This is a genomic window from Nonomuraea sp. NPDC052116 (genome assembly GCF_040680035.1).
Taxonomy (GTDB): domain Bacteria; phylum Actinomycetota; class Actinomycetes; order Streptosporangiales; family Streptosporangiaceae; genus Nonomuraea; species Nonomuraea angiospora_A.
Window position 1 is genome coordinate 1 of record NZ_JBFAWA010000052.1, and the last position, 82,403, is coordinate 82,403.

The 82,403-nt window shown below is 71.4% G+C and carries 77 protein-coding genes and 1 pseudogene; 44 read left to right on the forward strand and 34 right to left on the reverse strand.

The window, feature by feature from the left end:
• A pseudogene (locus AB0L65_RS56730) lies at positions 1-500 on the reverse strand (hypothetical protein); the annotation flags it as partial.
• Between the two features lie 288 nt (positions 501-788).
• On the opposite strand from AB0L65_RS56730, the gene AB0L65_RS56735 reads away from it, so the two are divergent.
• Complete coding sequence (locus AB0L65_RS56735) at positions 789-989, forward strand: hypothetical protein (RefSeq protein WP_364264954.1); 201 nt, start codon at positions 789-791, stop codon at positions 987-989.
• 39 nt (positions 990-1,028) lie between these two features.
• Here AB0L65_RS56735 and AB0L65_RS56740 read toward each other — a convergent pair whose 3' ends face one another.
• Genes AB0L65_RS56740 through AB0L65_RS56760 form a run of 5 tightly spaced genes read right to left on the reverse strand, consistent with a single transcriptional unit; the run spans position 1,029 to position 5,733 of the window.
• Positions 1,029-2,102: a hypothetical protein gene (locus AB0L65_RS56740; protein ID WP_364264956.1), complete on the reverse strand. Its 1,074-nt coding sequence runs from the start codon at positions 2,100-2,102 to the stop codon at positions 1,029-1,031.
• Positions 2,099-3,151: an extracellular solute-binding protein gene (locus tag AB0L65_RS56745; RefSeq protein WP_364264958.1), complete on the reverse strand. Its 1,053-nt coding sequence runs from the start codon at positions 3,149-3,151 to the stop codon at positions 2,099-2,101. The genes AB0L65_RS56740 and AB0L65_RS56745 overlap by 4 nt, the downstream gene beginning before the upstream one ends.
• A gap of 16 nt (positions 3,152-3,167) precedes the next feature.
• A complete protein-coding gene (locus tag AB0L65_RS56750) occupies positions 3,168-4,157 on the reverse strand; it encodes an ABC transporter ATP-binding protein (protein WP_364264960.1) in 990 nt (329 codons plus the stop codon).
• Positions 4,154-4,945, reverse strand: a complete 792-nt coding sequence (locus tag AB0L65_RS56755) for an ABC transporter permease (RefSeq protein WP_364264962.1) — start codon at positions 4,943-4,945, stop codon at positions 4,154-4,156. The genes AB0L65_RS56750 and AB0L65_RS56755 overlap by 4 nt, the downstream gene beginning before the upstream one ends.
• Positions 4,942-5,733, reverse strand: coding sequence for an ABC transporter permease (locus tag AB0L65_RS56760; protein WP_364264964.1), 792 nt, complete (start codon positions 5,731-5,733; stop codon positions 4,942-4,944). The genes AB0L65_RS56755 and AB0L65_RS56760 overlap by 4 nt, the downstream gene beginning before the upstream one ends.
• 163 nt (positions 5,734-5,896) lie before the next feature.
• Here AB0L65_RS56760 and AB0L65_RS56765 point away from each other — a divergent pair, with 163 nt between their 5' ends.
• The 3 genes from AB0L65_RS56765 to AB0L65_RS56775 all read left to right on the forward strand — a co-directional run bounded on the left by AB0L65_RS56765 (position 5,897) and on the right by AB0L65_RS56775 (position 8,572).
• A complete protein-coding gene (locus AB0L65_RS56765; RefSeq protein WP_364264965.1) occupies positions 5,897-6,838 on the forward strand; it encodes a LacI family DNA-binding transcriptional regulator in 942 nt (313 codons plus the stop codon).
• A 79-nt stretch (positions 6,839-6,917) separates the two neighbouring features.
• Positions 6,918-7,454: a sigma-70 family RNA polymerase sigma factor gene (locus tag AB0L65_RS56770; protein WP_350736030.1), complete on the forward strand. Its 537-nt coding sequence runs from the start codon at positions 6,918-6,920 to the stop codon at positions 7,452-7,454.
• The gene (locus tag AB0L65_RS56775) at positions 7,451-8,572 is read left to right on the forward strand and encodes a CU044_5270 family protein (RefSeq protein WP_364264966.1); all 1,122 of its coding nucleotides are present in this window, start codon (positions 7,451-7,453) and stop codon (positions 8,570-8,572) included. The genes AB0L65_RS56770 and AB0L65_RS56775 overlap by 4 nt, the downstream gene beginning before the upstream one ends.
• Before the next feature lie 3 nt (positions 8,573-8,575).
• On the opposite strand, the gene AB0L65_RS56780 is transcribed toward AB0L65_RS56775, so the two are convergent.
• The 6 genes from AB0L65_RS56780 to AB0L65_RS56805 form a co-directional block, all read right to left on the reverse strand.
• Complete coding sequence (locus AB0L65_RS56780; protein WP_364264968.1) at positions 8,576-9,598, reverse strand: dipeptide ABC transporter ATP-binding protein; 1,023 nt, start codon at positions 9,596-9,598, stop codon at positions 8,576-8,578.
• Entirely contained in the window at positions 9,595-10,575 is a 981-nt protein-coding gene (locus tag AB0L65_RS56785; RefSeq protein ID WP_364264970.1) for an ABC transporter ATP-binding protein, read from the reverse strand. The genes AB0L65_RS56780 and AB0L65_RS56785 overlap by 4 nt, the downstream gene beginning before the upstream one ends.
• Complete coding sequence (locus AB0L65_RS56790; protein WP_364264972.1) at positions 10,572-11,441, reverse strand: ABC transporter permease; 870 nt, start codon at positions 11,439-11,441, stop codon at positions 10,572-10,574. The genes AB0L65_RS56785 and AB0L65_RS56790 overlap by 4 nt, the downstream gene beginning before the upstream one ends.
• Positions 11,438-12,397, reverse strand: coding sequence for an ABC transporter permease (locus AB0L65_RS56795; RefSeq protein WP_364264974.1), 960 nt, complete (start codon positions 12,395-12,397; stop codon positions 11,438-11,440). The genes AB0L65_RS56790 and AB0L65_RS56795 overlap by 4 nt, the downstream gene beginning before the upstream one ends.
• Entirely contained in the window at positions 12,397-13,944 is a 1,548-nt protein-coding gene (locus tag AB0L65_RS56800) for an ABC transporter substrate-binding protein (RefSeq protein WP_364264976.1), read from the reverse strand. Before AB0L65_RS56800 ends, AB0L65_RS56795 begins: the two co-directional genes overlap by 1 nt.
• Positions 13,945-14,386: 442 nt before the next feature.
• Positions 14,387-15,256: a LysR family transcriptional regulator gene (locus AB0L65_RS56805; protein WP_364264978.1), complete on the reverse strand. Its 870-nt coding sequence runs from the start codon at positions 15,254-15,256 to the stop codon at positions 14,387-14,389.
• Positions 15,257-15,324: 68 nt separating this feature from the next.
• Between AB0L65_RS56805 and AB0L65_RS56810 the strand changes: the two genes are divergently transcribed.
• Both AB0L65_RS56810 and AB0L65_RS56815 read left to right on the forward strand, forming a co-directional pair.
• Complete coding sequence (locus tag AB0L65_RS56810) at positions 15,325-16,203, forward strand: EamA family transporter (protein ID WP_364264980.1); 879 nt, start codon at positions 15,325-15,327, stop codon at positions 16,201-16,203.
• A 109-nt stretch (positions 16,204-16,312) separates the two neighbouring features.
• On the forward strand, positions 16,313-17,758 hold the full coding sequence (locus AB0L65_RS56815) for a wax ester/triacylglycerol synthase family O-acyltransferase (protein WP_364264982.1): 1,446 nt from the start codon (positions 16,313-16,315) through the stop codon (positions 17,756-17,758).
• Here the strand turns inward: AB0L65_RS56815 and AB0L65_RS56820 are convergent.
• Positions 17,730-18,398, reverse strand: a complete 669-nt coding sequence (locus tag AB0L65_RS56820; RefSeq protein ID WP_364264984.1) for a pyridoxamine 5'-phosphate oxidase family protein — start codon at positions 18,396-18,398, stop codon at positions 17,730-17,732. The two genes, AB0L65_RS56815 and AB0L65_RS56820, sit on opposite strands and share 29 nt — an antisense overlap.
• Before the next feature lie 125 nt (positions 18,399-18,523).
• Between AB0L65_RS56820 and AB0L65_RS56825 the strand changes: the two genes are divergently transcribed.
• From AB0L65_RS56825 to AB0L65_RS56835, 3 genes are all read left to right on the forward strand, one after another.
• Positions 18,524-19,366: a universal stress protein gene (locus AB0L65_RS56825; protein WP_364264986.1), complete on the forward strand. Its 843-nt coding sequence runs from the start codon at positions 18,524-18,526 to the stop codon at positions 19,364-19,366.
• Positions 19,367-19,462: 96 nt separating this feature from the next.
• Positions 19,463-20,131: a CBS domain-containing protein gene (locus AB0L65_RS56830; protein ID WP_364264988.1), complete on the forward strand. Its 669-nt coding sequence runs from the start codon at positions 19,463-19,465 to the stop codon at positions 20,129-20,131.
• Between the two features lie 110 nt (positions 20,132-20,241).
• The gene (locus AB0L65_RS56835; RefSeq protein ID WP_364264990.1) at positions 20,242-20,766 is read left to right on the forward strand and encodes a hypothetical protein; all 525 of its coding nucleotides are present in this window, start codon (positions 20,242-20,244) and stop codon (positions 20,764-20,766) included.
• Positions 20,767-21,314: 548 nt separating this feature from the next.
• Here AB0L65_RS56835 and AB0L65_RS56840 read toward each other — a convergent pair.
• Both AB0L65_RS56840 and AB0L65_RS56845 read right to left on the reverse strand, forming a co-directional pair.
• Positions 21,315-22,220, reverse strand: coding sequence for a TNT domain-containing protein (locus tag AB0L65_RS56840; RefSeq protein WP_364264992.1), 906 nt, complete (start codon positions 22,218-22,220; stop codon positions 21,315-21,317).
• Positions 22,221-22,406: 186 nt separating this feature from the next.
• Positions 22,407-22,712, reverse strand: a complete 306-nt coding sequence (locus AB0L65_RS56845; RefSeq protein WP_364264994.1) for a hypothetical protein — start codon at positions 22,710-22,712, stop codon at positions 22,407-22,409.
• Between the two features lie 137 nt (positions 22,713-22,849).
• Between AB0L65_RS56845 and AB0L65_RS56850 the strand changes: the two genes are divergently transcribed.
• Positions 22,850-23,155, forward strand: a complete 306-nt coding sequence (locus AB0L65_RS56850; RefSeq protein ID WP_364264996.1) for a hypothetical protein — start codon at positions 22,850-22,852, stop codon at positions 23,153-23,155.
• A gap of 572 nt (positions 23,156-23,727) precedes the next feature.
• Here the strand turns inward: AB0L65_RS56850 and AB0L65_RS56855 are convergent.
• A complete protein-coding gene (locus tag AB0L65_RS56855; RefSeq protein WP_364264998.1) occupies positions 23,728-24,369 on the reverse strand; it encodes a response regulator transcription factor in 642 nt (213 codons plus the stop codon).
• A gap of 290 nt (positions 24,370-24,659) precedes the next feature.
• Between AB0L65_RS56855 and AB0L65_RS56860 the strand changes: the two genes are divergently transcribed.
• Together AB0L65_RS56860 and AB0L65_RS56865 are read left to right on the forward strand one after the other, a co-directional pair.
• On the forward strand, positions 24,660-24,905 hold the full coding sequence (locus AB0L65_RS56860) for a pyridoxamine 5'-phosphate oxidase family protein (protein ID WP_364265000.1): 246 nt from the start codon (positions 24,660-24,662) through the stop codon (positions 24,903-24,905).
• A gap of 206 nt (positions 24,906-25,111) precedes the next feature.
• Positions 25,112-26,812 carry a GAF domain-containing protein gene (locus AB0L65_RS56865; protein ID WP_364265002.1) on the forward strand — a complete coding sequence of 567 codons (1,701 nt, stop codon included), beginning with the start codon at positions 25,112-25,114 and terminating at the stop codon, positions 26,810-26,812.
• Positions 26,813-26,814: 2 nt separating this feature from the next.
• On the opposite strand, the gene AB0L65_RS56870 is transcribed toward AB0L65_RS56865, so the two are convergent.
• Positions 26,815-27,795: a WYL domain-containing protein gene (locus AB0L65_RS56870; protein WP_364265004.1), complete on the reverse strand. Its 981-nt coding sequence runs from the start codon at positions 27,793-27,795 to the stop codon at positions 26,815-26,817.
• A gap of 131 nt (positions 27,796-27,926) precedes the next feature.
• On the opposite strand from AB0L65_RS56870, the gene AB0L65_RS56875 reads away from it, so the two are divergent.
• Positions 27,927-29,330 carry an MFS transporter gene (locus AB0L65_RS56875; protein WP_364265006.1) on the forward strand — a complete coding sequence of 468 codons (1,404 nt, stop codon included), beginning with the start codon at positions 27,927-27,929 and terminating at the stop codon, positions 29,328-29,330.
• A gap of 55 nt (positions 29,331-29,385) precedes the next feature.
• Here the strand turns inward: AB0L65_RS56875 and AB0L65_RS56880 are convergent, their stop codons facing one another.
• Positions 29,386-30,240 carry a hypothetical protein gene (locus AB0L65_RS56880; protein WP_364265008.1) on the reverse strand — a complete coding sequence of 285 codons (855 nt, stop codon included), beginning with the start codon at positions 30,238-30,240 and terminating at the stop codon, positions 29,386-29,388.
• A 156-nt stretch (positions 30,241-30,396) separates the two neighbouring features.
• Positions 30,397-30,744 carry an STAS domain-containing protein gene (locus AB0L65_RS56885; protein WP_364265010.1) on the reverse strand — a complete coding sequence of 116 codons (348 nt, stop codon included), beginning with the start codon at positions 30,742-30,744 and terminating at the stop codon, positions 30,397-30,399.
• Between the two features lie 88 nt (positions 30,745-30,832).
• Here AB0L65_RS56885 and AB0L65_RS56890 point away from each other — a divergent pair, with 88 nt between their 5' ends.
• A complete protein-coding gene (locus AB0L65_RS56890; RefSeq protein WP_364265012.1) occupies positions 30,833-31,432 on the forward strand; it encodes a family 20 glycosylhydrolase in 600 nt (199 codons plus the stop codon).
• Positions 31,433-31,446: 14 nt separating this feature from the next.
• Here the strand turns inward: AB0L65_RS56890 and AB0L65_RS56895 are convergent, their stop codons facing one another.
• The 4 genes from AB0L65_RS56895 to AB0L65_RS56910 all read right to left on the reverse strand — a co-directional run bounded on the left by AB0L65_RS56895 (position 31,447) and on the right by AB0L65_RS56910 (position 37,042).
• Positions 31,447-32,493, reverse strand: coding sequence for a LacI family DNA-binding transcriptional regulator (locus AB0L65_RS56895; protein WP_364265014.1), 1,047 nt, complete (start codon positions 32,491-32,493; stop codon positions 31,447-31,449).
• A 44-nt stretch (positions 32,494-32,537) separates the two neighbouring features.
• A complete protein-coding gene (locus AB0L65_RS56900; RefSeq protein ID WP_364265016.1) occupies positions 32,538-34,991 on the reverse strand; it encodes a glycoside hydrolase family 3 C-terminal domain-containing protein in 2,454 nt (817 codons plus the stop codon).
• Positions 34,988-35,602 carry a DUF305 domain-containing protein gene (locus AB0L65_RS56905; RefSeq protein WP_364265018.1) on the reverse strand — a complete coding sequence of 205 codons (615 nt, stop codon included), beginning with the start codon at positions 35,600-35,602 and terminating at the stop codon, positions 34,988-34,990. The genes AB0L65_RS56900 and AB0L65_RS56905 overlap by 4 nt, the downstream gene beginning before the upstream one ends.
• A gap of 90 nt (positions 35,603-35,692) precedes the next feature.
• A complete protein-coding gene (locus AB0L65_RS56910; RefSeq protein ID WP_364265020.1) occupies positions 35,693-37,042 on the reverse strand; it encodes a DUF1996 domain-containing protein in 1,350 nt (449 codons plus the stop codon).
• A gap of 342 nt (positions 37,043-37,384) precedes the next feature.
• Between AB0L65_RS56910 and AB0L65_RS56915 the strand changes: the two genes are divergently transcribed.
• Positions 37,385-40,345: a discoidin domain-containing protein gene (locus AB0L65_RS56915; RefSeq protein WP_364265022.1), complete on the forward strand. Its 2,961-nt coding sequence runs from the start codon at positions 37,385-37,387 to the stop codon at positions 40,343-40,345.
• Between the two features lie 45 nt (positions 40,346-40,390).
• Positions 40,391-42,565 (forward strand): discoidin domain-containing protein, encoded by a 2,175-nt coding sequence (locus AB0L65_RS56920; RefSeq protein WP_364265024.1) that lies wholly within the window; start codon positions 40,391-40,393, stop codon positions 42,563-42,565.
• Between the two features lie 52 nt (positions 42,566-42,617).
• On the opposite strand, the gene AB0L65_RS56925 is transcribed toward AB0L65_RS56920, so the two are convergent.
• Positions 42,618-43,100, reverse strand: coding sequence for a MarR family transcriptional regulator (locus AB0L65_RS56925; protein WP_364265026.1), 483 nt, complete (start codon positions 43,098-43,100; stop codon positions 42,618-42,620).
• A 69-nt stretch (positions 43,101-43,169) separates the two neighbouring features.
• Here AB0L65_RS56925 and AB0L65_RS56930 point away from each other — a divergent pair, with 69 nt between their 5' ends.
• The 12 genes from AB0L65_RS56930 to AB0L65_RS56985 all read left to right on the forward strand — a co-directional run bounded on the left by AB0L65_RS56930 (position 43,170) and on the right by AB0L65_RS56985 (position 55,227).
• Positions 43,170-44,480 carry an MFS transporter gene (locus tag AB0L65_RS56930; RefSeq protein WP_364265028.1) on the forward strand — a complete coding sequence of 437 codons (1,311 nt, stop codon included), beginning with the start codon at positions 43,170-43,172 and terminating at the stop codon, positions 44,478-44,480.
• Positions 44,408-44,905, forward strand: coding sequence for a hypothetical protein (locus AB0L65_RS56935; RefSeq protein ID WP_364265030.1), 498 nt, complete (start codon positions 44,408-44,410; stop codon positions 44,903-44,905). The genes AB0L65_RS56930 and AB0L65_RS56935 overlap by 73 nt, the downstream gene beginning before the upstream one ends.
• Before the next feature lie 288 nt (positions 44,906-45,193).
• Positions 45,194-46,492, forward strand: a complete 1,299-nt coding sequence (locus tag AB0L65_RS56940; RefSeq protein ID WP_364265032.1) for an extracellular solute-binding protein — start codon at positions 45,194-45,196, stop codon at positions 46,490-46,492.
• A gap of 7 nt (positions 46,493-46,499) precedes the next feature.
• Positions 46,500-47,399: a sugar ABC transporter permease gene (locus tag AB0L65_RS56945; protein WP_350735945.1), complete on the forward strand. Its 900-nt coding sequence runs from the start codon at positions 46,500-46,502 to the stop codon at positions 47,397-47,399.
• On the forward strand, positions 47,396-48,277 hold the full coding sequence (locus AB0L65_RS56950; protein WP_364265034.1) for a carbohydrate ABC transporter permease: 882 nt from the start codon (positions 47,396-47,398) through the stop codon (positions 48,275-48,277). Before AB0L65_RS56945 ends, AB0L65_RS56950 begins: the two co-directional genes overlap by 4 nt.
• 18 nt (positions 48,278-48,295) lie before the next feature.
• Positions 48,296-49,675 carry a carboxylesterase family protein gene (locus tag AB0L65_RS56955; RefSeq protein WP_364265036.1) on the forward strand — a complete coding sequence of 460 codons (1,380 nt, stop codon included), beginning with the start codon at positions 48,296-48,298 and terminating at the stop codon, positions 49,673-49,675.
• The gene (locus AB0L65_RS56960; protein ID WP_364265038.1) at positions 49,675-50,814 is read left to right on the forward strand and encodes an ROK family transcriptional regulator; all 1,140 of its coding nucleotides are present in this window, start codon (positions 49,675-49,677) and stop codon (positions 50,812-50,814) included. Before AB0L65_RS56955 ends, AB0L65_RS56960 begins: the two co-directional genes overlap by 1 nt.
• A 25-nt stretch (positions 50,815-50,839) precedes the next feature.
• Positions 50,840-52,384 (forward strand): GMC oxidoreductase, encoded by a 1,545-nt coding sequence (locus AB0L65_RS56965; RefSeq protein WP_364265040.1) that lies wholly within the window; start codon positions 50,840-50,842, stop codon positions 52,382-52,384.
• Positions 52,381-52,989, forward strand: coding sequence for a nucleoside deaminase (locus AB0L65_RS56970; protein ID WP_364265042.1), 609 nt, complete (start codon positions 52,381-52,383; stop codon positions 52,987-52,989). Before AB0L65_RS56965 ends, AB0L65_RS56970 begins: the two co-directional genes overlap by 4 nt.
• Positions 52,986-53,945, forward strand: coding sequence for a sugar phosphate isomerase/epimerase (locus AB0L65_RS56975; RefSeq protein ID WP_364265044.1), 960 nt, complete (start codon positions 52,986-52,988; stop codon positions 53,943-53,945). The genes AB0L65_RS56970 and AB0L65_RS56975 overlap by 4 nt, the downstream gene beginning before the upstream one ends.
• Positions 53,946-54,054: 109 nt before the next feature.
• Positions 54,055-54,381 (forward strand): hypothetical protein, encoded by a 327-nt coding sequence (locus tag AB0L65_RS56980; RefSeq protein ID WP_350735925.1) that lies wholly within the window; start codon positions 54,055-54,057, stop codon positions 54,379-54,381.
• A 3-nt stretch (positions 54,382-54,384) separates the two neighbouring features.
• Positions 54,385-55,227, forward strand: a complete 843-nt coding sequence (locus tag AB0L65_RS56985; protein ID WP_364265046.1) for a hypothetical protein — start codon at positions 54,385-54,387, stop codon at positions 55,225-55,227.
• 19 nt (positions 55,228-55,246) lie between these two features.
• Here AB0L65_RS56985 and AB0L65_RS56990 read toward each other — a convergent pair whose 3' ends face one another.
• The gene (locus tag AB0L65_RS56990) at positions 55,247-56,194 is read right to left on the reverse strand and encodes an aldo/keto reductase (protein ID WP_364265048.1); all 948 of its coding nucleotides are present in this window, start codon (positions 56,192-56,194) and stop codon (positions 55,247-55,249) included.
• Between the two features lie 9 nt (positions 56,195-56,203).
• Positions 56,204-57,433: a cytochrome P450 gene (locus AB0L65_RS56995; protein ID WP_364265050.1), complete on the reverse strand. Its 1,230-nt coding sequence runs from the start codon at positions 57,431-57,433 to the stop codon at positions 56,204-56,206.
• Positions 57,434-57,680: 247 nt separating this feature from the next.
• Between AB0L65_RS56995 and AB0L65_RS57000 the strand changes: the two genes are divergently transcribed.
• The 5 genes from AB0L65_RS57000 to AB0L65_RS57020 are packed head-to-tail and all read left to right on the forward strand — an operon-like array spanning position 57,681 to position 66,148.
• Positions 57,681-59,219 (forward strand): FAD-dependent monooxygenase, encoded by a 1,539-nt coding sequence (locus tag AB0L65_RS57000; protein WP_364265052.1) that lies wholly within the window; start codon positions 57,681-57,683, stop codon positions 59,217-59,219.
• Positions 59,212-60,084, forward strand: coding sequence for a phytanoyl-CoA dioxygenase family protein (locus AB0L65_RS57005; RefSeq protein WP_364265054.1), 873 nt, complete (start codon positions 59,212-59,214; stop codon positions 60,082-60,084). The genes AB0L65_RS57000 and AB0L65_RS57005 overlap by 8 nt, the downstream gene beginning before the upstream one ends.
• A gap of 36 nt (positions 60,085-60,120) precedes the next feature.
• A complete protein-coding gene (locus tag AB0L65_RS57010; RefSeq protein ID WP_364265056.1) occupies positions 60,121-61,170 on the forward strand; it encodes a ketoacyl-ACP synthase III family protein in 1,050 nt (349 codons plus the stop codon).
• Positions 61,171-61,217: 47 nt separating this feature from the next.
• Positions 61,218-62,276 carry a ketoacyl-ACP synthase III family protein gene (locus tag AB0L65_RS57015; protein ID WP_364265058.1) on the forward strand — a complete coding sequence of 353 codons (1,059 nt, stop codon included), beginning with the start codon at positions 61,218-61,220 and terminating at the stop codon, positions 62,274-62,276.
• A complete protein-coding gene (locus AB0L65_RS57020; protein WP_364265090.1) occupies positions 62,276-66,148 on the forward strand; it encodes an acyltransferase domain-containing protein in 3,873 nt (1,290 codons plus the stop codon). Before AB0L65_RS57015 ends, AB0L65_RS57020 begins: the two co-directional genes overlap by 1 nt.
• A gap of 4 nt (positions 66,149-66,152) precedes the next feature.
• Here the strand turns inward: AB0L65_RS57020 and AB0L65_RS57025 are convergent, their stop codons facing one another.
• Positions 66,153-66,719 (reverse strand): lanthionine synthetase LanC family protein, encoded by a 567-nt coding sequence (locus AB0L65_RS57025; RefSeq protein WP_364265060.1) that lies wholly within the window; start codon positions 66,717-66,719, stop codon positions 66,153-66,155.
• Here AB0L65_RS57025 and AB0L65_RS57030 point away from each other — a divergent pair.
• Positions 66,718-67,185 (forward strand): hypothetical protein, encoded by a 468-nt coding sequence (locus AB0L65_RS57030; protein ID WP_364265062.1) that lies wholly within the window; start codon positions 66,718-66,720, stop codon positions 67,183-67,185. The two genes, AB0L65_RS57025 and AB0L65_RS57030, sit on opposite strands and share 2 nt — an antisense overlap.
• Before the next feature lie 37 nt (positions 67,186-67,222).
• Here AB0L65_RS57030 and AB0L65_RS57035 read toward each other — a convergent pair whose 3' ends face one another.
• Entirely contained in the window at positions 67,223-67,372 is a 150-nt protein-coding gene (locus AB0L65_RS57035) for a hypothetical protein (RefSeq protein WP_319719248.1), read from the reverse strand.
• 143 nt (positions 67,373-67,515) lie between these two features.
• Between AB0L65_RS57035 and AB0L65_RS57040 the strand changes: the two genes are divergently transcribed.
• Complete coding sequence (locus AB0L65_RS57040) at positions 67,516-67,689, forward strand: LacI family DNA-binding transcriptional regulator (protein ID WP_364265064.1); 174 nt, start codon at positions 67,516-67,518, stop codon at positions 67,687-67,689.
• Between the two features lie 25 nt (positions 67,690-67,714).
• On the opposite strand, the gene AB0L65_RS57045 is transcribed toward AB0L65_RS57040, so the two are convergent.
• Positions 67,715-68,488: an SDR family oxidoreductase gene (locus AB0L65_RS57045; RefSeq protein ID WP_364265066.1), complete on the reverse strand. Its 774-nt coding sequence runs from the start codon at positions 68,486-68,488 to the stop codon at positions 67,715-67,717.
• A gap of 131 nt (positions 68,489-68,619) precedes the next feature.
• Here AB0L65_RS57045 and AB0L65_RS57050 point away from each other — a divergent pair, with 131 nt between their 5' ends.
• The 4 genes from AB0L65_RS57050 (at position 68,620) to AB0L65_RS57065 (ending at position 72,202) form a co-directional block, all read left to right on the forward strand.
• Positions 68,620-69,165 carry a helix-turn-helix domain-containing protein gene (locus AB0L65_RS57050; protein ID WP_364265068.1) on the forward strand — a complete coding sequence of 182 codons (546 nt, stop codon included), beginning with the start codon at positions 68,620-68,622 and terminating at the stop codon, positions 69,163-69,165.
• 99 nt (positions 69,166-69,264) lie between these two features.
• Positions 69,265-70,794, forward strand: a complete 1,530-nt coding sequence (locus tag AB0L65_RS57055; RefSeq protein ID WP_364265070.1) for an AMP-binding protein — start codon at positions 69,265-69,267, stop codon at positions 70,792-70,794.
• A 134-nt stretch (positions 70,795-70,928) separates the two neighbouring features.
• Positions 70,929-71,633, forward strand: a complete 705-nt coding sequence (locus AB0L65_RS57060; RefSeq protein ID WP_364265072.1) for a hypothetical protein — start codon at positions 70,929-70,931, stop codon at positions 71,631-71,633.
• Positions 71,633-72,202, forward strand: coding sequence for an XRE family transcriptional regulator (locus tag AB0L65_RS57065; protein ID WP_364265092.1), 570 nt, complete (start codon positions 71,633-71,635; stop codon positions 72,200-72,202). Before AB0L65_RS57060 ends, AB0L65_RS57065 begins: the two co-directional genes overlap by 1 nt.
• 272 nt (positions 72,203-72,474) lie before the next feature.
• Here the strand turns inward: AB0L65_RS57065 and AB0L65_RS57070 are convergent, their stop codons facing one another.
• Entirely contained in the window at positions 72,475-73,380 is a 906-nt protein-coding gene (locus AB0L65_RS57070) for a hypothetical protein (protein WP_364265074.1), read from the reverse strand.
• Between the two features lie 45 nt (positions 73,381-73,425).
• Positions 73,426-74,388, reverse strand: coding sequence for a helix-turn-helix domain-containing protein (locus AB0L65_RS57075; protein ID WP_364265076.1), 963 nt, complete (start codon positions 74,386-74,388; stop codon positions 73,426-73,428).
• Between the two features lie 70 nt (positions 74,389-74,458).
• On the opposite strand from AB0L65_RS57075, the gene AB0L65_RS57080 reads away from it, so the two are divergent.
• Positions 74,459-75,895: a pyridoxal-dependent decarboxylase gene (locus AB0L65_RS57080; protein ID WP_364265078.1), complete on the forward strand. Its 1,437-nt coding sequence runs from the start codon at positions 74,459-74,461 to the stop codon at positions 75,893-75,895.
• A 184-nt stretch (positions 75,896-76,079) separates the two neighbouring features.
• Here the strand turns inward: AB0L65_RS57080 and AB0L65_RS57085 are convergent, their stop codons facing one another.
• Complete coding sequence (locus AB0L65_RS57085) at positions 76,080-78,464, reverse strand: ExeM/NucH family extracellular endonuclease (protein ID WP_364265080.1); 2,385 nt, start codon at positions 78,462-78,464, stop codon at positions 76,080-76,082.
• Positions 78,465-78,883: 419 nt separating this feature from the next.
• On the opposite strand from AB0L65_RS57085, the gene AB0L65_RS57090 reads away from it, so the two are divergent.
• The gene (locus AB0L65_RS57090; protein WP_364265082.1) at positions 78,884-79,102 is read left to right on the forward strand and encodes a hypothetical protein; all 219 of its coding nucleotides are present in this window, start codon (positions 78,884-78,886) and stop codon (positions 79,100-79,102) included.
• A gap of 169 nt (positions 79,103-79,271) precedes the next feature.
• Here the strand turns inward: AB0L65_RS57090 and AB0L65_RS57095 are convergent, their stop codons facing one another.
• Positions 79,272-79,451 (reverse strand): hypothetical protein, encoded by a 180-nt coding sequence (locus AB0L65_RS57095; RefSeq protein ID WP_364265084.1) that lies wholly within the window; start codon positions 79,449-79,451, stop codon positions 79,272-79,274.
• 227 nt (positions 79,452-79,678) lie between these two features.
• On the reverse strand, positions 79,679-80,131 hold the full coding sequence (locus tag AB0L65_RS57100) for a hypothetical protein (protein WP_364265086.1): 453 nt from the start codon (positions 80,129-80,131) through the stop codon (positions 79,679-79,681).
• A gap of 114 nt (positions 80,132-80,245) precedes the next feature.
• Here AB0L65_RS57100 and AB0L65_RS57105 point away from each other — a divergent pair, with 114 nt between their 5' ends.
• The 3 genes from AB0L65_RS57105 to AB0L65_RS57115 form a co-directional block, all read left to right on the forward strand.
• Positions 80,246-81,016, forward strand: a complete 771-nt coding sequence (locus AB0L65_RS57105) for a phosphotransferase (RefSeq protein WP_364265094.1) — start codon at positions 80,246-80,248, stop codon at positions 81,014-81,016.
• Positions 81,017-81,039: 23 nt separating this feature from the next.
• The gene (locus tag AB0L65_RS57110) at positions 81,040-81,840 is read left to right on the forward strand and encodes an AraC family transcriptional regulator (protein WP_364265096.1); all 801 of its coding nucleotides are present in this window, start codon (positions 81,040-81,042) and stop codon (positions 81,838-81,840) included.
• A gap of 57 nt (positions 81,841-81,897) precedes the next feature.
• The coding region (locus tag AB0L65_RS57115) for an NADH-quinone oxidoreductase subunit H (RefSeq protein WP_364265088.1) at positions 81,898-82,403 on the forward strand (506 nt) is incomplete at its 3' end.

The following is an 82,403-nucleotide window of genomic DNA, read 5'->3' on the forward strand; positions in this document are numbered from 1 at the left end:
TCGTTGTTGTAGATCAGGACGGTGCCGTCGTCCTCCTCGACCTCCAGCATGCTGCCCTCGGGGGCGGAGATCGGGAAACGGTACTCGGTCGGCGCGGAAGCGCCGTGGATGACGGTCATCGCGCGGGCGATCTGGCCGGTGCGCTGGTGGGCGAAGGTGACGCTGGGCTGCTTGGCGGCGTAGGTGACCAGGCCGGGCAGCGGCTGGCTGCCGGCGCCGCTGGCCTCCGGCATGCCGATGCCGATCTCGTTCTCGCTGACCGACGCCGACAGCGTGTGGTCGGCGTCGGTGGCGGCGGCGAAGGGACGCTGGACGTCGCCTTCGGGGATCACGGTCGGCGGGACGGTCTTGGCCTCCTCGACGATCTCGGGGACGACCTTGGTGAGGGCCGCCAGCGTGGGGTCGTCGTTCGCGAAGGCCGGGGTGCCGGCCACGTTCGCACCGCTGATTGCCAGGGCGGTGGCTAACGCGGCGATCATCGCCCGAGCGGAAATGCGCATGAATGTCCTTCCACATGCGGAGGGGGATGCACAAACGCCGCAAACGTAAGGATTGTCGGCGTCCAATCGGGTGATCTTGGATTGATGATCGGTAAACGTTTCCTGTCTTGCAGATTTCGCCTCTCGACCTGGTACGGAAGTCCCGTTCAAAGTCCCTCGGTCGCCACGAAGCGATGAGGCTCGCGAGGCTCAGCCCTCGGCCGGCTCGCCGCGGGCGGGCTGCCCGCGGACCCGCCGCCGGCCGACCGGAAAGCCGCCGGGCCGGACGGCCGTTCATCGGGCCTCGCCGTGGCGCTCCTCGCCGGGATCGGCGTCTGCGCGGTCGCCGAGGAGTCCTTCCGCTCGGCGCTCCTCGCCATGACCACCCACGACAGCGGCGTCTTCGCCGCCGCGATGCTCCTGTGGAGCCTGTGCTGTCCCGCCGTGGTCGCCTTCGTCGTGATCGCGAAAGCGACGGACCGGCCGCAGCCCCTGGCGTCACCGAAGTGAGCACCGAAGCGGGACACGATCCGCGTGAAGCCGTCCCGATCACTCCACGTTCGCGAGCTCGCTCTCGAAGCGCCTGCGCAAGGCGTCCTTCTCGGGCTCCGGCAGCCAGCACGCCTCCACCCCGGCCAGCGCCATCGCCCGCAACTGCTCATCCGGTACGGCGAGCTGCTCGGCGAGGATCCGATACTCGTTCGCCAGCGACGTCGGGAACATCCCCGGGTCGTCGGAAGCGGGGATGACGTTGAGCCCGGCATCGAGCATCGCCGCGATCGACGCCCGCCGCCACGGCCGCCACGAGCGCCGCGACGTGGTCGAGATGACGGTGAACGGGATCTGCTCGTCCCGCACCCTGGCGACGACCTCGTCGTCCTCGAGCACGAAGTAGCCGTGGTCGATGCGGTCGCAGCCGAGCACGTCGAGGCAGGTGACCGTGTTGACGGCGACGGGCGCGTGCTCGGAGGAGTGCGCGGTGCGGCGCAGCCCGGCCGCACCGGCGAGCCGGAAGGCGGCCTCGAACCGCTCCGGCGGCCCGGCGGTCTCCAGGTTGTCCAGCCCGATCCCCGCCACGTAGTCGTGCGGGTTGTCCACGACCGTGCGCACCCAGGAGAGCGCCTCGTCTCCCGACCTGCTCCGGTCGACGGCCGCGATGAGCCGGCCCGACATGCCGAAGTCGCGTTCGGCCATCCTGATGCCCTCGGCGTACGCCTCGACCACCGTGGCGTAGCCGAGCTTCTCCTGATGCTCGGTCAGCGCGTCGAAGGAGACCTCGAGATGCCTGGTCGCGCTGGTCCGGTGGGCGTCCTCGAACGCCTCGTAGGTGATCCTGGTGAGATCGTCGGCGTCGCGCAGGACCTGCAGCACCCACGAGGACACCTGGAACAGCGAGTAGGAGACCTCGGGCTCGTCCGCGCTCCTGCCCTGCGGGACCGGGATCCGGGTGTCCAGGTAGAGCGCCGGGTCCGGCGGCAGCGAGTTGACGTCCGCGTAGATCCGCTCGGGCGTGTCGGGCAGGTCGAGACCCTCCCGCCGGGCCAGCTCGGCGAAGGTGGAGGCGCGTACGGTGCCGATGAGGTGGCAGTGCAGATCGACCTTGGGCATCAGGTCAAGGTTCACTTGCCGGCCACCTCGCGGGTGAAGCGGTCGACCCAGGTGGTGCGGGTGTCGACGAGCTGGGCGGGGTCGAGGGTCTTGAACCCGGCGGCCACCGGGTCCTTCGCCGCCTCGCCCGTCACCTTGGCGATGTCGGCCGGGATCTCGGCCTTCGGGTTCGTGGGCAGGTCACCGGCGGCCTTCGCCATGGCGCTCTGCGCCTCGGCCGACAGCATGTAGTCGATGAACTTCGCCGCTCCCTGCGCGTTGCGCGCGCCCTTGGGGATCATCGCCCGGTTGGTGGCCATGTAGCGGCCCTTGTCGGGCGCCGTCCAGGCGATCGGCTCGCCGGAGGTGACGAGCTTGGTGGCGAAGCCGCTCAGCGCGTCGGCGGCGATGATCTCGCCCTGGGTCAGCAGGTTCGTGACCTCGGTCGAGGAGGTGTAGAACTGCAGGACGTTCGGCGCCCAGCCGGACAGGGTCTTCAGCGAGGTGTCGATGTCGTAGGGGCCCTTGCCGTACGACTCACCCACCCCCGAAATCATGAGTTGTCCGGCGGTCACCGAAATATCGGGAAGCGCGACCTTTCCCTTGTTCGCCGCGTTCGCGAACAGCTCCCAGTCGGCGGCCTGCTTCTGGCTCAGCTTGCCGGTGTTGTAGATGATCCCGTTGAGCTGGTGCGTGTAGGCCGGCCCCTCGTAGGAGCCCTCGGTCGCGAACGGCGCGAGCTGCTTCATGTTGGGCACGTCGACCTTCTGGAAGAGGCCGTCCTTCTGCCCGAGCGCGGCGAAGTAGTCGGAGATCAGCACCACGTCCGCCTCCGGCTCACCCTTGGCGAGCTTCAGCTTCGACAGCCGGTCGGAGTTGGACCCGGTGTCCAGCTCGACCTTGATCCCGGTCTGCTTGCTGAACGGGGCGACGACCGCCTGCTCGAACTCCTTCACGCCGAAGGGGAAGGTGCTGACGACGATGGTGTTCTGATCGGCCTGCTTCTCGGCGGACCCGGAGCCGGAACATCCGGCTGCGGCGAGCACCGTCAGAGCAGCGGCCAGTACGGCGCGGCGCGTGGGCATGGGGTCGTTCCTTCTTTCAGCGGGGGAGTGAAACCAGATGGTCGTCGGGCGCGATCACCGTGACGCCCGATCCGGGCGTCAGGGCAGCGCCGCTGCGTACGTCGGCGAGCAGCCTGACGGTCGCGCCCGACGGGTCGACCACGTCGAGCGAGACCAGCAGGTCGACGCCGCGGAAGGCCACGTCGACCACCGTGCCGTCGAGGTCGTGACCAAGGCCGGCGCCTTTCTCGGCGATGCGCAGATGCTCGGGCCGGATGGTCAGCGGCGTGCCGTCGGCCGCGGTGAGGAAGTTCTCGTAGCCGAGGAACTCGGCCACGAAACGGTCGGCGGGACGGGGGAAGACCTGCTGGGGAGTGCCCTGCTGGACGATCCGGCCCTCGTTCATGATGACCATCTCGTCGGACATCTCCAGCGCCTCGTCCTGGTCGTGGGTGACGAGGATGACGGTCAGCTTCGTCTCCGCCTGGATGCGCCTGATCTCGGCCCGCATCTGGACGCGCAGGCGGGCGTCGAGGTTGGACAGCGGCTCGTCGAGCAGCAGGAGCTTGGGCCTGATCGCGATCGCCCTGGCCAGCGCCACCCGCTGCTGCTGCCCGCCGGAGAGCTTCTTCGGCTTGCGGTCGGCCAGGTGCGCGAGCCCGACGAGGTCGAGCGTCTCCATGACCCGCGTACGTCTCTCCGCGGCCGGCACCTTGCGCAGCTTGAGCCCGTACCCGACGTTGTCGGCCACCGTCATGTGCGGGAACAGCGCGTACGACTGGAAGACCATCCCGAGATCGCGCTTCTCCGGCGGCGTGCGCGTGCTGTCGACCCCGTCGATGCGGATCGTCCCCGACGTCGGTGCGGAGTAGCCCGCGATCATCCTGAGCGTGGTGGTCTTGCCGCAGCCGCTCGGGCCCAGCAGCGTCGTCAGCCTCCCCGCCGGCACGGCGAGGTCGATCTCGTCGACGGCGGTGAAGGAGCCGAACCTCTGGGTGACTTTGATCAGCTCGGCGGCGGCGGTCATTGGTTGATCCCTCCGAAGATCTTGGCGAATCCGACCGTGCGCTCGGCGATCACCGCGATGACCACGGTGGCGGCCAGGATGAGGGTGGAGGCGGCGGCCACCATCGGGTCGTACGACTGCTGCACGTAGTCGAGCATCGTCACCGGCAGCGTCCGGAAGTCGCGTCCCTGCAGCAGCAGCGACAACGGCACGTTGTTGAACGACGTCACCATGCTGAGCAGCCCGGCGGAGAAGATGCCCGGACGCAGGACGGGCAACGTCACGTTGAGGAACGCGCGCAGCGGCGACGCGCCGAGACCCCGGGCGGCCTCCTCCAGCGCGGGGTCGGCCAGCGCGAGCGAGGCGCCGGTGACGCGCACCGCGTACGGCAGCATCAGCGCCGTGTGCCCGACCAGCAGGGTGCTGAAGTTGTCCAGGTCCAGGCCGACCATCAGCTGCTGGAACAGCGCGAGGCCGACGACCAGCTCCGGGACAATGAGCGGCGACAGGAACAACCCCTCGACCAGGCCCTTGCCGGGCAGCTTGCCACGGTGGACGGCGAGCGTGACGGGCACGCCGAGCACCAGCGCGAGCGCGGTGGCGAGCACGGCGAGCTCAAGGCTGGAGAGCGCGGCCTCGATGAACGGCTCGTAGCCGAGCGCCTCGTCGAACCAGCGCAGCGAGATCCCGTCGGGCGGGAACCTCAGGGTGCTTCCGGCGGTGAAGGCCGTGGCGACCACGAAGATGATCGGCACGATCATGATGACGTAGCCGATGACCGCGAGCGCCGCCGTGATCGGCCGCTTCATGAGGTGGCCCCCTTCCGCCCGATCAGCGAGGACAGCCCGGAGACCAGGAAGACCAGGACCGTCATGATGAGCGCCGTCGCCGAGGCGGAGGCCCAGTCGAGCGTGGTGCTCGCGTAGTTGAACAGCTGCGTGGACAGCATCCGCTGGCTGGACCCGCCGAGCAGGTAGGGCGTGGTGTACGCGGTGACGGACCCGGCGAAGACCAGGGTGGCGGCCACCACGATGCCCGGCATGGTCAGCGGGATGACGACGTTCCACATCGTCCGGATCCGGCTCGCGCCGAGCCCGCGCGAGGCGTCGTCCAGGCCGGGATCGACCTGGGCGACGGCCGAGTAGCAGGAGATGATCGCCAGCGGCAGGAACAGCTGGGTGAGGCCGAGGACGATCGCCAGCTTGGTGTAGAGCAGCTGCGGCGCCACGTCGACGATGCCGAGCTGGACGAGCAGCCGGCCGAGCGCCCCCTTGGAGCCGAGGATCACCAGCCAGCCGAACGTCCTTACCACGTTGCTCAGCATCAATGGGAAGATCGCCACTGCCAGGAAGACGCCGCTCCAGCGTGACGGCGAGCGGGCGAGCCAGTAGGCGATGGGGAAGCCGAGGACGACGCAGATGATCGTGACAGCCAGGGCCAGCCCGACCGTGCGCCCGATCACCTCCAGGTCGTACGGATCCGTCAGCATCCCGCCCAGACGCGTGAAGATCTCGCCGGTCGGCACGTCCGGGGGCGCGAAGAGCATCGCCGCGGAGGGGATGAGGAAACCCGCGACGAGTAGGACGAGACCAGGCACCAGCAGAAGGGCCGATTTGGGGGAGATGTCGGCGTCCTTTCTCCGTGGCGTACGCTTGATGGAACCGGTTGCGGAACCGGTTGCATGAGCCTGACCATAGATTATGAGCGGCCTGTCGCACAAACCCCTGTGTGAAATCCGTGTAACGACTCAAGGAGGATCAGTGCCGACACTCGCGGACGTCGCCGCGCTGGCCGGGGTTTCCAAGGCGACGGCCTCTCGCGCCCTGGGCCGGCCGGACCTGGCCGCCCCGGAGACGGTGGCCCGCGTCCGCGCAGCCGCCGAGCAGCTCGGATTCGTCCCCAACCGGGCGGCCACGCAGCTGGCCCGCGGGCGGACCGGAGTGGTCGCCGTCGTGGTGCCCACGCTCGACAACACCTTCTTCACCCCGATCATCGGCGGCGCCCAGGCGCGCGCGGCCGACTCGGGCATGCAGCTGACCATCGCGGTGCACTCCCTGGAGCACGCCGCCCAGGTCGCCGCGGTCGAGCAGCTCGCGCACCAGGTCGACGGCTTCCTGCTCACCGCGCCCCGGGGTTCGGACGAGATCGTCCGCGCCGCCGCGTCGTTCAAGCCGACCGTGCTCATCGACCGCGAGATCGAGGGCATGACCTCGGTGGTCGCCGACACGGCCACCGCCTTCGGCACGCTCGTCAACCGGTTCGTCGAGATGGGTCACGAGCGCATCGTCTACATCGGCGGCCCGGCGGGCTCCTGGCAGGATCGCCAGCGCCAGGCGGCCATCCGCGCCGCGGCCGGGCCGAGCGGCGCGACCCTGACCATGCTCGGGCCCCACCCCTCGACGTTCGCCGCCGGGGTGGAGACGGCGGAGGCCGTGGTGGCCGCCCGCGCCACCGCCGTGGTCCCGTACGCGACCTCGATCGGCCTGGGCCTCATGTTCGCCCTGCTCCACCGCGGGGTCCGCGATGTCGTGGTCAGCTCGGAGCGCATGATCGTCGAGAGCCTCGGCCTGGGCGACGTCCCCGCGATCGACGTGGACGGCGAGAAGCTCGGCGAGGTGGCCATGGACCAGCTCATGGCCCTCCTCGGGGAGCGCAGGGAGCCGTCACCCACCACCCGCCGCCTCACCGTCCCGATCAGCTGACCGAAATGGTGTAACAACGGGCGGGTTGCGGCCACTTCGTGGTGTCAGAAGAACGCATCCCGAACGAAGGGGCTGGGCGGTGTCAGATGATGAGCACCGGTTCACCGGCATGTACGACGAATGCCGACAACGGGTGTGGGCCTACGTCGTGAGCCGCGCGGGCCGCCAGGTGGCGGACGAGGTGGTGAGCGAGACGTTCGCGATCGCCTGGCGGCGGCTGGAGGACGTGCCCGAGCCGGCGCTGCCGTGGTTGCTCGGCGTCGCCAGGAACGTCCTGCGCGACAACGTCCGCGCCGAGGTACGCCGCGAGGCGGTCGCCGCGGAGCTGCGGGCCTGGGCCGAGGGCGACGTCGCCGAACACGTGACCGAGCGGATGGGCGTGCTGCGCGCGCTGGCCGCCGTGCCCGAGGACGATCGGGAGATCCTCGTCCTGGTCGCCTGGCACGGGCTGTCGCCGAAGGAGGGCGCGCGGGTCGTCGGCTGCTCGTCGGCGGCGTTCCGCGTACGGCTGCACCGGGCGCGCAAACGGCTCAAGCAGGCCATGGAGGCCACGGACGCCGGCCCACGGCGCGAACCCCTGCCCCACGTGCGGAGCCTCAACGAGGAGTGGTCATGAACCCCATCGACGAACTCCGGGCCGCCCGGCCCGCCGACCTCGGAGACCGCCCGATCGACCCGCGCACCCGGGCCGCCGAGCTCTCCCGCGCCATGTCCCGGCCCCGGCCGGCCCGGCGCCGGCGCAGGCCCGCGCGGCACGTATGGAGCCTGGGGCTCGCCGGAGCCGCGGCGGCCGTCACCGCCGTGGCCGTGGTCGTCGCGACGAACGGCACGGCGTCCACGGCACGAGGCCCCGACACCCCGGCGAGCACCCGGCAGGCGGTGACGCTGTCGGCCCGGGAGGTGCTGCTGGCCGCGGCCGCGCGGGCGGAGCGGCAACCGGAGGGCAAGGGCGAGTACTGGCACACCGTGTCGGTGCGCCGGACCCTGTTCGCCGCGGCCAAGGGCGGCTACCGGGTGCTCGACCAGCGGCGGGACGAGGGCTGGACGCCCGGCGCCACCGGCCCGGACCAGAGGCAGTGGGGCCGCATGCGGTCCCTCGGAGCCCGCCCGGCCACCGAGGAGGACCGGCAGGCGTGGGAGCGGGCCGGGTCGCCCACCTCCATCGAGGTCACGGTCCCCAGGAAGCCCAAGCCCATGATCCTGAAGACGTCGCCGGGCCGGGCCATGACCGGCCGCAGCCCGCTGACCGACGGGGACAAGGTGTTCTGGCTGGGCCGCAACGTTTCGGTGAAGGACCTGCGCGAGCTGCCCCGTGACCCCGACCAGCTCAAGAAGCGACTCCTGAGCTGGAAGGGCCGTGACAACGACGTGCCGATGCAGGGTGACGGGTGGCTGTTCGTGATCAGCGCTGGGTTGATCATGGATATGCCGGTGACGCCCGAGGTGCGCGGCGCCGCGTTCCGGATGCTGGCCGAGCTCGGCGACGTACGGGTCATCGAGAACGTCACGGATGCCGAGGGACGCACGGGCACGGCCGTGGCGATCAACGAGCCGACCTTCGACGGCGGCGTCACGGAGCACCGGCTGATCATCGACGAGGCGGCCGGACAGGCCCTGGCGAGCGAGTACGTCGCGGTGAAGCCGCGCGGCCTCCAGGCCGGCTTCGAGCCCGGCACGATGTGGAACTCCATCGCGGTGATCAAGGCGGGCTGGACGGACGACAAGCCCGAGTGACCGTCACGGGTCGGAGCGGCCGGCCCAGGCCGGCTGCTCCTCCCGTCCGACATCGGTGCTCTCCTCGGGAAAGTGGCAGGCGACGCGGTGCCCCGCGCCGGTCAGCTCCGGCTCCTCTACGGCGCACCGCTCCCGGGCCTTCCAGCAGCGGGTACGGAAGCGGCAGCCCGACGGCGGGTCGGCCGGGCTGGGCACGTCACCGGCGAGCACGATCCGCCTCCGCTCACCCCGCTGCGACGGACACGAGATCGGCACGGCCGAGATGAGCGCCTTGGTGTAGGGATGGGCGGGCCGTGCGAAGATCTCCGCCCGCTCGCCCTCCTCCACGATCCGGCCCAGATACATGATCGCCACTCTGTCGCACAGATGCCGCACGACCGACAGGTCGTGCGAGATGAACAGGTAGGCCAGGCCCAGCTCGCGCTGCAGCTGGGCGAGCTGGTTGACGACCTGCGCCCGGATCGAGACGTCCAGCGCCGAGACGGGCTCGTCCAGCACCAGCACGCGCGGGTTCAGGGCCAGCGCCCTGGCGATGCCGACGCGCTGGCGCTGGCCGCCGGAGAACTCGTGCGGGTAACGGTTGGCGTGCTCGGGCGACAGGCCCACCAGCTCCAGCAGCTCGCCGACCCGTTCCCGGCCGCCGCGGCGGTAGCGGCCCTGGGTGCGCAGCGGCTCGGCGACGATCTCGTGCACGGTCAGCCGCGGCGGCAGCGACGAGTACGGGTCCTGGAAGACGATCTGGATCTCGCCGCGCAGCGCCCGGAGCTCGGCGGGCGACATGGCGGCCAGGTCGCGCCCGCCGTACAGGATGCGGCCGGAGGTGGGCTCGGCCAGGCGCACGACGAGCCGGCCCGTCGTGGTCTTGCCGCAGCCGGACTCGCCGACCAGCCCGAGGGTACGGCCGGAGCGCAGCGCCAGGTCCACGCCGTCCACGGCCCGGACCGCCCCGCTCCGCCCGCGCAGGATCCCGGTACGGATCGGGAAGTGCTTGACCAGGCCCTCGACGGCCAGCACGGGTTCGCTCACACCGGCTCCTCGTGGAAATGGCAGGCCGACAGGTGACCGGCGGCCACCGCGACCGGCTCGGGACGGTCCGCCCGGCAGGCGGCGCGGCCGGCGGCCAACGCGCAGCGCGGCTCGAAGGCGCAGCCGGGCGGCGGCGCCAGCAGGTCGGGCGGGCTGCCAGGGATCGGCACCAGGCCCCCCGTCGCTTGCTCCAGACGGGGGCGGCCGGCCAGCAGGCCGCGCGTGTAGGGGTGGCTGGGCGTGGCGAAGACCTGGTGCACGTCGCCGTGCTCGACGACGCGGCCCGCGTACATGACCGCGACCCGGTCGGCCAGCTCGGCGATCACCCCCAGGTCGTGGGTGATGAGCACCGCCGCCGCGCCGGCCTCCCGCGTGGCCGTGTCGATCAGGCCGAGCACCTGGGACTGGACGGTGACGTCCAGCGCGGTCGTCGGCTCGTCGGCGATGAGCAGGTCGGGCTCGTTGGCCAGGGCCATCGCGATCATCGCGCGCTGGCGCATGCCGCCGGAGTACTCGTGGGGGTGCCGGCCGTACCGGGCGGCGGGGTCGGCGACGCCGACGGAGGCCAGCAGCTCCAGCACGCGGGCCCGCACGGCGGCGCGGCCGAGGCGCGGCTGGTGCAGCCTGATGGCCTCGGCGATCTGGGCGCCGACCGGGACGACCGGGTTGAGCGCCGTCATCGGGTCCTGGAAGATCATCGCGATGCGGCGGCCCCGGATCCGGCGCAGCCGGCGCGCGGGCAGCGCCAGCAGGTCCTCGCCGTCGAAGCGGACGCTGCCGCGCACCACCCGCCCCGGCGGCCGGACCAGGCCGAGCACCGACATCGCGGTCACGCTCTTGCCCGAGCCGGACTCGCCGACCACGCCGAGGATCTCGCCCGGCCCCACCTCCAGGCTGACTCCGTCGACGGCGCGCACCACGCCGTCCCGCGTGCGGAACTCGACCGCGAGGTCGTCGACCGTGAGCAGCGGCGTCATCCGCGGACTCCCTTCAGGTCCACGGCGTCGCGCAGGCCGTCGCCGACGAAGTTCACGGCCAGCACGGTCAGCGCGATGGCCAGGCCGGGCGGCAGCCACAACCACGGCATGGTCTGGATGAGGGTGAGGTTCTGGGCGTCGGTCAGCATGTTGCCCCAGCTGGCCCGCGGCGGCCGTACGCCGAGGCCGAGGAAGGACAGCACCGCCTCCAGCAGGATCAGCTGCGCCACCAGCAGCGTGCCGGCCACCGCGACCTGCGGCAGGACGGCGGGCAGCACGTGCCGGCCGATCACCGTCAGCCGCCCGGCCCCGAAGGCGCGCGCCGCCTGGACGTACTCCCGCTCGCGCAGCGACAACGTCAGCCCGCGCACCACGCGGCAGGCGGTCGGCCAGTTGCACGCGGCGAAGACGAGCACGAGCATCGCGGCGCCCGGCCCGAGCACGCCCGCCAGCACGACGATGACGACCAGCGACGGGAAGGAGAGCACCACGTCGGCGGCGCGCATGACGACGGCGTCGACCGGCCCGCCGAGCATGCCGGCCAGCGCGCCGAGCAGCGTGCCGAAGGCGACCGCCGCCAGCGACGACAGCAGGCCGACCAGCAGCGAGACCCGGCCGGCGTGCACGAGCCTGGCGAACACGTCGCGCCCGGAGGAGTCGGTGCCGAGCAGGTGCGCGGCTGACGGCGGCTCGCGGAAGGCGGCCAGGTCCACCGTGTTCGGGTCGTGCCCGGCCACCAGTGGCGCGGCCAGCGCCAGCACGCCGACGGCGGTCAGGAACACGGCGCCGGCCAGCGCCATGCGGTTGCGCCGGAAGCGCCGGGCGGCGAGCGAGCGGGGCGAGGCGGGGGTGACGGTGGTGGTCATGACAGGCTGATCCTCGGGTCGGCCACCGCGTAGAGCAGGTCGGCGGCGAGGTTGCAGACCAGGACGAGCACCGCGACGAACATCGCGAACCCGATCACCACCGGGTGGTCGAGCTGGCCGATCGAGCTGACGGCGAGCTGCCCCATGCCCGGCCAGGCGAAGACCTGCTCCACGGCGACCGCGCCGGCCAGCAGCTGCGGGACGGAGATCATGACGACGGTGATGAGCGGGATCAGGGCGTTGCGCAGCGCGTGCCGCATCAGCACCCGGCCGGGACCGGCGCCCTTGGCCTCGGCCGTGCGCACGTAGTCGGCGTCGAGCTCCGCCAGCAGCCCGGCGCGCACGTACCGGGTGAACGGCCCGGCGATGGACAGCCCGAGGACGGCCGCCGGCAGCACCAGGTGGGCCAGGAGGTCGGCGGCGCCGCCGTCGCCCGGTGTGGACATGCCGGAGGACGGCGCCCAGCCGAGCCGCAGCGAGAAGAGGTAGATCGCGGCGATGCCCAGGAAGAAGCTGGGCACCGAGATCGCGCCCAGGCCGGCGACGGTGGTGGCGTGGTCGACCGCGGTGTTGCGCCGGATCGCGGCCAGCGTGCCCGCCGCCACCGCCAGCACCAGGCCGATCGCCAGGGCGGTGCCCATGAGCAGCACGGTGGGGCCCATCCGCTCGCCGAGCACCTCGGCCACCGGGCGGCGGCTCACGAAGGAGTGGCCGAGGTCGCCGCCCAGCACGTCACGCAGCCATATGCCGTACGTGACCAGGACCGGCCTGTCCAGGCCGAGTTCGGCGCGTTTGGCGGCGACGAACGCCGGGCCGCCCGAGGCCAGCCGCTCGGGATCGACCATCATCCGGACCGGATCGCCGGGCGCGGCGCGGACCAGGAGGAACACGCCGGCGCTGATGAGCAGGAAGACGGCGGCGTTGGTCAGGAGCCGGCGCACGAGGTAGGCGAGCATCAGCCGGCCAGGGTCCACTCGTCGGCGTTCCAGAAGCCGGTGGTGAAGTCGCCGCTGGGCTTGAAGCCGCGCAGCCGCGAGCCGGTGGCCCACAGGGTGTCGGGGTTGTACAGCCACAGGTACGGGACCTGGGCGTTGTCCTTGCTCGCGGCCTCCTGGTAGAGCTTGGCGCGCTGGTCGCGGTCGGTGCGGGCGTCGGCTCGGGCGGCGAGGGTGTCCAGCGACTCGTCGCAGAAGTTACTGATATTTCCCCCGCCGGGGTAGAAAGCGGCGCAATTGATGATCGTGACGCTGCTGGAGGGGTCCACGGCGTAGCTGCCGCCGCCGAAGAGCGCCAGGTCGAACGTGCGCTTCTCGTAGGACTCCAGCAGTTCGGCCGCCTGCACCTGCTTGAGCTCGACGGTCATCCCCGCCGCGCTCAGCGCCCCCTGCACCACCGTGGCCGTCACGTCGCGGTCGCGCTGGCCGGGGATCCACGACAGCGTCACCTTCTGGCCGGCCTTCCAGCCCGCCTCGGCCAGCAGCGACCTGGCCCTGGCCGGGTCGTAGGCGTACTCCTCCAGCGTGCCGGGCAGCGCCCACGGGGTGACGAACGAGGAGTTCTGCACCCGGCCGTGGCCGGCCAGGAGCTTGGCGACCAGCGCTTCGCGGTCGATCGCGTGGAGCATCGCCCGGCGTACCCGGGGATCGGCGAAGCGCTTGTCGCTCTGGTCGACCGCGATCCTGATGAAGCCCGGGCTCGGCTTCGCCGAGACGGTGACGCCCTTGAGCTCCTCCACCGCCCGCAGGTCGGTGGGGGAGATCTGGACCAGGTCCATCTCGCCGGTGCCGAGTTGCGCGGTCGCCACGTCAGAGCTGATGGGTCTGAGGAAGATCCTGGGGATCGCGACAGGTTTTCGGTAGTGCGGGTTGGCGGCCAGCTCCACGTACTGGTCGGTCTTGTAGGTCACGAAGGTGTACGGGCCCATGCCGACCGTCGGGTGGTTGAAGAAGGTGCTGCCGGCGATCTTGTCCACCGGCTCCATGCCGAGCACGTGCTCGGGCAGGATGAAGGCGAACGGCCCGGCGATCAGGCTGAGGAAGCCGACGTTCGGCCTGGCCGGCCTGATCACGAACGTGGCGTCGTCCGGGGCCTCGAAGGCGGCCCCGGCCAGCTTGCCCGCCATCGCGCTGCCGCTCTTGGCGTCGGCCAGCAGCCTGTAGGTGAACAGCACGTCTTCGCTGGTGAACGGCATGCCGTCGCTCCACTTCAGGCCCGCGCGCAGGTGGAAGGTGATCCGGTCCTCGTCCACCTCCCAGCGCTCGGCCAGGCGCGGCGCGTAGGCGTAGGAGTCGTCGACGGTCAGCAGGTTGTCGAAGATCAACGTCATGACCTGCTGGTCGGGGCCGGTGGGCGGATCCAGCGGGGAGAAGCGCTTCGGCTTCTGGTACAGGTGGATGTTGATCGCGTTGTGCGCGGAATCCTGAGCGGGGGAGTCGGCCGGGCCGGAGCAGCCGGCGGCGAGCACGAGGACGACGACGGCCAGCGCGCCTGACAGGCGGTTCATGGGAGCCTCCTGAAAGGGTCGTGCACATTGAGTGACTGTAAAGATACTTACAGTAATGTAGGCTCCACGCAAGCGGCGGGGTTTGTGTAACGTTCCACTAAGTCTTCGGACTACCGACGACTGCGCGTTGTCCGGCAGTGGGTGCCGAGGCCGATGAACCCCACGGCCGGACGGCTGAGAGACGTCGTGCGCGGTCAGGGGCGGCAGGCTCCGATGGAGCCGAGTTCGGCGATCGCGTCGGCGGGCAGGGCCGGCTCGGCGGCCCGGATGAGGTGCTGCGGGAGAACATCGTCAAGGCGATCGCGCTCCTGGTGCGGCCCCTTGCCGCTGCCGCCGGGGGTTCCGGGGAAGCGTGCGGCTGCTCACACGGCACCCAGGCGAACGGGCCGATCCCGACGCCGAGCACCTGACCGGGCGGGCTGGGGAACGCTTCGCTTGAGCGTCAGGCGCCTTCGCGGTAGAGATCGGCGAGCAGGGCGACGGCGGCGTGGGTGGCGGGGTGGGGGTCGTGCCGCCGCCAGATGAGATGGACGGGTACGGGGTCGGCGTCGCGCAGGGGGCGGTAGGTGATGCCGTCGCGGCGGTACTGGTTGGCGGTGGCCTGCGGGGTGACGCCGACGCGGCGGCCGGTGGCGATGGCGGCGAGCCAGTCGTCGATGTCGTGGGTGTACTCCGTCGCGGGGCGGGCGCCTTCGGGCCACAGGTCCAGCGTGGTGGTGCCGGTGCGGCGGTCGACCACCAGGGTGCGCTCGCGGATCTCGTCCAGGCGGATGCTGCGGCGTCCGGCCCAGGGGTCGTCGGAGGCCAGGGCGAGGTAGCGGCGCTCGTGGCCGACGAGCGCGTGGGCGTAGCGGCGGGTGTCAATGGGGGTGCGGACGACGGCCAGGTCGCACAGGCCCTCGGCGAGACCGCCGGTGGGGGTGTTGTGGCGGATCAGGTGGAGCTCGACGCCGGGGTAGCGGTCGTGCCACCGGCGCTGGAACTCGGCGGTGTGCCGGCCCATGGCGGACCAGGCGTGGCCGATGCGCAACCGGGTGTGGCCGGTGGTGGCCTGGTGGACCAGCTCGTCGGCCTCGGCGAGCAGGTGGCGGGCGCGGGCCAGGACCTGCACACCGGCGGTGGTGGGGGTGAGCGTGCGGCTGGTGCGGTGCAGCAGCCGCACCCCGAGGATCCGCTCCAGCGCCAGCAGGGTGCGGGAGACCGCCGCCTGGGACAGGCCCAGCTCGATCCCGGCGTCCGTGAAGCTGCCGGTGTCGACGATCGCGACCAGGCAGCGCAGGTGCCGCAGCTCCAGCTCCTTACGACCATCCATGCGTCCAGAGTATAGATACGCCCTTGGATGCATTTTGCGTATGCTTCGGCGTACCGGATGGTTGTGCCATGGCACTCGAAGCAGGCACGGAGACGGCCGTTCCCGCCTCGCGGACGAGCCCGACGCGGTGGTCCGGGATGGCGCTGATGGTGGGCAGCGGGCTGTCCAACCAGGTCGGAGCGTCGGTCGCCGCGCTCGCCCTTCCGGTCCTCGGGCCGGTGGGGGTGGTGGCGGTGCGCCAATGGGTGGCCGCCGCGGTGCTGCTGAGCGCTGGCCGGCCGAGGCTGCGCTCGTTCAGCGCCGCGCAGTGGCGGCCGGTGCTGGGGCTGGCCGTGGTCTTCGCGACCATGAACCTGACGCTCTACGCGGCGATCGGCCGGATCGGGCTCGGACTCGCGGTCACCCTGGAGTTCCTCGGCCCGCTCGCCGTGGCGCTGGCGAGTTCGCGCCGCCGTACCGATCTGGTGTGCGCTCTCGCCGCCGCGGCGGCCGTGGCGATCCTCGCCCGCCCCCAGCCCAGCACCGACTACCTCGGCATCGGCCTGGCCCTGGTCGCCGCCGTCTGCTGGGGCTGCTACGTCCTGCTCAACCGCACCGTGGGCGAGCGCCTGCCCGGGCTGCAGGGATCGGCCGCCGCCGCGGCCGTCTCCGGCGTGCTCTACCTGCCCGTCGGCGTCGTCGTCCTGTGGCTCCACCGGCCCACCGCCGGTGCCCTGCTGTGCGCGTTCGCCGCGGGGGTGCTGTCCTCCGCGGTGCCGTTCCTCGCCGACCTGCTCGCCCTGCGCCGGGTCCCCGCCCACTTCTTCGGGATCTTCATGAGCGTCAACCCGGTGTTCGCCGCCCTGATCGGCATGGTCGTTCTCGACCAGCGCCTTGACGCGGCCTCGTGGCCGGCCATCGCCATGATCGTCGCCGCCAACGCCGCCGCCGTGGCTCCCAAGCGCTGATCATCGTACGCCGAGCCGGCCGATCAGGTCGTTGGCCCTGTTCGAGGGGGACTTGTGGCCCTGGGGCGGCGCGGTGACGCACGGTGGAATGAGGGCAGAGGGGAGAGACATGCGGCAGCTCAGCGCGCTGGACGCGCAGTTCCTCAACTTCGAGACCGCCACCAACGTCGCGAACGTCGGCGGTCTGGCCGTGCTGTACAAGGACCTGTCCAGGAAGAAGATCCAGCGCAGGCTGGCGGAGCGGATGGCCGGGGTGCCGCAGCTGCGGCAGCGCCTGGTCCGCGTGCCCCTCGGCCTGGATCACCCGTACTGGGCCGACGACGGCGAGGTGGACCTGGACCATCACGTCCGGGAGCTCACCCTGCCCCCTCCCGGTGACGACCTGCAGCTGGGCGAGCAGGTGGCCCGCCTGCACGAGCGCCGCCTGGACCGAACCCGTCCCCTGTGGGAGATGTACCTGATCCACGGCCTGGCCGGCGGCCGCTGCGGTATCTACGCCAAGGTCCACCACGCCGCCGTCGACGGGCTGACGGGGGCGGAGGTGCTCGCCGCGCTCATGGATCCCGTGCCCGAAGCGGCCTCGTACGAGCTCGAAGCCCCTCCGGGGCTGTGGCGCATGCTGGCCAGGAGCGCCTGGCACCTTGCGGGGAACCCCGCGCACCTGCTGCGGTTCGCGGGCGAGGCCCTGCCGGTGCTGGACCAGCTCCCCGTCATCTCCCGGCTGCCCGGCGCGAGCGGGGTCGCGCGGCTGATCCGGCGCGCACCCCGGCCTGAGCTGCCGGACATGGAGGCCCCGCACACCCCGCTCAGCGGCCCGGTCTCCTCCCGCCGCCGTTACGCCTTCGCCGAGCTGCCGCTGAAGGAGATCAAACGGGTCAAGAACGCCTTCGGCGTCACCGTGAACGACGTCGTGATGGCGCTCGTGGCCTCCGCGTTGCGGCGCTGGCTGCTGGCCCACGCGGCGCTGCCGGAGATCCCCCTGGTCGCGGGGGTGCCGTTCTCCGTACGCGGCCAGGAAGGCGTGAACGAGGGCAACCAGGTCACCATGATGATCACACAGTTGCCCACGCACATGGACGATCCCCGCCGGCGGCTCGAACTCGTGAGCGAGGGGATGCGGCAGATCAAGGAACGGTTCGCCCTGACCCCCGCGCGCCTGCTGCGTGACCTGAGCGAGAGCATGCCCGCCGCCCTGAACGGCCTGGCCGACCGCGCCGCGCTTGATCTTCTGGGACGTACGGGGCCGCCTGTCAACGTGGTCGTCTCCAACGTTCCCGGCCCGCAGTTCCCGCTGCGGATCGCCGGGGTCAGGCTGCTGGCGCACTATCCGGTGTCCGTGGTCACCGACGTGAGCGGCGCCGTGAACGTCACGGCCTTCTCCTACAACGGGCGCCTCGACGTCGGGTTCACCGCCTGCGGGGAGCTGGTCCCCGACGTGTGGGCCTTTCCCGGCTACCTGCGCGAGGCCCTGGACGAGCTCAGGCCGAGCCCGAGGAGGGCAGGAGCCCGCAGGAAAACCCAAGGGCTCAGAGGCCGTGGATGCGGCGGCCCGTGATGTGGTGCGGGATGATGCGGACGTAGAGGCGACGCTCGCCACCCGCCCACGGGGTGACGTCAGCCAGGATGACCTCGTCCTCGGGCACGTGGTGGGCGGGGCCCTGGACGAGGACGCTCCAGCCCTCCCTCTGAGCCTCGTCGATCCGGTCGACCTGGAAGCCGATCTTGATCTCCACCCCTTCCACGCCGCTGCGCAGGTCCTGGTCCATGGGGCCGCCGCGGGCGGTGCGGAAGACGATGGCGCCGTCGTGGACCTTGTAGTTCACGGGCAGCACCGTGGGCCCCTCCGGACCGTTGAACGCCACCCGGCCGATGCCGCCCGGGGCGACCAGCCGCAGGCACTCCTCGGGTTCGAGGATTTCCAGGACCGCGTCGGCCGAGCCGGATCCGGGGCCTGGCGGGAGATCGCGGCCGCCGCCCAGCAGGTCCTCGGCCGTCGTTTCGAGGGCGGTGGCCAGGCGGGCCACCGTACCTGTGTCAGGAGTGCCCAGATGGCTTTCGAGGTGCTGGACGTATCCGGCGGACATGTCCGCCCGGTCGGCCACCTGTTCGGCGGTGAGGCCGAGCCGATGACGGTGATAGCTGATGCGACGCGCGAAGTCGCCGGTGCCGGTCATGAGCGTGTCCTCCCTGGTCATGTCCACGAAGCTAGCCAGTCGCCCGCTCGGCGGACAGGGTCCTTCGGCCTTTGCCGGACCGACCTCCGGCCCTGCTGCGGACGGGCGCGAGCGGGTCGGATGGAGGGTGACGAAGGAGGCGTATCGTGATCATCGTAGGAGCCGACGGCTCGGAGAACTCGCGCGCCGCGCTGGAATGGGCGGCCGACGACGCATACCGCATGCGGGTGCCGCTGCGGATCGTGCACGCCATGGACCGCTCGCCGTACCAGATCCGCAAGTACCCCATCGACGCTCTCCCGGACGCGCTGCGGCGCGAGGGACAGAGGATCCTGCGTGAGGCGGAAGTGCTCGTGTGCGCGCGCCAGCTCACCATCGAGGTCACGACCGAGGACCTCGAGGGCGCGCCCGCCGAGGTCCTGCGCGAGCAGGCCAAGGACGCCACCGAGGTCGTGGTCGGCAGCCGGGGGCTGGGCGGGTTCACCGGCGCGCTGCTGGGCTCGGTCAGCATGCACGTGGCCGGCCACGTGCCCTGTCCCGTCGTGGTCGTGCGCGGCGAGCGGCGGCCGGTGTGCCAGGAGGTCGTGGTCGGGGTCGACGACTCGCCGGCGTGCGAGCCCGCGCTGGCCTACGCCTTCGAACAGGCGAATCTGCGCGGGAGCGCGCTACGGGTGGTGCACGCCTGGCAACTGCCGGTGCACGCCTTCGCGCCGGAGATCAGCTACGACATGGACGAGATCCGTACGGCGCAGCATCAGGTCGTCCGCGACCGGGTGAAGATCCTCAGCGCTGACCATCCAGAGGTGAAGGTGATCGAGGACGTCCAATCCGCCCATCCCGTCGAAGCGCTCACCGACGCGTCCGAGCGGGCGGACCTGCTGGTGGTGGGCTCGCACGGGCGCGGAGCCCTGGGCTCGATGCTGCTCGGCTCGGTCAGCCGGGGTGTCCTGCACCACGCGCACTGCCCGGTGGCGGTGGTCCGCGCCTGATAATCGCCGGTCAGGACCTTGGTCACCCGGCATCGGGGACGTTGGCCACTGCCGGAGGAGGCAGGGCCGGCGGATCGTGAAAGCGGAGGTGGAGCTATGTCGCTCGAAGTCAAGGACGTCATGGGCCGGGTGGCCATCGCGGTGCTGAAGGAGGCCTCCTTCGCCGAGATCGTGGAGGCCATGGAGCGGTTCGCGGTAGGCGCGGTCACCGTGATCGACGCCTACAGACGGCCCGTGGGGGTCGTCTCCGAAGACGATCTCCTCCTCAAGGAGGCCGACACCGTCAGGCACGGCGTGCCGATCTTCGAGTCTCGCCGGCGGGAGCAGGAGCACCGGAAGGCCGCGGGCGTGACCGCCGTTCAGCTCATGACCTCCCCGGCGATCACCGTCACACCGGACACCTCCGTGCGGGACGCGGCCCGGCTGATGCACGCCGAGCGCGTCAAGCAGCTCCCCGTGATCGACATGAACACCGGACGCATCGTCGGCACCCTGCACCAGCGCGATGTGCTGCGCGTCTTCACCCGTCCGGCCGAGGAACTGGCAGCGGACGTCAGAGCCGTCCTGCCGGATCCCGAGGCGTTCACCGTCGGCATCCACCAGGGCGTGGTGACGATCAGCGGCGTGGTCGAGTGGAAATCCCAGGCCCTGGCTTTGACGGAGCAGGTCCGGCTGATCGAGGGGGTCGTGGACGTGAGGTCCGAGGTGACCTTCGACAAGGACGACCTCCTCATCATCCAGGGGTCCTTCCGGGACGGCGGCTGAGGGACGAAGGTCCCGGCGCCGCAGGCCGTACGGCACTGCCTCGAAGAGAGCGAAAACGGTCTGCTTGGGATGTGACAAGGACGACCGATCCCCACCGAAAGGGGGCCGTCATGAACACCACCGTCAACAGGCCCGGCACGGACACCGGCACCGCCACCACCCGCCGTCCCGTCGACTACGTCTGGGCGATCGCCCGGATCTCGATCGGCTGGATCTTCCTGTGGGCGTTCCTGGACAAGACCTTCGGCTGGGGATTAGCCACCCCGGCCGACCGCGCCTGGATCTACGGCGGCAGCCCGACGACCGGGTTCCTCAAGGGCACCGGCGAGAACGCGCTGGGCGGCTTCTTCGGCTCGCTGGCCGGGCTGGCGTGGGTGGACTGGCTGTTCATGGCCGGTCTGCTGGGCATCGGCCTGGCGCTGGTCCTGGGCGTCGGCACCAGGATCGCCGCGGTCGCCGGCGGCCTGATGCTGGCTCTCATGTGGGCGGCCGAGCTGCCTCTGGCCAACAACCCGTTCATGGACGAGCACATCGTCTACGCGATCGTCCTGGCCGGCCTCGCCCTCGCCGACGCGGGAACCACCCTCGGACTCGGCAACCTCCCCATCGTCCGGCACAACCCCTACCTCAGGTAGCCGGCGACCCCCACGCCCACCCCTCGGAAGGGGTGGGCGTCGCGCTGCTCGTGCAGCGGTCGCGGCGCCCAGCTGGAGATGTGGGTACGAGGACCAGGGAATCGGGTAGCACTTGGTGCTCTGGTAGAAGAATTACCTGGATATCGACCTGATCGAGTCGATCGTCGACGAGTACCCCGTTCCGGCCTTGGCGGTGGGCCCGCGGCGGCGGGGCTGGGTCCGGCCACCTTCTACGCGGACCCGGCCGTCCCACACGAGCGCCGCCACTTGCGGGACTGCGCCGCGACCAGGTGGCCGGACGGGTGCGACCGCACGCACCGCCGATCCCGGCGACCGACGCCACCCGGGACCCGGTCGTCCTGGCCGGGATCGTGGCAGGTGAAGCTGCATGGCGGACCTGGATGGAGACCGCCGGCCGGAGCTGGTCCCGTCGCGGTCGCGGCCTCCGAGGTGCGCGGCCGCTCGCCTTCAGTGAGATGTGCCCATCGCGCTGAAGGCGAGCGCTGCCGGTGCCTACCTGGCCTCAGCGGACAGGAGAGCTTTTCCCGTCACGCTTTTCCGGCGCTTGTACGGCTCAGCTGCTGCCCGCCGGCCTTGTCGCCCGTGGTCCGAGGGCTTATGGCGGTGGTCTGGTTGCTTACCGTGCCGTTGTTGGTGATGGGAGAGCCGGTCCTGAGGTCGGTCAGGATGACCGGCTCGATCTCTTCCAGATAACCGTTCTGCAGCAACCAGCTGATCGGGACTTCTTCGCTTGTCTGAGGAGCCTCGGGAATGTACTTGCTGAGCACGTGATATTGCGTGCCGCCGCCTGGCTGCTCGAAGGCGGGCGCCACCGGGCCCACATCGACGCGGAACGACTTGAGCACCCGGAACGCGTGATAGTTGCACAGGTGCTCGGGATCCTGCGCGTTGGTGTTGAGATTCCGCGGTGGCAACGCGCGCCTGGTGTACAGGTCGCCCAGTGGCGCCAAGAATGACCCGGTGTAGCCGCCGAAACGGTCGATTCTCATGCCAGCCTGGAGAAACGTCGTCTTGAGCAGCAGTCTGCCGTTGGGATAATCGCCGGAACGGGCGAATCCGGCGTCGGGCGGGAAACGATAGTTGTTCACGACGTAGTCCCAGTAGCGCCCGAGGAAATGCTGGGGACTCAGACCGCCCAACGGCACGTAGCCGCGCAGAAGATTGCTGATGTAGCCGGTCTGGGGCAGGAGCTTCGGTCCCAGATCCGGGTCTCCGGTTATGTACGGTGATCCGCATACCTGGCCGCTGCTCTGCGTACTCCCGGTTTCGGTCTCGCTTTTGTCCGGGGGCGCCGTGGGGCTGAAGGCCATGGGTTGGACGAGCTGGGTTGCCGGCGGGGCGGCATTGTCAGCATGCGCGGCCACGCCGCTTTGGGTGCTGGCCAGCGCGCATATAGCGGCAGCCAGTGCGGCGCTTCGTCGATGAAATCGCATAATTAATCCGTTGGTTGCACTTGGGAAGTGAAAAAATAGATCACCGGCATGTCTGAGTATGTCCGTGCGGAGGCGTGCATCTGAATGCGGTGACCGGGTTCTACATTCCCAGCGCCGCCTGTGGCGCATCTTCGGTGTTATAAGGAAAAGGTAAAGATGTTGCGACAAAAGTGGTAAGGATTGTCATTAATTGAATTTATTGCGCATGTTGGTCTTTGTCGGATATGTGCCGATCTCGCAACGCGGTCGTGCGGGAGTTCGGCGGGCGAAGGCGATCATGCCTAGGCGGTCGCGGTTGCTCATCGGGTTGGCGCCGGTGGCGAATGGCCCTACGGCGCGGGCGGCCGTCGCCGCCGATGTCGCCGATCGACTCGGTCGCCCAGGTCGGGTCGCCCGCTTCTCGGCGAGGTCGCGTTCCAGGTGGGCATCCAGGAAGGCCGACGTGTGACTGAGCGGCATGTTGGCGCCGTTCCACTCCTTGATCGCGGCCATGTAGGCGAAGGAGGGCCATTTGGCCGCAAGAAGTTGATCTACGATGTAAAGGAGGGCGCGATGTGGTCCCCAGCGAGGCGGCCACGCATCGACGTGGTTGTAGCACGGCTCGACCATGCCGACTACCGCGGGCCGAGGTGCTGACCGCGGTCGGCCGCCGCTTCGGGATCATCACCGTGGCCGCGTTCTTGCCGGTCCAAATCGGCACCGGTGCCGCGCTCGCCTGGCACAAGGGCGTCACCTGGTCCTCGCTCGCCGATCCCGGTTATGGCCGGATCCTGGCCGCCAAGCTGCTGCTCTTCTGCGCGGTCATGGCCGCCGCCGCTCTCCACGGCCGGGCCTCGAGCGCGGCCCGTCCCCGGCTGGCGCGGACCATGGCAGTGGCCTCACTGGTGGGGTCGCTCGGCGTCGTCCTGCTGGCCACCGCCCTGCCCGCGAGCTGAGCCGCACCTCGTGACCGCACCGGGGACACGACGGGTCACGCAGTCGGTCCGGACTCTCCAGCCGGCCCTCCGAACCCTTCTACCGGCGCCGTGTCCTCGCTGTCAGTGCTCAGCAGCGCCGGCCTGCTGCGCCGCCCGCTCTGCCGAACACGAGAGACCGTGGCCGGCGCGGACGAGATCCGTGTGGCGCAACGGCAGGTCGTCCCGGACTCGGCAAGGGCCCTGAGTGGAAACCCGCAGGTGGGGTCAGCGAGGAGGCTGTGTCGGGGCCGGTCGCGCTCACCGACGCCTCCGGCCGGGCGGCCCTCCTGGTGGCCGGCCGCACGGCGTACCGGCGGGGAGGTGGTCGTACGCAGGCCCACCGCACGGCACTCGGTTAGCTGCTCGGCGGCGGGACCATCACAGGCCCCACCCCAGCCCGGACCTCATGAGGCGCAAGGTTGTGAAGCGGAAGGCCTCCAGCGAGGGTCGACTGTTCGACACCGCCGCCGCCGTGCCGACCCGTGCAACGGCATCCGCTGCGGCCGTTGCGGGCGGCAGTGACCGGCGGCTGCCCAGGCACGCCGGAGTGATCATTCTGGCTTGTAGGCCCGCAGGCGGGCGGACAGGGCGGCGGCCTGGGTGCGGCGTTGCATGTTGAGCTTGGCCAGCAGGTTGGAGACGTAGTTCTTGACCGTCTTCTCGGCCAGGAACAGTCGTTCGCCGATCTGCCGGTTGGTCAGGCCTTCGCCGATCAGGTCGAGGATGTGGCGTTCCTGGTCCGTCAGCGCGGCGAGGGGGTCCTTGCGGGCGGCCTGGTCGCGCAGGCGCTGCAGCATGGCGGCGGTGGTCTGCGGGTCGAGCAGGGACTGTCCCGAGGCGACCGTGCGTACGGCGCCGACCAGGTCGGAGCCGTGGATCTGCTTGAGCACATACCCGGACGCCCCGGCCATCACCGCGTCGAACAGCGCGTCGTCGTCGGCGAACGACGTCAGCATCAAGCAGGCCAGCCCGGGCACCCGGGAACGGACCTCTCGGCACACGTCCACGCCGTTGCCATCCGGTAACCGCACGTCCAGCACCGCGACGTCGGGCTTGAGCGCGGGGATGCGGGCGATGGCCGACTCGGCGCTTCCGGCCTCTCCGATGACCTCGATGTCGTCCTCGGAGTCCAGCAGGGCGGCGACCCCGCGCCGTACGACCTCATGGTCGTCAAGGAGAAACACGCGAATCATGCGCCCGACGCTAGTCACCCGATCCGCGATCACAAAGAGGCCAAAGTCCCTAGCCGGGCGCACCCGAGGCGCTCGATCGTCGAGGGTGGCGCACGCCATGCCGCGGTGGGCGTACGAGACCGGCCGCTTCACCGAAAGAGGCCGGGCGGCACCCGCTCCCAGGCTGGGCCTGTCACGCGGGCAACCTTTCCACGGGCTCATCGCACTGCGGCGGCGGAGCCCGGAGAAGATGCGCCAAGAAGGGACGTTGGACCCTGTTCCTGGCCTCGCCCGTACAGCACGCTTTCGCGGTGAACTACAGGACGACAGGCGGAGCCGTGGTGGCCTTCGAAGCGGACGAACTGGACGTCGAGGAACGCCTCGGCTGGAACGTGGTCGTCACCGGTTTCGCCCAGCTCGTGCAGGATCCCGGTGAGGCGGCCCGGCTCAAGTCCATGATCAAGCCGTGGGTGATGGGGCAGCCGGACCAGGTGATCCGCATCTGTCCGCAGATCATCACCGGCTACGAACTGGTCCCTGCCGCTGTCCCCGGATGAGGGTGTGCGGCGCCTGGTCTCGTCATCGTCGCGCAGGTCCCGGTGGTGGGCGACCGGCCGTTCGACGCCGCTCTCGTCCATGATCCCGGTGGCCGCTGACAGCGGAGGCCGGACTCCGTTTCCCCGTGGACCGCTTTCCAAGGTGGCCTGGGGACACCGGGAACGGAGGGTGGGAAGCGTTTTTGTGGGATGCCAGACTGATCGATATGGAAAGCGAGCACCGTCCGTTGATGCCGCACATGCGGCTCGATGAGCTGCTGGCCGAGCTGCAGGTAAGGCTCAACGCCGTGCTTGCCACCCGGGACCGGGTGCACGCGCTGCTCGAGGCCGTCGTGTCCGTGGGCAGCGACCTCGACCTGGAAACGGTGCTGCGGCGCATCGTGGAGACCGCGACCAAGCTGGTCGACGCCGGCTACGGCGCGCTCGGCGTGGTGGGCCAGGAGAACACCCTCATCCAGTTCATCCCGGTCGGGCTGAGCGAGGAGGAGATCGCTCGCATCGAGCACTGGCCGCATGGGCTCGGCCTGCTCGGGTTACTGATCAAGGACGCCCGGCCGCTGCGGCTGCGCCGCATCTCGGATCACCCGGAGTCGTACGGCTTCCCGGCCGGCCACCCGCCGATGGGCACCTTCCTCGGCGTCCCCGTACGGGTGCGTGACGAGGTGTTCGGCAACCTCTACCTGACCGAGAAGCGCGGCGGCGGCGAGTTCGACGAGGAGGACGAGGCGATCGTGATCGCGCTGGCCACCGCGGCCGGCGTCGCCGTCGAGAACGCCCGCCTGTACGAGGAGTCGCGGCGGCGCGAGACCTGGCTGCAGGCCTCTTCGGAGGTGACCACGAGCCTGCTGTCCGGCGCCGAACCGGGTCAGGTGCTCGCCGTGGTGGCCGCACGCGCCCGCCAGATGAGTGACGCCGACCTGGTCCAGGTACTGCTGCCGGACCCGGCAGGCGACTCGCTGCGTGCGCAGGTCGCCGAAGGAGAGGGCGCCGAGGAAATGCTGGGAACCGCCTTCGAGATGTCGGCCACGCTCGCCGGCGACGTGTTCGCCCAGGGGGAGCCGCTGACCGACGCGGACCTGCAGAGCGCTCCGTACCTGGACTCGCCGCTGCGGCGGCTGGGTTACGGCCCCGGGCTCATGATCCCGCTCGGCGCCCCGCCGAAGGTGCGCGGGGTGCTCGCGCTGGCCAAGCGGGACGGGCGGCTGCCGTTCAGCGCCGCGGACCGGCAGATGCTGCACGCCTTCGCGGGCCAGGCGGCGATCGCGCTGGAACTGGCCGAGGCGCGCCGGGACGCGGAGCGGCTCGGCCTGCTGGAGGACCGGGACCGGATCGCCAAGGACCTGCACGACGTGGTGATCCAGCGGTTGTTCGCGACCGCGATGACGTTCATGAGCACCGTGCGGCTGGTGGACCATCCGGAGGCGGCGAAACGGTTGCAGCGCGGCATCGACGAGCTGGACGAGACGATCCGGCAGATCCGCTCGTCCATCTTCGCCCTCCAGGTCTCCCACGACCAGGCCGCGCCCAGCCTGCGGGGGCAGATCGTGGACCTGGTGGAGGGCGCCGGCAGCCATCTGGGGTTCATGCCGGGCCTGCGGATGGAAGGTCAGATCGACACGCTGGTGCCCGAAGGCGTCGCCGAGCAGCTGCTGGCCGTCCTGCGCGAGGCCCTGTCCAATGTCGTACGCCACTCCCACGCCACCCGCGCCGACGTCTCGGCCGAGGTGTCGAGAGACGGCGTCACCCTCGTGGTCTCCGACAACGGCGTCGGCCTGGGGGAGGGCGGACGCCGAAGCGGCCTGCGCAACATCGAGGAACGGGCAGGCCGCCTGGGCGGCGCCGCCGAGCTGGAGAGCCCGGGCCCGGACGGGAAAGGCACGCGGTTACGCTGGCATGTCCCTCTGTGAGATCACTGGTGAGGTCGGTCGGGTCGGATTGCCTTGGTGATGCGGGTGCGCATGGAGCGCAGGGCTTGGCTGAGTTCGGCCGGTTCGATGTCGGTGATGTCGGCGTCGAAGGTGAGGAGCAGGCCCGCCAGTCCTGGCCATGACCATGCGCCGAGTGTGAGCCGGCACGTGGTTTCGGTGATGTACCCGACTGTCGATCCGCCGGGGGCGAACCGGGCGACGGTGGCGGCGGGCAGGGCGAGGACGGCTGAGCCGCGGCATGGCCATTCGGCGGCGGCGTCTCCGCGGTCGTGCGCGGTCATGACGAAGGCGACGGGATCGCCGTGCGGGATGTCACGTCGGTCGAATGGGGTGTGCGTGGGCATGTGTGGTTCGATGCGATCCATGCGCATCGCGCGCCATCGGTCCGCATCCGGGTCGAAGGCGACCAGGTACCAGCGCGCGGCCCAGACCACGAGGTCGTGCGGCTCCAGCGTGAGCGTGACGGGTTCGCCGTCACCGGTGTAGTCCACGCGAACGAGGTGCTGCCGGTTGATCGCGCTGCCGACGGCGCGGACGATCTCGGCGTCGATCGGCGGCGCGGGAAACTCCCAGTAGTTGCGGGCCGTGAGGACCGTGAACGCTTCGGCGTGCACGCGGCTGCGCGCGGGCATCGCCTGGTGCAGCGTGGCGAGAGCACGGGCCGCGTTCTCGCGGATGCCGGAGAGCACCGTCGGCACGGTCTGGAGCGCGACGGCCGTGGCGACGGCCTGGTCCTCATCGAACACGACCGGCGGCAGGCGGGTGGCACGACCGAGCCGATATCCTCCACCCGCTCCGCGGACGGCCTCGATCTCGTACCCGAGGTCCCGGAGCGTATCGATGTCGCGACGCACGGTTCTCATCGACGTGCCGAGCCGGGTGGCGAGTTCCTCGGCGGTCAGGGTCGCACCGATCCCGAAGATGGACAGCAGTTTGAGCGTCCGCGCGGAGGTGGCAGCCATGATTGTCCGATTCTCCCACCGATAGCGGTCACTCGATGGCAACTATGCCCGCCATGGTGACCGGCATGACCGATTCACCGAGCCCCCGAGAGGGCACTCTCACCACTGAGGCATCTCCGGCAGGCGCGACCATGGCGCTGTTGGTGGTGCTCTTCGGTTCCTTCATGGACCTTCTCGACGCGACGATCGTCACCGTCGCGGCCCCGGCGATAGCCCAAGACCTGGGCGCCGGCGACGCTGAGATCCAGTGGACGATCGCCGCCTACACCCTCGCCCTGGGCGCGGGCCTGATCACCGGTGGACGACTGGGTGATCAGTACGGCCGCAAGCGGCTGTTCATGATCGGGCTGGCCGGGTTCATGGTCACCTCGGCTCTGTGCGCGCTGGCCGTCGATCCGGGGATGCTCATCGGCATGCGGGCCGGGCAGGGACTGACCGCCGGGATCATGGTCCCGCAGGTGTTCGGGATCATCCGGGCGTCATTCGCTCCGGGTGAGCGTGCCAAGGCGTTCGGCGCCTACGGAGCGGTCCAGGGCCTCGCCTCGGTCGCCGGCCCGCTGCTGGGCGGGCTGCTCGTCGACATCAACCTGTTCGACCTGGGCTGGCGCACGATCTTCTGGATCAACGTGCCCGTCTCGATCCTGGCGCTCATCATCGGCGCGAAGGCTCTGCCGGAGTCCCGCTCCGCCTCGACCGCGCGACTGGACCTCCCCGGCGCGCTCCTCGCGGCCACGGGCATCCTTCTCCTGCTGCTGCCGATCATCCAGACCGAGACCTGGGGATGGACCTGGGCCGGCTACGCCCTTCTCGCAGCCGGAATCATCGTGCTCGCGATCTTCCTCGCCCACGAGCGCCGCCTCACCGGACGCGGAGACGAACCTGTCTTCGACCCGGCCCTGCTGAGAATCCGCGCCTTCGCAGTCGGCCTGAGCGCTTCGGCGCTCTTCTTCGGCGGCATCGGGTCGTACTTCCTCAGCCTCTCGATCTACCTCCAGAACGGAACCGGCCGAACCGCATGGGAGACCGGCCTGGTGATCCTCCCGTACGCGCTCGGCTCGATCATCACCTCCGGCCTCGGCGTCGCTCTCGCCGCCAAGGCGGGCAGAACGCTCCTGATCGCCGGCTCGCTCACCATCGCGGCCTCTCAGCTCGTCCTGTGGTACATCGTCAAGGACGGCGACGATCCCGGATACTGGCTCCTCGCCCTCGCGCTCTTCGTCGGTGGCCTCGGGCTCGGTCTCGCCGCACCCATTCTCGTCAACGTCGTCCTCGCCGGCGTCCCCGGACGCAACGCGGGCGCCGCGGGCGGGGTGCTCTCCACCGTCAACCAGATCGGCGGCGCCGTCGGCATCGCCGTGCTCGGCACGATCTTCTTCACCTCCGTCACCGGTTCAGCCACCGGAGCACCGGAACTGCCCGACTACGGTCACGCGCTCAGCATCGTCCTGATCGCCTCCGCCGCGCTTTACCTGATCACGGCACTCGTGATGCTCGCACTCCCGAAAGCCGCGCACGCCTCTGCCGGAACGAGGTGACCAAACGCTCGGTCATGGACGCGGACGGCGGCAGCCCGGGCCGCATGACAACCGGTTACACCCGGGCGAGCTGGGCGGCCGTAATGGGACGCAGACTGTCGAGGAGCGCGAACAGCTCCTGAGGGGTCATGGCTATGCCGGAAGCCTGAACCAGAGCGCTCCCGTGCCAGGCGAACGCCGTGACCTCCCCGCTCGAGTCCTCACGAATCCACCGGTCACCCCCTGACGGGGTGCAGGAGACGCCGGCTGTGCCCCATGTGAGGACAGGGAACGGCGAGCCGCACGCGGTCTTCGGCGTGGCGGCCGTGGCAGGACGGAGGAAAACCTGGACGTCCGTCCGGTCCGGGCGCGTGTACTCGAGCAGGATCGCCGTCCCGTCCTCCTCGCCGGTCCACAGCTCGGCTCGCTTGATGGAGTAGCCCGGCAGCTCCGGTGCGAGCAGCGGGATGCCTGATCGCCGGAAGGCCAGGGCCTCCTGCCACTCGTTCAGCGGATCCCGCACCTGGCCCGAGATCACGTGCACCGACAACAGCACGCCGGTGACCGTGATCGCGGCCCACCGGTCGCGGGCCCACCAGGCTGCCGCCACGTACCCGAGCACCCCGGCGACCACCCACACCCCAGTGGTCCACATCTCGTCGAAGCCGAAGAGGTAGAAGTCGGGGATGACCCCCATCAGCGCCGCTCCCAGCACGGGCGTCGCGATCGGCCCGGCGACCGCCACGACACCCCAGCGCGGCATCCGCAGCAGCGCCGCGCCCGCCGCGCCGATCGGGAAGGGAACCAAGAGCATCAGCGCACTGTTGAGCATCGTGCCGAGCTCGTGCTCCTGTGCGATCGTATCGGCGTAGATCAAGGCCACGACCGCCCCGACCATGAGCCCTATCACTGCGCCTTTCAGTGATCTCATAGCGCAGCATCCCACCATGTTTGTGGGTGGTTAACGGCGGAAACGCGGACAACCCCGGCTGCGCCTGCTGGGACACCGTGCCCACGACGCTGCGTCCTCGATCGCGTCACCTGGCGCGCACCCGCACGGTGGGCGAGCCGTTTGTCACACAGGTGATCAGGTCAGGATCGAGAATCGACGATCCAGATCGAAGATCCTGAGGAGGCGGAAGACACGTTCGGGAACATGGGACAGATGCAGCCGTCCGCCGACGTCTCGGGCCTTGGCATCGGCCCGGATGAGCGCTGTGAGTCCTGACGCGTCCATGAACGACACGTCGCCCAGGTCGACCTCGGTGGTCGAACTCGGGCCGTTCATCGTGCCGAAGAGCAGCTCCTGCAGCGGCAGCGCGGCAGCCAGGTCGACCTCTCCACTGACCATGATCTTCGCGGCGCCGTTCACCGCCTGCTCGGAAAGTTGGAAATGTTCCATATATTGGCCTGGATTGGCATGTTTCCCGTTCATCTCCGCCTCCAGCCGGATCCCCCTCGCTCCATGCTGTCGGGGCTCCGACGGCCGCAGTAGGGCCGAAAGTCCCGGTCCTGGCCCTCCGATGGTCCTCTGGGACGACCTGCTCGAAGGCGACCTGCCGGCCGGGACGACGCTCCTGTCCTGGCGCGGCATGTCCGGCGCCGTCGTCGCGGCCCGCCGGGGACACGATGTGATCAGCTGCCCCGACAACCACGCCTATCTCGACTACCGGCAATCCGACCTGGACACCGAGCCGATCCCGCAGTCCGTCGTCCTGGACCTCGACCGCGTCCACGCCTTCGAGCCCGTGCCCGCGGAGCTTTCTCCCGAGGAGGCCGGCCATGTGATCGGGGGCCAGGCCAACATCTGGACGGAGTACATGGACTCCGGACGTGTGGTCGACTATTTCGCCTTCCCCCGCCTGGCGGCGATCGCGGAGGTCCTGTGGACTCCGGCCCGCCTGCGTGACCTGCCCGGTTTCCGCGAGCGCATGGAAACCCACCTGCTGCGCCTGGAAGCCATGGGGGTCGAGTTCCGCCGGCCGCAGGGTCCGGAACCCTGGCAACAACGGCCCGGGATCGCCGGACGTCCCAGGACCGAGGAGGAACGCGACACCCACATCGCCCGCATCACCGGCCGGTCGTGCCCCCCAGTGAACGCGTTGACGGGACACACCCCGTAGGGCCGCGGCGGAGGTCAGGCGGACTGGCGGACGACGAGGGCCGGATCGAAGATCACCGAGGTCGGCGGAAGGCCCGGCTCCTCGATGCGGGCCAGGAGCAGACGGGCCATCTCGGCGGCCATGTCCTCCACCGGGTGGCGGACCGTGGTGAGCGGCGGACGGCAGGCGGTGGCCACGCTGCTGTCGTCGAAACCCACGACCGCGACGTCCTCGGGAACCCGGCGGCCGTGCTGCCGCAGCGCGGGAAGGGCCCCCTGGGCCATGAGGTCGTTGCCCACGAACAGGCCGTCGAGGTCGGGATGTTCGGCCAGGAGCCGTTCCATGGCGGCCTCCCCGCTGCCGTAGGTGAACCCGCCCTCGGCGCAGGGGATGTAGGAGTGGCCGTGCGCCGCCATGGCGTCGCGGAAGCCGGCCAGCCGCTCCTGGCTCGCGGGCACGTCGAGCGGGCCGGAGATCGTGGCGATCCGCCGCCGTCCCAGTGCCCACAGATGGTCGGCGGCGAGCTTCGCCCCGGCCCGGTGGTCGACGTCGACGTAGCTGATGGGGATGGGCCGGGCCGGTTTGGCGAACAGCACCGTCGGCACCCGCGCCTCGACGAGGAGCGCGGGAAGGGGGTCCTCGGCGTGGGTGGACACCAGCGCGGCCCCGTCGGCGTTGCCCTGCCGAAGGTAGGTGACGATCTGGTCGCGACTCCGGTCGGTCTCGGCGAACATCAGGGTGGGATGCACGCCGCGCGTGCTCAGGAAGCTCACGACGCCGGCCACCACGCGTCCGAAGAACGGGTCGGTGAAGACGGTGAAGCGCTGATCGTCGTCGCCGTCCCCGGCACCGGAGACGACCAGCCCGATCGCGCCGGTCCTCCTCGTCACCAGAGACCGCGCCGCCGAGTTGGGCACGTATCCGATCGTGCTGATGGCGCGGCGCACCTTCTCCTGGATCGCGGGGTCGACGTTGCGGATGCCGTTGATCACCCTGGAGACGGTGGCGCGCGAGACCCCCGCCACGCGCGCCACGTCTTCCAGGGTGGGCAGGGATTGCGATGCCGGGAGACGAGGGGTCATGTGGGTTTTATAGCAGAGAGAGGGAGAGCGCTCTCCAAGGTGGCTCACCCGAATATGGCGGCGGACAACGGAAGGTCGGCCGACGAGCGGCCGGCCAGGACGGTGAAGCCGCCGGGCTCGGTGCGCCAGGCACCCTGCCCGGCGTCCCAGTGCTGGAAGGCCCGGGCCGGGAGCCGCACGTCCACCTCGACGCTCTCGCCGGGCCGCGCCTCGGCCGTGGCGTGGCCCGCCAGCCAGCGCGGCGGGCGGGCGAGGGACGTCTCCGGTCGCGCCAGGTAGACCTGGACGACCTCGCGCCCCGGCCGCTCGCCGATGTTGCGCACCCGTACGCGGACCGTCACCGGCGGACCCGGGGCGGCCTCGGCGGGCACCGACAGCTCCTCGTACGCCCAGGTGGTGTAGCCCAGCCCGTGCCCGAACCAGTACGCCGGAGGCTCCGCCTCGCGCAGCCAGGCACGGTAGCCGATGTCCAGGCCTTCGGCGTAGGTGAGCGTGCCGTCCACGGGAACGGTGGAGACCAGGGACCGGCCGGCGAAGGTGACGGGCAGGCGGCCGCCGGGCTCGGCCCGCCCGAACAGGATGTCCGCCAGCCCGTGCCCCGCCTCCTGCCCGGGGAACCAGCTCAGCAGCACGGCCGGCACCTCCTCGCGCCACGGGAGGGCGACGGGGCCACCGGCGTTGACGATCACGATGGTGGCCGGGTTGGCCGCCGCCACCGTCCGGACGAGCTCGTCCTGGTGGCCGGGGAGGTTCAGGTCCGTCCGGTCGGCGCCCTCGCTCTCGGCGTCCTGACCGGTTCCCACCACCACGACGGCGAGGTCCGCGGAGCGCGCGAGGTCGGCCGCGGCCCGCAGCCCGGCCGTCTCCTCCGGCCGGGGCGGGCCGGCGGCCAGCGCCGAGGCCACTCCGCTTCCGGGGTCGAGACGCCGCCGGGACACCAGTTCGACGTCCCGGCCCGCCTCGAGCGGGAGCCGGGCCGTCCGGTACGGCGGGGAGAGGTGCACGGTCGCCGGGTCGTCGGTGTCGCGTTCCACCTCCTCGTCGATCAGCACGCGGCCGTCGGCTTCCAGGGTGACGCGACCCCAGCCCGCGACGCCCAGCTCCCACGACCCGGTGACGTCGGGGCGCAGGAGTGCGCGGATCTCGACGACCGCCGCGCGGGCGGGCACCGTTCGTGCCGGCTCCGGAACGTGGCCGGTCAGGCGGTGCTCGGCGTGGATCTCCCGGCCGGCGGCGTCCAGCAGCCGGACCAGCAGGCCGGGCTCGCCGGTGCGCGGATCCCGGGCGTTGCCCGTGCCGAGGGGGGTGGGACGGGCGCCGTGCGAGACGCCGGGGCAGTGGACCACCTCCACCGTGGCGGGCAGGGCTTCCCGGATGCCGTCGAGGAGTGACACCGTGCGCCGGGGGTACACCCCCGCGCTGCCGCCGCCCTGGATCCGGGGGGTGACGGCGTTCGGCCCGAACACCGCGACGCGGCGCGGCCGGTCGGGGTCCAGGGGGAGCAGCCCTCCCTCGTTGCGCAGGAGCACCGCGCTGGCCGCGACGGCGCGCCGCAGCAGCGTCCGCGCCGCACGCTCGCCGTCCGGAGACTCGGACGCCGGGCCGGTCGGGAGGTCCGGTGACCAGGGGTCGTCCGCCGGAAGAGCGAGCGCGCCGACCCGGGCGGCCAGCAGAAGCAGCCGCCTGACCTTGTCGTCGATCGCGGCCTCGGGCACCTGCCCGTCGCGCACGGCGGCGGCCAGCGCCGGCCCCCATGGGCCCTCCGGGCCCGGCATGGCGAGGTCCTGCGCGGCCCGGCCCGCCGGAGCCGTGGAGCGGACGGCCCCCCAGTCCGACACCACCACCCCGTCGAACCCCCACTCGTCCTTCAACGGGTTCGCCAGCAGCGGGTTCTCCGACATCGTGATCGAGTTCACCGCGTTGTAGGCGGACATGACGACCCACACGCCCGCCGCCACCGCGGTCTCGAACGGCGCCAGGTACAGCTCGCGCAGCGTCCGCGCGTCGATCCGCGCGTCGAGGGTGAGGCGTTCGGTCTCGGAGTCGTTGGCGACGTAGTGCTTGGCGGTGGCCGCGACCCCGCCCGCCTGGATTCCGCCGATGAGGGCGGCGCCGATCCGGCCGGCCAGCACCGGGTCCTCCGAATAGCACTCGAAGTGGCGGCCGGCGAGCGGCGAGCGGTGCAGGTTCAGCGTCGGGGCGAGCAGGACGTGCACCCCCTTGCGCCGCGCCTCGCCGGCGAGCAGCCCGCCGAGCAGGCCGACCAGGCGCTCGTCCCAGGTGGCGGCCAGCGCGGTCGGGCAGGGCAGGGTCAGGGAGGTGTCCCTCTCGTCCCAGCCCTCCCCGCGGACGCCGGCCGGGCCGTCGGAGAACACCATGGCCCGCAGCCCGATGTCCGGCTCGGCGCCGGTGCGCCACACGCTCGCACCGGTGACCAGCCGCGCCTTCTGCTCCAGGTCGAGCTTGCTCACGAGGCGATCGATGTCGTCGTCGGTCACACACGTCCCCTTCGTATCTCGATCTCGTTCAGCAGGCCGCGCTCGGCCGTCCGGCTTCGCACGATCGCGGCGGCGAGGTCCCTGGTGGCGCGGTCCGCCCCGGAGACCTGCTCCGATCGGGACACCAGGGCCGTCTGCTCGACGTGCTCGCTCAGCCGGGTCAGGAAGAGCCGGTCGAAGGCGCCGCCTGTGGCGGCCCCGAGCGCCGCCAGTTCGTCCGGGGTGGCCATGCCCGGCATGTCATGCCCTTCGTGCGGGTTCCGCGCAGGCAGTCCGGTACGGCCGAGTCCGGCCCGCAGGCGTCGCAACTCCCCTGCGTGAGCCTGCCGGAGACGGCCCGCCAGCCCTCGCACGGCGGGCGAACCCCCGCGTTCCGCACCGAGGTCGAGCAGGAGCAGCGCCCGCTCCTCCATCGCGATCATCAGTTGCAGCCAGGCGGTGTCGGTGGCGTTGAACCCGGCGGCCGTGGCGGGCAGGACGGCGTCGGCGGCGGGCGGACGCGAGGCATGCCGGTCGTGTGATCCAGGTTCGGCGGAACGGGCGAGGCAGCCTCCCACCAGGGCGACCGCCGCCCCGAGCACCAGGAGCAGGACCGCGGGGCCGTGTCTCATGCGAAGTCCCTCGATCGGGTCGGGCCGTGCCGGGCACCGGGTCACGGCGCCCGGCACGGCGATCATGTCTCCGGGCGAGCCGGGCGGGGGTCAGGGCAGCTCGAAGTTCTCGGTGAGGGCGGCGCCGCGGTGCGGCTTGTACTGGTCGTATCCCCGCGGGTCGCACTGCAGGCCGCCGTTGATGCAGTGCGTCACCAGCGCGTCCAGGATGGCGGGGTTGTCCCAGGCGTTGAAGAAGTCGTAATGCCAGGTGTAACCGCGCCCGCTGGCCAGCCGCGCCTGCGACAGGTCGCCACCGGCGGGGAAGGCGATCTTGAACTCCAGCATCGGCACCGCGACCGGGTGGCCGGCCGGGCAGTAGCCGCCGGCCGGGTAGGCCATGTGGCTCTTGTGGTCGGCGCTGTCGAGGTGGACGCCGTCCCAGCAGCTCGGCGCCTGGTACCGGACGTTCACCTGGGTACCCGCCGCGCACGACTGCGGGATGTCCCAGCTGTGTGAGAGGTCCCCGCACTCGAAGCCCTCGACCGCGCCCGGGGAGTCACGGAACTGCTCCAGCGTCGCCGTCGGGCTGCCCACGACGAAGCGCAGCCCCTGCGGGAACGGCTGGACCCGCCAGTACTCCAGGATCCCGGACTTGTAGTAGATGACCTGGTTGCCGGTCGGCTCGATCAGTTGGTCGCCCTTGTAGAAGCTGGGGAACCAGTACGCGGACCGGTCGTGCGGGTTGGTGCAGGACGTGCCGCCGGCGAGCAGCGAGGTCGCCGTGCTGGCGGCGTTCGTCGTCCTGTTCCCGACGAAGGTGTGCATGTGGGACGCGCCGGGAAGGCCGGGGTAGACGATGGGGTCGTCGGGACGGTTGGCCGTCCACGAGCAGTTGGCCTGGAATTCGTGGTGCGTCACCTCGTCGGTGAAGGTCGGCCTCGGCCTGGGTGTGGTCCCGTCGCCTCCGGCGCCGTACACCTTGAACTCCCACAGCGAGTAGCCGTAGCCGGTGCCGCGCGCCGTGCCGTACATCCGCACGTACCGGCCGGTGCCGGACACCTGGAGGGTCTGGCTGCCTCCGGTGCCGGACGTGGTGGAGTAGACATCGCTCCAGCTCTGCCCGTCGGGCGAGGTCTGGATCTTGAACGCCTTGCCGTAGGCGCCCTCCCAGACCAGCAGGACCTGGGAGATGGTCGCCGGACCGCCGAGGTCGACCTGCAGCCACTGCGGGTCGGCCGCGAGGCTGGACCAGCGGGTCCCGGTGTCGCCGTCGACGGCGGCTCCGGGGCCGTATCCCGCTCCCTCCACCGAGGAGGCGGTGACGACGCGGCCTTGCGAGAGCAGGGCGTCCGCCGCGCGGGCCGGCGCGATCATGACCAGCGCGGCGGCGACGACCGTGGCCAGCGCGCCGGCGAACAGGGCCAGGTTGAGCCTGGCGGGTCTTCGGGAGGATTTCATGATCTCTCCTTGGGGGGAACCGTCGGACCGGCAAGGAGAGCGCTCTCCAACGAGAGTCGTACGCCAGGTCGCGCTTGTCAAGGCGCGATGACTCCGACCGGAAGGAGATGTTCACCCGGCCGACACGCGGGAGCCCTGTCAAGGTCGCGACCTGCGTAAATTCGAGTCGGATGTTTCGTGCGGGTGAGCGGCGGATTTCGAGATCGCGGGAAATGGGCCTTGACTGGGTCCGATTTGCCGGGCACTCTCGCCGGTACGGAGAGCGCTCTCCCTCTGTCGCCGATGCGGCGACCACCCCCCATGTTCGGAGGAGAGACAGTGCGTCCAGCTCGAAGTCCCGGCTTGTCGCGACCGGCCCTGGTCGTCGTCACCCTGGTGGGGCTGCTCCTATCCGGCCTGGCCTGGCCCGGCCCCGCCGCCGCGGCCGACACCCTGCTGTCACAGGGGAAGCCGGCGACGGCGTCCTCATCGGAGGGGGCCGCCTACGCCGCCGCGGCCGCCGTCGACGGCGACACCGCCAGCCGGTGGTCGAGCTCGTTCGGCGACCCCCAATGGCTGCAGGTCGACCTCGGCGCCCCGGCGACGATCAGCAAGGTCGTCCTGATCTGGGAGACCGCGTACGGCAAGGCGTTCACCATCCAGATCTCGCCCGACGGCACGAACTGGACCGACGTCTACCAGACCGCCGCCGGTACCGGCGGCACGCAGACCCTCGCGGTCACCGGCGGCGGCCGGTACGTGCGCGTCCACGGCACGGCGCGCGGCACCGGCTACGGCTACTCCCTGTGGGAGTTCCAGGTCTACGGCCAGACCGGCGGACCTCCGGGAGACGACTGGACGGAGGTGTGGAAGGACGACTTCACCGGCCAGGCCGGCACCTCGCCCGCGGCCGGCGACTGGATCCTGCGCACCGGGACCCAGTATCCGGGCGGCCCGGCGAAGTGGGGCACCGGAGAGGTCGAGACGATGAGCGCCTCAACGGCGAACGTGTCCCTCGACGGCCTGGGCCATCTGAACATCAAGGCGATCAGGGACGCCTCCGGCGCCTGGACCTCGGGCCGGGTCGAGACGCAGCGCACCGACTTCGAGCCGAAGCCGGGCGAGATGCTGCGGTTCAGCGCCCGCGTCAAGCAGCCCGACGTCCCCGGCGCGCTCGGCTACTGGCCGGGCTTCCGCGCGACCGGCGCCGCCTTCCGCGGCAACCACACCAACTGGCCGTCGATCGGCGAGACCGACATCATGACCGACGTCAACGGCCGCGACCAGCTCGCCAACACCCTGCACTGCGGCACCGCCCCCGGCGGCGCCTGCAACGAGTACGACGGCCGCACCAGCGGCTTCGCCACCTGCGGCGGCTGCCAGAGCGACTACCACGACTACGCGCAGGTCATCGACCGCACCACGACGGACGAGGAGATCCGCTTCTACCTCGACGGCAGGCAGACCTGGGTGGTGCGCCAGAGCCAGGTCGGCGTGGCCGCCTGGAACGCCGCCGTCCACCACGGCTTCTACCTGCGCCTGGACCTGGCGATCGGCGGCTCCCTGCCCGACGCGATCGCGGGCCGCACCACGCCGGTCGCCGCCACCACCTCCGGCGGCGTGCTGAGCGTGGACCGCGTCGTGGTCGAACGGCGGTCCGGCACGACGCCCACCGCCATGACCGACCCGCCCGTCCCCGCCGGGCCGAGCACGGTGAAGGTCACCGGCTCGCAGGGCAACTGGCAGCTGCAGGTGAACGGGTCGCCCTACCTGGTCAAGGGTGTGACCTACGGCCCGCCGCAGGGCGCGGCCGACGCGTACATGCGGGACCTGGCCGCCATGGGCGTCAACACGATCCGGATCTGGGGCGTCGACGACACCGCCACCCCCGCGCTGCTCGACACCGCCGCCCGGCACGGCATCAGGGTCATCGTCGGTCACTGGCTCAACCAGGGTGCCGACTACGTGAACGACACCGCCTACAGGACGAGCGTGAAGAACGAGATCGTCGCCCGGGTCAACGCGCTGAAGAACCGCCAGGGCGTGCTGATGTGGGACGTCGGCAACGAGGTCATCCTCACCATGCAGGACCACGGGCTGCCCGCGGACGTCGTCGAGCAGCGGCGGGTGGCCTACGCCAGGTTCGTCAACGAGGTGGCCGAGGCGGTCCACGCCGCCGACCCGAACCACCCGGTGACCTCCACCGACGCCTGGACCGGGGCCTGGTCGTACTACAAGGCGTACTCCCCGGCGCTCGACCTGCTCGCCGTCAACGCCTACGGCGCACTCAAGAGCGTCAAGGACGACTGGTCCAAGGGCGGCCACACCAAGCCGTACATCGTCACCGAGGCCGGCCCGGACGGCGAGTGGGAGGTCGCGAACGACGTCAACGGGCAACCCACCGAGCCCACTGACCTGCAGAAGCGTGACATGTACAGCGCGAGCTGGACCGCGATCCGCGGCCATCCCGGGGTGGCGCTCGGCATGACCGCCTTCAACTACGGGCTGGAGAACGACTTCGGCGGGGTCTGGCTGAACGTCCTCACCGGAGGGTGGCGGCGGCTGGGGTACCACGCGCTGAAACAGGCCTACACCGGGCAGTCCTCCGCGAACACCCCGCCGCAGATCACCTCGATGACCGTCGGCTCGCAGACCCAGGTGCCCGCCGGGCGCACCTTCACGGTGGACGCCCCGGCCACCGACCCCGACGGCGACCCGATCCGCTACAACCTGATGTTCAGCGACAAGCACGTCACCGGGAACCGGGGACTGCGGCACGTCTCCTTCACCCAGACCGGCCCGGGACGGTTCTCGGTGACCGCCCCCGAGCAGCTGGGCGTGTGGAAGGTGTACGTGTACGCCTACGACGGCCAGGGCGGCGTCGGCATCGAGCAACGCTCGTTCCGCGTGGTCCCGCCGGTCGTGGACGGGACCAACGTGGCACGCGGGAAGCCCACCACCGCCTCCAGCTTCCAGCCGACCGGCGACGGCGGGCCGTTCACCCCTGATCGCGCCACCGACGGCAGCTTCACCACCAGGTGGGCCAGTGAGTGGGCCGATCCCCAGTGGATCACCGTCGACCTCGGCCAGGTCACCGCGCTCAAGCAGGTCCAGCTCGGCTGGGAGGCCGCCTACGGCAAGGCCTACCAGATCCAGACCTCGGCCGACGGCGCCGACTGGGCCACCGCCTACAGCACCATCACGGGCGACGGCGGTTTCGACCAGATCCCCCTGAACGCCTCCGCCCGGTACGTACGGCTGAACCTCACCCAGCGAGGCACCGCGTACGGCTACTCGCTGTGGGAGTTCGGCGTCTACAGCTGACGCGCTCGGCGACCCGCTCCACCACCCCCGACGAAAGCGAAGGACATGAGACACAGGTCCAACCCGGCCGGGCTCGCGATCCTGGCCGCCCTGCTGGTCACGCCCGCGATGGTCACGCCCGCGTCCGCCTCCTCGATCTCCCAGGGCGGCGCGGCCGCCCTCGCCGACTGCCAGTCCGCCAACGCCGCGCTGAACAGGCCGGCCACCGCCTCGTCGATCGAGGGCGCCGGCACCCCCGCCTCGGCGGCCTTCGACGGCGTCCCCGGAACCCGCTGGTCGAGCGCGTTCAGTGACCCGCAGTGGATCCAGGTCGATCTGGGCGCGGTGCGCGACATCTGCAAGGTCGATCTGTCGTGGGAGGCCGCCTACGGCAAGGACTTCACCATCCAGGCGTCCGCCGACGGCACCACCTGGAGCGTGCTGAAGACGGTGACCGGCGGCACCGGCGGCACCGCCTCCTACGAGGTCACCGGCTCGGGCCGCTACCTGCGGATCAACGGCACCGCCCGCGGCACCGGCTACGGCTACTCGCTGTGGGAGGTGGCCGTGCACGTGACGGGCGGCGGCACGCAACTGCCCGGCGGCGGCGACCTCGGCCCGAACGTCAAGGTCTTCGACCCGTCCATGTCGCCGGCGACCATCCAGGGACAGATCGATCAGATCTTCAAGCAGCAGGAGGCCGCCCAGTTCGGCACCGGCCGGTACGCCTTGCTGTTCAAGCCCGGGAGCTACGACGTCAACGTCAACACCGGCTTCTACACCTCCGTGCACGGCCTCGGGCGCAACCCCGACGACGTCACCGTCAAGGGCGTGAGCGTGGACGCGGGCTGGTTCAACGGCAACGCCACCCAGAACTTCTGGCGCTCCACCGAGAACCTCGCGGTCACGCCGTACGACGGCACCAACCGGTGGGCGGTCGCGCAGGCCGCGCCGTTCCGCCGCATGCACATCCGCGGCGGGCTCAACCTCGCGCCGTCCGGATACGGCTGGGCGTCCGGTGGTTACATCGCCGACAGCAAGATCGACGGCACTGTCGGGTCGTACTCCCAGCAGCAGTGGTACACCCGGGACAGTTCGATCGGCGGCTGGTCCAACAGCGTGTGGAACATGGTGTTCTCCGGCGTGCAGGGCGCGCCCGCCACCGGCTTCCCCGAGCCGCGCTACACCACGCTCGACACCACCCCGGTGAGCCGCGAGAAGCCGTACCTCTACCTGAACGGGAACGACCCCGCCGTGTTCGTCCCCGGCAAGCGCATGAACGCCCGCGGCACGACCTGGGCGAACGGCCCGACCCCCGGCACGTCGGTCCCGCTCACGCAGTTCTACGTGGCCAAGCCCGGGGTCAGCGCCGCCACGCTCAACCAGGCGGTCGCGCAGGGGCTGCACCTGCTGTTCACGCCCGGCATCTACCACCTCGACCAGACCGTCGAGGTGACCAGGCCGGACACCATCGTCATGGGCCTCGGCCTGGCGACACTGGTGCCGGACAACGGCGTCACCGCCATGCGGGTGGCGGACGTGGACGGGGTGAAGCTGTCCGGCTTCCTGATCGACGCCGGCCCGGTCAACTCGCCGACGCTCCTGGAGATCGGCCGCCAGGGCGTCCACACCGACCACTCGGCGAATCCGATCACCGTGCAGGACGTGTTCGCCCGGATCGGCGGGCAGTTCGCCGGGAAGGCGACGACCAGTGTGGTGGTGTACGCCGACGACACGGTCATCGACCACACCTGGATCTGGCGGGCCGACCACGGCGACGGCGTCGGCTGGGACGTCAACGCCGCCGACTACGGCCTTCGCGTCTACGGCGACGACGTGCTGGCCACCGGGCTGTTCGTGGAGCACTTCAAGAAGTACAACGTGGAGTGGTCCGGCGAGCGCGGACGGACGATCTTCTTCCAGAACGAGCTGCCGTACGACCCGCCGAACCAGGCGGCGTACATGAACGGGAGCGTCAAGGGCTGGGCCGCCTACAAGGTCGCCCCCTCGGTGAACACCCACGAGGGCTGGGGCCTGGGCAGCTACTGCGTGTTCACCAGCGACCCCACCATCCAGGTGGACCACGGCTTCGAGGTTCCGGTGAAGGCGGGCGTGAAGTTCCACAGCCTCCTGGTCGTCTCCCTCGGCGGCAAGGGGCGGTACAACCACGTCATCAACGACACCGGCGCCCCGGCCTACGGACCCGACACCATCCCCTCGACGGTCACCACCTATCCGTGACCCGCGCGACGTGCCGGGCGGGGTGGCCCGGCACGTCGCGGGGAAGTGCGGGTCAGCGGTTCGACTCCACGTTCTCCAAGAGGCGGCCGAGCAGCCCGTCCAGCGTCTCCTGCTCCTGCGCGTCCAGAACGTAGACCATCTCCGCCTCCACCTCCGCCCGGATCCGCATGGCCTCCAGCCACAGCTCGTGGCCCTTGTCGGTCAGCTCCACGTCCACCCGCCGCCGGTCCTCCGCGCTGCGCAGCCGCCGTACCAGCCCGGACTTCTCCAGCGTGTCGAGCCGCCCGGTCATCCCGGCCGGCGAGAGCATCAGCTCGACCGCCAGCTCGGACGGCGTCGCGGACCCGCCACGGGCGACCAGCCGGTGCAGCGTCTCGAACTCGAAGTCCTGCATCCCCACCTGCGCCAGCGCTGCCTCCTTCGTCTGGCGCAGGTGCTTGACGAGGAACTGCATCCGCGTCACGACCGCCTCGACCCGCTCGTCGTACGGCGCCTTGCCCCGCCACCGGGCGAGATGACGATCCACTGAGTCCACAGACAGCAACGATACGCCAGCGAGTATTTAGTTGACGAAATATTAGCTGGCGAAATAATCTGGCGGACCATGAGACTGCTGCTCGGCCGGGCCGTGTCCGCCCTGGCCACCGCGTTGATCCCGACCACGATCACCCTCGCTGTGCTGCGCGCCACCGGTGATGCCGGGGCCGTCGGCATGGTGCTGGCGTGTGAGGCGATTCCGTTGCTGGTGTTCCTGCCGGTGGGCGGGGTGGTGGCCGACAGGGTCAGACCCGAGCGATTGGCGCTGGTCACCGACCTGGTGCGCGGCCTGACGCAGGCCGCCATCGCGATCGAGCTGCTGACCGGCGCCGCCAGTGTGCCTCACCTGGCCGTGCTGGCCGTGCTGGCGGGAGTCGCGGTCGCGTTCGGGCTGCCGGCGGTGCCGAGGCTGGTGGCGGCCGCGGTGCCCGGGCCGGAGCGGCTGCGCGTGAACGCCCGGCTCGGCGTCGCGACCAGCCTGGCCGCCGTGCTGGCTCCCGCCCTGGCGGGCGGCGTGGTGCTGCTGGCCGGTCCCGGCTGGGCCGCGCTGCTCACGGCCGCGCTGTTCGCCTGCTCGGCGCTCACCCTGGGCGGAGTACGTACCGCCAAGCGGGCCAGTGCCCAGAACGCCACGTTTCTCAACGACCTGAGAGAGGGATGGGGCGAAGTACGGCGGCGGCCGTGGTTCCTGTCGACGGTCCTGGCCCACGGGGTGTGGCACTTCATGGCCGGGCTGTTCCTCACGCTCGGCCCGTTGACGGCGGTCAAGGAGCTGGGCGGTGAGGCCAGCTGGGTGCTGATCGTGCAATGCGGCACGGTGGGGCTGGTCGCGGGGGTGTTCGCGGCGCCGAGGCTGCCCATCCGGCGGCCGCTGGTGGTCGTCCAGGTGGGTGCGGCACTCTACGTGCTGCCGATGGCGGCCCTGGCGCTGCCGGCGAGCGCGTGGGTGATCGCGGGGGCGTACTTCGTGGCGATGTTCGGGCTCGGCGTGCTCAGCCCGCTGTGGGAGACCGTGATCGCCGACGAGATCCCAGAAGCGGCGCTGGGCCGAGTACGGTCGTTCGACCAGCTCATCTCGTTCGCGACCCGGCCGTTCGGGCTGGCCATGGCGGCGCCGCTGGCGGGGCTGGCCGGCGCGCGGGGGCTGCTGCTGACCGGCGCCATAGCCGTCGCCGTGGCGAACCTGGCCGCGATCGCCACCTTCCCCCGCCGCCACGGCCCGAACGGGCGGGCGGCGGCCCCGACGCCGGCTGTGGCCGACATTCAAATGATCAGCGGCGCTCGACCTCTCGCCGGAGGTACCGGATGCACCACCTGGCACGCCTGTTCGCCCGCGAATGCGCGGCAACCCGTGGCCCCGACGCCCCGCAGGCCGTAAGGCGGGTCCTGCATCACTTTCTGGCCACCGCCCGCCGGGCCGTCCGCTTGCTCAACCCGCATCCCGAGTGGCCGGTCGCCGTCGCTCCCCTGACACCTGTCCACGCCGGATCGCGGCTGGCCGGCCCCCGGGCCGCCCGGGAATGGGCCGACGCCGAGGCGCCCAACCTGGTGGCGGTGGTCCGGCAGGCGGCCGAGAGCGGCGACGACGACCTCACGATCGGCCTGGCGGCAGCCTTTTCCCACCTGCTGCTGGACCGCGGCCGATGGGACCAGGTGCGTCAGATCCGCCGGGTGGCCGCGCACGTGCTCCAGCGCGGGGGCAACCCGCCGCATCCGGCGGCCGAGCGCGTCCCCGTGCCCTCCAGGGCCCGCCTCGCCGTCGCGTCGCGCGTCCTCCTGCCGGACAAGGCGTCGCTGGGCTGATCACCTCGCCCCGGACGTCACTCAGCGTGTTTCCGGCGCCCGTGGCTGATCGCCGACCCCGATCGACCAGGCCGGCGAGTGGACGACGGCCGCCACCGAACGTGATCAACCTATTTTGCTACAAGTTCCGAAATTGTTCCGTGACGGCTCCGCTGCACAGCCGAAACACGCCCTACCTACCGTCCTAAACAGCTGCATAGGCGCCATCCGGCCCCTCTGATGAAAAAAGCTACTTTCGCCGGAAATCCCCCCACTGTGATCAGCGCCTTCGTGTGACAGGAGCCCCGAGTGTCCAACCTCTCCCGACGCGGTGCCCTAAGGCTGACCGCCGGCATAGCTCTCAGCCTCACCCTCTCCCTGGCAGGCTGCGGACGCAGTGACGACGCCGCCGCGACCGGCACCGCCAAGCCCATCGACGCCTCCCCGGCCACCGGCGCCATCAACGTCTGGGCCGCCCAAGGCGATGCCGATGTGCTCGACAAGGTCATCGAGCCGTTCAAGGCCGCGAACCCGGACGTCACCGTGAAGTTCACGCTGATCCCGAACGCCGAGTACTACACCAAGCTCCAGTCGGCGATCGCGGCGGGCAAGGGGCCCGATGTCGCCCAGTTCTTCCCCGAATCGCAGGCGCAGTTCCTCGATCCGTCGATCCTCCAGCCCGTTCCGGACGGCCTCGTCGAGCCCGGCGGCTTCTTCAAGAGCCTCTGGGACGCGGGCGTGGCCAAGAACGTCGCCTACACGGTGCCCTGGTACGCCTACACGTACGCGCTCGTCTACCGCTCCGACCTGGCGGAGAAGGCGGGTGCCAAGGCGCCGGCCACGTGGGACGGCATGGTGCCGTTCCTGAAGGCGCTCCAGGGCGCCGGCGCCGGGCACGGCCTCGGAGCCGACATCGGCTGGGACGTCTTCAACGGCCAGGACGTCGCCATGTACGCCTGGCAGGCGGGCGGCTCACTGCTCTCCTCCGACGGCAAGTGGACGCTCGACACGCCGGCGATGGCCGACGCGCTCAAGTACAACGCGTCGTTCTTCACCTCGGGCGTCGCCGACCCCAGCGGGCCCACGTTCCTCGACTCGCAGCCGTACTTCGTCGACGGCAAGACCGCCGCCATGATCACGGGCCCGTGGGTCATCGGTCAGCTCGACGCCGCCGCGAAGAAGCCCGGCTGGACGGCGTCCCACGTCGCGACCGCGCCGCTGCCGGCCGGGCCGTCGGGCGGCACCTCCTTCTCCGCGGGCGGCAGCTGGGGCGTGCTCGCCACCAGCGGCAACGCGGCCGCGTCGTGGAAGCTCGTCCGGTACCTCTCGCAGCCGGGCACCCAGGTCGCGCAGTACAAGGCGTACAGCTCGCTGCCCGCCGTCATGTCCGCCTGGGAGGACCCCGCCATCAAGGGCCAGCCGCTCCTCGGCGCCTTCCTGACCCAGCTGACGAACACCCGGACGTTCCCGCAGGTGAGCACCTGGCAGCAGGTCGCGACCCGGCTGGGGAAGGAGATGGAAGCGGTGGCCAAGGGCAAGGGCACCGCCGAGCAGGCCGCCGCGAGCGTCCAGGCGTACGCCGAGAGCCTCGGCACGGGTACGCGGTGAGGCGCGCATGACCACCACCGTCGCGCGCCGGCCCCGGGGCTCCCGCCGGACGGGTGTCGCCTGGCTGTTCCTCGCGCCGTTCGCCATCGTGTTCCTGCTCTACACGGCTGTCCCCACCGTCGCCGCGCTCGGGTTCAGCCTCACCGACCTGCGGGGTACGGATCTGCGCGATCCGTTCGCCGTCGACTTCACCGGCCTGGAGAACTATCTCCGCCTGTTCCAGGACGAGAGCTTCCTGCGGGACATCCTCAACACCGCGCTCTTCGTGGTGGTCGGCGTGCCGCTGACCATGGGGATCGGGTTCGCCCTGGCCTTCGCGCTCAACACCGGCATCCGGCGGCTGCGCGGCGTGTTCCGCGTCGTCTTCTTCGCACCGGTCGTCACGAACATCGTGGCCGTCGCGCTGATCTGGCAGTACGCCTTCAACGCCGGCGGCACCGTCAACAAGGTGCTCGGCGCCGTCGGATTCGCCGGACCGAACTGGCTGGACGACCCGAACCTGGCCATGCCCGTGGTCATCCTGCTCGGGATCTGGCGCAACTTCGGCACCGCGATGGTGCTGTTCCTCGCGGGTCTGCAGGCGGTCCCGCAGGACGTGTACGAGGCCGCCGCCCTCGACGGGGCCGGCCGGTGGCGGCAGCTGAGGAACATCACCCTGCCGCTGCTGCTGCCCACCACGCTCATGGTGTCGGTGCTGCTGACCGTCTTCTACCTCCAGGTGTTCGACGAGCCGTACCTGCTGACGAACGGCGGCCCGCTGGGCTCCACCGAATCGGTGGCGCTGTACACCTACCACCAGTTCGGGTCCGGGGCGCTCGGGACGTCCTCGGCCGCGTCCTTCGTGATGCTCGTCCTCGTGATGCTGGTGAGCGTCGTCCAGTTCCGGCTGCTGAGGCCCCGCGCATGAGCACCATCGCCACGGTGCGGGACACCGAAATGATCAGCGCCCGGGTCGCCGTGCGCCGCCGGTCCGTCACCCGGCCCCTGCTGTACGGCGCGCTGGTGCTGTGCGCGCTGCTCACCATGCTTCCGTTCGTCTGGGTGATCAGCGGCTCGCTGCGCAGCCTCGACGAGATCCGCTCCGACCCCGGCGCCTGGCTCCCGGCCCACGCCACCCTCGGCAACTTCACCCGGCTGTTCGCCACCGAGGGCTTCGGCGGGTACCTGGTCAACAGCATCGTGGTCGCGATCATCGTGGTGGCCGGCAACATCGTGGCCGCGTCGGCCGCCGGCTACGCGCTCGCCAAGCTCGACTTCGCGGGCAAGCGGCTCGCCTTCGGCGCCGTCATGGCCGCGATGATGGTGCCGTTCACCGCGGTGTTCGTCACGCAGTTCGTGATCACTGTCGACATGGGTCTGGCGGACACCCTCGCCGGCATCGCGCTGCCCGGCGTGGCGATGCCGATGTCCGTCTTCATCATGCGGCAGTACGCGATGTCGATCCCCGGCGAACTGCTCGAAGCGGCCCGCATCGACGGCGCCGGCGAGTTCCGGATCTTCTTCCGGATCTTCCTGCCGCTGGCCGGCCCCGCTGTCGCGACGATCACGATCATGTCGTTCCTCGCCTCCTGGAACAACTTCATCTGGCCGCTCATCGTCGCTCAGAGCATGTCCAGCTACACGCTCCCGGTCGGCCTCGCCGCCACCAGCCAGGCCGCGTCGCACGTCACCGACTATGGGCTGCTCCTCGCGGGCGCGATCGTCGTGATGCTGCCCGTGCTGGTGCTCTTCCTGTTCCTGCAGCGCTACTTCGTTCAGGGCGTCGCCGGAACGGGGATGCGGTGAGCCGTGTTGGATGATCGGATGGACTCATACGACGCGCCCGGCGAGCCGGTCACGGTTCACGCCCCCGCGGGCACGATCATCGGCCGCCGCGCCGGTCAGGTAAGGCGTTTCCTCGGCATCCCCTACGCCGAAGCACCCGCCGGGGTGCGGCGGTTCGCCCCGCCGGTCCCACGTGGCCGGTTCCCGGAGCCGTTCGACGCGTCCCGGCACGGGCCCACCTCGCAGCGCGTGCCGCTGTTCGCCACGACGACCATCCCGGAGCCGTCGATCCCGGGCGACGACGTGCTGAACCTCGGCATCGTCACCCCGGCCCCAGACGACGACCGGGACGACGACCGCGGGCCCCTTCCCGTCATGGTGTGGATCCACGGCGGCGGTTTCCTGGCCGGGAGCCCGGCCAGCCCGTGGTACGACGGCCGCGCCTTCGCCCGCGACGGCGTCGTCTGCGTCACCGTCGGCTACCGGCTGGGCGTCGACGGATTCGCGCCGCTGGACGGCGTCCGGCCGAACCTCGCGCTGCTCGACCTGCTGCTCGCCCTGGACTGGGTGCGGGAGAACATCGCCGCTTTCGGCGGCGATCCGGACCGGGTCACCATCGCCGGCCAGTCGGCCGGGGGCGCGGCGGTGCTCGCGCTGCTCTCCTCACCCGCGGGCAGCGGCCGCTTCCACCGCGCGGTCAGCCTGTCCGGCGGCCTCTTCGGCGGAGGCGCGGACGCCGCCCGCGACCTCCTCGAACGGCTCGGGCGCAGGCTCGGCGTGCCGCCGACGCGCACCGGATTCGGCAGCCGTACCGTGGAGCAGATCCAGCAGGCGGTCATCGACCTGCGGGACGAAGGCGGTGGCGGGCTCGTGCTCGGGCCGTGCGTCGGCGACGACCTCCTGCCGGTGCCCATCGCCGACGGGCTCGCCGTCCACGGGCACGACGTGCCCGTGCTGCTCGGCGCGACGGCCGACGAGTTCGACGGCGCCATCGAGCAGGAGGCGAGAGCCGCCGCCCGCGCGGCGGGCACCCGCGTGACGGACGCCCTGTTCCGCTCCGCCTGCGCGCGCACGGCGGCCGCCCGCCGCCAGGCCGCCGCCGGGACCTGGCTGTACTCCTTCGAATGGCCGTCTCCCGTGCTCGGCGGTGCCGCGCACTGCGCCGACCTGCCGTTCTTCTTCGACGTGCTCGACGCGCCCGGCGTCCCCCAGGCGCTCGGACCGAACCCGCCCGCCGACCTGGCCACGCTGATGCACGCCGATCTGGCCGGGTTCGTGCGCGGCCGGGAGCCGGCCTGGGCGCGGGCGACCGGCGGGCCCGGCGATCCGGCGCGCGAATACGGCCGGCCCGGAGCGGCCCTCGCGGCCGACACCACGGGCGTGTACGACCCCGTCGTACGGGCGGTGGAGGAGTGTTGATGCCCGGGATGAACCAGAGCGCCGTCCGTCGCGTCAACACCTCGGTCACCCTCCGGGCACTGGCCGTGTCGGCCGGGCCGATCACGCTGGCCGAGCTCGCCGAGCAGACCGGGCTGTCCCGCCGTACCATCGAGCTCATCCTGGACTCGCTCGTCGAGGCGGGCTGGGTGGCCGAGCTGGACCGCGTGCCGACCAGCGGCTACGCCGGGCGCCCCGCCCGCCGCTACGAACTGCGGGCCGAACACGCGCTGCTGGCGGCCGTCTGCGTCACCACCTCCGACGTGTCCGCGGTCATCGCCGACGTGCGCGGCCGCATCGTCGGCCGGGCGCACCGGCTGCTGCGCTCCTACCAGGATCCGCAGGCCACCCTCGACGACACGGCGGCGCTGGTGCTGGCGGCGCTCGACGACGCGGGCGGGTCGGCGGAGCGGCTGCGCGCCGGCGCGGTCGCCAGCGGCGGCGCGATCGACGACGACGGGGTCGTCCGGCGCCTGGTCCACACGACCCGCTGGGAAGGCGTGCACCTGCCCGAACAGCTCAGGCAACGCATCCGGATCCCCTGGTTCGCGGACAACGACACCAACCTCGGCGCGCTCGCGGAGCGCTGGCGGGGAGTCGCCAACGACCACGACAACGTCGTATGGGCGATCCTCGGGAACCGGACGGGCCTCGGCATCCTCATCCGCGGAGCCGTGCACCGCGGTCTGGACGGCGCCGCGGGTGAGATCGTCGAAGCGCGGTCGATACCGACCGGCTCCATCGAGAACCGCCCGGTGGCCTGGCTGACCTCGCCGGAACCGGCCGAACGGAGCGTCGCGCTCGGCCGCTTCGACGCCGCTCGGGCCGGTGACGCGACCGCGCTGGCTGAGGTCGACGAATTCGTGGAGAACATCGCCTCCATCCTCACCACCTTGTCGTGGACCATCGCACCGTCGCTCATCGTGCTCGGCGGCGGCCTGGAGGACGCGGCCGACGTGCTGCTGCCCCGGGTGCGCGCGGCGATGCGCGACGCCCGCGCCCCCGCGGTCGAGTTGCGCGCCACCGGCCTGGGCCGCGACGCGCCGCTCATCGGCGCGGTCAAGCTGGCCCTCGACCGGATGGACACCGAACTGTTCGGCCCACTCACCCCGAGTCAATGATCCGGCACGAGCTTGGAGTCTCACTGTGACCGACACCCCCTGCACCGATGTCCTCATCGTGGGCAGCGGCATCATGGGATCCGTCGTGGCCCGGCTGCTGCGCGAGGCCGATCCCGCGCTGGACATCACGATGGTCGACGGCGGCACCGCGATCGGGGAAGCGCCCGGCCTGCACCTGCACGACCTCGACGACCCGGTCCTCTGGTCGCGCTACAACGACCGGGTCGCCACCGGCATCCAGGGCATGTACACGGGCGCCGAGGTGGTGCGGGAGGTCGCGGGCGGCCTCACCGACCTGACACCCGGCATGTTCCACGCGCTCGCCTTCGGCGAGGACGCCGAGGCGATGCCGGCGACCGCGCTCGCCTGGAACGCGGGCGGCATGGGCGTGCACTGGACCGCCGCGACGCCATGGCCCGCCGGAGCCGAGGTGTTCGACTTCGGCGACCCGGACCGCTGGGCGGCGGACCTGGACACCGCCCGCCGGGTGCTCGCCGTCACGCCGTCCGCGATCGGCCCGACCGAGGTCGGCCGGACGGTGCTCGACGTCCTGCGCCGGCGCTTCGACGGCGTCGGACCCGGGGACCGGCGACCGCAGCCGATGCCCATGGCCGTCACCGCGACGGCGTCGGGCCCCATGCCGCGCACGGCCCCGGGGACGATCTTCCCCGCGATCGCGGCGGGCGGGGACCCGGGATTCACCCTGACGACCGGCACGCTGGCCACGACGCTCCTCGTCTCCGGCGGGCGGGTCGCCGGGGCCCGGCTGCGCCGCGTCGCCGACGGAGCCGAGTGGGAGCTCCTGGCGGACACCGTGGTGGTGTGCGCCGACGCGCTGCGCACTCCGCAGCTGTTGTTCGCCTCGGGCATCCGGCCCGCGGCGCTGGGCCGCTACCTCAACGAGCACGCGTTCATCACCGCCCGGGTGCTCCTCGACCTCGACCGGTACGGCCTCGGCCGCGGCGACCTGCCCCTGCCGCGCCCCGGCGAGTTCAGCACGGACTCGCTCTGGCTGCCCCAGAACGGAGCGGCACAGCCGTTCCACGGACAGATCATGAACCGCACGTACGTGGACGAAGGCGGCGACGCCCTCGCGTACTCCGTGGGCCTGGGACTGTACGCCCCCGTCGAGTCCCGCCCCGAGAACCGGCTCGTGTTCTCGGAAACCCGGACCGACCTCGCCGGAATGCCGCGGATCACCGTCGAGTTTGGCTACTCCGACGCCGACCGCGCGCTGATCGGCCGCGCGCTCGACGAGGTCCGGTCGATCGCCGAGGAGTTCGGCCCGTTCGATCCCGCGACCGAGCGCGCGCTGCTGCCGCCCGGCTCGTCGCTGCACCAGACCGGCACCGTCCGCGCCGGTCTGGCCGACGACGGCACCAGCGTGTGCGACCCGGATGGCCGGGTGTGGGGCTTCGACAACCTGTACGTTGCGGGCAACGGTGTGATCCCCACCGCGATGGCCGCCAATGTCACCCTGACCGGCGCGGTTACCGCGGTGCGGGCCGCTCGCGCCGTCGCAGGACGACACGCGGCGCGGGCCGCACACCGAGAGGAAGCACGATCGTGATCGACATCGCCAGGGAATACCGCGTGGCGCTGCCCGCGTGGATCGACGACGAACTGGCCGCCGTGCCCGCCCTCGTCCCCGGCCGCGACGACCGGATGCGCCTCGTGCACCGCCTGGCCGACCGCAACTGGCGCGAGGGCAACGGCGGCCCGTTCGCCGCGATCGTCGCCGAGCCGGAGTCCGGCCGGATCGTCTCGGTCGGCGTGAACGTCGTGCTCGCCTCCGGCGTCTCCAGCGCGCACGCCGAGGTCGTCGCGCTCGGACTCGCCCAGCGGGCGGTCGGCGGCTGGGACCTCGGCGGCGACGGGTCGCCCGCGCACGAGCTGGTCGTGAACTGGCGTCCGTGCATCCAGTGTTACGGCGCGGCCATGTGGTCCGGGATCCGCGGCCTCGTGGTCGCCGGTGAGGGCCCCGAACTGGAGGAGATCACCACGTTCGACGAGGGCCCGCTCGGCGCGGACTGGGCCGAGCAGTTCGAGGCGCGCGGCATCCGGGTCACCCGGGACGTGCTCCGGGACGCGGCGCTCGCCGTGTTCCGCGACTACCGCAAGGCCGTCGACACCGGCGGCGTCACCGTCTACAACGCCCGCGGAGGCACCGAATGACGCTGGGGACCACCACCGAACCCCGCTTCGCCACCGACATCATCACCTTCTACCACCCGGGGTTCTGGGGGCTCGACTCCGCCGGCGACTTTCGCGAATGGGCACTCAAGAACCCCGACCGGTTCTGGGAGCGGGTGCTGGACGCGCTGGCCGAGGCCGGTGTCAGCGGCATCGAGCTGACCTTCGCGCCCGGCGACATCGACTCGGCCCTGCGGGCCTTCGGCGACGCGCCGTCGTTCCGCCGCGAACTCCAGGCTCGCGGCCTGTCCGTCGTGAGCGCCTTCATGGCCGCGAGCGAAGCACCCGACTGGCGGCACGGTGACAACCTGCCCGCGATCGTCGCCGACGCCGAACGGCACGCCGCCTTCCTCGCCGACGTGGGCGCGGAACTCCTCGTCGCCGGGCTGCCCATGCGCCAGACGTTCGGGACGCGCCCGCCCTTCTTCGTCGACGCCGCGTACATGACCCGGATGGCCGACATCGCCCACGCGGCCGGTGAGGCCGTCGCCCGGCACGGTGTGAAGCTCGCCTTCCACACCGAGTCCAACAGCACCCTCTGGTACGAGAGGGACATCGACCTGTTCATGGCGTTGACCGATCCCCGCTACGTGTGGCTCTGCCCCGACTCCTGCCACATCGCGCTCGGAGGCGGCGACCCCGTCGCCGTCGCGCGCCGCCACGCCCAGCGCATCGCGCTGGCGCACTGGAAGGACGCGGTCAAGCCCATCGACGTCGAGCTCACCATCGACGAGACAGTCTTCGCCCAGCAGCAGCCCTACATGACCGAACTGGGCACGGGCATCGTGGACTGGCGCGGGTGGGCCGAGGCGATGTCCCGCACGCCCGGCGCCGGCATCGTGCTCATCGAGCTGGACGAGGCGGCCGATCCGGTCGCCGCGCTCCGGGCCGGGACGGCCGTCGTGCGCGCGGCCAGGACACGGCCGTCTCCGGCCTGACCTGGGCGTCGAGCCGGCCGACCGCAGGAATGACAAGGGGTGGCCGAGCCGACATTGACACCGGCTACCGGCTGTCGCAAGGTGAGCGCAGGCTGACAGAAGGGTTCCCATGTCGTCTGAGCGCCTTCCGGGACCGTCGAACGTCCCTCCGCCTCCACGCCGGGGCGACAGCTCGGTGCACGACCTGTCGAGGGCCACGGGTGAGGACGGCGGGGGCTCCGCGTTCCGCCGTGCCCTCGGCTCGCCCCGGACCCACGAGACCGTCCGGGCGCTGGTCGACGCCGGCGGCCAGATGCGCATCGCGGACCTGCAGGACCGGGCTGGGTTGTCGTTCCTGCAGTTCACGGCGGTGCTGGCCGAGCTGACGGAAGAAGGGCTGGTGACGGTCAAGGGGCCTCCCGGCGACGAGGTCGTCCACCTGTATCGCGAGGTGTGAGCCATGTGGGCGCCCTTTCTCGCGGTCGTCCTCATCGGCGCGCTCGTCGCGCTGGCCGAGCTGGTGTCGCGGTATCGCGACAACCCCGCCGGCGCGCTGTGGTCGGTGCCGGCGGCCTTCTACGTCGCCGTCAACGCGGGCGGCGCGGCGGCGGCGTTGTGGACGGTCACGCAGTTCGGGTGGACCTTCGGCGCCACGGGGGAGAGCGTCACGTTCACGCAGGTGCTGGCGGCGGGGTTCGGGTCGGGGGCGCTGTTCCGCAGCTCGCTGTTCAACGTCACGGCGGGCAATCAGGTGATCGGGGTCGGGCCGAGCGCGGTGCTCACGGTGATCCTGTCGGCCGCCGACCGGGCGGTGGATCGGGGGCGCGCCAGGATCCGGTCCAAGGGGGTCGGCGAGATCATGGGCGGGTTCCCGTTCGAGCGGGGCGCGGACGCGCTGTTCCATTACGCGGTGGCGGCGCTGCAGAACTTCACGCCCGCCGAGGTCAAGGTGGTCGAGGATCGGATCGCGTCCCTCCGCTCGGGGCGGGAGGCCACCCTTCCCGAGCAGGTCAAGTCGTATGTGCTGGGTCTGTCGTTGCAGGCGCTGATCGGTGAGAAGGTCCTGCGGGAGCTGGTGGAGTCGTTGCGGCCCGCCTTCGAGCAGACGCCGCCCGCCGAGCAGGTGCTGCTGGACACGCTGCGCGCCAACGGCACCTCCGAGCTGCGCAGGCTTCAGGCGCTGTCGGGGCTGCAGTTGTTCGAGTTCTCGCGGGTGCTGGACGGGCTCGTCGCGGCGGGGCGGGTGGCCGTGGACGGCGGGTCGGGCCAGGAGATCGCGAGCTTGGCGAAAATGACGCCTTGACGTACGAGGGCTCGCATCGTCAAACCGCCGCGAGGAGCGGCATCAGCCCGGTGATCTCGGCGAGTTCCTCGGTGGTCGGTTCCCAGTCGCCGGCGGCCGCGTTGGCCCGGACCTGCTCCGGGGCGGTCGCGCCGGCGATCACCGAGCCGCAGCCGGGCAGCGCGGCCAGCGCGCCGATGGCCACGTCCAGGAGGGACCGGTCGTGCTTGTCGGCCCAGGACGTCAGCGCCTCCACCCGGTCCAGCTTCTCCGGCGTGACGAGGTGGGGACGCTCCGCGAGCCGGCTCCCGGCCGGCGGCTCGAGCCCGCGCCGCACCTTCCCCGTCAGCAGCCCGTGGGCCAGCGGGAAGTACGGCAGCACGCCGACCCCGTAGTGCAGGGCCGCCGGCACGACCTCGCGTTCGGCGCCGCGCTCCAGCAACGACCAGTGGTTCTGCGCCGACACGAACGGTGCGCATCCCCTCGCGCGGGCCACGTGCGCGGCCTCGGCGATCTGCCAGCCGGCGAAGTTGGAGCTGCCGACGTAGCGCACCTTGCCCTCCCGTACCAGCTCGGTCAGGGCCTCCAGCGTCTCCTCGATCGGGGTGACGCCGTCGGGGAAGTGGTACTGGTAGAGGTCGATGTGGTCGGTACGCAGGCGGCGCAGCGACCCCTCCACCGCGCGCCGGATGTACGCCCGCCCGCCCAGCGTTCCGGACGCCGCACCCTGGTCGCCGGGTCTGCCGAACTTGGTGGCCAGCACCACCTGGTCCCGCCGGCCGGCCAGCACCTCGCCGAGGATCTCCTCGGAGGCGCCGTGCACCGCGCCGTACGCCTCGGCGGTGTCGAAGAGCGTCACGCCCTCCTCGATCGCCGCGTCCACCACCTCCCTGGTGCGGGCCGCGTCGATCCGCGAGCCGATGTTGTTGCAGCCCAGACCGACCACCGACACCCGCAGGCCAGAATCGCCCAAGGTCCTGTAACGCATGATCCGAAATCACCCTTCGCTCGAACGGTCCGCCGGAGCAGCGCCCCAGGTGACCGGCAGGCGGTCCACCCCGTACACCGCCATGCGGTCACGGGTCGGCACCTCGGCCACCGGAACGGCCAGGCGCAGGTCGGGAAAGCGCTCGAAGAGCGCGGTCAGCGCGATGCGGAGCTCGGCCCGGGCGAGATGCTGGCCGAGACACTGGTGGATGCCATGCCCGAAGGCCAGGTGCCCGGTCGCGGAGCGGGCCAGGTCCAGGGTGTCCGGGTCGGGGAAGCGTTCCGGGTCCCGGTTCGCGACCGGCAGCGCCAGCACCACGGTCTCGCCGGCCGCGATGACCTGGCCGCCGAGCTCGACGTCCGTCAGCGCGGTGCGCCGTACGTCGAACTGGAGGATCGACAGGTACCGCAGGAGCTCCTCGACCGCCGGTTCGGCGAGCTCCGGGTCCGCGGCCAGGCGGGCTCGCCGGGCCGGGTCGGTCAGCAGGACGAACGTCGCGAGCGCGAGCATGCTCGACGTGGGCAGATGGCCGGTGGCCAGCAGCACCATCCCGAGGTTGGTGAGTTCGTCGTCGCTCAGGTCGCCGGTCGCCACGGCGTGCGCCAGCAGCCCGTCGTCCGGCGGGCCTGATCCGGCGCGCAGGCGCTTGAGGAGGCCGCGTACCGTCTCCGTGATCGACATCACGGCCTCGGCGGTCTGGCCCGGTGTGGAGTCCAGGTCGTTCATCACTCCGGTGGCCGCCTGGATCACGTGCCGGTCCCGCGCGGGGACGCCGAGCAGCTCGCAGATGACCAGCGCCGGAACCGGGACGGCGAACGACGCGACGAGGTCGGCGGGCGGCCCGGCGGCCGCCATGGCGTCGAGCGCCTGCGCGGTGTAGCGCCGGATCGCGGGCGTCAGCTCGGCGACGCGGCGAGACCCGAAGTGGCGGCTCAGCAGGCGGCGGTACCGGGTGTGTTCGGGCGGGTCCATGTGGGGGAAGATCCCCGGCTCGGCGGGCGTCGGCCGCTGCTGCGCGCGCTCGCGGCCGACCGGCTGGTGCAGCAGCTCGCGCTGGGTGCTGAAGCGTGGGTCCGCCAGGATGGCGCGGGTGACGGCGTACCCGGTCGCCACCCAGCCCACGTGCCCGTCAGGATAGGCGAGCCGGCTGAGCGGGGCTCGCTTCCGCAGCTCGACGGGCGGGTCGAAGGGATTGGGCCGGTCGGTCTCCAACGGCTGGGCCTTCCGACCATCGCTCATCCGGCAACCTCCCACCTGCGCGCCGACCCGGCACGCCGTTGATCATCGGCGGTGATGATTATGCATGGTGAGTCCGAAAAATGACACCACTAGTCATTTATGGTTCATCCGATTAGCATCGGCGCTGACCGCCCGGAGGCACATCTGTCAACACTCACGTTGCGAACCGCCGTGAGTATCGCCGGTCTGTAGTGGCGACCCGGCAGCTTTTTCAGCAGTCTCTTTCTCTCCTCCAGCAGAGGTGTTAATGGCGTATCTGGATGCGCAGGTCGCAGTTGTCGGTGCGGGACCGGTGGGGCTCATGCTCGCGTGTGAGGTGGCCCTCCACGGCGTTTCGGTGGTGGTGCTCGAACGGCTGCCCGCGATCGAATGGCGCCCGAAGGCCGAGGGCATCACCGGACGGGCCATCGACATCATGGACCGTCGCGGTCTCATGATCGGGGTCACCGAGGCGCCTGCCGCGCCGCTGACGTCCGAGCAGCAGGATCGCATCGCCGAGGGGGAGCGGCGGCCGGACAGCTTGCTCCCCAAGGCGTTCCCCGGCGCGCGGCACTTCGCCACCATGTTCCTGCTCCGCCCGGAGTCGCCCGACCTGCTGGTGCCCCAGCAGCTCCTGGAGGAGGACCTGGCGCGGCGCGCGGCGGACCTGGGCGTCGAGGTACGGCGCGGCCACACCGTCACCGGTGTCGTCCAGGACGACGACCGCGTGTGTCTCGACGTCGAAGGCCCGGACGGGCCGTACCGGATGGAGGCGGAATGGCTCGCCGGCTGCGACGGCGGCCGGAGCGTGGTCAGGAAGCTGTCGGGCATCGCCTTCCCGGGCACGGACGGCGTCACGGCCGGATACCGCGCCTTCGCCGAGATCGACGACCCCGAATTCCATCTCCCCGGCTGGTTCCGCAAGGACGGCGGGCTCCTCGTGTACGAGGAGGGACCGCCCCGGTTCATCACGCTGGAGTTCGACGGCCCACCGGCGAACCGGGACGCCCCCATCACGCTCGAGGAGTTCCAGGAGTCGCTGCGCCGGCTCAGCGGCACCAAGGTGACGGTCACCGAGGTCAAGAAGATCACCCGGTTCACCGACAACGCGCGGCAGGCCGAGACGTACCGCAGCGGGCGGGTGCTGCTCGTCGGCGACGCGGCGCACGTCCACTCGCACTGGAGCGGCCCCGGACTGCGGCTCGGGCTGGGAGACGCCCTCAACCTCGGCTGGAAGCTCGCCGCCGTCGCGCGCGGCTGGTGCCATGAGGACCTGCTCGACACCTACCACTCCGAGCGGCACCCGATCGGCGAGCAGACGCTGGAGATCCAGCGTGCCTCGATCGCGCTGATGCGCCCCGGCCCGTACGTCGACGCGTTGCGCCGGCTGCTCACGGAGCTGCTGCTCCGCGACGAGGCGAACCGGCAGCTCACCTCCCTGGTCGACGACCTGCACATCAGCTACGACATGGGCGACCTGTCGCTGACCGGTCCGCTGGTCGGGCGCTACAGCCCGGATCTGCGCCTACGGTGCGCCGACGGCCCCGTACGGCTCGCGGAGCTGCAACGCACCGGGCGGGCGCTGCTGCTCGACCTCGGCGCCGGCCCCGAGCCGCGGGCACTCGCCGAACCCTGGGCCGACCGGATCGACGTGGTCACGGCCGAATGCGCCGAGGCCCCGGCGGACGCCCTGCTGATCCGCCCGGACGGCTTCGTCGCCTGGAGCACGCCCGGTGACCCGGCGTCGCTGCGAGGCGCCCTCACCCGATGGTTCGGCCACCCGGACAGGAGGCTTCGCGATGAGTGACCCCAAGCTGACCACGCTGCCCGGGTCGGCGCCGCTCGCCGAGGCGATCGACGTCGTCGAGCGGGACGGAGCGTTGATCATCGAGGACTTCGTCGACGCCGGCACGCTCCGCGGCCTGTGGGACGACCTGGGCCCGGACCTGGAGCGCCAGGCGGACGGCGACGGCCGCCTGGTCGGCGAGAAGACCCGGATCCTGCCGGGTCTGATACGCCGGAGCGGGCACTCGATCGCGATCATGCGCCAGCCGCACCTCCTCGGCTGCGCGCGGCACTTCCTGCAGCGCCCAGTGAAGGCCTGGCTCGGCGAGCAGCGCGTGGAGCTGGTCCCGACGATCCAGCTCGGCATATCGCGGGCGATCCAGATCAGGCCCGGCGTGCCGCTCCAGGGGCTGCACCGGGACGACACGGCCCACCTCCGTACCCACCCGGGTCCGGAGAGCCGGGTGCAGGTCATGGTCGCCGCGAGCGAGTTCACCGCGCGCAACGGCGCCACCCGCGTGATCCCGGGCAGCCACCGGTGGGACGACGAGCGGGCGCCCCGCGACGACGAGGCGGTCCCCGCCGAGATGCGGCCCGGCGCCGCGCTGCTGTGGCTCGGCAGCACCTACCACGGCGCCGGCGTCAACGCCTCCGACGCGCCGCGCACCGGCCTGTCGTACGCCTACGACCTCGGCAACCTCCGCCAGGAGGAGAACCATTACCTGTCCCTGCCGCTGGACACGGTCCGCGGCTACCCCGAGGACATCCAGCGGCTCCTCGGCTACGAGGCCTGCCCACCCATGTGCGGGCTGTACGAGCTGAGCGATCCGATGCTGCTGCTCCGCGACGGGGCGGAGAACCCCGCCGCGACGGCGGGCCCCCAGTGAGGCCCGACGGCCTTTCGCACCGCTGAAGGAGGACGCATGCGAACACCCGACATTTTCCTGCGCAGTATCGGCGTCCATCTGCCGCCGGTGGTCAGCGTCGAGTCGGCCGTCGCCGAGGGCCGCTACCCGGCCGACGAGATGGAGTACTTCCGCCTCGGCGGCGCCGCGGTGGCCGGCGACGTACCGGCGCCGGAGCTCGCGCTCCGCGCGGCCCGGCACGCGTTCGAGCGCTCCGGCGGGATGTCACCACAAGATCTGGACCTCATGCTGTACGCCGACGTCTGGCACCAGGGGCCGGAGGGCTGGCAGCCGCAGTACTACCTGCAGCAGCACCTCATCGGCGGCGACGTCCTGTCCGTCGAGCTGCGGCACGGATGCTGCGGGCTGTTCAGCGCCCTGCAGCTCGCCTCCGGGTACCTGCGGCCGGGCGGCAGCGCGCTGCTGGTCGGCGCCGACAACCACGGCACCCCGCTGGTCGACCGGTGGCGCATGATCGAGGGCAACGTGATGGGCGACGCCGGGTGCGCGCTGCTGCTCACCACGGACACGGGCTTCGCGGAGCTGCGCTCGGTCAACGTGGTCGTGCTCCCGGAGGCCGAGTCGGTCAACGACGGCGGCGTGCCGATGTTCCCGCCGGACGCGACCGTCGGCCGGCCGCTCGACTTCGCCGCCCGCAACCGCGAGTTCCGCAAGCGCCTTTTCGCCCGCGACGGCGCCGGTGTCATGCTGGCGATCCAGACGACGCTGATGGGGCTGGTCGACCGCACGCTCAAGGAGGCGGGGATCACCCTCGACGAGGTGGCGCGCGTGGCCTTCCCGCACGGGCGCTGGGACGACCTGGAGCACCGGGGGGTGAACTGGTTCGGGCTGACCCTGGCCGACACCACCTGGGACTACGGCGCGAGCGTCGGGCACCTCGGGGTCAGCGACCAGTTCGTCGCCCTCGACCACCTGCTGGCCGTCGGGGCGCTGGCCCGCGGCGACTACATGCTGCTCGTCGGTCTTGGCGCCGGCACCACCATGGCCTGCGCCGTCCTGCGGATCCTCGACGTCCCCCAGGAGTACGCCCCCGGCGGGCGCGGCTGAGCAGGCGCCCGCATCGAGGATCGAGTTCGACGAGCCCGGGAGGCGGCATGGAGACGGCGGACATGTACATCAGCGGGGTCGGGTCGTACCTCCCCGCCACGGTGAGCGTGGAACAGGCCGTGGCGGCGGGGTGGTATTCGGCCGAGGAGGTCGAGCTGCACCGGCTCGCCGCGGTCGCGGTGGCCGGTGACGTCCCGCCACCGGAGATGGCGTTACGGGCGGCGCGGAGCGCGGTGGCCCGCAGCGGTCGTTCCCCCACCGAGCTGGACCTGCTGCTGTACGTCTCGACCTGGCATCAGGGCCCGGAGGGCTGGCCGCCCCAGGCGTACGTGCAACGCCATCTGGTCGGCGACGGCGTCCTGTCCACCCAGCTCAAGCAGGGCTGCAACGGCATGTTCGCGGCCCTGGAACTGGCCGCCAGCTACCTGCGCGCGGCGCCCGGCCGCCAGGCGGCGCTGCTGGTCGCCGCCGACAACTACGGCACCCCGCTCGTCGACCGGTGGCGGATGCTGCCCGCGGCCGTCGCCGGTGACGCGGGCAGCGCCCTCGTGCTCGACACCGAGCCGGGGTTCGCCCGGCTGGCGTCGGTGTGCACGATGTCGGTGTCGGAGGCCGAGGAGATGCACCGCTGCGCCGAGCCGCTGTTCCCGCCCGGCGTCACCGAGGGCCGCACGGTGGACTTCGGGGCGCACAACGACGTGTTCCGCCGGCGCGCGGTCGTCGAGGGCGACGGCACCGGGGTGCTCGTGACGCTGGACGAGCGGATGGCCGAAGTGATCGACCGGGCCCTGTCGGAGGCCGGGATCAAGCCGGATGACGTGACCCGGGTGGCGTGCATGAACACCTCCCAGGAGATCGCCGACCAGATCTGCGAGCACCGGCTGGGCATCCCGGCATCCCGGTCGGCCTGGGACTTCGGCCGGACGATCGGCCACTGCGGGGCCAGCGACCAGATTCTCGCGCTGGAGCACCTGGTCCGCGGCCATGCCCTCCAGCCCGGCGACCACCTGCTGATGTTCGGCTTCGGACCGGGCGTGACGATCTCGGCCGCCGTCGTGGAGATTCTCGAGTCGCCCGTGTGGGCGCGGATGCGGAGTGACGTGTGATGGATCGACCGGTCGAGATGATCGCGCTGATCGGGATCGGCTGCCGCCTGCCCGGCGGCGTCGGCTCGGCGGAGGAGTACTGGAACCTGCTGTGCGAGGGACGGGACGCCAGTGGACCGGCGCCCGCCGACCGCTGGCGCGACTACGCCGACCGCGGCCCGTCGTACGCGGCGGCGGTACGCCGCACCCTCGCGCACGGCAGCTTCCTGGACGGGGTGGCCGACTTCGACGCGGAGTTCTTCGGGCTCTCGCCGCGCGAGGCGGAGCTGATGGACCCGCAGCAGCGTCTCGTGATGGAGACCGCGTGGGAGGCGCTGGAGCACGCCGGGGTGTCCCCGGACGCGCTGGCCGGCACGGACGCGGGCGTGTACGTGGGCGTCTGCACCGGCGACTACGGTCATCGGCTGCTGGAGGACCTGCCCGACATCGAGGCGTGGACCGGGATCGGCGCCGCCGGCTGCGCGGTCGCCAACCGCGTGTCGTACGCGCTCGACCTGCGCGGCCCGAGCCTGGCGGTGGACACGGCCTGCTCGGCGTCGCTGGTGGCCGTCCACCTGGCCGTGCAGGCCCTGCGGGCCGGCGAGACCGACGTGGCGCTGGCCGGCGGGGTCAACCTCATCCTGTCCCCGGGCGAGACGCTCACCCTGGACGCCGCGGGCACCCTGGCACCGGACGGGCGCAGCAAGTCGTTCGACGCCGCCGCCGACGGGTACGGGCGGGGCGAGGGCTCGGTGGTCGTGGTGCTCAAGCGGCTCGCCGACGCCGTACGCGACGGGGACCGGATCCTCGCGACCATCCGCGGCAGCGCGGTCAACCAGGACGGTCGCACCGCGGGCATCATGGCGCCGTGCGGCCAGGCGCAGGAGCACGTCATGCGCCGCGCGCTGCGGCAGGCGGGCGTCGAGCCGGGCACGGTCGGCTACGTCGAGGCGCACGGCACCGGCACCGCGGTCGGCGACCCCCTCGAAGCCGGCGCGCTGGGCGCCGTGTACGGGGCGGGCCGGCCGCCGGAGCAGCCGTGCCTGATCGGCTCGGCCAAGTCCAACATCGGTCACCTCGAGGGTGCCGCCGGCATCGCCGGCCTGGTCAAGGCCGTCCTGGCGCTCGAACGCGGCGAGATCCCGCCGAGCCGGCTCGACACGCCCACGCCGGCCGTCGACTGGGAGGGCGCCGGGCTGCGGGTGGTGGCCGCGCCGACGCCGTGGCCCGGCTCCGCGCATCCGCGCCGGGCCGCGGTCTCCGCCTTCGGCTACGGCGGCACCGTCGCCCACGTCGTCCTCGAAGAGGCGCCGCCGGCCCGGCCGTCCGCGGAAAGGGCCGCAGGGCAATCCGCCGAAGGGATCCTTTCCGCCGAGGGGGCCGCAGAGCCGTCCGCCGAAGGGATCCTGGGACTTTCCGCCGAAGGGACCGCGGGCCGGCTGTTCCCGGTGTCCGCCGCGTCGCGGGCGGCGCTGCGGCAGGCCGCCGGCAACCTCGCCGACGTCGCCGGTCGCCTGCCGGCGGCCGACGTCGGGCACACGCTCGCGCTGCGCCGGGCCCACCTGCCGCACCGGGCGGTGGTGGCGGCACACAATCCGGCCGCGCTGGCCGTGCGGCTACGCGCCCTGTCGGCCGGCACCCCGCACGACGCCGTGACCACCGGACGGGTGCTCATCGACCCCGGCCCCGGCCCGGTGTTCGTGTTCTCCGGACACGGCTCGCAGTGGGCCGGCATGGGCCGGGAGCTGCTGGAGACCGAGCCGGCGTTCGCCGCGGTGATCGACGAGCTGGAGCCGGTGTTCTCCGTCGAGATCGGCTTCTCGCCCCGGAAGGTGCTCACCGAGGACGAGCTGATCGAGGTGGACCGGATCCAGACCATGATCTTCGCGATGCAGCTCGGCCTGGTCGAGCTGTGGCGTGCGTACGGGGTGCGCCCGCACGCGGTCATCGGCCATTCGGTCGGCGAGATCGCCGCCGCCGTGACGGCCGGGGCGCTGAGCCGCCTCGACGGGGCCCGGTTGATCTGCCGGCGGTCCCGGCTGCTGCGGCGGGTCGCCGGTCGCGGCGCGATGGCCATGGTGCAGCTGCCGTTCGACGAGGCGGCGCGGCTGCTGGGAGACCGTACGGACGTGGTCGCCGCGATCGCGTCGTCGCCCGGCTCGACGGTCGTCTCCGGCGATCCGGACGCCGTCGCCGAGGTGCTGGCCGGCTGGCTCGAGGAGGGGATCCCGGCCCGCCGGGTCGCCTCGGACGTGGCCTTCCACGGGCCGCAGATGGATCCGCTGCTGGCCGACCTGACCGCCGCCGCGGCCGACCTCACGCCCGGCGCCCCCGGCATCCGCGTCTACTCGACGGCGCTGGACGATCCGCGGGCGGAGCACGGCTTCGCCGGCACGTACTGGGCGGCCAACCTGCGCCGGCCGGTGCGCCTGGCCGACGCCGTCGCGGCGGCCGCGGCGGACGGATACCGCGCGTTCGTCGAGATCTCCCCGCACCCGGTGGTCACCCACTCGGTGCTGGAGACGCTGGGCGCGGGCGGGCACGAGGAGGTCTTCGTCGGCGCGTCGCTGCGGCGCAACCGTCCCCCGAGCGTCACCCTGCCGGCCGGTGTGGCCGCGGCGCACTGCGCCGGCCTCGAGGTGGACTGGCAGCGGCTGCAGCCGGCCGGTGGTCCGGTCGTGCTCCCCTCCTACCCGTGGCAGCACCGCAGGCACTGGCGTACGCCGTCGGCCCCGGACACCGCCGGCCGCGGCCACGATCCGGACACGCACACGCTGCTCGGCGACGGCGTCGATCTCGCGGGCACCGACGTACGGCTCTGGCGGACCGGCGTGGACGACCAGACGCGGCCCTATCCCGGCAGCCACGCCATCGAGGGCGTGGAGATCGTGCCGGCCGCGGTGCTCGCGGCGACCTTCTTCGCCGCCGCCGGAGGCCAGCTGCTCGGCGAGGTGACGATGTCGGCGCCGCTGCTGACCGCCGACCGTCGCGAGGTCCAGGTCGTACGGCAGGGGAGCGAGCTGCGGCTGGCCGCCCGCGCTGCGGGCGAACCGGACGCCGCCTGGCAGATGGTCGCCACCGCCGCGGTGCCCTCGACGCCGGGGGAGGCGCCCGTGCCACCGGCGCGGCCGCTCACGCCGGTGGAGCCGGGCCTGGTCGGGCAGCGGCTCGCCGCGGTCGGCGTACCGGAGACCGGGTTCGACTGGCAGGTCGAGGAGCTGCTGCGCGGCCACGGCGCGCTGCGCGCCCGGGTACGGTGCGGGCCGTCCGCCACGTGGGCGCCCGTCCTGGACGCGGCGATGTCGGTGGCGCCGAGCGCGTTCCCCGGCGATCCGCTGCTGCGCATGGTGACGCACGTCGATCGGCTGGTCACGCTCGGGGAGCCGCCGAGCACGGTGGACATCGAGGTGTGGCTCGACCCCGAGCGCGCCGACACGGTGGAGGTACGGGTGACCGACGGTGCCGGCGCCGTCGTCGGCTGGCTGTCGGGTCTGCGCTACCCGGTGATCGACGTGCCGGCCGGTGCTGAGAACGGCGCGGAGAACGGCGCCGACGGCGTGCGGCCCGCCGAGTCGATCGCCGGCCTGGGACCGGCGGAGCTGCGCGCGTTCCTGCTCGAAGAGGTCGGCGCGCAGATCGCCAAGGAGATGCGGCTGGCCCCTGCCGACCTGTCGCCGTACCGGCCGCTGGTCGAGCAGGGATTGGACTCGGTGCTGACGGTGGTGGTCCGGCGGCGGCTGGAGAAACGGTTCCGGTGCTCGCTGCCGACGACCCTGCTGTGGCGGCAACCGACCGTCGCCGCGGTCTCCGACTACATCGCCGGGCTGGTGTCCGCCTCAAACGGCAACGGCAACGGCAACGGCAACGGCAACGGCAGCGCCGAGGCGGGCTGAGGAGTCACCTCGGGCGCTCCAGGGCGATCACGGCGGGAACGCGGTCCGGGCCGGCGGCGCGGAGCATGCCGTACCCGATGCCGGCGAGTCCGGTCATCAGGCCCGGCACCTGGACCCCGCTCACCGTGCCGCACGCCCACTCCTGCCGCGCGGCGGAGGCGTGCGCCAGGCCGGCGGCTTCCGCGCGCAGCTCAGGATCGTTCCTGAGCGCGGCCGTCTGCAGGAGCAGTTCGAGGTTGCCGAAGTCGCCGTGGCACAGGCACTGGCTGCGCCCGAAGCCGTGCGCCCTGGTGAGCGTCAGGGCCGCGTCGACCTCGGCCCGCGCGAGTGACCCCGGCAGCCACCGGGAGGCCAGCACCCGGCTGAGGCCGATGCCCATCGCGCCGTAGCACCAGAACGTGGTGGGCGGCGCGTCGGCGGGAAGGTCGATCGCGGAATGGTCGCGCAGCTCCGTGAAGGTGCCCGCGCCGGCGTCGAAGCTCTCCTGCTCGTGACGGATGGCCTCGACGCCCGCGCGTACGTAGGCGTCCTCCGCGAGCAGCTCGCCCGCCAGCCCCAGCGCCCACCCCATGCCGCCCGTGCCGTACGGCGGTACGCGCCACGAGGCGATGGAGCAGCTCCGTCAGCGGCCCGAACGCCTGCTCCAGGAACACCCCGTCCTCGAACAGCGTGCCGCCGAGCCCGTCGAGCCGTGCGCGCAGCAGCTCGCGGCCGTGCCGCGGCAGCGGGGCCACCAGCGTCGAGAGCAGGTTGATCTGGGTCGGTTCCCAGTCCGCGCCGGGGCCGCCGTCGCGGAGGAAGCCGCTGTCGTGGACGATGTCCATCCACTCCGGCTGCTCACCGGTGCCGGCGGGGCCCGCCAGCAGGGCGAGCAGGCGGTCCTCGTCCAGGCCGTCGGCCGCCAGCCGCCGCTGCCAGAGCCCGGGTGTGTCGAACGGCTTGGCGGAGCGCCACCCGGCCAGCCGCCGCCTGGCGTCCTCGCCCGGCGGGCCGGGGGAGGGGGCCCGGCGGCGTTCGGCCAGCGGAGCCGCACGTAAAGGGGCGGGTACGCCCGCGAGGGCGTACCCGGAAGGATCAGGCACAGCAGGACACCGTTCCGGAGCAGATCCGCGTGACCGCGCTGATGGTGGCGCTGGCACGGTCCTCGCTGAGCGTGTTCACCTTGAACGCCTGGTCCAGCTCCAGAGCGGGGTCGCCGGCGAATCCGGCATACGACTGGTTCATGACTACCTCCCGATATCTCTCCGTGGGGCGACCGCCCTCGCCGCGAGCGTCGGACGGCGCCACCGCTTACCTCTGCCACGAAACCAGCCGCGCCTGTCGCGAGGCTGTCGGCCGCCTGTCGCGCGAGGCCCTGGGTCACGGATGTGTTGCGGACTCTGGCGGGCGTCTCGCAGAAGATCGTGTCCAGGGTCCTCAACAACGAGCAGTACGTCTCGGCCGAGGTGCGCCGGCGCGTCCTCGCCGCCGGGTCACGGCTACGCGTTCACGGCCGGCGGGAGGGTCACGGATCTCGGCCCGACCTCCTTACCGCACGTTGATTGGAGGCGGGGTGGGCCGTGGCGGTCAGGCGCGCATGTTCGCGCCGCCGTCGATGGCCCACACCTGGCCGTTGATCCATTCGGCGTCGTCGGACAGCAGGAAGGCCACGACCGCGGCCAGGTCGCCCGGGCGGCCCAGCCGGGTGGTGGGAACGTGATCCAGGAACATCTTCTGGAGCTGGACGTCGTTCTGCGCCGCCTGCGTCTCGCCCATGACCAGGCCGGGCATCACTCCGTTGCAGCGCACGCCCTCGGGGCCGAAGCGCCCGGCGATGTGCCGGGTCAGCGCGTTGACCGCCGACTTCGAGGCCCCGTAGGCGGGGCGCTTGCGGTCGCTGGCGCTGACCGCGGCGCCGGAGGAGCAGTTGACGATGCTGCCGCCGCCGTTGGCCAGCAGGTGCGGCAGGACGGCGCGAGCGGTGCGGACGTAACCCAGGACGTTGACGTCCAGAGTGCGTTCCCAGACGTCCAGGTCGGTGTCGAGCAGCGACTTGTCACGCCCGAGGGTGCCCGGCGACAGGTCCGCGCCGACGTTGAACAGGCCGTGCACGGCGCCGAACTCCTCGATGGTCCTGGCGACCATCGCGTTGACGGAGTCCTCGTCGGCGAGGTCGAAGCGCACCGCGATCGCCGAACCGCCGACCTCGGTGATCTTGGCGGTGGTGGCCTGCGCGCCGGAGAGGTTGACGTCGCCGACGACGACGTTGGCGCCTTCCTCGGCGAGCCTGATCGCGGTCGCCGCGCCGATGCCGGTCGCCCCGCCGGCCACGATGATCGCCTTGTCCTTCAAACCACGCATTGTCCGCTCCGATCGGCTGGGGCGATCTCATGGCCGCCCAAACCGTACACATGTGTACGTTTCTGTCGCCGCTAAACGTACAATCCTGTACGGTTCGTGGCAAGTTAGGGTTGGACCGTGCAGGAAAGCGGGTGCCAGTGACACGGAAGGACGCCGTCCGCAACCGGGATCGGCTGCTCACCGCGGCGCGGCAGATGTTCGCCGAACACGGCCACGACGTCGCGCTGGAGGAGATCGCCCGGGTCGCCGGGGTGAGCCGAACCACGATCTACCGCAACTTCGCCACCCGCGAGGAGCTCGCGGCCACGGTCTTCGCCGACAACGTCGCCCAGATCGAGCACCATGCCGCCGGGCTGCGGGGACAACCCGACGGCGCGGTCACGTTGTTCGACTTCGTCCTGGACATGCAACTGGACAACCGCGGCCTCGCCCAGGTCCTGTCCAGCGCCGACCTGCAGTGGTTCATGGAGCATGCCCGCCGCATCGCGGCCTGCTTCGAGCCTCTCCTCGATGCCGGCCGCGCGGCCGGCATCGTCCACCCCGTCGTCGACGTCGACGACCTGATGCTCGCCATCTCCATGGGGGAGAGCGCCGTGGCCACCAATGACGCCGCCCAGCGCGACAACCGCCACAAACGCGTACGAGAGATGCTGCACCGAGCCCTCTTCACCCGCTGACGCCGGCGCCTTCGGCGTGGACTGTACTTCGAAGAGCATGACGGAGTTTCATACTCGGAGACGAACGGTACGAGAGTCGGGAGAGCGATGCGGGTTCCGATGACGATTGCGGACTTCCTGGACCGGGCCGAGCTGGGGTTCGGGGACAGCCCCGGAGTGATCGACGAGCCCGATCAGCCCGCACCGCCCGTGACGGCGTCCACGTACGGGCGGCTGGGTGATCGGGTGCGGGCGTGGCAGGCCGGGCTGGACGCACTCGGCACACGCGAAGGCGACCGGGTCGCGGTGATCAGCCACAACTCCGCCCGCCTGCTGGAGCTGCTGTTCGCGGTGCCGATGAGCGGCCGCGTCTGCGTCCCGGTCAACTTCCGCCTGAAGGCCGACGAGATCGATTACGTGGTACGGCAGAGCGGAGCCTCGGTCGTGCTGGTCGATCCCGAGCTTCGCGAGGTGACCGCGGGGATCGAGACGCACCACCGTTTCGTCCTGGGAGAGCAGACCGAGACGGAGCTGATGCGGTTCGACACGGAGCCGCGTCCCTGGTCGAACCCGGACGAGGACGCCACCGCGACGATCAACTACACCTCCGGGACGACGGCCCGCCCCAAGGGGGTTCAGCTCACCCACCGCAACATCTGGGTGAACGGACTGACCCTCGGCCTGCACACACGCGCCTGGGAGCGGGACGTCTACCTGCACACGCTGCCGATGTTCCACTGCAACGGCTGGGGCATGCCGTTCGTCATGGCCGGGCTCGGCGTCAAGCAGGTGGTGCTGCGCAAGGTGGACGGAGCGGAGATCCTGCGCCGCGTGGACGAGCACGGCGTGACCCTGATGTGCGGTGCGCCGGCGGTGTGGAGCCTGGTGCTGGACGCCGCGGCCGGCTGGGAGGGGGAGATCCCGGGCCGTGACCGCGTACGGATCGTGTGCGCCGGGGCACCACCCCCGAGCCGGTTGATCCAGCGGGTGGAGGAGGAGCTGGGCTGGGAGTTCATCCAGATCTACGGTCTGACGGAGACCTCGCCGCTCCTGACCGTCAACCGCTCCCGGCCGCAGGACGACGACCTGCCGGGCGATCGACGGGCCCGGCGGCTTTCGCGGGCGGGGCTCCCGGCGCTGGGGGTCAGACTGCGGGTCGCCGAGTCCGGGGAGGTGCTGGCGCGGTCGAATGTCGTGTTCGACGGCTACTGGGAGAAGCCTGAGGAGACGGCGAACGCGCTGAACGACGGCTGGTTCCACACCGGCGACGGCGGCGACATCGACGAGGCGGACGGGCACCTGACGATCTCCGACCGCAAGAAGGACGTGATCATCACGGGAGGCGAGAACGTGTCCTCGATCGAGGTCGAGGACACCATCTTCAGCCATCCCTCGGTGGCCGAGGTGGCGGTCATCGGAGTGCCGGACGCCAAGTGGGGGGAGACGATCAAGGCGCTGATCGTACGGGCCGAGGGCGCGGCGGTGAGCGAGGCGGAGATCATCACGTACTGCAAGGAACGGATGGCCGGATTCAAGGCGCCGACGAGCGTGGAGTTCCGGGACACGATCCCGCGCACGGCGACCGGCAAGATCCAGAAGTTCAAGCTGCGCGAGCCCTACTGGGCCGGGCATGACCGAGGTGTCAACTGACGTCAGGCACGGGCGACGATTCGCGGCCGTCCAGGAACCGGGCGAGACAGGCGGTCGCCCGCCGCCGGTAGGCCGCGACCGTCTTGTCCGCACCACATCCCGGCGTTCGTTATAGTGAACATATCGTTTAGCTTATGGAGAGTGTGATGCAGGTCAGGACTTATCTCGATGACACCTACGCGGAGCGGGTCGATACCCGGGTGATCGCTGTGGGGCACCGGGAGGGGCGGCCCTGGGCGGCCGTGGAGCATTGCCTTTTCCATCCGCAGGGTGGTGGTCAGCCCGCTGACCGGGGGTGGCTGGAGGAGGTCGAGGCCGTACCCGTGTGGGATGAGCAGTCGGGGCTGATCGTGGCCGTGCCCGCCTCCGAGGAGGTCGGGTGGCCGGTCTTCGCCGAGGGGCAGCGGGTGCGGGCGCGGATCGATCTGGGGACACGGATGGCGCACGCGGCCTTGCACACGGCCGGGCATCTGGTCGAGGCGGCGGGCCGTGCCCAGGCGTGGGAGCTGGCGGGGAACAACCACTTCCCCGGCCAGGCGCGCATCGAGTTCACCGCCCCGCGGTCTGATCCTCGGCTGGCCGATCCTGAAGGCCGGGAGGAGGTCATCGCCGAGCTGCGGAAGGTCGTGGCGGCGGCCATCGCCGAGGACCTGCCGGTGACCGCGGAGACGGGCGAGCACGGGCGACGCGTGGTCCGCCTGGACAACCTGCACGCCGCGCCCTGCGGGGGGACCCATGTGCGCAGTCTCGGCGACCTCCACGATGTGGTGCTGCCGACGCTGAAGGTCAAGCGGGGCCGCATCCGTGTGTCGTACTCCGCCGCTCACGGGCCGCGATGATGGCCGCGGCATCCGGGCGGTCGACGAGCAGCAGCGCCGCGGCGGTGGGAGCGCAGATCCGCCGGCGTCGTGAACAACGCGGGATGAGCGGCTCCGAGCTGGCGCGGCGTGCGGGCCTGAGCAAGGCGACGCTCTCGCAGTTGGAGGCCGGTAAGGGCAATCCGACGATCGAGACGCTCGACGCGCTCGCGATCGCGCTCAGGATCCCGCTGACCGACCTGCTGACCCGCGACACCGACCCCGGCCCGGTGTTCGTCCCCGGCACCGAGATCGCCGAGGGCGAGGTCGGCCGGGAACTGCTACGCCGGATCAGCAGCGGCCACAGCCTGGAGATCTGGCGGCTGCGGATGCCCGCCCACACCGACCTGACGGGTGTGCCGCACGCGACCGGCACGGTGGAGCACCTGCTGGTCGCCTCGGGCCGGCTGACCGCAGGACCCGCCGACGCCCCGCGCCTGCTGGGGCCGGGCGATCTGCTCGCCTTCGCCGGAGACGCCCCCCATCTCTACCGCACCGACGCCGGACCGGCGGACGTCACCGTCGTCATCGCCTCGCCCATCGTCGGCTGAAAGCCACCCGGAAGCCAGGCCCGCACCATGAGCATCGCCGAGCGGCACCTTCCCTACGCTTCAGGGGGCGTGACGCGGAGCCCGGGCCGTGATCGGGCTTGGTCAGCGAGGCGGTCAGGTGATCGCGGAAGCGGCGGGGGGTGCGGGTCACCCACGACGACAGCGCGATCCCAGGGAGGAAGAAGAGCAGGAACAGCGCCTGCCGGCGTCGGCGCGTGGCGAGGTCCCTTGAGGATGGGTCTCCGTGGCGGTTGCGAATGGCTCGGCCGCGTCTACGCGTGATCACGCATCCAGAGGTCGAGGAGTTCCTGGGTTGCGGCCGTACGGGGAGCGATGCTCTTCTCCTGGTGGTCCACCTCCACCTCGACGGGACGCAGATCCGGCACTCCTCCGTCGTCCTGGCCGGGGCGCCACCAGTAGACCTGCGAGCTGATGCCCTTGTCTCCTTGCTCGTTCATGGTCCGGGTGACGGCCTGCATGCTCTCCATCGCCGCTATGAGATGGACGTCGCCGATCTCGTGTACCAGCAGGTACTCCGGAAGCGGGAAGGAGACCAGCGCACCATGGCGGGCAGGCCCGAGGTGACGGCTGAGCACGTGGACGTGGCAGCCGATGTAGCGCTGCGTCTCGCCGATGAACATGACCGGGACGCCCATGACCTCCTCGATCTTCGTGTAGTGCGGTTCCCGGTGCAAAGAGGCGTGCAGCGCCGCGCCGAAGACCTGGCTCTCCGCTCGGCCGCCGAGTCTTTCGCGTCCGAGCGGCATGATCGAGTCGGGCAGGTCGATGACCACGGTCTCCACCAGCCCCGGCGCGAGGGAACGGGTCACCAGGGAGTCCCGGAGGCCGGGCGGCTCGGCGAGCGCGGCCTCGGAGTAGATGCGGATCCGCAGCGCTTCGCCGTCCAGGAGCTGCTGGATGTCAGCCGACGTGTCCGGCGCCTGAGCCATCTTCCTCCGGTAGCCCCGGGCGAACCCGCCGGCGAAGTCCGCGGCGAAGGCGGGCAGTTCATCGTGGGGGAGACCGCCGGCCTCCGCGAGCACGTTGCCGATGTCGGCGGTGAAGTCGGCGGCCCCCGGGAAGCTGACGCTGAGGGTGGTGGGGGCGACGAACCTGGCGGGAAAGCCTTCGGCTGCGAAGGCTTCTACCAGGGCTGCGCCGATGGCGTCGTGGCTCATCCGTACGTCCGATCATGTTTAGGGTAGGGCCAATAATCCCATTACTTACTCGCGCGAAGCCCCTTGGTACGTACGCCGGTACGCCGACGGCGTGGTCCCCAGATACCGGGTGAAGTGCTGACGCAGGCCGGTGCCGGTGCCGAGCCCGCAGCGCTCGGCGACGACGTCCACGGGCAGGTGGGTGGTCTCCAGGAGTTCGCGGGCCCTGATCAGCCGTTGCTGGTTGAGCCACCGCATCGGCGGCAGGCCGACCTCCTGGCGGAACCTGCGTACGAACGTCCTGGTGCTCATCGAGGCGTACTCGGCCAGGCGCGGGACGGTGAGCGGCGCCTCCAGCCGCTCCAGCGCCCACTGCAGCACCGGCGCCAGACCCCGGTCACCGGTGACGGCGGGGGCGGGCGCGACGTACTGGGCCTGGTCGCCCTCGCGGTGCGGCGCGATCACCATCCGGCGGCCCACCTCCGCGGCCACCGCGGCGCCGAAGTCGCGCCGGACGATGTGCAGGCACAGGTCGATGCTCGCCGCCGTGCCCGCGCTGGTCAGGATGTCGCCGTCGTCGACGTACAGGGCCCGCTCGTTCACGGTGACGCGGGGGTGGAGCCTGCGCAGGTCCTCGGCGTGCATCCAGTGCGTGGCGGCCTCCCGGCCGTCGAGCAGGCCGGCGGCGGCCAGGACGAAGGCGCCCGTGCACAGGGCGGCGATCCGGGCACCGCGCTCGTGCGCCTCGACCAGCGCGTCGAGGAGCTTTTCCGGCGGCCGGTAGGAGGCGTCGACACAGGCGGGCACCACCACGAGGTCGGCGTCGCGCAGGACCGACAGGTCGCCGGGCGAGCGCAGCCACAACCCCGGCAGCGATTCCTGTTCTCCCGGCGTGCTGTTGCAGAGGGTCAGGTCGTACCAGTCGGGGGTGAGGTCGCGCCGGTCCCGGCCGAAGACCTCGCACGGCACCGCCAGCTCGAACAGCGGGCATCGGTCCAGCACAGGTACGGCCACCTGGATCGACGTCATGGCATAAATCTAGCGGAACACGACATTTCTGCCACTAGTGAGAAGCCCGGGAGCTCACGACAGTGGTGCCATGAACGAGGAGACAGGAACGCTGGACGTCGGCACCCAGGAGGGATCCCGGCTGCTCACCGCGGCCGCGGAGCTGGTCGTACGGCATCTGGGCACGGTCGCGGACGGGCCCGTCGCGCCCGCCGGGCCGGGAACCGAGCAGCTCCGCGACTGGCTGGCCGGCCACGACTTCGCCCGCCCCGCACCGGCGGCGGACACGCTGGCCGAGGTCATGGGGATGCTGCGGCAGTGGGGTGTGCACACGACGCATCCGCGCTACTTCGGGCTGTTCAACCCGACCCCCACCTGGTGGGGCATCGCCGGCGAGCTCCTGGCGGCCGGTGTCAATCCGCAACTGGCCGCCTACAGCCACGCCCCGGCCGCCGTGGAGATGGAGCGGCACGTGCTGCGCTTCGTCGCCGGCCGGCTCGGCCTGCCCACCGCCGAGGGCAGCTTCACCGTGGGCGGCGCGGAGGCGAACCTGACCGCCGTCATCGTCGCGCTGACCCGCAGGTTCCCGGCCTACGCGGGCGGCGGCCTGGCCGGTCTGGCGCGCATGCCGGTGCTGTACGCCTCGGCCGAGAGCCACCTGGCCTGGCTCAAGATCGCTCACATGACGGGGCTCGGCCGCGACGCGGTACGGCTCGTACCCACCGACTCCCGGCACCGCATGGACCTGGCGGCGCTGCGCGAGACGCACCGAGCCGATCTGGCCGCGGGGTTCGAGCCCTTTCTCCTGATCGGCACCGCCGGCACCACGGCCGGGGGCGCGCTGGATCCGCTGCCGGAGCTGGCGCGCCAGGCCGGCGAGTGGGGTCTGGACTTCCACGTCGACGCCGCCTGGGCGGGAGCTGTCGCGCTGTCCGACCGCCTGCGCCCGCTGCTGGACGGGGTGGAGCTGGCCGACAGCGTCACCGTGGACGCGCACAAGTGGCTGTCGGCGCCCATGGGCGCGGGCATGTTCCTCACCCGGCATCCGGACGCGCTCGCCGGCAGCTTCCACGCCAGCACCTCGTACATGCCCGCGCAGAGCGGCCAGGTTCCCGATCCGTACGCGACCAGCGTGCAGTGGTCGCGCAGGTTCGCGGGCCTGAAGGTGTTCCTCGCGCTGGCGATCGCCGGCCGCCCGGCCTACGCCGAGCAGCTCGAACGCGACGTCCGGCTCGGTGAGCTGCTCGCTCGCCGGCTGTCCGAGGAGGGCTGGCCGCGGGTCAACGACACCCCGCTCCCGGTGGTCTGCGTCGCCGACCCCGAGGCGGAGTCGCGGGGGCCGGAGCACAGCGCCGCCTGGCACGCCGCCGTCGCCGACCACGTGGTGAGCGGCGGCCAGGCCTGGCTGAGCACCGTACGCCTGGCCGGGCGGCCCGCGCTGCGCCTCTGCCTGACCAGCCACCGGACGACCGTCTCGGATGTCGAGGCCGCGGTCGCCGTCCTCAACCAGGCCCGCAAGGCCGTTTGAGCGCGAAGCCCGTCCGATCGGCACGGGCCTTCGCCTGGCCGTGCGTGGACGTACCGGCAGGGCGTCCACTTCGGCAACCCGAAGAACGGCGCGGACCGGACATGACCGCCTCCGTGCTCCGCTCGGACCAGCGGCAGGAAGCGGCGGGCCGCGGCGGTGTCGCCGCCGCGGCCCGCGTACGGTCTCAGAGCTTCAGGCCCACCAGCAGCGGGTCGTGGTCGGAGGAGCGGAACGGGTCGGGCGCGTACAGGGAGGGCGGGTTGAACTCGGTGTTGTAGTCCATGAACCGGCCCTCGTCGGAGTTGATGTGCCAGATGGTGGCGCCGGTCACCAGCTTGCCCGCGCTCCTGTCGGCCAGCACGTGGTCGAGCTCGCCGGACAGGCCGTCGAACACGTAGCTGTAGCGGTCGTCCTTCTTGACGTACCTCTTGCTCAGGCTGGTCAGCCCGCCGTCCTCGAACGCGTGGATGGGGTCCTCCTCGCCGTAGGCGTTGATGTCGCCGAGGACGAGCACGTTCTGCAGCTTGAGGCTGTCGATCAGGGCCAGCACGGCCTCGGCCTGCTTGACGCGCTTGGCGTTGTAGCAGGACTGCCCGTCGCCCTGGTCGGCGTCGGCGCCGGAGGCCGGGCCGTCGGCGTCGGTGCAGCCCTTGGACTTGAAGTGGTTCACCAGCACCGTGAAGGACTTCCCGTCCCCGCCGGCCTTGGCGAAGGTCTGCACCAGCGGCGGCCGGTTGAAGATCGGGTCGGACGACGACCGTGCCGGACCGGTCGGGGTGACCTTGGCCGGCTGGTAGATCAGCGCGGTCTGGATGAGGTCGGTGCCCGGGTTGGGGTGCGTGATCGCCTTGTACGTGCCGGCGCCGGCCTTGGCGTTGAGCGCGTCGACCAGGGTGTTGAGTGCCACGTCGTTGTTGCGCTCGACCTCCATCAGCCCGGCCACGGCCGGGTTGAGCGTCGTGATGTTGGCGACCAGCTTGGCGAGCTGGCGGTCACGCTCCGCGGCGGTGGTGGCGCCGCGGGACTTGAGCGTGGTGAACCAGTTGAGCGTGTTGAGGCTGGCCACCTGGACGTCGCCGCCGACCTTGGCGGGCTTCGCGGGGCGGGGGTTCTCGGCCTTGAAGACCACCGGCTTGGTCGGCTGGACGCGGTAGGCGTCGAAGCCGTACGTGAGGACGCCGGTCAGGTTCTTCACCTCGTCGCCGATGCGGACGGTGTTCGACCCCTCGGTGTGGTACGGCAGGACGGGCGGGTTCTGCACGCTCGAGGCGTCGTCGAGGAGGACGGCGCGCCGCGCGTCCTTCTCGGTGTTCACACCCTCGCGGTCCGTCGGCTGCCACAGCCGGCCGCCGCCCGCGAGGGTGATCTCACCGAACCGGCCGAGGTTGTAGATCTCGGAGGCGGCGAGGTCGCCCTTGAACGTGACGAGCATGCCCTCGAAACGCTCGAAGGTGACGCCTGTCTTGAGCGGCAGCTTCACCTTGGCCGGCTTGATCGCGCCGGTGCCGCACACGGTGACCGCGGTGGCCGGCGAGATCTCGGTGAGGCCGTTGTACTCGATCGCCTTGCCGGAGACGAGCACCCGGTCACCGGTCTTGACCGGCGAGGAGGAGAACACGAACAGCCCCTCGGAGGTCGCCGGGTCGGCGTCGGGCTTGTCTGCCTGAAGGTAGAAGCCGCCGAACTGGCCGGAGCCCTGGAAGGAGCCGGTGACGACGCCCTCGACCCGGACGTTCTGACCGGCGACCGGGCTGGACTCGCCGCTGCCCTGCACCTCGGAGATCCGGTGAGTGGGCGCGGTGTCGCAGCTCTCGGTGGGCGTGACGGTGGGGGTCGGGGTGGGGGTCGGCGTCACAGTAGGCGTGACGGTCGGGGTGGCCGTCGGGGACGGTGACGGGTCCCCGCCGCCGCAGGGGGCCGCGGCGGTGGCGGTGTTGCGCGGCGCGGGGGCCGCGGTCTCGAAGTCGGCGCCGTTGTCGTCGGTGTCGGTGCAGCCGCCGCCCTTGCGGAACGCGCCGGTGGCGTTGGTGAGCGCGGGGGCGGGGGTGCCTTCGGAGAAGTTCGCGGTGCCGTACCCGACCAGGTCGGCGATCAGCGTGAGCTGGGCGTCGGCGCAGGGGGTGGAGGAGCCGTTGCAGGCCAGCCCGTCGCTCGAGCGGACCAGCGCCACCTTGCCCGCGGTGCCGCTCATGTTGACGGAGCCGACGCTGTCGGGCTTGGGCAGCGCGCCGCTGGGGGTGCTGCCGGCGGCGAGCTGTACGAGGTGGTACTGGCCGGGGGCGATGCTGCCGGAGAGGTCGGCCTTGTTGGAGGCGAAGTTCCCGGTGCCGGCGGCGCTGGTGTACTGCACGGACCAGCCGTCCAGGGACACGGGGGCGCCGCTGCGGTTGAACAGCTCGACGTAGTCGTTGGTGAAGGGGGCTCCGGAGTTGCCGCCTCCGCCGTAGACCTGGCTGATGACCACGGTTCCGGGGGCCGCGGCCGAAGAGGGTGAGGAAAGGGCTGCGATCGCACCGGCGACAACGCCGGCCGCAACGAGGATCGCTGTGGCCCGGGACTTGACTGGCATGCGGGGGAGCGTAAACCGACAAACAGCCAAAAGCTCTGTATTCGGCGTGGATGGATAATGAAATTTGAGGTGTTGATCCGTCAATGTGTGACAATCGACCTCCTGGCCTGATATCGCGCGCCCACACTGACGGGCTCGCCGCTGCTCGGCGGGCCCCATGACGTCGATCGAGCCCGCACCTTCCGCCGCCCGAGGCGGGCCTCGTCGCCCGGGTCGTCAGCCGTCGGCGGTCAAGGGCCGAGAGCGATCGCGCCCGCCACCTCGGCCGATCTCCGCATCGCTTATGAGCACATCGGCTCCCCGCGATGCCCGCCGCCCGGCTTGAACTGATCGTGAACAGATTTGCTGAACACTTGTGTTTGGATGCGTCCTTCCAGCATGATCTTGGTGTATCGCTCCCGGGTATCAAGGAGGAACGGATGCGTCCTCGTGCAGGGCTTCTGGTAGCCGGCATGGCCGCCGCGATCGTCAGCGTGGTCAGCACTCCTGCTTCTGCTCAGGCGGCCGCCTGGACGTATATCGGCGTGTACACCAGCAAGCACAACTGCGTAGACGCCGGTCAGATGTGGGTCCGTGAGGGTTGGAACGAGTACGAGTGCTCAGGGAGCGCCACCTACTGGGAACTCTGGGTCCGGTAGCGCTTGACGCCGTCGCTCGCTTGACCCATGCCCGCAGCCCGCACCGGCCGTCGAGGCGACACCAGCCGGTGACCTGCCAGAAGGCCCGAGCGGCCCACGGCCACGCGGTGCAGTACCTCCACCCGGCTGACGCGGTCCCGGCCATCGGACAACGGTCTGGTGGCGTAGATCATCTCCGCGTACTGCGACAGGACGAGTGCGCGCGGCTCTCGTCGGTGATGATCGTGTGCAGCCGGCCGTCGCTCTGCCACACCCAGACCGCGGCTGCGCTGTGCCTGGCGACGTCGGTGAGCGCCCGGTGCGCGTTCGTCGTCGTGACGAACGCGCCGCCGGACTCTGTGCGGCTCACCGACCTCGATTGGACATTCGTCACCACCGGCCTGGCCGACGCCGTCGCCGCAGCGCGTGAGCGGGCGGAAGCGGCCGCCGGAACGGGTCTCGCGCCAGGGAGACCATCCCACCGGCCGCTGCTCGCCGACGTCGCGCATGCGTCCACCGCCATCGGGGGATTGCCTCCCGGGTGATGCCGGCCCAGGAGGCGATCTCGGCGGCCGCGTGGTGCGCTGGTGCTGTGGGCTACTTGTAGTACTGCACCCAGTACTCGACGGTGTGCTTCTTGCTGAGGGAGAAGGACGCCCAGTACGTCGAGTGCCCGGCGTTGCTGATGCGGACGATGCCGTACTGGCCGTTGCAGGCCCACTTGCCGGACTTGGCGACCTTCTCACCGCCACCCCAGCGGCGCAGGAACCAGAGGTCGACCTTTAACTGAGAGTCGTTGCCCCAGCAGCGGGCCTTGATCTGCATCACGCGTACCCCCGAGGGCCGCTGCCAGGTCGCGGTCGAGAAGTACCCCCTTTGCGGACCCAGCGCCTCGTGCCGTTGGGTGTGCCAGCCGGCCATCGTCGCTGTGCTCGCGTGGGTCGAGACCTCGCTGTGTGCCGCCGGGGCCGCGACGGCCGGTGCGGCCGTCACCAGGGACAGACTGGAGGCGGTGGCGGCGAGGGCGAGGGAGATGCTTGCGAGACGCATGGGAACCTGCCTTAGTGACGTTGTTGGTCTCTTTCCTAAGAAGAAGGTGCCGTGGAGCGTGTTGAGCGGGTGTTGAGTATGCGTTGAACGGCGTCCTCGTCGTCGGACGAGCTGCTGCGCAAGGAGCACACCTGGCTGCCCGCTCTCGCCCCGCGCCTCCCGCTGCCGGTTCCCGTCCCGCAACGCCTCGGCGAGCCCTCCGCGCTGTTTCCACGACCCTGGATCGTCACCACCTGGGTGCCGGGCGAGCCCGCCGACCGCGCCCCCGTCACGCGCGCCGCGGAGACGGCCGACGCCTTGGCCGCCTTCCTGACGGCCTTGCACCAGCCCGCCCCCGACCAGGCTCCCACCGGCCGGGACCGCGGCGGGCGGCTGGCCGCCTACTCCGGAGGTTTCGCCAAGCAGCTCGCCGCGGCCACCGAGATGGGGCTCATCCCCGACCCGGACGCCGTCCGCGCGGTCTGGGAAGACGCCGCCGCCGCGCCCGACTGGGCGGGCCCGGCGCTCTGGCTCCACGGCGACCTGCATCCGGCCAACGTCCTCACCGCGCACGGCACCGTCTGCGGGGTGATCGACTTCGGCGATCTCTTCGCGGGCGATCCGGCCTGTGACCTCGCCGCCGCCTGGATTCTGCTGCCGGACGGCGCCGCCGACCGCTTCCATGCCGCCTACCGGCCGGCCCCGGACGCCGCGACCCTGCGCCGCGCCCGCGGATGGGCGGTGCTGCGCGCCCTCAGCGGCATCCTCATCGGTGAAGCCGGCGTCCGCGGACGCCGGGGCGGCAAGGCCACGTGGGGCCCACCCGCCCACGCCGCGCTGCGGCGCCTCATCGCTGATCGATCGCTTCCCCAAGGGCAAGCCGGGATCGACTTGCCAGTGACGTGAGATAGGGCAGGCTTGCCGGTGTGATGGCGATTCATTCGCTGCCCACGCAGCCACAGGCGGAGCCGTACGAGATGCTCACCCGCCTGCCACCGCCCCACCTGCGTCCGTACGTGCTGGGGTGGGCCGGCTTTCGCACCCGGGCGGGAGAGCCCGCCCACCCCAGCCGGATGCTGCCGCTCAACGCGGCCACTCTGATCATCGACTTCACCGGCATGGGCCCGATCGTCACCGGTCCCCGCGCCACCGCGACGTTCTCGGCCCACACGCCGTGGCGTCATGGGGTCGCGGTCGGGCTCACGCCCGCCGGGATGTCGGCGCTGACGGGGACGCCCCTACGGGAGGTGGCCGGCACGAGCGCGCGTCTGGAGGACCTCCTCGGCACCCGTGCCGAGGAGCTGACCGGCCGGTTGATCGCGTCGGCGAGCTGGGCGGATCGCTTCAGGCGGCTGGAGGAGCGGCTGACGGCGTGGCTGCGTCCCGACGCCGGCCCCGACGGACTGATCATGCACGCCTGGTGGCGGCTCCAGGATCCGGCCGGTCCGCCCACCATCGCCTCCCTCGCCGGTGAGCTGGGCGTCAGCCGTCGTTACATCGAGCTCGGATTCCGCCGGGTGGTGGGCCTGTCGCCCAAGACGGTGGCCCGGATCGCCCGGTTCCAGCGGACCGTGGACACGTGGAGACGCCCCTCGGCCACCCTGGACGAGGCCGTCGCCTGCGGTTACGCCGACCAGCCGCACCTCACCCGCGAGATGCGGGCGATGGCGCAGATGACGCCGAAACAGCTGTTCGCATTCGTTCAATACACCGATCGGCTCACCGGCTAGCGTGACCTTCCGCTCCGGACCGAACGGGTGCCGGGGGAGAGGAAGGGGCAACACGTCATGGCAGGCGTTCTCGCGGCCGATCCCACCCTTGCCGACTTCGGCAAGGACCCGCTGTGGATCACGATCATCAAGGCCGTGATGCTGTTCCTCTTTCTGGCGCTGGGGGTCGTCTTCGGGGTCTGGTTCGAGCGCAAGCTGATCTCGCGGATGCAGCACCGGTACGGCCCCAACCGGGCCGGTAAGTTCGGCCTCCTGCAGTCGGTGGCCGACGCGATCAAGATGGGCCTGAAGGAGGACCTCTTCCCGCGCACGGTGGACCGGGGGCTCTACCTGCTGGCCCCGGTCATCATGGTGGTCCCGGCGATGCTGGCCTTCTCGATCGTGCCGTTCGGGCCGGTCGTGAATCTGTTCGGCGTGCGGACGCCGCTGCAGCTGGTGGACCTGCCGGTGGCGGTGCTGTTCATGCTGGCCATGGGCGCGGTGTCGGTCTACGGCGTGGTGCTGGCCGGATGGTCGTCGCGCTCGCCGTACGCGCTGCTGGGCGGTCTCAGAAGCGCGGCGCA

Coding starts and splice junctions, on each gene's coding strand:
- AB0L65_RS56820 (WP_364264984.1), bottom strand. CDS start 18,398: ATGACCAGGGAGGACACGCTCATGACCGGCACCGGCGACTTCGCGCGT.
- AB0L65_RS57065 (WP_364265092.1), top strand. CDS start 71,633: ATGGCCGCGGCATCCGGGCGGTCGACGAGCAGCAGCGCCGCGGCGGTG.
- AB0L65_RS57055 (WP_364265070.1), top strand. CDS start 69,265: ATGACGATTGCGGACTTCCTGGACCGGGCCGAGCTGGGGTTCGGGGAC.
- AB0L65_RS57030 (WP_364265062.1), top strand. CDS start 66,718: ATGCCGCCCGTGCCGTACGGCGGTACGCGCCACGAGGCGATGGAGCAG.
- AB0L65_RS56930 (WP_364265028.1), top strand. CDS start 43,170: ATGAGACTGCTGCTCGGCCGGGCCGTGTCCGCCCTGGCCACCGCGTTG.
- AB0L65_RS57005 (WP_364265054.1), top strand. CDS start 59,212: ATGAGTGACCCCAAGCTGACCACGCTGCCCGGGTCGGCGCCGCTCGCC.
- AB0L65_RS56870 (WP_364265004.1), bottom strand. CDS start 27,795: ATGGCTGCCACCTCCGCGCGGACGCTCAAACTGCTGTCCATCTTCGGG.
- AB0L65_RS56980 (WP_350735925.1), top strand. CDS start 54,055: ATGTCGTCTGAGCGCCTTCCGGGACCGTCGAACGTCCCTCCGCCTCCA.
- AB0L65_RS57045 (WP_364265066.1), bottom strand. CDS start 68,488: ATGCGTGGTTTGAAGGACAAGGCGATCATCGTGGCCGGCGGGGCGACC.
- AB0L65_RS56775 (WP_364264966.1), top strand. CDS start 7,451: ATGAACCCCATCGACGAACTCCGGGCCGCCCGGCCCGCCGACCTCGGA.
- AB0L65_RS56800 (WP_364264976.1), bottom strand. CDS start 13,944: ATGAACCGCCTGTCAGGCGCGCTGGCCGTCGTCGTCCTCGTGCTCGCC.
- AB0L65_RS56920 (WP_364265024.1), top strand. CDS start 40,391: ATGAGACACAGGTCCAACCCGGCCGGGCTCGCGATCCTGGCCGCCCTG.
- AB0L65_RS57070 (WP_364265074.1), bottom strand. CDS start 73,380: ATGAGCCACGACGCCATCGGCGCAGCCCTGGTAGAAGCCTTCGCAGCC.
- AB0L65_RS56945 (WP_350735945.1), top strand. CDS start 46,500: ATGACCACCACCGTCGCGCGCCGGCCCCGGGGCTCCCGCCGGACGGGT.
- AB0L65_RS56875 (WP_364265006.1), top strand. CDS start 27,927: ATGGCGCTGTTGGTGGTGCTCTTCGGTTCCTTCATGGACCTTCTCGAC.
- AB0L65_RS57015 (WP_364265058.1), top strand. CDS start 61,218: ATGGAGACGGCGGACATGTACATCAGCGGGGTCGGGTCGTACCTCCCC.
- AB0L65_RS57000 (WP_364265052.1), top strand. CDS start 57,681: ATGGCGTATCTGGATGCGCAGGTCGCAGTTGTCGGTGCGGGACCGGTG.
- AB0L65_RS56895 (WP_364265014.1), bottom strand. CDS start 32,493: ATGACCCCTCGTCTCCCGGCATCGCAATCCCTGCCCACCCTGGAAGAC.
- AB0L65_RS56985 (WP_364265046.1), top strand. CDS start 54,385: ATGTGGGCGCCCTTTCTCGCGGTCGTCCTCATCGGCGCGCTCGTCGCG.
- AB0L65_RS57025 (WP_364265060.1), bottom strand. CDS start 66,719: ATGGGGTGGGCGCTGGGGCTGGCGGGCGAGCTGCTCGCGGAGGACGCC.
- AB0L65_RS57020 (WP_364265090.1), top strand. CDS start 62,276: ATGGATCGACCGGTCGAGATGATCGCGCTGATCGGGATCGGCTGCCGC.
- AB0L65_RS56785 (WP_364264970.1), bottom strand. CDS start 10,575: ATGACGCCGCTGCTCACGGTCGACGACCTCGCGGTCGAGTTCCGCACG.
- AB0L65_RS56845 (WP_364264994.1), bottom strand. CDS start 22,712: ATGGCCGCGATCAAGGAGTGGAACGGCGCCAACATGCCGCTCAGTCAC.
- AB0L65_RS56795 (WP_364264974.1), bottom strand. CDS start 12,397: ATGCTCGCCTACCTCGTGCGCCGGCTCCTGACCAACGCCGCCGTCTTC.
- AB0L65_RS57085 (WP_364265080.1), bottom strand. CDS start 78,464: ATGCCAGTCAAGTCCCGGGCCACAGCGATCCTCGTTGCGGCCGGCGTT.
- AB0L65_RS56855 (WP_364264998.1), bottom strand. CDS start 24,369: ATGATTCGCGTGTTTCTCCTTGACGACCATGAGGTCGTACGGCGCGGG.
- AB0L65_RS56840 (WP_364264992.1), bottom strand. CDS start 22,220: ATGCGATTTCATCGACGAAGCGCCGCACTGGCTGCCGCTATATGCGCG.
- AB0L65_RS56865 (WP_364265002.1), top strand. CDS start 25,112: ATGGAAAGCGAGCACCGTCCGTTGATGCCGCACATGCGGCTCGATGAG.
- AB0L65_RS56755 (WP_364264962.1), bottom strand. CDS start 4,945: ATGAAGCGGCCGATCACGGCGGCGCTCGCGGTCATCGGCTACGTCATC.
- AB0L65_RS56990 (WP_364265048.1), bottom strand. CDS start 56,194: ATGCGTTACAGGACCTTGGGCGATTCTGGCCTGCGGGTGTCGGTGGTC.
- AB0L65_RS57090 (WP_364265082.1), top strand. CDS start 78,884: ATGCGTCCTCGTGCAGGGCTTCTGGTAGCCGGCATGGCCGCCGCGATC.
- AB0L65_RS56935 (WP_364265030.1), top strand. CDS start 44,408: ATGCACCACCTGGCACGCCTGTTCGCCCGCGAATGCGCGGCAACCCGT.
- AB0L65_RS56885 (WP_364265010.1), bottom strand. CDS start 30,744: ATGAACGGGAAACATGCCAATCCAGGCCAATATATGGAACATTTCCAA.
- AB0L65_RS56810 (WP_364264980.1), top strand. CDS start 15,325: ATGGCACTCGAAGCAGGCACGGAGACGGCCGTTCCCGCCTCGCGGACG.
- AB0L65_RS56960 (WP_364265038.1), top strand. CDS start 49,675: ATGCCCGGGATGAACCAGAGCGCCGTCCGTCGCGTCAACACCTCGGTC.
- AB0L65_RS56805 (WP_364264978.1), bottom strand. CDS start 15,256: ATGGATGGTCGTAAGGAGCTGGAGCTGCGGCACCTGCGCTGCCTGGTC.
- AB0L65_RS56910 (WP_364265020.1), bottom strand. CDS start 37,042: ATGAAATCCTCCCGAAGACCCGCCAGGCTCAACCTGGCCCTGTTCGCC.
- AB0L65_RS57010 (WP_364265056.1), top strand. CDS start 60,121: ATGCGAACACCCGACATTTTCCTGCGCAGTATCGGCGTCCATCTGCCG.
- AB0L65_RS57080 (WP_364265078.1), top strand. CDS start 74,459: ATGAACGAGGAGACAGGAACGCTGGACGTCGGCACCCAGGAGGGATCC.
- AB0L65_RS56905 (WP_364265018.1), bottom strand. CDS start 35,602: ATGAGACACGGCCCCGCGGTCCTGCTCCTGGTGCTCGGGGCGGCGGTC.
- AB0L65_RS56815 (WP_364264982.1), top strand. CDS start 16,313: ATGCGGCAGCTCAGCGCGCTGGACGCGCAGTTCCTCAACTTCGAGACC.
- AB0L65_RS57100 (WP_364265086.1), bottom strand. CDS start 80,131: ATGCGTCTCGCAAGCATCTCCCTCGCCCTCGCCGCCACCGCCTCCAGT.
- AB0L65_RS57075 (WP_364265076.1), bottom strand. CDS start 74,388: ATGACGTCGATCCAGGTGGCCGTACCTGTGCTGGACCGATGCCCGCTG.
- AB0L65_RS57110 (WP_364265096.1), top strand. CDS start 81,040: ATGGCGATTCATTCGCTGCCCACGCAGCCACAGGCGGAGCCGTACGAG.
- AB0L65_RS56745 (WP_364264958.1), bottom strand. CDS start 3,151: ATGCCCACGCGCCGCGCCGTACTGGCCGCTGCTCTGACGGTGCTCGCC.
- AB0L65_RS56750 (WP_364264960.1), bottom strand. CDS start 4,157: ATGACCGCCGCCGCCGAGCTGATCAAAGTCACCCAGAGGTTCGGCTCC.
- AB0L65_RS56890 (WP_364265012.1), top strand. CDS start 30,833: ATGGTCCTCTGGGACGACCTGCTCGAAGGCGACCTGCCGGCCGGGACG.
- AB0L65_RS57060 (WP_364265072.1), top strand. CDS start 70,929: ATGGAGAGTGTGATGCAGGTCAGGACTTATCTCGATGACACCTACGCG.
- AB0L65_RS56995 (WP_364265050.1), bottom strand. CDS start 57,433: ATGAGCGATGGTCGGAAGGCCCAGCCGTTGGAGACCGACCGGCCCAAT.
- AB0L65_RS56950 (WP_364265034.1), top strand. CDS start 47,396: ATGAGCACCATCGCCACGGTGCGGGACACCGAAATGATCAGCGCCCGG.
- AB0L65_RS56835 (WP_364264990.1), top strand. CDS start 20,242: ATGAACACCACCGTCAACAGGCCCGGCACGGACACCGGCACCGCCACC.
- AB0L65_RS56880 (WP_364265008.1), bottom strand. CDS start 30,240: ATGAGATCACTGAAAGGCGCAGTGATAGGGCTCATGGTCGGGGCGGTC.
- AB0L65_RS56790 (WP_364264972.1), bottom strand. CDS start 11,441: ATGACCACCACCGTCACCCCCGCCTCGCCCCGCTCGCTCGCCGCCCGG.
- AB0L65_RS57035 (WP_319719248.1), bottom strand. CDS start 67,372: ATGAACCAGTCGTATGCCGGATTCGCCGGCGACCCCGCTCTGGAGCTG.
- AB0L65_RS56830 (WP_364264988.1), top strand. CDS start 19,463: ATGTCGCTCGAAGTCAAGGACGTCATGGGCCGGGTGGCCATCGCGGTG.
- AB0L65_RS56955 (WP_364265036.1), top strand. CDS start 48,296: ATGGACTCATACGACGCGCCCGGCGAGCCGGTCACGGTTCACGCCCCC.
- AB0L65_RS56975 (WP_364265044.1), top strand. CDS start 52,986: ATGACGCTGGGGACCACCACCGAACCCCGCTTCGCCACCGACATCATC.